Annotated in this window: 102 protein-coding genes and 4 pseudogenes (2 of these 106 cut by a window edge); 61 read left to right on the plus strand and 45 right to left on the minus strand. The window is 69.6% G+C overall.

Translation table 11 applies throughout. The features are described from left to right. From ACH4FH_RS12980 to ACH4FH_RS12990, 3 genes are all read left to right on the plus strand, one after another. On the plus strand, window positions 1–624 hold the 3' portion of the coding sequence (locus tag ACH4FH_RS12980) for a hypothetical protein (protein ID WP_398555852.1). The gene continues 474 nt to the left of window position 1, outside the view; 624 of the gene's 1,098 nt are visible here — the last part of the coding sequence; its start codon lies off the left edge, out of view; it ends in the stop codon at window positions 622–624. 264 nt (window positions 625–888) lie between these two features. Then, complete coding sequence (locus ACH4FH_RS12985; RefSeq protein ID WP_398555853.1) at window positions 889–1,350, plus strand: peptidoglycan-binding protein; 462 nt, start codon at window positions 889–891, stop codon at window positions 1,348–1,350. A 572-nt stretch (window positions 1,351–1,922) separates the two neighbouring features. Next, the gene (locus tag ACH4FH_RS12990) at window positions 1,923–3,557 is read left to right on the plus strand and encodes a hypothetical protein (protein ID WP_398555854.1); all 1,635 of its coding nucleotides are present in this window, start codon (window positions 1,923–1,925) and stop codon (window positions 3,555–3,557) included. 78 nt (window positions 3,558–3,635) lie between these two features. Here the strand turns inward: ACH4FH_RS12990 and ACH4FH_RS12995 are convergent, their stop codons facing one another. Next, on the minus strand, window positions 3,636–4,031 hold the full coding sequence (locus ACH4FH_RS12995) for a hypothetical protein (protein WP_398555855.1): 396 nt from the start codon (window positions 4,029–4,031) through the stop codon (window positions 3,636–3,638). Between the two features lie 658 nt (window positions 4,032–4,689). On the opposite strand from ACH4FH_RS12995, the gene ACH4FH_RS13000 reads away from it, so the two are divergent. Further along, window positions 4,690–5,076 (plus strand): TraR/DksA family transcriptional regulator, encoded by a 387-nt coding sequence (locus ACH4FH_RS13000; RefSeq protein WP_398555856.1) that lies wholly within the window; start codon window positions 4,690–4,692, stop codon window positions 5,074–5,076. Window positions 5,077–5,112: 36 nt separating this feature from the next. Here the strand turns inward: ACH4FH_RS13000 and ACH4FH_RS13005 are convergent, their stop codons facing one another. The 3 genes and pseudogenes from ACH4FH_RS13005 to ACH4FH_RS13015 form a co-directional block, all read right to left on the minus strand. Then, window positions 5,113–5,979 carry a GyrI-like domain-containing protein gene (locus ACH4FH_RS13005; protein ID WP_398555857.1) on the minus strand — a complete coding sequence of 289 codons (867 nt, stop codon included), beginning with the start codon at window positions 5,977–5,979 and terminating at the stop codon, window positions 5,113–5,115. Window positions 5,980–6,186: 207 nt separating this feature from the next. Then, window positions 6,187–6,996 carry a DUF6333 family protein gene (locus ACH4FH_RS13010; protein ID WP_398555858.1) on the minus strand — a complete coding sequence of 270 codons (810 nt, stop codon included), beginning with the start codon at window positions 6,994–6,996 and terminating at the stop codon, window positions 6,187–6,189. Between the two features lie 36 nt (window positions 6,997–7,032). Beyond that, window positions 7,033–7,498, minus strand: a pseudogene (locus ACH4FH_RS13015) (GNAT family N-acetyltransferase). A gap of 99 nt (window positions 7,499–7,597) precedes the next feature. On the opposite strand from ACH4FH_RS13015, the gene ACH4FH_RS13020 reads away from it, so the two are divergent. Beyond that, window positions 7,598–8,164 (plus strand): YdeI family protein, encoded by a 567-nt coding sequence (locus ACH4FH_RS13020; protein WP_398555859.1) that lies wholly within the window; start codon window positions 7,598–7,600, stop codon window positions 8,162–8,164. Window positions 8,165–8,365: 201 nt separating this feature from the next. Further along, window positions 8,366–9,154, plus strand: a pseudogene (locus tag ACH4FH_RS13025) (IS5 family transposase); the annotation flags it as partial. Here the strand turns inward: ACH4FH_RS13025 and ACH4FH_RS13030 are convergent. Further along, on the minus strand, window positions 9,151–9,924 hold the full coding sequence (locus ACH4FH_RS13030; protein ID WP_398555860.1) for a class I SAM-dependent methyltransferase: 774 nt from the start codon (window positions 9,922–9,924) through the stop codon (window positions 9,151–9,153). The pseudogene ACH4FH_RS13025 and the gene ACH4FH_RS13030 overlap by 4 nt on opposite strands. A 90-nt stretch (window positions 9,925–10,014) precedes the next feature. On the opposite strand from ACH4FH_RS13030, the gene ACH4FH_RS13035 reads away from it, so the two are divergent. Together ACH4FH_RS13035 and ACH4FH_RS13040 are read left to right on the plus strand one after the other, a co-directional pair. Next, a complete protein-coding gene (locus ACH4FH_RS13035) occupies window positions 10,015–10,833 on the plus strand; it encodes a PP2C family protein-serine/threonine phosphatase (RefSeq protein ID WP_398555861.1) in 819 nt (272 codons plus the stop codon). Between the two features lie 244 nt (window positions 10,834–11,077). Further along, window positions 11,078–11,425, plus strand: a complete 348-nt coding sequence (locus ACH4FH_RS13040) for a VOC family protein (RefSeq protein ID WP_398555862.1) — start codon at window positions 11,078–11,080, stop codon at window positions 11,423–11,425. 192 nt (window positions 11,426–11,617) lie between these two features. On the opposite strand, the gene ACH4FH_RS13045 is transcribed toward ACH4FH_RS13040, so the two are convergent. Continuing rightward, on the minus strand, window positions 11,618–12,247 hold the full coding sequence (locus ACH4FH_RS13045) for a DinB family protein (RefSeq protein ID WP_398555863.1): 630 nt from the start codon (window positions 12,245–12,247) through the stop codon (window positions 11,618–11,620). Window positions 12,248–12,601: 354 nt separating this feature from the next. Here ACH4FH_RS13045 and ACH4FH_RS13050 point away from each other — a divergent pair, with 354 nt between their 5' ends. The 5 genes from ACH4FH_RS13050 to ACH4FH_RS13070 all read left to right on the plus strand — a co-directional run bounded on the left by ACH4FH_RS13050 (window position 12,602) and on the right by ACH4FH_RS13070 (window position 16,192). Further along, window positions 12,602–13,249, plus strand: coding sequence for a formylglycine-generating enzyme family protein (locus ACH4FH_RS13050; protein ID WP_398556070.1), 648 nt, complete (start codon window positions 12,602–12,604; stop codon window positions 13,247–13,249). A 135-nt stretch (window positions 13,250–13,384) separates the two neighbouring features. After that, window positions 13,385–13,729, plus strand: a complete 345-nt coding sequence (locus ACH4FH_RS13055; RefSeq protein WP_398555864.1) for a hypothetical protein — start codon at window positions 13,385–13,387, stop codon at window positions 13,727–13,729. Between the two features lie 115 nt (window positions 13,730–13,844). After that, window positions 13,845–14,318 carry a hypothetical protein gene (locus tag ACH4FH_RS13060; RefSeq protein WP_398555865.1) on the plus strand — a complete coding sequence of 158 codons (474 nt, stop codon included), beginning with the start codon at window positions 13,845–13,847 and terminating at the stop codon, window positions 14,316–14,318. Between the two features lie 151 nt (window positions 14,319–14,469). Next, window positions 14,470–15,234, plus strand: a complete 765-nt coding sequence (locus ACH4FH_RS13065; RefSeq protein WP_398556071.1) for an SAM-dependent methyltransferase — start codon at window positions 14,470–14,472, stop codon at window positions 15,232–15,234. A gap of 190 nt (window positions 15,235–15,424) precedes the next feature. Then, on the plus strand, window positions 15,425–16,192 hold the full coding sequence (locus tag ACH4FH_RS13070) for a dienelactone hydrolase family protein (RefSeq protein WP_398555866.1): 768 nt from the start codon (window positions 15,425–15,427) through the stop codon (window positions 16,190–16,192). 481 nt (window positions 16,193–16,673) lie between these two features. Here the strand turns inward: ACH4FH_RS13070 and ACH4FH_RS13075 are convergent, their stop codons facing one another. The 4 genes from ACH4FH_RS13075 to ACH4FH_RS13090 form a co-directional block, all read right to left on the minus strand. After that, window positions 16,674–17,438, minus strand: coding sequence for an ankyrin repeat domain-containing protein (locus ACH4FH_RS13075; RefSeq protein WP_398555867.1), 765 nt, complete (start codon window positions 17,436–17,438; stop codon window positions 16,674–16,676). Between the two features lie 247 nt (window positions 17,439–17,685). Further along, window positions 17,686–18,255, minus strand: coding sequence for a DUF3558 family protein (locus ACH4FH_RS13080; protein ID WP_398555868.1), 570 nt, complete (start codon window positions 18,253–18,255; stop codon window positions 17,686–17,688). A gap of 89 nt (window positions 18,256–18,344) precedes the next feature. Further along, complete coding sequence (locus ACH4FH_RS13085; RefSeq protein ID WP_398555869.1) at window positions 18,345–18,929, minus strand: hypothetical protein; 585 nt, start codon at window positions 18,927–18,929, stop codon at window positions 18,345–18,347. Further along, window positions 18,926–20,611 (minus strand): hypothetical protein, encoded by a 1,686-nt coding sequence (locus ACH4FH_RS13090; protein WP_398555870.1) that lies wholly within the window; start codon window positions 20,609–20,611, stop codon window positions 18,926–18,928. Before ACH4FH_RS13090 ends, ACH4FH_RS13085 begins: the two co-directional genes overlap by 4 nt. 432 nt (window positions 20,612–21,043) lie before the next feature. Between ACH4FH_RS13090 and ACH4FH_RS13095 the strand changes: the two genes are divergently transcribed. Beyond that, on the plus strand, window positions 21,044–21,424 hold the full coding sequence (locus tag ACH4FH_RS13095) for an SRPBCC family protein (protein WP_398556072.1): 381 nt from the start codon (window positions 21,044–21,046) through the stop codon (window positions 21,422–21,424). Between the two features lie 28 nt (window positions 21,425–21,452). Here ACH4FH_RS13095 and ACH4FH_RS13100 read toward each other — a convergent pair whose 3' ends face one another. After that, entirely contained in the window at window positions 21,453–23,612 is a 2,160-nt protein-coding gene (locus ACH4FH_RS13100; protein WP_398555871.1) for a SpoIIE family protein phosphatase, read from the minus strand. Window positions 23,613–23,968: 356 nt separating this feature from the next. On the opposite strand from ACH4FH_RS13100, the gene ACH4FH_RS13105 reads away from it, so the two are divergent. The 4 genes from ACH4FH_RS13105 to ACH4FH_RS13120 all read left to right on the plus strand — a co-directional run bounded on the left by ACH4FH_RS13105 (window position 23,969) and on the right by ACH4FH_RS13120 (window position 28,436). Then, window positions 23,969–24,463 carry a peptidylprolyl isomerase gene (locus tag ACH4FH_RS13105; protein WP_398555872.1) on the plus strand — a complete coding sequence of 165 codons (495 nt, stop codon included), beginning with the start codon at window positions 23,969–23,971 and terminating at the stop codon, window positions 24,461–24,463. A gap of 201 nt (window positions 24,464–24,664) precedes the next feature. After that, window positions 24,665–25,234 (plus strand): hypothetical protein, encoded by a 570-nt coding sequence (locus tag ACH4FH_RS13110; RefSeq protein WP_398555873.1) that lies wholly within the window; start codon window positions 24,665–24,667, stop codon window positions 25,232–25,234. Window positions 25,235–25,429: 195 nt separating this feature from the next. Next, window positions 25,430–27,109: an FAD-dependent monooxygenase gene (locus tag ACH4FH_RS13115; RefSeq protein ID WP_398555874.1), complete on the plus strand. Its 1,680-nt coding sequence runs from the start codon at window positions 25,430–25,432 to the stop codon at window positions 27,107–27,109. A 136-nt stretch (window positions 27,110–27,245) separates the two neighbouring features. Beyond that, window positions 27,246–28,436, plus strand: a complete 1,191-nt coding sequence (locus ACH4FH_RS13120; RefSeq protein WP_398555875.1) for an MFS transporter — start codon at window positions 27,246–27,248, stop codon at window positions 28,434–28,436. Window positions 28,437–28,896: 460 nt separating this feature from the next. Here the strand turns inward: ACH4FH_RS13120 and ACH4FH_RS13125 are convergent, their stop codons facing one another. Together ACH4FH_RS13125 and ACH4FH_RS13130 are read right to left on the minus strand one after the other, a co-directional pair. Next, entirely contained in the window at window positions 28,897–29,457 is a 561-nt protein-coding gene (locus tag ACH4FH_RS13125) for a hypothetical protein (RefSeq protein ID WP_398555876.1), read from the minus strand. A gap of 115 nt (window positions 29,458–29,572) precedes the next feature. Then, window positions 29,573–30,901, minus strand: a pseudogene (locus ACH4FH_RS13130) (MFS transporter); the annotation flags it as partial. Between the two features lie 296 nt (window positions 30,902–31,197). Here ACH4FH_RS13130 and ACH4FH_RS13135 point away from each other — a divergent pair. Further along, window positions 31,198–31,659, plus strand: coding sequence for a peptidoglycan-binding protein (locus ACH4FH_RS13135; RefSeq protein WP_398555877.1), 462 nt, complete (start codon window positions 31,198–31,200; stop codon window positions 31,657–31,659). 223 nt (window positions 31,660–31,882) lie between these two features. On the opposite strand, the gene ACH4FH_RS13140 is transcribed toward ACH4FH_RS13135, so the two are convergent. Further along, complete coding sequence (locus tag ACH4FH_RS13140) at window positions 31,883–33,040, minus strand: ROK family protein (protein WP_398555878.1); 1,158 nt, start codon at window positions 33,038–33,040, stop codon at window positions 31,883–31,885. A 151-nt stretch (window positions 33,041–33,191) separates the two neighbouring features. On the opposite strand from ACH4FH_RS13140, the gene ACH4FH_RS13145 reads away from it, so the two are divergent. From ACH4FH_RS13145 to ACH4FH_RS13180, 8 genes are all read left to right on the plus strand, one after another. After that, window positions 33,192–34,109, plus strand: coding sequence for a carbohydrate ABC transporter permease (locus tag ACH4FH_RS13145; protein ID WP_398555879.1), 918 nt, complete (start codon window positions 33,192–33,194; stop codon window positions 34,107–34,109). 34 nt (window positions 34,110–34,143) lie between these two features. Continuing rightward, on the plus strand, window positions 34,144–35,115 hold the full coding sequence (locus tag ACH4FH_RS13150) for a carbohydrate ABC transporter permease (protein ID WP_398555880.1): 972 nt from the start codon (window positions 34,144–34,146) through the stop codon (window positions 35,113–35,115). A 17-nt stretch (window positions 35,116–35,132) separates the two neighbouring features. Then, the gene (locus tag ACH4FH_RS13155; RefSeq protein ID WP_398555881.1) at window positions 35,133–36,515 is read left to right on the plus strand and encodes an ABC transporter substrate-binding protein; all 1,383 of its coding nucleotides are present in this window, start codon (window positions 35,133–35,135) and stop codon (window positions 36,513–36,515) included. Window positions 36,516–36,583: 68 nt separating this feature from the next. Further along, window positions 36,584–37,786 carry a Gfo/Idh/MocA family protein gene (locus ACH4FH_RS13160; protein ID WP_398555882.1) on the plus strand — a complete coding sequence of 401 codons (1,203 nt, stop codon included), beginning with the start codon at window positions 36,584–36,586 and terminating at the stop codon, window positions 37,784–37,786. 247 nt (window positions 37,787–38,033) lie between these two features. Next, window positions 38,034–38,369: a hypothetical protein gene (locus ACH4FH_RS13165; RefSeq protein ID WP_398555883.1), complete on the plus strand. Its 336-nt coding sequence runs from the start codon at window positions 38,034–38,036 to the stop codon at window positions 38,367–38,369. 320 nt (window positions 38,370–38,689) lie between these two features. Then, complete coding sequence (locus ACH4FH_RS13170) at window positions 38,690–39,502, plus strand: alpha/beta fold hydrolase (protein WP_398555884.1); 813 nt, start codon at window positions 38,690–38,692, stop codon at window positions 39,500–39,502. After that, window positions 39,502–40,755 carry a PP2C family protein-serine/threonine phosphatase gene (locus tag ACH4FH_RS13175; RefSeq protein WP_398555885.1) on the plus strand — a complete coding sequence of 418 codons (1,254 nt, stop codon included), beginning with the start codon at window positions 39,502–39,504 and terminating at the stop codon, window positions 40,753–40,755. The genes ACH4FH_RS13170 and ACH4FH_RS13175 overlap by 1 nt, the downstream gene beginning before the upstream one ends. Further along, window positions 40,752–41,189, plus strand: a complete 438-nt coding sequence (locus ACH4FH_RS13180; protein WP_398555886.1) for an STAS domain-containing protein — start codon at window positions 40,752–40,754, stop codon at window positions 41,187–41,189. Before ACH4FH_RS13175 ends, ACH4FH_RS13180 begins: the two co-directional genes overlap by 4 nt. Window positions 41,190–41,199: 10 nt before the next feature. On the opposite strand, the gene ACH4FH_RS13185 is transcribed toward ACH4FH_RS13180, so the two are convergent. The 4 genes and pseudogenes from ACH4FH_RS13185 to ACH4FH_RS13200 all read right to left on the minus strand — a co-directional run bounded on the left by ACH4FH_RS13185 (window position 41,200) and on the right by ACH4FH_RS13200 (window position 44,300). Continuing rightward, window positions 41,200–42,081 (minus strand): SigB/SigF/SigG family RNA polymerase sigma factor, encoded by an 882-nt coding sequence (locus ACH4FH_RS13185; RefSeq protein WP_398555887.1) that lies wholly within the window; start codon window positions 42,079–42,081, stop codon window positions 41,200–41,202. Window positions 42,082–42,240: 159 nt separating this feature from the next. Further along, on the minus strand, window positions 42,241–42,501 hold the full coding sequence (locus ACH4FH_RS13190) for an HPr family phosphocarrier protein (RefSeq protein WP_398555888.1): 261 nt from the start codon (window positions 42,499–42,501) through the stop codon (window positions 42,241–42,243). A 670-nt stretch (window positions 42,502–43,171) separates the two neighbouring features. Continuing rightward, window positions 43,172–43,423 (minus strand): annotated as a pseudogene (locus ACH4FH_RS13195) (hypothetical protein); the annotation flags it as partial. A 115-nt stretch (window positions 43,424–43,538) separates the two neighbouring features. Further along, window positions 43,539–44,300, minus strand: coding sequence for a ribonuclease H (locus ACH4FH_RS13200; RefSeq protein WP_398555889.1), 762 nt, complete (start codon window positions 44,298–44,300; stop codon window positions 43,539–43,541). Window positions 44,301–44,386: 86 nt separating this feature from the next. On the opposite strand from ACH4FH_RS13200, the gene ACH4FH_RS13205 reads away from it, so the two are divergent. From ACH4FH_RS13205 to ACH4FH_RS13225, 5 genes are all read left to right on the plus strand, one after another. Next, a complete protein-coding gene (locus ACH4FH_RS13205; RefSeq protein WP_398555890.1) occupies window positions 44,387–44,848 on the plus strand; it encodes a GNAT family N-acetyltransferase in 462 nt (153 codons plus the stop codon). Between the two features lie 220 nt (window positions 44,849–45,068). Next, window positions 45,069–45,488, plus strand: coding sequence for a PPOX class F420-dependent oxidoreductase (locus ACH4FH_RS13210; protein WP_398555891.1), 420 nt, complete (start codon window positions 45,069–45,071; stop codon window positions 45,486–45,488). A 238-nt stretch (window positions 45,489–45,726) separates the two neighbouring features. Then, window positions 45,727–47,541 (plus strand): TIGR03767 family metallophosphoesterase, encoded by a 1,815-nt coding sequence (locus tag ACH4FH_RS13215; RefSeq protein ID WP_398555892.1) that lies wholly within the window; start codon window positions 45,727–45,729, stop codon window positions 47,539–47,541. 201 nt (window positions 47,542–47,742) lie between these two features. Further along, window positions 47,743–48,318, plus strand: a complete 576-nt coding sequence (locus ACH4FH_RS13220) for a dihydrofolate reductase family protein (RefSeq protein ID WP_398555893.1) — start codon at window positions 47,743–47,745, stop codon at window positions 48,316–48,318. Between the two features lie 177 nt (window positions 48,319–48,495). Continuing rightward, window positions 48,496–49,236, plus strand: a complete 741-nt coding sequence (locus ACH4FH_RS13225) for an SDR family oxidoreductase (protein WP_398555894.1) — start codon at window positions 48,496–48,498, stop codon at window positions 49,234–49,236. Between the two features lie 24 nt (window positions 49,237–49,260). On the opposite strand, the gene ACH4FH_RS13230 is transcribed toward ACH4FH_RS13225, so the two are convergent. Both ACH4FH_RS13230 and ACH4FH_RS13235 read right to left on the minus strand, forming a co-directional pair. Then, window positions 49,261–50,205 carry a DUF5996 family protein gene (locus tag ACH4FH_RS13230; protein ID WP_398555895.1) on the minus strand — a complete coding sequence of 315 codons (945 nt, stop codon included), beginning with the start codon at window positions 50,203–50,205 and terminating at the stop codon, window positions 49,261–49,263. 56 nt (window positions 50,206–50,261) lie between these two features. Next, window positions 50,262–51,119: a GNAT family N-acetyltransferase gene (locus ACH4FH_RS13235; protein ID WP_398555896.1), complete on the minus strand. Its 858-nt coding sequence runs from the start codon at window positions 51,117–51,119 to the stop codon at window positions 50,262–50,264. 287 nt (window positions 51,120–51,406) lie between these two features. On the opposite strand from ACH4FH_RS13235, the gene ACH4FH_RS13240 reads away from it, so the two are divergent. The 3 genes from ACH4FH_RS13240 to ACH4FH_RS13250 all read left to right on the plus strand — a co-directional run bounded on the left by ACH4FH_RS13240 (window position 51,407) and on the right by ACH4FH_RS13250 (window position 53,656). Continuing rightward, complete coding sequence (locus ACH4FH_RS13240; RefSeq protein ID WP_398555897.1) at window positions 51,407–51,889, plus strand: SRPBCC family protein; 483 nt, start codon at window positions 51,407–51,409, stop codon at window positions 51,887–51,889. A 241-nt stretch (window positions 51,890–52,130) separates the two neighbouring features. Then, on the plus strand, window positions 52,131–53,048 hold the full coding sequence (locus tag ACH4FH_RS13245) for an MBL fold metallo-hydrolase (RefSeq protein WP_398555898.1): 918 nt from the start codon (window positions 52,131–52,133) through the stop codon (window positions 53,046–53,048). Between the two features lie 149 nt (window positions 53,049–53,197). Continuing rightward, a complete protein-coding gene (locus tag ACH4FH_RS13250) occupies window positions 53,198–53,656 on the plus strand; it encodes an SRPBCC family protein (protein ID WP_398555899.1) in 459 nt (152 codons plus the stop codon). 462 nt (window positions 53,657–54,118) lie between these two features. On the opposite strand, the gene ACH4FH_RS13255 is transcribed toward ACH4FH_RS13250, so the two are convergent. Next, on the minus strand, window positions 54,119–56,554 hold the full coding sequence (locus tag ACH4FH_RS13255) for a SpoIIE family protein phosphatase (protein ID WP_398555900.1): 2,436 nt from the start codon (window positions 56,552–56,554) through the stop codon (window positions 54,119–54,121). A gap of 351 nt (window positions 56,555–56,905) precedes the next feature. Between ACH4FH_RS13255 and ACH4FH_RS13260 the strand changes: the two genes are divergently transcribed. Continuing rightward, window positions 56,906–58,198 carry a DUF5685 family protein gene (locus tag ACH4FH_RS13260; protein WP_398555901.1) on the plus strand — a complete coding sequence of 431 codons (1,293 nt, stop codon included), beginning with the start codon at window positions 56,906–56,908 and terminating at the stop codon, window positions 58,196–58,198. 86 nt (window positions 58,199–58,284) lie between these two features. Here ACH4FH_RS13260 and ACH4FH_RS13265 read toward each other — a convergent pair whose 3' ends face one another. Further along, on the minus strand, window positions 58,285–58,758 hold the full coding sequence (locus ACH4FH_RS13265) for a DUF3662 domain-containing protein (RefSeq protein WP_398555902.1): 474 nt from the start codon (window positions 58,756–58,758) through the stop codon (window positions 58,285–58,287). Between the two features lie 280 nt (window positions 58,759–59,038). Between ACH4FH_RS13265 and pstS the strand changes: the two genes are divergently transcribed. From pstS to ACH4FH_RS13280, 3 genes are all read left to right on the plus strand, one after another. Beyond that, window positions 59,039–60,187, plus strand: a complete 1,149-nt coding sequence (pstS, locus tag ACH4FH_RS13270) for a phosphate ABC transporter substrate-binding protein PstS (protein WP_398555903.1) — start codon at window positions 59,039–59,041, stop codon at window positions 60,185–60,187. A gap of 198 nt (window positions 60,188–60,385) precedes the next feature. Next, window positions 60,386–61,009 (plus strand): methyltransferase domain-containing protein, encoded by a 624-nt coding sequence (locus ACH4FH_RS13275; protein ID WP_398555904.1) that lies wholly within the window; start codon window positions 60,386–60,388, stop codon window positions 61,007–61,009. A 1,107-nt stretch (window positions 61,010–62,116) separates the two neighbouring features. Beyond that, the gene (locus tag ACH4FH_RS13280) at window positions 62,117–62,377 is read left to right on the plus strand and encodes a hypothetical protein (protein ID WP_398555905.1); all 261 of its coding nucleotides are present in this window, start codon (window positions 62,117–62,119) and stop codon (window positions 62,375–62,377) included. 379 nt (window positions 62,378–62,756) lie between these two features. Here ACH4FH_RS13280 and ACH4FH_RS13285 read toward each other — a convergent pair whose 3' ends face one another. Next, window positions 62,757–63,821, minus strand: coding sequence for a LacI family DNA-binding transcriptional regulator (locus ACH4FH_RS13285; RefSeq protein WP_398555906.1), 1,065 nt, complete (start codon window positions 63,819–63,821; stop codon window positions 62,757–62,759). A gap of 435 nt (window positions 63,822–64,256) precedes the next feature. On the opposite strand from ACH4FH_RS13285, the gene ACH4FH_RS13290 reads away from it, so the two are divergent. The 5 genes from ACH4FH_RS13290 to ACH4FH_RS13310 all read left to right on the plus strand — a co-directional run bounded on the left by ACH4FH_RS13290 (window position 64,257) and on the right by ACH4FH_RS13310 (window position 70,339). Continuing rightward, on the plus strand, window positions 64,257–65,357 hold the full coding sequence (locus ACH4FH_RS13290) for an ABC transporter ATP-binding protein (RefSeq protein ID WP_398555907.1): 1,101 nt from the start codon (window positions 64,257–64,259) through the stop codon (window positions 65,355–65,357). Between the two features lie 40 nt (window positions 65,358–65,397). Next, on the plus strand, window positions 65,398–66,711 hold the full coding sequence (locus ACH4FH_RS13295; protein ID WP_398555908.1) for an ABC transporter substrate-binding protein: 1,314 nt from the start codon (window positions 65,398–65,400) through the stop codon (window positions 66,709–66,711). A 10-nt stretch (window positions 66,712–66,721) separates the two neighbouring features. Further along, window positions 66,722–67,798, plus strand: a complete 1,077-nt coding sequence (locus tag ACH4FH_RS13300; RefSeq protein ID WP_398555909.1) for a carbohydrate ABC transporter permease — start codon at window positions 66,722–66,724, stop codon at window positions 67,796–67,798. Further along, window positions 67,795–68,628 carry a carbohydrate ABC transporter permease gene (locus ACH4FH_RS13305; protein ID WP_398555910.1) on the plus strand — a complete coding sequence of 278 codons (834 nt, stop codon included), beginning with the start codon at window positions 67,795–67,797 and terminating at the stop codon, window positions 68,626–68,628. The genes ACH4FH_RS13300 and ACH4FH_RS13305 overlap by 4 nt, the downstream gene beginning before the upstream one ends. A gap of 70 nt (window positions 68,629–68,698) precedes the next feature. Further along, a complete protein-coding gene (locus tag ACH4FH_RS13310) occupies window positions 68,699–70,339 on the plus strand; it encodes a glycoside hydrolase family 13 protein (RefSeq protein ID WP_398555911.1) in 1,641 nt (546 codons plus the stop codon). A gap of 47 nt (window positions 70,340–70,386) precedes the next feature. Here ACH4FH_RS13310 and ACH4FH_RS13315 read toward each other — a convergent pair whose 3' ends face one another. Next, complete coding sequence (locus tag ACH4FH_RS13315) at window positions 70,387–71,262, minus strand: LysR family transcriptional regulator (protein WP_398555912.1); 876 nt, start codon at window positions 71,260–71,262, stop codon at window positions 70,387–70,389. Window positions 71,263–71,399: 137 nt separating this feature from the next. On the opposite strand from ACH4FH_RS13315, the gene ACH4FH_RS13320 reads away from it, so the two are divergent. The 3 genes from ACH4FH_RS13320 to ACH4FH_RS13330 all read left to right on the plus strand — a co-directional run bounded on the left by ACH4FH_RS13320 (window position 71,400) and on the right by ACH4FH_RS13330 (window position 75,190). After that, window positions 71,400–72,434, plus strand: coding sequence for an aldo/keto reductase (locus tag ACH4FH_RS13320; RefSeq protein WP_398555913.1), 1,035 nt, complete (start codon window positions 71,400–71,402; stop codon window positions 72,432–72,434). Between the two features lie 201 nt (window positions 72,435–72,635). Next, window positions 72,636–73,415 (plus strand): restriction endonuclease, encoded by a 780-nt coding sequence (locus tag ACH4FH_RS13325; protein WP_398555914.1) that lies wholly within the window; start codon window positions 72,636–72,638, stop codon window positions 73,413–73,415. 569 nt (window positions 73,416–73,984) lie between these two features. Then, on the plus strand, window positions 73,985–75,190 hold the full coding sequence (locus tag ACH4FH_RS13330) for an aromatic acid exporter family protein (protein ID WP_398555915.1): 1,206 nt from the start codon (window positions 73,985–73,987) through the stop codon (window positions 75,188–75,190). Between the two features lie 33 nt (window positions 75,191–75,223). Here ACH4FH_RS13330 and ACH4FH_RS13335 read toward each other — a convergent pair whose 3' ends face one another. Then, a complete protein-coding gene (locus tag ACH4FH_RS13335) occupies window positions 75,224–76,465 on the minus strand; it encodes an RNA-guided endonuclease InsQ/TnpB family protein (RefSeq protein WP_398556073.1) in 1,242 nt (413 codons plus the stop codon). Between the two features lie 104 nt (window positions 76,466–76,569). On the opposite strand from ACH4FH_RS13335, the gene tnpA reads away from it, so the two are divergent. Continuing rightward, window positions 76,570–76,998 (plus strand): IS200/IS605 family transposase, encoded by a 429-nt coding sequence (tnpA, locus tag ACH4FH_RS13340; protein WP_398555916.1) that lies wholly within the window; start codon window positions 76,570–76,572, stop codon window positions 76,996–76,998. 202 nt (window positions 76,999–77,200) lie between these two features. Here the strand turns inward: tnpA and ACH4FH_RS13345 are convergent, their stop codons facing one another. Continuing rightward, the gene (locus ACH4FH_RS13345; protein WP_398555917.1) at window positions 77,201–78,022 is read right to left on the minus strand and encodes a hypothetical protein; all 822 of its coding nucleotides are present in this window, start codon (window positions 78,020–78,022) and stop codon (window positions 77,201–77,203) included. Between the two features lie 159 nt (window positions 78,023–78,181). On the opposite strand from ACH4FH_RS13345, the gene ACH4FH_RS13350 reads away from it, so the two are divergent. Beyond that, complete coding sequence (locus ACH4FH_RS13350; RefSeq protein ID WP_398555918.1) at window positions 78,182–78,691, plus strand: MarR family winged helix-turn-helix transcriptional regulator; 510 nt, start codon at window positions 78,182–78,184, stop codon at window positions 78,689–78,691. Window positions 78,692–78,710: 19 nt separating this feature from the next. On the opposite strand, the gene ACH4FH_RS13355 is transcribed toward ACH4FH_RS13350, so the two are convergent. From ACH4FH_RS13355 to ACH4FH_RS13400, 10 genes are all read right to left on the minus strand, one after another. Further along, the gene (locus tag ACH4FH_RS13355; protein ID WP_398555919.1) at window positions 78,711–79,973 is read right to left on the minus strand and encodes an amidohydrolase family protein; all 1,263 of its coding nucleotides are present in this window, start codon (window positions 79,971–79,973) and stop codon (window positions 78,711–78,713) included. Beyond that, a complete protein-coding gene (locus tag ACH4FH_RS13360; protein WP_398555920.1) occupies window positions 79,970–80,497 on the minus strand; it encodes a nuclear transport factor 2 family protein in 528 nt (175 codons plus the stop codon). The genes ACH4FH_RS13355 and ACH4FH_RS13360 overlap by 4 nt, the downstream gene beginning before the upstream one ends. A gap of 282 nt (window positions 80,498–80,779) precedes the next feature. Next, window positions 80,780–81,457 carry an O-methyltransferase gene (locus tag ACH4FH_RS13365; protein ID WP_398555921.1) on the minus strand — a complete coding sequence of 226 codons (678 nt, stop codon included), beginning with the start codon at window positions 81,455–81,457 and terminating at the stop codon, window positions 80,780–80,782. Then, entirely contained in the window at window positions 81,454–82,389 is a 936-nt protein-coding gene (locus ACH4FH_RS13370) for a TauD/TfdA family dioxygenase (protein WP_398555922.1), read from the minus strand. The genes ACH4FH_RS13365 and ACH4FH_RS13370 overlap by 4 nt, the downstream gene beginning before the upstream one ends. Next, window positions 82,386–83,954, minus strand: a complete 1,569-nt coding sequence (locus ACH4FH_RS13375) for an AMP-binding protein (protein WP_398555923.1) — start codon at window positions 83,952–83,954, stop codon at window positions 82,386–82,388. The genes ACH4FH_RS13370 and ACH4FH_RS13375 overlap by 4 nt, the downstream gene beginning before the upstream one ends. Further along, entirely contained in the window at window positions 83,941–84,591 is a 651-nt protein-coding gene (locus ACH4FH_RS13380) for a thermostable hemolysin (protein WP_398555924.1), read from the minus strand. Before ACH4FH_RS13380 ends, ACH4FH_RS13375 begins: the two co-directional genes overlap by 14 nt. Window positions 84,592–84,623: 32 nt before the next feature. Then, window positions 84,624–85,628 carry a methyltransferase gene (locus ACH4FH_RS13385; RefSeq protein WP_398555925.1) on the minus strand — a complete coding sequence of 335 codons (1,005 nt, stop codon included), beginning with the start codon at window positions 85,626–85,628 and terminating at the stop codon, window positions 84,624–84,626. Window positions 85,629–85,752: 124 nt separating this feature from the next. Beyond that, entirely contained in the window at window positions 85,753–87,183 is a 1,431-nt protein-coding gene (locus tag ACH4FH_RS13390; RefSeq protein WP_398555926.1) for an amidase, read from the minus strand. 46 nt (window positions 87,184–87,229) lie between these two features. Then, window positions 87,230–87,841, minus strand: coding sequence for a flavodoxin family protein (locus ACH4FH_RS13395; protein WP_398555927.1), 612 nt, complete (start codon window positions 87,839–87,841; stop codon window positions 87,230–87,232). Between the two features lie 404 nt (window positions 87,842–88,245). Continuing rightward, window positions 88,246–88,380 (minus strand): non-oxidative hydroxyarylic acid decarboxylases subunit D, encoded by a 135-nt coding sequence (locus tag ACH4FH_RS13400; protein ID WP_398555928.1) that lies wholly within the window; start codon window positions 88,378–88,380, stop codon window positions 88,246–88,248. 800 nt (window positions 88,381–89,180) lie between these two features. Between ACH4FH_RS13400 and ACH4FH_RS13405 the strand changes: the two genes are divergently transcribed. Then, complete coding sequence (locus tag ACH4FH_RS13405; protein WP_398555929.1) at window positions 89,181–89,843, plus strand: transglycosylase family protein; 663 nt, start codon at window positions 89,181–89,183, stop codon at window positions 89,841–89,843. A gap of 184 nt (window positions 89,844–90,027) precedes the next feature. On the opposite strand, the gene ACH4FH_RS13410 is transcribed toward ACH4FH_RS13405, so the two are convergent. Then, complete coding sequence (locus ACH4FH_RS13410) at window positions 90,028–90,285, minus strand: hypothetical protein (protein WP_398555930.1); 258 nt, start codon at window positions 90,283–90,285, stop codon at window positions 90,028–90,030. A 226-nt stretch (window positions 90,286–90,511) separates the two neighbouring features. On the opposite strand from ACH4FH_RS13410, the gene ACH4FH_RS13415 reads away from it, so the two are divergent. Further along, the gene (locus ACH4FH_RS13415; RefSeq protein ID WP_393891249.1) at window positions 90,512–90,970 is read left to right on the plus strand and encodes an RrF2 family transcriptional regulator; all 459 of its coding nucleotides are present in this window, start codon (window positions 90,512–90,514) and stop codon (window positions 90,968–90,970) included. A 430-nt stretch (window positions 90,971–91,400) separates the two neighbouring features. Next, the gene (locus ACH4FH_RS13420; RefSeq protein WP_398555931.1) at window positions 91,401–92,669 is read left to right on the plus strand and encodes an acyl-CoA dehydrogenase; all 1,269 of its coding nucleotides are present in this window, start codon (window positions 91,401–91,403) and stop codon (window positions 92,667–92,669) included. A gap of 149 nt (window positions 92,670–92,818) precedes the next feature. Here ACH4FH_RS13420 and ACH4FH_RS13425 read toward each other — a convergent pair whose 3' ends face one another. The 4 genes from ACH4FH_RS13425 to ACH4FH_RS13440 all read right to left on the minus strand — a co-directional run bounded on the left by ACH4FH_RS13425 (window position 92,819) and on the right by ACH4FH_RS13440 (window position 97,597). Further along, window positions 92,819–93,055 (minus strand): chaplin, encoded by a 237-nt coding sequence (locus ACH4FH_RS13425; protein ID WP_398555932.1) that lies wholly within the window; start codon window positions 93,053–93,055, stop codon window positions 92,819–92,821. Window positions 93,056–93,295: 240 nt separating this feature from the next. Further along, a complete protein-coding gene (locus ACH4FH_RS13430) occupies window positions 93,296–95,092 on the minus strand; it encodes a coagulation factor 5/8 type domain-containing protein (RefSeq protein WP_398555933.1) in 1,797 nt (598 codons plus the stop codon). 378 nt (window positions 95,093–95,470) lie between these two features. Continuing rightward, entirely contained in the window at window positions 95,471–96,934 is a 1,464-nt protein-coding gene (locus ACH4FH_RS13435) for an SDR family NAD(P)-dependent oxidoreductase (RefSeq protein ID WP_398555934.1), read from the minus strand. Window positions 96,935–97,282: 348 nt separating this feature from the next. Next, window positions 97,283–97,597, minus strand: coding sequence for a DUF4326 domain-containing protein (locus ACH4FH_RS13440; RefSeq protein WP_398555935.1), 315 nt, complete (start codon window positions 97,595–97,597; stop codon window positions 97,283–97,285). 197 nt (window positions 97,598–97,794) lie between these two features. Here ACH4FH_RS13440 and ACH4FH_RS13445 point away from each other — a divergent pair, with 197 nt between their 5' ends. Beyond that, a complete protein-coding gene (locus tag ACH4FH_RS13445; protein WP_398555936.1) occupies window positions 97,795–98,220 on the plus strand; it encodes an SRPBCC family protein in 426 nt (141 codons plus the stop codon). A gap of 146 nt (window positions 98,221–98,366) precedes the next feature. Here the strand turns inward: ACH4FH_RS13445 and ACH4FH_RS13450 are convergent, their stop codons facing one another. Then, the gene (locus ACH4FH_RS13450) at window positions 98,367–98,744 is read right to left on the minus strand and encodes a hypothetical protein (RefSeq protein WP_398555937.1); all 378 of its coding nucleotides are present in this window, start codon (window positions 98,742–98,744) and stop codon (window positions 98,367–98,369) included. Between the two features lie 274 nt (window positions 98,745–99,018). On the opposite strand from ACH4FH_RS13450, the gene ACH4FH_RS13455 reads away from it, so the two are divergent. Further along, window positions 99,019–99,690, plus strand: a complete 672-nt coding sequence (locus ACH4FH_RS13455; RefSeq protein ID WP_398555938.1) for a hypothetical protein — start codon at window positions 99,019–99,021, stop codon at window positions 99,688–99,690. 65 nt (window positions 99,691–99,755) lie between these two features. Here ACH4FH_RS13455 and ACH4FH_RS13460 read toward each other — a convergent pair whose 3' ends face one another. After that, window positions 99,756–100,067 (minus strand): hypothetical protein, encoded by a 312-nt coding sequence (locus ACH4FH_RS13460; RefSeq protein ID WP_398555939.1) that lies wholly within the window; start codon window positions 100,065–100,067, stop codon window positions 99,756–99,758. 808 nt (window positions 100,068–100,875) lie between these two features. Here ACH4FH_RS13460 and ACH4FH_RS13465 point away from each other — a divergent pair. Continuing rightward, window positions 100,876–102,240, plus strand: a complete 1,365-nt coding sequence (locus ACH4FH_RS13465; RefSeq protein WP_398555940.1) for a sugar transferase — start codon at window positions 100,876–100,878, stop codon at window positions 102,238–102,240. Between the two features lie 249 nt (window positions 102,241–102,489). Here ACH4FH_RS13465 and ACH4FH_RS13470 read toward each other — a convergent pair whose 3' ends face one another. Next, window positions 102,490–103,434 carry a GDP-L-fucose synthase family protein gene (locus tag ACH4FH_RS13470; RefSeq protein WP_398555941.1) on the minus strand — a complete coding sequence of 315 codons (945 nt, stop codon included), beginning with the start codon at window positions 103,432–103,434 and terminating at the stop codon, window positions 102,490–102,492. A 176-nt stretch (window positions 103,435–103,610) separates the two neighbouring features. Here ACH4FH_RS13470 and gmd point away from each other — a divergent pair, with 176 nt between their 5' ends. Genes gmd through ACH4FH_RS13485 form a run of 3 tightly spaced genes read left to right on the plus strand, consistent with a single transcriptional unit; the run spans window position 103,611 to window position 106,278 of the window. Continuing rightward, a complete protein-coding gene (gmd, locus tag ACH4FH_RS13475) occupies window positions 103,611–104,624 on the plus strand; it encodes a GDP-mannose 4,6-dehydratase (RefSeq protein WP_398555942.1) in 1,014 nt (337 codons plus the stop codon). Further along, window positions 104,621–105,157 (plus strand): putative colanic acid biosynthesis acetyltransferase, encoded by a 537-nt coding sequence (locus ACH4FH_RS13480; RefSeq protein WP_398555943.1) that lies wholly within the window; start codon window positions 104,621–104,623, stop codon window positions 105,155–105,157. The genes gmd and ACH4FH_RS13480 overlap by 4 nt, the downstream gene beginning before the upstream one ends. After that, window positions 105,154–106,278 (plus strand): glycosyltransferase, encoded by a 1,125-nt coding sequence (locus ACH4FH_RS13485; protein ID WP_398555944.1) that lies wholly within the window; start codon window positions 105,154–105,156, stop codon window positions 106,276–106,278. Before ACH4FH_RS13480 ends, ACH4FH_RS13485 begins: the two co-directional genes overlap by 4 nt. 45 nt (window positions 106,279–106,323) lie before the next feature. Here the strand turns inward: ACH4FH_RS13485 and ACH4FH_RS13490 are convergent, their stop codons facing one another. Beyond that, entirely contained in the window at window positions 106,324–107,547 is a 1,224-nt protein-coding gene (locus ACH4FH_RS13490) for a glycosyltransferase (RefSeq protein WP_398556074.1), read from the minus strand. A gap of 187 nt (window positions 107,548–107,734) precedes the next feature. Between ACH4FH_RS13490 and ACH4FH_RS13495 the strand changes: the two genes are divergently transcribed. The 3 genes in view from ACH4FH_RS13495 to ACH4FH_RS13505 are tightly spaced (each overlapping or abutting the next) and all read left to right on the plus strand, a layout consistent with a single transcriptional unit that may run on beyond the window. After that, window positions 107,735–109,234 carry a hypothetical protein gene (locus ACH4FH_RS13495; RefSeq protein ID WP_398555945.1) on the plus strand — a complete coding sequence of 500 codons (1,500 nt, stop codon included), beginning with the start codon at window positions 107,735–107,737 and terminating at the stop codon, window positions 109,232–109,234. Further along, window positions 109,231–110,907, plus strand: coding sequence for a lipopolysaccharide biosynthesis protein (locus ACH4FH_RS13500; RefSeq protein ID WP_398555946.1), 1,677 nt, complete (start codon window positions 109,231–109,233; stop codon window positions 110,905–110,907). The genes ACH4FH_RS13495 and ACH4FH_RS13500 overlap by 4 nt, the downstream gene beginning before the upstream one ends. Continuing rightward, window positions 110,904–112,144, plus strand: the 5' portion of a protein-coding gene (locus ACH4FH_RS13505) for an oligosaccharide flippase family protein (RefSeq protein ID WP_398555947.1). Its footprint extends 331 nt past the window's final position; only the first 1,241 of its 1,572 coding nucleotides appear in the window; its start codon is at window positions 110,904–110,906; its stop codon lies off the right edge, out of view. Before ACH4FH_RS13500 ends, ACH4FH_RS13505 begins: the two co-directional genes overlap by 4 nt.

Consider the following 112,144-nt stretch of genomic DNA (forward strand, 5'->3'; position numbering starts at 1 on the left):
GTCGCCCGCCAAGCACAACTCAGAGAGAATCTTCGGGTCCGCAGCTTCGCCCGGATCGTGTACGGACTCGCCGCCGTTCTCACGATCGTCGTCATTCTGGTCGGCATCTTCGGCGCGGTGTCACCGGAAACAGTTCCGTTGTGCTTCCAGCCCACCGGAATCGGAGTCGTCTGCCCCACAGCTAGTGAATCCTCCGAACAGATCCAGAATTCGCGACTGGATGTCGATGAACTCTACGCAATGGTGGCGTCTCCGTGGGACTACCCCGTCGTCGAGTTCATCGGCTTGGTGGCTGCCGCCGTCGCCGCGGCAGCCTCGCTGCGACGGATCAGAGGCACCTCCACGCCCTACAACGTGCCGGTGGCGCTGGCATTGCTCAAACTGCCGACGGGCGCACTGACCGCCCTGCTCGGGCTCCTGCTGATGCGCGGAGAGTTCGTCCCGGGGCTGCAATCCCTCGACTCCTCCGCCCAGATCATTGCTTGGGCGGTGATTTTCGGTTACGCACAGCAGCTCTTCACCAGGTTCGTCGACAATCAGGCCCAGACGGTGCTGAACTCCGTAGGCGGACCGAACGCCACCCCGAGCAAGCAGGCGCGCGACCCACAAGTCCCTGCAGCATGACGGATCACGACGAGTGGGGTTGACGGATCACGACGAGTCGGCCTTGGTCACGAATATCTCGAAACCAAGCCCGACTTCGCCGATCGTCGTCTCTGATTTCGCCATCAACATTTCACGTGCGTATGATGTAGTCAGCACCTGGGGCCTCGCCTGCATAACCCTTGAAACGGGCGTAAAATACCCTGAACAGATGAAGCAACTCCCCGGCCCATTACCGACTTCGAAGAAGATGCGGGGGCTTGGGGAGAGTTCTACCGTAAATATATGAGCACAAAAGAGAAGGCAACACAGGACACCTACTACGTAGTGAAGAGTGGCGATACTCTTGGTGCCATCGCACAGCATTACGGCACCACCGTGAAACAGCTTCAGGTCTGGAACAACATCCGAGACGTGAATGTCATCCAGATCGGACAGCGGCTCCTCGTCAAGAGGACGCAACAGCCGGATCCGGGACCCCAGGGCCCGACTCCCGGTTGTGAGCCCTTCCCCGGTAAGGCATTCTTCGCAAGCATGCCGAACGACCCCATCATCGGCAGGATGGCCGACCGCCTGATCGAAGAGGGGTGCTCCAGCTACACCGGGGACCCCGGCACCTGGTGGAGCGACGCACACCGACAGTCGTACTCCAAGTGGCAGCGGAAGCTGGGCTTCAGCGGAGCGGATGCAGACGGCATGCCGGGACAGGTGTCCTGGAACCGGCTCCGCGTTCCGATAGCCGACTGAGCGTCGACCGACAGAGATACCCGCCGACGGCCGTGCGAATCAACTCGCCACGGCGGTCGTCAGCTTCACCGTGAATTGCCGGTTGACCATGAATCCCCGGTCGACCGGCGCGACGATGAAGACCCCACCGACGCTGTATTCGGGCGCCGCCCGTTGAGCCGTATGCGAGTTCCATGTCATACGGGCGGGGGCGCCCCTGCCGCGCGGTCAGCTGCGTCGCTATCGCGGTGAGTCGCCGGACGAGTGGGCCGGGAGCGGGCTGAGGCCGGCGGTTCGGCACATCGAAGCCATCGTGTCCTGGTAGTTGGGCGACATGGTCCGATGCAGCCACACCCACGTATCGCTCGAGAGGTCCGCAAGGTCCGCAAGGTCCGCACGATCCAGGGGATCGGCGGTGCCGGCTGCACGGTGATCCGCGGGGGGCCGCGACGAACCGGTCGACGGAGAGTGAGAAGGCCAGACCAGTCGGCGCACCGGCCGCAGGTGGGCCGACAGGGTTACGTGACCGGGCGGCGGCGAGGGTCCCGGCAGAAAATGTGCCCTGGCCGCGTGCGTGGACGTACGGTGCCTTCATGAGCAACAACGGGGCTGAGCAGCGCGAAGAGCGACAGCGCGGGCATGTGCTGCTGATAGCCGGAGACCAGGCAATGCACCGCCGACGGCCCCAGGTCCTCCCCAGCCAGAACCTCACCGCCCTGACCGTCCTCCCCACCCCGGTGCTGCTCGGCAGTGACGTCCCGGCAGACGCCACCCACCTCGACGGAGTCCGCGACCAGAACAGCACGTTGCAGCGATTGCGCGTAGCCGCCTCGACACCCGGCCCCTTGCTGGTCTACCTGTCGGGACGCCTGACCACGGACCGCAAGGCGCATCAGCTCCACCTCGCCCTGGCCGGCACCACCGCGGCGAACGTCCGCTACACCGCCCTGCCGTGGCAGTGGCTGCGCAACGAGCTGCGCCTGCGCCCGCCGGGCACCTCGACGCTGTTGGTGGACCTCGCTGCCGACAAGGGCGCCTGGGAACAACTGCAGGCTGACATCGACGGCTTCACCGCCGGCTTCACGCTGTACGGGGTGGTCTGCCCACCCGGCTTCCCCGGGGCCGGCGCGGATGGGGTGAGTGACTACACCCGGGGCGTGATCGATGTACTGAGGCGATCCGCCGACCGGCCCACGCACGACCGGTTGCACGCCGAGGCGGTCGCCGCGGCGAGCTTCCCGCCCGGAACCCTCGTACTGCCCATGACGCCTGCGCTGTCCCCGACCCCCGCCGCGTACGAGGACGCTCCGGCGCGGCTACTGACACCCGCGCAGGAGCCGATGGAGACAGACAATCCGCCGGTCGGCCCGGATCCGGTCCCCGATCGGCAGGTCCCGCAGCCTTCTCCCCCGGCGGCGCCCCCGTACGCCGCTTCGGTGCCGCTCCCACCACCGCCTGCCCCCGAGGTTCCGCCGACACCCGCACACCAGCGGCCCGACGGTGCCCAATCTCCGGTACGGGCGCCCCATCCCGGACCGGGACTCATTCCGCCGCCGCCCACGATTCCGGTTCCTCAGCAGGCATCCGCCCCCCTCACTCCCCCTGTGCCCGCGCATTTTCGGGAGGCTCGATGGTCGGCCGATGTGCAGCATCCCGACGCACCGCCGGCGCCCGCCGAACAGCGACCCTCACCACCGCAGCCCCCCATGCCCCGACCGGCACCTGCCCTCGCGCCACCGGTCGCGGCGCCCCAGGAACCCCCGGCCCAGCAACTGCCGCCACCCACCCAGCCGGACCCCCGACCGCTCATCTGGCAGGCGGCCCAGGCCGGACGGCACTCCCAAGCCGCCGAGATGGCAGAAGCCTGGGAGCAACAGGCCCTGCAGAGGTACGGCTTCAACTCGCCGGAGGCGACGCAGTGGGCGGAGATCAGGGCGGATCTCGCTCGCATCGCAGGTAGCTGGGCGCAGGCCACGCAGCTGTGGGTTGCCGCCGCACACACGCGGCTCGGCCATCAGTCCGCGGAAGCCCCCGAGGTCCTCAACACGGCGAAGGGCGCGCATTACTGCTGGCTGCAGATCGAGGACTCCGACGAAGCGCTGGAAAACGGCCCGGAGCTACTCAACTTGCTTCGGCAGCTGCCCCAGCTGGACCCCCGGCACCTCTCAACTGCTCAGCAGCGAATGAAAACCCTGCAGTCCGAAGGGGTTGGCTGGGGCGGGCGCTGAGCGAGCATGAATCCGCCATTCCCCCACCTGCGGCCGCGTGTGAGGGCCACTGCCCCTCACGGTGAAAAAGGCCGTCTGCTAGCCCGCCTGCGCAGGCACCAGCCGCAGTTGAACTTCCTGCTCCTGATCTCCGGAAGTCGAACCGACGTCCTCCACGGTGAATACCGATGCCAGACCTGCGCGCAGGCGGTCGACAGCCCAGTAGCCGCCCTGGAAGGTGGCACTCACCGGCCCGGTCAGCCGACGGGGCTCTGCGGGGGCCGGGGATTGCGAGACGTCAACGGTCGCGGCCCACACGGTCGGCCCCGTCCCCGCCGAGCCGCGCGGTGCATCGTCGGTCGCCCGGTCGGAGCTGAAAACCGTGTTGAGTGCGCTGAAGACCGTATGGGCGTCCTCGGCTGCGCAGCCGGTGACCTCCACCTGAACCCGGGCCGCACCCTGATTTGTCTGTGCCGCCTCTTCCGCGTCCGACATTGTGGGCCTTCCTCTCCGAGTCGTGCTTGCAGCTGCGCAACCCGGCCTTTCGATGGACCGGGGAACGCAACGCGTTGTGGTGTGTGAGCTGCCTGGCGACGCAACCGCCACCCGGCACATGGGACCGCGTACCCGATCACCTCCCGCCTACAACCACGCCGGCGCGCCGAACATGGGCGGTCATCGTGACGCGCGCGAAGTGGCGCCTCCGCTCTCTCCTCCGCCGGTTCCGACGCCGGGTAAGGGAATCCCCCGGACAGCTCGGGCGGCTCCGGGCGCGCCGCTGGGCCGTCAGCGCCGGCGGTAGACGCTCTACGGGCGGCCCGTACGCTCACCCGACAGGACGGCCGCACCCTGGACCGGCGGGTACTGATGAGCGGATGCTCCCAGCGCGGCCGGCGACCGTCCGTAAGGCTCTGCCGCAGGTGGTGCGACAGTTCGACCGCGCGACCGCGCTCGCTTACCGTGGACGCGGGGTGACACGGCCCACCTGGTCGGGACGCCCGGATGGGGCCGCGGGTGCGACCGCCCAGACCGCGGGGTGCGACCGCCCGGGAAGGCCCTCGCCAACCGTCCGACGTATAACGGAAGCCCAACCCTGGAACCCTGGAGACGACCACGCAGGAATAAATCAGTCCGCCCGATTCGCTACGTTTGTATGGAGGATCGGACGAACCCTGCCGGCCCCACGGCCGCCCAACGCCGGGCCGCGAGTGAGCTGATCAGCGAGTCCCGGGCCGCCACCGCGCGGTTGATCGAGTCGTTGTCGCGCACGTGGGACGGCGTCGTGGAGGCATCGGCGCTGACCGCGAACGACGACGAGCACGACCCGGAAGGCGCCACGGTCGCCTTCGAACGAGCCCAGCTGAGAGACATGCTCAAGCAGGCCCGTAGCGACCTCGACGATCTCGACCGGGCCGCACAACGCGTCCAGACCGGCGACTACTGGGTCTGCGAAAGCTGCGGAGGACCGATCCCCGCGGCCAGGCTCACCGCGCGCCCGACGGCGAGGACGTGCATCGCCTGCGCGCGCACACGAAAGTGACTGCGCGCGGCAGCCGAGGCCGCCGCGCGCCAGGGCTCAGGCCGCTGTCCGCTCCACGGGGATCCACAATTGCGCTTCCGCCTGGGCCCCGTCCGCCGTCAACCGGGTGCGCAGGATTTCCGGTCCCGGCCGGCTCCGGTAAGGGTTGGACGGGAACCACTGCGTGAATACGTCCCGCCACAGGTACTGGAGCGCCTGCGGAAACGGCCCGGAACTCTCGAAGACGGCCCACATCCCTGCCGGGACGGTGAGCGACTCCATGTCCTCCGGTACCGCAGCGCGGGTCACCACCCCGTGGTAGTAATCGAGTTCGGTTCCTTCGGCGCGGCTCTCGTCCAGCTGGTCACTCACCGAGACGATGCCTTCCGGCTCCTGGTCGGACAGGCTCTCGATGCGCTCCAGCGTCTCTTGACCGAGGCCCCTGATGAAGGTGGCGATGGCCGGATTCACCCCCTCGTGCACGAGGGGCACCCGCGCCTTCCTGCCGACCACACGGAATTCGTCCTTTTCCTCAACCCGGTATCGCATACTGCTACTCCCTTCGACGGTGAGACGGAAGGTCAACCGCGGCTGGGACTGCAGACTCCCACCGGACCGTCTGGCCTCGCCGGGACCGACGCCGTGCATGAGGCGGAACGCACGCGCGAACCCTTCCCCCGAGGCGTAGCCGTACCGCACCGCGACCTCCAGCAACGTCCGGTTGCCCGCGAGTACTTCCGCCCCTGCGACGGTGAGTCGCCTTCGCCGGATGTACTCCGACAGCGGTATCCCCGCCAGCGCGGAGAACAGCCGCCGGAAGTGGTACTCCGACGTCACCGCAATCGCCGCCAGGTCGGCCACCTCGATCCGCTGATCAAGGTGGCACTCGATGTGTTCCATGGCTTGGTTCAGCCGCTCCAGCACCGTGGCCTCCTTCCCTTTCGCTCTTTCACGTTAAGGAGGGACCCCCTTACCGGACCCGACATCTTGTGCCCGGTCCGGTCGGGTACGCATGTGCCCGGTCCGGTCGGGTGCGGCAGGTCGCCGAAGGCCCGCACCGTTCACACCCTGGGCTCGCCGTAACACTGCGTCTGTGCCCGCGATCACGACACTTCGGATGCGCCTTACTCGTCATGCCGCGTGCATCGGCATCCACATCTCCTCCATCAGCGAGGTGTATTCCTCGGTGTGGCGGACGCGGAAGACGGATACTTCAAGCCCGGTGATGCGCCCACGGCCACAGTGGTCGAGGACCACCGCTCCGAGCATCTCCCAGTTGGTGAGGTGTGGTTTTCCGCCCAGGGCGAGGTCATCGCGATCTTCCTCGGTCAGATCGGCCAGGTCGATACCGAAGGCGTTCAGGATGGCGTGAGGGTCGCCGTCGACGTGCCACGGGGTTTCGTAAGCAGGCGACCCGGACGCGAAGAGCATCGAACCGTCGGGGAGACAGATCACGTCCTCCGTGTGCGTCTCGCCGAAGTCGGGCGAAGCAGACCCTACGACGAGAGCACCCGGGTAACGCTCGTGGAGGCCACTGACCTCGTCCAGGACCGGAGTTCCACAGTCGTACGCGGCGAGGGCCGGATCGGATATGCGGGTCATGCCGCCCCAGCACCCGATCGTGATCAGATCCAGGTCCGCGCGCGTGTCCGCAAACAGGGTCTCGGACGCCGGCATGGGAGGAAGTTCTTCCAGTACCGCGGCAACCGTCGGGAAAGCCTCCGCGAACGCGCGTGCCCGCCCTCGATCGTGCGGCGGCGACACGGCGGTGCTCTCGGGCAGAGGCGGGTCCAGGAGAGTGATGGTGTATTCGCCGGAATGCGAACTGCGGACGGCCGTGTCGGGCGGGTGGTTCCAGAACGAGGTCTCGATCACGAAGGCCACCATAGCTGCGGCCTCTGACAATGGCGTGCTTCCTGTTTCTTGACGAGGCGTCACCATGAACGGAGTCTCAGCAACGGGCGCCGGCGGGGAAACTCACGCCCAATCGTCCGTCCAGTCTTGGCCGGGCTTACGCACCATGAATACGTCCACGGGGTTCTCGGTCTCGACCGTGAACCCGTGCCGCTCGTAAAGCCGTCGGGCCGGACTGCCCTGCAGCACGTTCAACCTGACGAGGACACCGTTGCGGTCACACCGCTCCAGCAGCCGGCGCAGTACGCCCGAACCGATGCCACTGCCCTGAAGGTGCGGGGCGAGGTAGAAGTGCTCCAGCCACTGGGCGTCCTCGGCCCGGTCGCAGCGCCACGCAGCCTGCGAACACACCACCCACCTCGATCACCCAGGTGTGCACCGGGTCGAATCCGTCCCGCAGCCGCTGCCGCACCCGTTGCTCGTCGTACCGCCCGAGCCCCTCCAGATCCGCACGCAGCACCACGGCACGCAACTCGGCCACGGTCTCGACGTCCGACACCGACGCCGGGCGTATATCCCAGTCCACCATGATCGCCACGCTACCGCGCCGGGGTTTTCGGTTTCAGGTCCGCCGACTTCCGGAATCATGCCGTGATCATTTGTCAGAGGGGGCCTATAGCCTGAGCGGATGGATGAACTCGACGGAGTGGAGATCATCGCCTTCGCGGACGCCGAGGCGTTCGAGAGCTGGCTGGCAGAGCATTACACGCGCCACGAAGGCGTGTGGATCAAGATGGCCAAGAAGAGATCCGGCATTCCGACGGTCAGCGATGACGAGGTGGTCGACATCGGGCTGTGCTACGGCTGGATCTCCGGGCAGCGGCGTTCTCTCGATGAGCAGTACTACCTGCAGAAGTATGTGCCGCGTCGGCCCAAGAGCCTGTGGTCACAGGTGAATGTCGACAAGGTGGCCATGCTGGACGCCGCTGGACGGATGCGCGAACCGGGGCTCGCCGAAGTACGCCGGGCGCAGGAGGACGGGCGATGGGCGCGGGCCTACGAGTCGCAGAAGAAGGCGACGGTGCCGCCCGACCTCGCCGCGGCGCTCGAAGCGCGCCCTGAGGCCAAGAAAGCGTTCGAGGCACTCGACAAGACCGGCCGCTACCAGGTCATCCTGCAACTGCTTCAGGCGCATACACCCGAGAGCAGGCAGGCGAGGCTCGAAAGGGCACTGCAGACGCTGACGAAACAATGAGGGACCGAGGCAGTGCTCCGAGGTCCCGACGGCGCCCTCTTCGTCCTCGCGACTCTGATGACGTATGCGCACCCCCACCCGCGATGGCGCAGGCACTCACCATCGAGCCATGCCCGGTTCCGAGCCGATCGCGGACTGCGTCAATTCACTCGGCGGCTCCGTACCGGCGGACGCACCGCCGCTCTATGGGTGATTAGGGCCAACAGGATCTCGTACCGGCTGCGCACCGGGATGCCATGGCGGGATCGGCCCGCACGTTTCGGTCCGTGGAAGACCGTGTACGAGCGACACAGACGCTGGTCGGCGGACGGCACGTGGGACATGATCTTCCCGGCTGTCCTGGCTGACGCCGACGCGGAAGGTCGGATCGACTGGTCGATGGTGAGCGTCGAGTCGACTACTTTCCGGGCCCACCAGCACGCCGCCGGGGCCCGCAGGAGCGTGCCCCGGCTGCCGGGAAAGACGCACGCCCCGGCAGCACCGACCCGACGAGGGACTCGGACGCTCCCGGGGCGGCCTGAGCTGCAAGATCCATATCGTCGGTGAGGGCGGGCGTCGCCCGCTGGCCCTGCTGGTCGCCCCGGGCCAGTGGGGCGATGCCCCGCAGCTCATCCCGGTCATGGAACGCATCCGCGTCGGCCGGCCGGGCGGCGGACACCCGCGCACCCGGCCCGACCACCTCGGCGGCGACAAGGCGTACTCGTCCCGCCGCAACCGTCGCTACCTGAGACGACGCCCAGAAGCACACCATCCCCGAGCCGCAGAATCAGCGGGCCAACCGGCAAGCCCGTGGCAGCAAGGGCGGCCGGCCCGTCGGGCTTCGACACGAGGATCTACAAGCGCAGGAACGAATTGGAGCGGACAATCGACGCCCTGAAGAACTTCCGGGCTGTGGCCACGAGGTTCGACAAACGCGCCTACATCTTCCACAGCACCGTCATCGTCGCCTCGATCCGACTCTGGCTCCGCTCGTGTTCCGCGACTGGCTAGACGTCCGAGCCGGTAGCCGACGGTGGTACCTCGACGACGAAGAACAGGAAGCAGGTCTTGGTCGAAAGGTCATGGAAGCCGTCGGGGAACAGTTCACGGGCGGCCGGGTCGGGCTGCGGCTCGCTGATGACGGAAAGGCGGAAGCCGGCGGTGGTGAAGGCATCGGTCATCGCGTGCAATGGCTTGCGCCAGAACCTCATCGGGACGGACTGCCCGTTGAACGTCCAGTCGAAGGTATAGCTGGTGGTCGCGAAGTAGTCGGGCCGAGGATCCTGGATCGTGTAGGCCACGAAAGGGTGGTCCACCGACGCGATCAGCCGGCCGCCGGGCCTGAGCACTCGCCGCAACTCGGCCAGCGTCGGCCCCCAGTCCTCCAGGTAGTGCAGCACCAGCGACGCCACCACGTCGTCGAACGCACCGTCATCGAACGGCAGGCGGTCGCTCAGGTCGACCACGTGCAGGGCCACGTCGTCACCGAGCCGCTGCCTGGCCAGCGCCAGCATCCCGGCGCTGGCGTCGATGCCGGTGACGACCGCACCGCGGTCGCGTAGTGCAGCGGACAGGGGGCCCGAGCCGCAGCCGGCGTCCAGGATCCGGCGGCCGGCCACGTCTCCGGCGAGGGCTAACATCGCGGGCCGCGCGTAGTACGCGTTCACGAGGTTGTTCTCGGTTTCCGCCGAGTACGCCTCGGCGAAGCTGTCGTAGTCATTCACCCCGGCCGGATCTGCGGACTGGGCGAGGCTCTCGGGCACATCGGTTACTCGGTCCATCGTCGCAGCCTAGAAGTCAAATGATCCGCCGGACAGGCCCTGGTCTCCTTCTGCAGGGCTGTCAGATTCATGGGTAAAGATTCAGGAGCGATGACGCAGATTCCGGAGTGTGGCCTGTGCGGTGGAACCGTTGCGCCCGACGGCCACTGCTGGGACTGCGGTGCAGCGCAGCCGGCGTTCCGGTCGCATGTGGAGATCACGGCAGACGGCGGAGCGGCGGGCGTCAGCGACCGCGGTACGCAGCGCGGCATCAACGCCGACGCCATGGCCTTGGTCATCGCCGGCGGGTGGACGATCGGTGTCGTCTGCGACGGCGTTTCCCTGTCGCCCCGATCGGAGCGAGCAGCCCAAGTGGCCGCAGAAGTCGGTGTGGCATCCGCGGCGGCGCAGCTGAGGGCAGGTGTTCTGCCGGAGACGGCTATGAGCCGAGCCGCCGTTGCCGCGGCACACGCTGTCGCGGCCTTGGCATCGTCGCCGGACGCCGCACCGGCCTGCACGTTTGTTGCGGGCATCGCCGGCCCGGAGGGCGTCTGGAGCGCTTGGATCGGGGACAGCCGGGCGTACTGGCTTCCGGACGAGGGGCCCGGGATGGCGCTGACCGAGGACGATACGGGCGAGCATGAAGCTCTCGCCGCGTGGTTGGGAGCCGATGCCGACGAGCCGGCACCGCAGGTGCGCAGCTACCGGCCCGCCACGGCGGGCCGCCTCCTGCTGTGCACCGACGGGCTGTGGCGTTGCATGCCGGAGGCCGAGCGACTGCGCGCCCAGCTCTCCCGTCATCGCCCCTCGCCATCGGCCGGTAGCGGGCTCCTGCCCGAGGCGCGGGCGCTGGTTACGTATGCCCTCGATGCCGATGGGCAGGACAACGTCACCGCGGTGCTCATCCCCGTCACAAAGATGCCCGTGTGAGCGGACCCGGCTCCAGTGCCGTTTCGCCCCGTCGCCGATGGCCGGCAGACTCAAGAGGGCGGCAACCACCGAGGTAGTTCGCACGCCCGTCGCCATCGGCCTCGAAGGGCCTCGGAGAGATGACGCAGAATGCATTCCCTTCAGGATCGGCCGTGCCTGCGGCGAAATAGGTGCAGCGGCGGCGGGTGTGCCGTAGTACTCCTGGAGGGTCTCTAAGACATGTCGTTCTCACCTGGAGTCGTCGATGGCTGTTCGTCGTGTCATGCCCGTCATCCCGTCAGAGGCCGCACAGGAAAGCCGCGAGTTCTACGGGCTGCTGGGGTTCGAGGAGGTCATGAACCACGGCTGGATCATGACGCTGGCTTCCCCGTCCGCTCCAGCGGCGCAAATCAGCTTCATGACCAGCGACAAAACCGCACCGGTCGCCCCCGACATGAGTATCGAGGTGGACGACGTGGACGCGGCCTACGCGGTCGTGCGGGACAGCGGAGCGGAGATCGTTCACCCCCTGCAGGACGAGGAGTGGGGGGTGCGGCGGTTCTTCGTCCGCGACCCCAACGGCCGGGTGGTCAACGTGCTGAGCCACCGCTGACATCGCTCCCGCTCGGCCGCGAGGGTGCCGTTCACGGCCACTCTTGTAGGACTGCGTCGAGCACCGTCGCCTCGTAGGGGATCGCCAGTTGTCGCAGGCGTGGCGCCGGCTCGGGGAAGCGATGGAGGCCGTTGAGCCCGCGCTCGCCCGCGTGACGCTCCTCCGGCTGAACGCGTGCCGCTGGTCGCGGGGTCAGCGCTGTCGTGCGCGGTACAGATCGCGGATCAAGGCGATCTCGGCTCCGTGGTGCAGGACCTCCTGGTTGACCCACCACACGATGTCGATGAACGGGTCCTCCGGGTCACTGCCGTGCGGGTAGGTGCAGTATCCGACGGTGTCGAGCGCGGCGTCGTCGATGCTCAACAGCGCCTTCCGCCAGGCCGTGGCGCCGGCGTCGAAGGCCGCGACCGCACCTGCCACGTCCCCGCTGATGGGGTAGTCGTCCCGGGTGAGGCTGCGTCCGCCGGCCGTGTGATCGGCCCGGAGGGAAAGCATCTCGCTGAGGTGGCTCAGACGCCACGCGATGGTGGTGAAGGGCGGCGGCCAGGGGTGCGGGTAGGAGGCCGCATCGCGGCCCCAGTCACCGGCGCCGGCCAGGAGGGTCGCGCGCGGGCCCGGTCCGTCCGCACGTCGGCGAACCGACCAGCAGTCCGGCACCGGCTCCCAGAGGAACTCCTCATCGGTCATGGGGCAGACCGCGGTTTCCGAACCGTCGCCGCTGTCCATCACCGGACCCGTCATGCGGCCGGCCAGGCGCTCACACGCGAAGTCGAACTGCTCGAGCAATGGGTCCAGGCGAGGCGCTGTCACTGACACTCCCATAGCGAGCCGGTAGGCGTTGGGCGGAGGACGAACTGAGGACGAAGCGAGGATTCGCCAGCGTGGCACAACCGGCAGCAACCGGCCTCTCTTTTACAGCCGCCGGCCCCTTCCTTTACCGATGAGTCCTCGCCGCGATGTGGCTGGGCACCTGCTGGTCCGCTCAAACCCGATCTGCTCCTGAGGGGCGGCCCGCCGACATCGGGCCGAAGCAGCAGTCCAGGCGACGCCAAATGCCACAACGGCCCCACTTCCGCCTGCGTATCGTGAGGCTCGCGACGACCTTGTGGTCGCTTCGGACAGAGAGGCCCCCACGTGCAACCCCAACCCCTCACCGTCGACTCGACGGTCCCCTCGATGGTTGATGTCCCCGGTGGCGTCGTGGATCTCCGCGACGACCGGCGCGGCACCCGCTGGCAAGCGGAAATCGCTCCTTTCCTGCTCGGGCGGTACCCCGTGACGACGGATCTCCACCGCGCCGTCACAGGGGTGGACCTCGATCCCTCCGGGAGCGGAGCTTCGCCCGTGACGAACATCAGCTGGCTCGACGCGATCGACGTATGCAATCGCATATCGGCCGTCTCCGGACTGAACCAGGTGTACTCCCGCGACCCGCAGAGCGGGGAGGTGACCTGTGACCGGTCGTCCGACGGCTACCGCCTGCCGACCGAGGCGGAGTGGCAGTACGCCTGCAAGGCCGGGACCAGCGGGTACCGGTACGGAGAGATCGACGACATCGCCTGGTACGCGGAAAACTCCGATGGCCGGGTCCACGAGGTCGGCGGCAAGGCACCGAATCCGTGGGGGCTGCACGACATGCTGGGCAATGTCTGGGAGTGGTGCTGGGATCTCTACGACGAGGAGGTCTACGGGTCCTACCGCATCTTCCGCGGCGGGGGCTGGGCTGAGTCGGCGCGCGGCTGCGGTGCCTCGGTACGTCGCCGCAGTCACCCCTCGTTCGCCATCGACGATCTCGGCTTCCGACTCGCGCGAACCGTGGCATGAGGGCCGGTTGCTCGCAGGGAACTGCCGTCGTCCGGGAGAGGTTCCGGGAGGAGTTGGGGTTTCGCATCGACCCGTGTCGCAATCTTGTACAGAGACCTTGTTCCCCATCAGATGACCGAGAGGGCGGGTGGTCGCATGGTGGCGCAGACGCCGGCTGAGCGGGCTCTGGCTCGCTCGTACACCACCGGTGACGGCCGGATCAGCTTCCGCATCTCGGATCTGTTGGTCGAGCATCACCCCAACCGCAGCCTCACGCTGACCTACTGGCTCACCGTGGTGCGTCCGGATCACCAGGACGAGCGCTGGGAGTTCACTCTGCCCTGGGAGGACAAGTCCTTTGCGGATATCTTCACTTCCCCCTCCCCTGATCCAGATCGGCTTGGTGGGCTTGTGCACCTCGTCCACGCCTTGTTGGAAGAGTGGTGGTACACCAAAGGGCGGGAGCGGCAGTCGGCGAAGATGGGGCGCCGACTGCTGTGATTTGTGGGCCAGTTGACTGCCCTGCCCTGCTCTCCTGTACGACCTGCACGACCTGCCCGGAGCCCAGCCCCCCGACCATCCCGGGGCCTGCCCTACCGCGTACCAAGGGACACCAATGACAGAGCCCGGGAACGGCTCGGCCCCGGCCTTTGAGGTCCGCACCGGCGATGAAGAGGCGCCTGGTGCCCCGTCTCCGCAGCGAGCTGCCACGGTCAAGGCTGCCTTCGACGCGCTGCTGAACATCCGGACATTGATGAACGTGGAGGCCGCCGAGCCTCTCGCCACGCCCGCCGAATGGGAGCGGCGCCAGCCGGTGCGCGCCATCGCACTGTGCCTGGAGGCCGCCGGAATTCCGCCTTCGGCAGTGGGCGCCGACGGGCAGCGGGTCACCACCGGCTACCGCGTCGCGTCGACCGGGCCACCTGCGGTGGCGCGAGTCGAATGGCTCGGCCCTCCAGGGAGCGGCGCCGCTCACCAGGAACAGGAAGAACTGCGACGCTGCAGCTCTGTGCTGCGGCCGCTGGGGTGGCAGGCGCTGGAGTACCGGGGCCCACGTCGCCACTGGTATCTCGAAGTCGAGCCCCGGTAGCAGGAGCCGTCGGCCAGTTCGGGCGTGTCCGCCGGCCAGGGGCTGTCCGGGCGATCTCCGTGGAGTGTGTTCCCCCGATGCCGAGAGAGGGGCGGTCACCCTGCCAAAATGAAGTTGTAGGTGCACCTGTGGTCCGCTTGGGTCGGTGATCGTGACTCTCTTGGACACCCTCATACGCCCCGACCGCTATCCGCGCTCGTCCCGCTATGACCCGGCCTGGCTGCTCTCGCTGGACATGGGGCCCCACCCGTTGTGGCTGCTGGAGGACCTCGCGCAGAACCTTGATCTGCGCCCGGGCATGAAGGTGCTCGACCTCGGCTCCGGCAAGGGGGCGACGTCGGTCTTCCTGGCCCGCGAGTACGGAGTGCAGGTCGTCGCCTCCGACTGGTGGATCGGTGCCGACGAAGCATCAGCCGTCTTCGCCGAGGCCGGCGTCAGCGACCGGGTGGCGGCTGTGCACGCGGAGGCACATGCCCTGCCGTTCGAGCAGAACACCTTCGACGCCATCGTGAGCATCGATGCCTTCGAGTACTTCGGCACCGCGGACGGCTACCTGCCCTATCTGGCCCAATTCCTGCGCCCTGGCGGGCAGCTGGGCATCGCCACGCCCGGGATGACCCGCGAGGTCCGCGAGCTGGGTGCGATCCCTCCCCACATCAAGGAACTGGTCGGATGGGAAGCGATCGCCTGGCACACGGCGGAGTGGTGGCGCTTCCAATGGGAGATCACCGACCTGGTGACGGTCACGTCCGCACGACTGCAACAGGACGGCTGGCGGGACTGGCTGCTCTGGGCCGAAGCATGCGCCGACTACCGGCCGGACGGCCGGACATCGAACCAACCGGTGATCGACATGCTCACCACGGACGGCGGAGAGTTCCTCAGCTTCGCCCTGATCACCGCGCGCAAGAACTGAAGGACCTCGCGCGAGGCGGACGGCATGGCAAGCCGCTGATTCGAGGCGCAGGAGAGCAAATCCGCTACCGCCGGCCAGGGATGCTGTCGCGCGAAGGTGTTGATTACTGTGGAATCCGTCGTCCGGGCGACCTGCGGACGAGCCGTCCGCCCTCGCGAGCCGCCCGGGAAGCCCGAGGAAAGGTGCGCAGATGGCAGCCGACAGGACGAACGTGCAGGGAATGTCGCTGGACCTCCCCACCCCGGACGGTGTCGCCGACGCCTATCTCGCCCACCCTGACGACGGCCGGCCGCACCCCGGGGTCCTGTTGTACATGGATGCCTTCGGACTGCGGCCGTCCTTGGAGGCGATGGCCAGGCAGCTGGCCGGGCACGGCTACACGGTGCTGGTGCCCAACGTCTTCCATCGCTCCGGGCGTGCACCGCTGGTGGACCTGCCCGACCTCATCGATCCCTCCCAGCGGCCGGAGATCTTCGAACAGCTCGGTCCGGTGATGGCGGCGCTCACCCCTGCATTGGCGATGCGGGACGCCGGCGCCTACCTCGACTGGCTGGCTGCCCATCCCCTGGTCGCCGAAGGGCCGGTCGGCACCACCGGTTACTGCATGGGTGGCGTCCTCGGGATCCGGACCGCCGCGGCCTACTCCGAACGGATCGCGGCCGCTGCATCCTTCCACGCCGGGCGCCTGGCCACCGACGCCGAGGACAGTCCGCACCGGCTCGCCGATCGCATCACGGCGGAACTGTTCTTCGGCCACGCCGACCGGGACCCGTCGTTGCCGGCCGACCAGATCAAGAGGCTGGAGCAGACGCTCGACGCCGCCGGCGTGCGCTACCGCAGCGAACTGTACGAAGGCGCCCACCACGGTTTCACCCAGACCGACACTGCCGCGTACGACGCCAACGCGAACGACCGTCACTGGCACGACCTGCTGGAACTCTTCGGGCGCACGCTCTGACACCGATGGGCGGCCGAAGCCCGGACATCCCTCGCCGGCCGAAGACCGGACAGCCGTTGCCGGACGGCTGTCGTTCGGCCGAAGGCCACGCCGTTCCGTCAGAAGGGTCCCTGCATTCCCGCTGAGCCGCCGGCGGGGGAAGAGGGGCAGTAGTGATTGATGAGACCGTCGTGTCGGTTGGTCCGAGCGGCCCTGTGCGCGTCGGGGTGATCGAGCCGAGGACGGCGCCCGTGCAGCAGGAAAGTGGCGATGCGGGAGGGCAGGTGGGTGAAGGTGTCTTTCATCGGTCCTCCGATCGAAGCGTCCATTGCGGCGAGTCTACGAGGTACGGGCTGACGCGCACGGCGGTCTGAGCAAGACCTGAGGTTGAGGCTCGGCAGGGGCGGCCGGGAGAGGGCACAGCGGTGGACGGATGCTGCGTCGCGCCGCCTAACTCCCGCTTCAGAAAGGTGAGTTCACCCAGTTCGATCAAGCGGTGCGGTCACCGCGACATGTGTTCCCTCAGCAGATCCGCGATAGCGGCGTGGCCTGTCTCCTTCTCCCACGACGCGCCGCCTCCGCCCAACGCAGTGACGGTGAACACGACCAGTTCGGTGCCGTCGGGCCGCGGGGTTCGGGAGGACTCGCACGTGTCGTCCGGCCCGATCTTCGCCTGCCCGCGCAGCTCCGTTTCGATGTCCTTGCCACACCACGTACTGGCCTGGTCCAGGGCCGTGCGGCCTTGCTTGTCGGTTCGGTGGGCGTCGGCGCCGTGGCGCAGCAGGTCCCGCACGATGCCTGTTGCTCCGAATTCGGCGGCGGCCATCAGCGGGGTGCGGTCGCCACAGCCGGCGTCAGGGTCTGCGTTCGCTTCCAGGAGGAGATGGACGGTGTCGTGGCGACCATTGGTGGCCGCCCAGAGCAGAGCGGTGTAGCCGGTGCCGTCATCCTCCCTGAGATTGGGGTCGGCGCCGTGGGCGAGGAGTTCGCGTACCGCCTCGGTGTGGCCCCAACACGCCGCCGCGCACAGCGGCAGCCCTTCCGTCCCGGGCTCGCCCCTGCTCTCCGCGTCGGGCGACGCTCCTGCTTCGAGGAGCAGGCGCACGATGTCGGCCGCTCCCGATACCGCAGCCAGGTACAGGGGCGGCGTCTCACCATCCGCGTCGGCCGCACTCGGGGAGGCCCCCTTGCTCAGGAGTTCCTCCACTCGATCCGGCGCCAATTCGTAGATGGCGTCGATCAGCTGATCGGTCAGCGCGTTGACCACACCGCCCCTTTCCTCGTTCTTGCCTCTTCCGTACCTTCCTTGCGCACGGCGTGGGGACGCGGGAGAAGACGCTCTCCACACTGCCGACGACGCCGGGCCGGTAGGCATGCCTCCAGCCTGGCACCACTCCAGCACTACTTCGTCAGACCGGAGGATGTACCTGCATCCGACTCCGGGAGTACGAGGTGGCCCCCGACCACTACGGGACGGCCGAGCCCAGGGAACCCCTGCCCACCACCGCGCACCCTCAGCTCGGCACCCTGATGGCGACGGCGCTCGCGAAGTCAGCGGCGAGGCGGCACAGATCTCCTCCCGCACCGTCGCTGACCCGAGCGGCGTGCACGAGCGCCTGACCGAACGACGTGGGCCACTGGACCACACAGCCGTTGTCGTTCCCACTGGCCTTGGCGGACGGGACACCCGCAACCGATATCGGCGTCGGCTCCGGGGACACGGGCATGTCCTTCGCATAGATGAGCCGGAACGTGCCGGACGCCGTGGTCCCGGAGCCGTAGAGCCCCCAGGTGCAGATCCTCATAGGGGATTCGCCGTTGCCGACGCTCTCGGGCCGGCCCCCGCCCAGGCCCCACTGCCTGGCCATGGCGGTGTCGACCGCCGTGCACGGGTCAAGAGCGGAGCCCGGTACGGCCGACGTCGTCGACAACGGTTCGGTGGCGGACGGTGCGCCGGACGGCATGGTGCCCGGGAAACCGCCCATGGGATCCGAGCTGTCGTTGCTGCCATCGCTCGCCAGCTGCCAGATTCCTCCACCGGCCGCCGCGGAGAGCAGGACCACGGCGATCGCCACGATCAGCATGCGCCGGGATCTGCTTCCTGGTGGTGGAGCGTCCCGGTGAGCCGACTCAACCCAGACTTGCCTGTCCTCATCCCATTGGTTCATGCCGACTACCCCTGATTTCCAAGGAGTTGCGTGATCTGCTGCACGACGACCGCCGCGGAGGCGAGGGAGGCCGCGGCAGTAGCGCCGAGGTCGAGACGCTCGCGCAGCCACTGCAGGCGGTCACGCCGCACCTGCCCCACGGCGCCGATCTCCTCCTCGGCCTCGGCGAGTTGGGTATCGACCTCGGAGATCTCGTCACTGGGGCTGAGCAGGCGCAGTTGCTCGCGCAGGGCCCCTACTGCCATGAGGAGTTCGGGGGACGCGTCGATCAACTGCGTCGAGGCGTCGAGGGCTCGGGCGTGCGGGCCGGAAGCCGCAGCACCGCCGGCCATGAGGCCGATGCTGACGCCGCCGGTGACAGCCGGAGGCACCACGGGCGGGCCCCCGCTCTCGCGCGAGGACGGCAGGGGCGCCGGCCGGCCGACGCGCCGCGAGCGGTCCTCGGCGGTGGCCCCTTCCCCGGCCGCCACCGCGCCGCCGGTCAACACGCCGACACTGATGCCACCTGAACCCGTTTGTGGCGACGTCGAGTTGGCCGACGCGGCGACGGTCTCCTCGCCCTCCTCCGGCTCTTGCGTCCCCGTTGTCACAGCCGACCACCCTTCGCGTCCACAGCCGCATCCACTTGCTTCGCCGAAGCCCGCTCGCCCGTCGCGACCGCGCCGCCGCTCATCTCCCCGATGAACACCCCGCCCCCGCTCACGTTGACGATGTACTGCTCGAACTCGCCCATCTCGTAGCCCTTTGTGTGCAGCGCTTCGCGCACCCCGCTCGCGATCCGGTCCTGCAACGTCTTGACGTACCGGCTGATGTCCATCTCCTGCAGCAAGGAGACCTCCTTCACGCTCCCCAGCTCCCGCACCGACGCGGCCGGCCCGTCCGGCAGTGCGTACTGCGGCATCGTCAACCAGGTGCGGAAGACCGAGACGGCGGTGTGGAGGAGGGAGATCCCGGCGGCGAAACCCGCCGATGGGCTGGTGAGCAGGCTGCGCACGACGTCGCGCAGCGGCCCCGCCGCATCCCCCGCCGCGATCACGTCCACCGACTTGAACTCCGGGCGGACCGGGGTGAGTACGTGCGGTACGACCTCCAGGACCAGCATGCCGCCCTGGGTGTGGACGCGGACCAGGAGGGAGACCCCGACCTGTTCGTCCCATGCCCCGACGCGGACACGCAGGAAGTGCCGGCGCGCCTCGCCGCCCTCGCCGACGGCGCCGTCGAGGTGTTGCCGGACGCTGGCGGGATCGTAGTCGATGTGACCTCGCTCCCTCCCGACCGGCAGGAAGACCATTTCGTCGATTTCGAGGGAGCGGAGCCGGTCGCGGCTGGTGGCCGCCGCCGACGTCCGCAGGGCCTCCAGGCGTGGCTTGATGAGGTCGATGACCTCGCGCCCGGTGAGCGGCACCTCGTCAGCGCCGGCCTCCGCCCCGGCGTCGGAACCCCGCGTCGGGTCCAGGTGCTTCTCCGGCGACTCCTGCGGCGTCCACTTCAACTCGATGACGAGCGACCACGGTTTGTACGGCTCGCCGGCTCCGACGAAGGGCCTGAAGGGGTCGTAGATCGCCAGGCTCGCGTACTGTTCGCGGTCGATCGCCGCGCCGATGCGCCGGTACGAGGCGCTGTCCGGCAGCTCCTCGCGGGGCGCCTCGGCATAGGCACCGCGACTCAACGTGTCCCGCATGACGGAGACGATGTGCACCCGGTGCACCCACACGGGCGGCACCAGCAGGGCAGGAAAGAACACGGCCGCCCATGCGTCACCGCCGCTGAACAGCGTGAAGAGCACCGCCGCCCAGTAGAGGAGCCCCACGGCCGACGGCACAACAGGCAGCACCGCCTTCAGCCGGCCGCGCGTCGCCTCCTTGAGCACGGCGCGTCCGAGGGGGAAGACGGATCCCCTGCCCCCGCGCACGAACCAGGGCACGAAGCAGACCAGCCCGTACGCCAGGAACCACGGGATGGGCAAAAACGTCGCCGAGCCGATCCCGGACAGCCCGAACACGATGAACACCGCCCAGATGCCCAGCAGCACGATCCCGATCTCCGCCTCCCGGCGGCGGGCACGCAACGCATGCGCCAGGACCGGCAAGGCATCGATGCCGAGCGAGGGCGCGATCGGGCGCTCCTCGTGCTCGACGAGCTGCTCGATGACGCGACGGCGGAACTCGCTGTCGAAGTAGACACCCGCGCACAGCAACCGGGTGGCCTCGCTGCGGGTGTGCTGCGGCGCCGGCCTCGAAGGCGACGCGGCAGTCTGCTCAGGCACGGTCATACATCCCCCGATGGACGAACTCCGCTCCCTTTACGGGTGGGGAGCAAGTTGCGATGGATGGCAGTATGACGGCCACCTCCCTGACCTCGGAAGGGAATTTCGGCATTCTCACCGTCTATTTCCGGCCGGTGAGAATGGCTGCTGAGCGTGTACAGAACCACGCGCAGTCCGACCGCGGAGACACAGACCCGGGGAAGCACCGGTCACGATCTTCCGGGCAGTCGGCGATCTCGGCGAATCCGTCAACTCGGAATGCCACCTATTCGATTGTCGTCCCCTCGGTGAATTCACCATGAAATAACGAAGACCCGTTGGCCAGGGGGCCACTGGAGGGAACACGGGCGCCCGGTCGGGACTTCACCGTCGGCGCGCCCTGCCCGCATCGTCCGGCAGAAGGCCGCCTGCCTGAGAGAGTGTGCGGTTATGTCGACAATGAGGTTGCGTGCCACGGGCCGAGCGGCAGTGGGAGACGTATGGGAGCGCTACGCGCTACCCGCGAAATGGCCGAGCTGGTCTCCCCAGATCCGCAAGGTGAGCACCTCTCGGGAACGTATCGCTCCCGGCATGAAAGGGGAGGTCACGTCGTTCTTCGGAATCACCGTCCACTTCCTTGTCGAATCCGTCGACGAGACGCGTCGGCAGTGGGCGTGGCGGGTGCGACTGGGGCCGGTCCGGTTGCGTCTGCGCCACAGCGTCCACGCGGAGGAAGACGGGAGGGTCACCACGGGCCTGCGCATCGAAGGCCCTTTCCCTGCGGTCATCGCCTACGCCTGCCTCGTTCAGCCGGCCTTGCACCGTCTCGTCCGGCCGTGAGCGCTGCCCCTCCCTTCTCGACGGCGCCTCAGTCCGTCGTGAGGGGCTGCGTGCGGGCGATGAGGAGGGCGACGTCATCGGGATCGTCGGGGCGACGTAGTTCGCGCAGGAGCCGGTCGCAGGTTTCCTCCAGAGAGCGGTCGGGCGCGTCGAGCAGGTGGCGGAGGGCTTCCAGGCGTTCGTCGATGGCGTCGCGGCGGGTTTCGACCAACCCGTCTGTGTAGAGGACGAGTTGGTCGCCGGGAGCCAGGGGGATGGTGGTGGTCTCGAAGGGGACGCCCCCGACTCCGAGCGGAGTGCCGGTGGGCAGGTCGAGGAGGACGGGGCGCGCGCCGCTGCGTACGAGGACCGGGGGCATGTGGCCGGCGGTGGCGATGCGGCATTCGGCGCGGTGTGGGTCGTAGACGGCGTAGACGCAGGTGGCGATGTAGTGCTCCAGCCCTGAGGTGATCTTGTCGAGATGCTGGAGGATCTCGGCGGGCTCGAGGTCGAGATCGGCGAAGGCGCTGGTGGCGGTGCGCAGGCGGCCCATGGTGGCGGCTGCGTCGATGCCGCTGCCCATGACGTCGCCCACGACGAGTGCGGTCTTCTGGCCGTCGAGCGGGAGGACGTCGTACCAGTCGCCGCCGATCTCATAGGTGGCCTGTGCGGGCCGGTAGCGCGAGGCGATCCGCAGTCCGGGCAGGTGCGGCGGGTGATCGGGAAGCAGGCTGCGCTGCAGGGTCTCGGCGGCGTTGCGCACGCTCTCGTGGGAGCGGGCGTTGTCGATGCACACGGCGGCGCGGGAGGCCAGCTCCCCGGCGAGGGCAAGGTCGTCCTCGCCGAAGGGTTGCCGGCGACGGGCACGGCTGAGCCCGAGGAAGCCGAGGATCTCGCCGCGTGCGGTGAGCGGGACCAGCATGTAGGAGTGCACCCCGGCGCGGGCCAGCATCCTGGCGGCGTGGGCATCGCGGGCGATGTGTGCCAGGTCGTCGTCCGTGACGTGGGAGATCAGGATCGGTCGGCCGGTGCGCACGCATCGGGTCGCGAGGCGGTCGGCGGCGTAGGTGACGATGCGGCCGGGCGGGTCGGCGGCGTACACGGCTTCGGTGGGGTAGGCGGCCTTCACCGCGAGGGCACGGAAGAGGGCGGGGCCGTCGCGGGTCGGCGCGCGGTGCTCGTCGAGGGCGGAGTCGAGCACATCGACGGTGCCGACGTCGGCCAGCTCGGGAATGGTGACCTCGGCAAGCTCCCGGGCGGTCTGTCCCACTTCCAAGGTGGTGCCGATACGCGCGGCGCCGTCGGCCATCAGGGCCAGGCGCTGCCGGGCCTCGGCGGCCTCCGTGGCCGCCTGATAGCGGTCGGTGACATCCAGCACCAGATCGGCCACGCCGATCACACGCCCATGGGGGTCCTCCAACCGGTACAGCGAGATCGACCAGGCGTGCTTGTACGGGTCGGCGGGGGTCCGGCCGACGATCGTGGACTGATCGACCATGGGGGTCCCGGTCTTGAGCACCTGGTGCATCGCGGCCTCGGGGACCTCGAACTTCGAGGAGGTCATGATCTCGCGGTAGTGCCGGCCGAGGTGTTCTTCGGCGGGGATGCCGTGCATCCGTTCCAGGGCGGGGTTGACGGCCACGTACCGCAGGTCGGTGTCGAGGATCGCCAGCCCGATGGGCGACTGGGAGATCAGCCGGGTGGAGAGTGCGACATCCCGCTCGACCTCGCGAAGGGTCGGTGAGTCGGTGGCGAGTCCCAGGACGTAGAAGTCGCCCCGGTCGTTCAGCAGCCGCATGTTGCGCAGCTCCACCAGCCGGGTGCTGCCGTCCTTGTGCCGTACGGGGAACGCGCCGCCCCAGCTCTGGCCCGTCTCCATCACGGAGGCGAACTTCCTGATCACCAGGTTCCAGTTCTCCTCGCGGATGAGCAGCGGCGCGGCGTACTGCCCGAGGGCCTCCTCGGCGGTGTAGCCGTACAGGTCCTCGGCCTGCGGGCTCCACAGGGCGATCCGCCCGTCCGCGTCCAGGAGCACCGCCGCGACACCGAGCAGGTCCATCAGGCCGCTCGGCTGCCCGCTCCATGCCTCGGGCTGCTGTGGCTCCGACCGGGGCCGCTGTGCCGTTCCCTCCGGCCGCGACGTCCGTGGCTCGGGCTGCCTTCCCGCGGGCCGACCGGTGTCAGCCCGGTGCCCTTCGACTGTGGTCACCCCGGCGCTCCTTCCACCTGGCAGGCCCACGCCGGCCGTCCCCGTACCGCCGTGGCCCGTCCGCTTCCCCCTCTGCGGCCTGCCGTCTCTCTCCCGTGCCCTTTCGGTGCTCCGTCGAGTGCCCTTATCCGGCCTGTCCCGTCCCTCGTCCGGTAAGGGCTTCGACTTCCATGGTCCTCCTCGATCGGGCGACCGCACACCCTGAGGGGCGGGCGCACTCCGGGCGAAGGCTGTCCGGAGCGGCGGGGCGGATCGGGGTGCGCTGGAAGAGCGGCACCCCCACCGTTCGGGGCATGGTTTCCGCCGGTAGCCGGGCCCGTGTGCACTTCGGTGACAGAGGGTGTCAGGATGAAGCCATGAGCAACGTGTTTTTCGACATCACCATCAATGGCGAGCCGGCCGGCCGGATCGTCTTCCAGCTGTTCGACGACGTGGTCCCCGAGACCGCGAGGAACTTCCGTGAGCTCGCCACCGGCGAGCACGGCTTCGGCTACGAGGGCTCCGGCTTCCACCGTGTCATCCCGGAGTTCATGCTCCAGGGTGGCGACTTCACCAACCACGACGGCACGGGCGGCAAGAGCATCTACGGCCAGAAGTTCGCGGACGAGAACTTCAAGCTGAAGCACACCAAGCCGGGTCAGCTGTCCATGGCCAACGCGGGCCCGAACACCAATGGCTCGCAGTTCTTCATCACCACGATCGTCACCAGCTGGCTCGACGGCAAGCACGTCGTCTTCGGTGAGGTCGTCGAGGGCATGGACCTCGTCAAGAAGATCGAGGGCCTGGGCTCGCGCAGCGGCGCCACCTCGGCCGACATCAAGATCTCGAAGTCCGGCGTCGTCGACGCCTGAGCTTCACCCGATCCCTCCGCGCGGTAATCGCGCACTCCGAGCCGGGCCGGGCAGCACCACATCAGTGACCGGGCGACCAAAGCCCAGGTCACCGGGCTGCCCGGGCCGGCTCGTCCGGTCCCGGGAGCACGCAGGCCGACCCCGGCATCCGGCCGGTGACCATCCCGGAACCGCCGCGAACTCCGGATCGTCAGTCATCACGTGAGTGATCAGGACAGCAGCGATCAGGACAGTCTCGTAAGTGATCAGGCCAGTCTTCCGGACGTCGACATCGACGCGTTCGTCAGTGACCTCGGCAGTACCCTCCACGGCTACCCCATCGGCAACCCGTACGCGGCGGTTGACGGTTGCGTATACGACCTCGAAGACGACCTGAACAGTGACACCACCGTCTTCTGGCTCCTCGGGGTGGCCGCCTCCGGCCCGTTCACGGTCTGGCGCGATCGGCGGTCGGACATCGACCGTGCGAGGAAGGCGCTGACAACGGCGCTCGGTGCCTTCCACGATCGCGCGGGCGCCTGTACGCACGATTCGCATCCGTGGGACGGGGGCGACGTCCACCACCCGGACGATCCCCTCGGCTTCATCGAGCTGATCCATGAAGCAGACGAGTGGCTGGACGACCCGGAGGACGAAGAGCCGTACGACACCAGCTTCACCGAGCTCTGGCGTTGCCCCGTCAACCTGGCCGCGATTGCCCGCGACACTCTCGAATACCTCGACCGTGAAGCGCCCGGGACGGCGAGATCGTCAGCCCTTGCCACTTCGTGACGGCATCGCGCGACTCCTCGGCCGCGCCGGCTCCCGTCGTGGCAGCCGCCGGCAGCCGGCGTCCGTCCGCCTCCGCACACCGGCCCGGTCGGTGCAGCGGATCGCGTCTCGGGTGCCCGGCTAGCCGACCACACCGCGCCGGGTGACCATGGAGGACGGGACCGGTCTCGGAGGGTCAGGCGCTGGGAGGCACCCGTGGCGCGCACCCGAACTACTGACGTACTCATCGCGGGCGCCGGCCCGGTCGGGCTGAGCGCGGCCGCCGAACTCCGCCGCCGGGGAGTGGAGTGCCGTCTAATCGACCGACTGCCGGCCCGCCTCCCGTACGCCAAGGCCGTCGGAATCCAGCCGCGCACCCTGGAGATCTGGGACCGGATGGGTCTTGCCCGCACCGCCCTGGAAACCGCCGTTCCGCTGAAGGGGCAGCTGATCTACGTCAACGGCCAGGAGCAGGCGCGGTTCCACCTCGAACTCCCGCCCGAGGTCCCCTACGGATTCGCCGCGCTGCCGCAGTACGAGACCGAGCGTCTTCTGGAGGAGTACCTCGCGAGCTTCGGCACGGCCATCGAACGCGGCACCGAGCTGCTGTCCTTCGCCCAGGACGCCGACGGGGTCACCGCCCAGTTGGACACGGCCTCGGGCGGCGAGGAGGTCCGAGCGCGCTACCTGATCGGATGCGACGGCGCGCACAGCGTCGTCCGCAAGGGTCTGGGCCTCACCTTCGAGGGCGGCGCCTTCGCCGAGGAGTACATGCTGGCCGACGTCGAGGCGGACTGGGACCTCCCGCACGGATACGCCATACGCTCCCTCCACCAAGCCGACGACGGCTCCACCGACGATCTGCTGGTCTGCGTCCCGCTGCCCGGCGCAGGCCGCTACCGGATGTCGATGCTGGTCCCGCCCGAACTCTCCACCCGGGCGGAGGACGGGGCGCCCGGGCGGGGCGACGGTGTCGCCCACGGCATGGAGGGCGGCCGCGCCCCGGAGCCGGCCCACGTCCAGGCCGCGGTGGACCGCCTCGCTCCCCGGCCGACCACCCTCTCCGGCATGCGCTGGTCCTCCGTCTTCCGCATCAGCCACCGCATCGTCGACCGCTACGCCGACGGCCGGGTTTTCGTCGCGGGCGACGCCGCCCACATTCACCCGCCCACCGGCGCCCAGGGCATGAACACCGGTATCCAGGACGCCTGCAACCTGGCCTGGAAACTCGCCCTCGTCGTCCGCGGAGAGGCAGGACCCGCCCTGCTCGCCAGTTACGACGCCGAACGCCGCCCGGTCGGCGAGGAGGTCGTCGGCCGGACCGTCCGCCACGCCACCCACGGCATGGAGGCCGACCCCGACGACCCACGGACCCTGATGCTCCGCGAGGCACAACTGCTCGTCGACTACCGGGGCGGCCCGCTCTCCAGCAGCGAGTACGGGCCGACCGATGCCCCGCAGCCCGGCGACCGCGCCCCGGACTGCACCGGCCTGACCGCGCCCATCGCCACCTACCCGCTGCGCCTGCTCGACCTCCTGCGCGGCCGCACCGGGCACGTGTTGGTGCTGTACGGGGCCGACCCTGCCGACCTCGCCGAAGCCGCCGGGGCCGCCGGAGCGCTGCGGATGCCTGACGGGAGCCCGGCCTCCTTCGACGGGGCCCGCCTGCAGACCGTCGCCCTCCTGGCCCACGACGCCGCGCCGACCGCCCTCGACGCCCTGGGTCTCCCTCAATACCGCGACGCCTCCGCGGAGTTCGCCCGGCTCTACCGCCCCGACGGCCCGACCGGCTTCCTCGTCCGCCCGGACGGGCAGCTCGGACCCCGTTTCCCGCTCACCCACACCGCGGCGGCCCTGTCCGGCTACCTCACGGCGCTGTCCGCGCCGGTCCCCTGACGGTTCGTGAGGATCACGGCTGCCGGAGGACAGCGGCTGCCGGACTACCCGCCCAAGCTCCTTCGCCCCTCCCGTACCGGCGGCGCGTCGGGCACGCCGCGTCGGTGTGGGGTGGCTCGCGGGTTACCGTCGGCGCATGGACGCTGATCGCCGGGGGTGGCTCCCCTGTGTGCTCGGCGGGGCGGTGTTTGTCGTATGCATGGCCGGCACCACGCTGCCGACCCCGCTCTACAGCCTTTACCAGCAGAAGTTCGGGTTCTCCGAGCTGATGGTGACGGTCGTGTACGCCGTGTACGCCTTCGGGGTCATCGGCGTGCTGCTGCTGGCGGGCAACGCCTCGGACGCCGTGGGCCGACGGCCGGTGCTGCTGGCGGGCCTGGGGTTCGCGGCGGCGAGCGCCGTCTGCTTCCTGTGCGCCACCGGTCTGGGCTGGCTGTACGCGGGGCGACTGCTGTCGGGCCTGTCCGCCGGCCTGTTCACCGGGGCCGCCACGGCGTACATCATGGAGTTGGCGCCTCACCGCGGCTCCCCCCGGGCCACGTTCGTGGCGACCGCCGCCAACATGGGCGGGCTGGGATGCGGCCCGCTGCTCGCCGGGGTGCTCGCGCAGTACGCCGACTGGCCGCTGTACCTGCCGTTCGCCGTACACCTGGCCCTGGTCGCCGGCTCGGCCGCCGTGCTGCTGTGGCTGCCGGAGACCGTGCGCGAGCGCCGGCCGTTCAGCACCGTACGGCCGCAGCGCCCCGGCCTGCCTCCCCAGGTGCGGGCGGTGTTCGGGCCCGCGGCGATCGCCTCCTTCGTGGGGTTCGCCTTGTTCGGGGTGTTCACCTCGGTCAGTCCGGCGTTCCTCTCGCAGTCCCTGGACGTGGACAACCACGCCGTGAGCGGGCTGGTCGTCGCGCTCGCCTTCTTCGCCTCGACAGCCGGGCAGCTGGTGGTCGGCCGCGTCGGGATGGAGCGCTCGCTGCCCCTGGGCTGCGCCGGGCTCTTCGGCGGGCTGGCGCTGCTCGCGGCCGCGCTGCGGTGGGACATGCTGCTGCTCGTGGTGCTGAGCGCGCTCGTCGGCGGCTGCGGGCAGGGGCTGGCCTTCCGCGGGGCCATGGCCGCGGTGGCCGAGGCATCGCCCCCGGACCGTCGCGGGGCGGTGATCTCGACGCTGTTCGTGGTGGCGTACGCGGGTATCTCGGTACCGGTGATCGGTGTGGGCGTCCTGACGGGCCCGCTCGGCCTGGAGGGCGCGGGGCTGGTGTTCATCGCGTGCATGGCCGTTCTGGTCACGACCGCGGCCGTCTACCTGCTCCGGCGGACGGTACGCACGAGGACGTGAGGACGTCTGTCCGGTGGTGACGGACCCCCCGCCCACGGGCCGGATCGGCCGGCTCAACGGCACGATCCGGACCCGCATCGCCTCGGCGACCACCGGACAGACACATCCGGGCAGCCGGCAGTCAGAGGGACGCGCTCTCGTACAGGGTCGGCCAGGCCCTCCGTACCGTCGAGGCGCAGCGAGACGAGCAGGCCCCCGGGGCGGAGCGTGTTCAGGGAACGGATGCGGGTGTCGCCGCCCTGGGTGTCCAGGACGACGTCCACGTCCCGCACGGCCTCGGCGACGTCAGCATCTGCATGCGGCGATCGGCGTCTCCCCCGTGCCCTGCCGGCGCACCTTTCGCACGCGCGAGGCGGGAGCGAAACCCGTATAGCGGCGTCCCGCAGACACCGGAATGAGTCCTGGTGTGAGGGCCGTCGGCCGCTGCCGTTCGCACCGCGGCCGACGGCCCTCGACAGCGTCAGCTGACCTTCTTCCACTCCTCGCAGCCGTTGGTCTCGAATATCTCGCCCTTGTTGATGGTCACGCGAGCCGGACCTTGCGGTGTGCCGTTGGCGATGATGCTGTCCAACTCTCCGGAGCTGTCCTTGTTGCGCGCCCAGTAGCACAGGGGAATGTCCGAGTCGGAGGGGCCGCCGGTCCGGTAGGTGCCGGCGTCGACGTCCTTGCCGACGAGGTAGCTGCCCTGACTGATGGTGGCCTCGGGGGCGTCCTTCTTCGGCTGTTCGGCCGGCTCGGCCTTCGTCTTCGGCTTGCCGGAAGCGGCCTGCTGCGTCTTCGGCGTCCTGGCTTCCGCCGTGACGGTGACGGTCACTGTGGGGGCAGGCTTGGCCTTCACCTTCGCCTCGGTGTTGCCGCTTCCGGCTGCTACTCCGACACCGAAGACCAGGAGCCCACCGACGACGCCCGCCGCAACCTTGAGTGCGGTGTGCTTCCTCTGCGGCTGCGGCGGGTACGGGTGCGGACCGAACGGCGACGGTGGCTGACCGAATGGCGACGTGGGCTGATGCGGATGCGACATGAACGCCCCCCTAGCGCTGTGCTGGTGGTGTGAAGACAGCCACTCGCCGTTGAAGGTTGTACGGCATTCGTCTTCGGCGCGGGGCGGAGCAGTGTCTGCGCCGACTCCTCCGGGCTCAGCCCTCCGGGCCGCTGTCGTCGGGGATCCTCCTCGGCGCCGGGGCCTGCACGCCTGCCTGCATCTCCGCTTGTTTCGGTGACGGCACCTGCGCCTGCTCCCTTGTGGCATCGTCCTGCTCCGGCAGAACGCATGACGGGACGTCACCCTGCCCGCACCGGGGCGCACGGAGGGTCCTTACCTGCGGGGACAGCAAGGCGGCAGCGGTGGCCAGCACCACGAGTGCGGCGCACCCGGCCAGGGCGTGTCCGAGGCCCACCTTCGTCGCGACGGGCCCGGCGACCAGCAGGGCGAGGGGTGCGAAGGCCAGAGAGCCGAAGGCGTCGTACGCGCTGACGCGGGACAGCGTCTCCTCGGGGACCTCGCGCTGGATGGTGGTGACCCAGAGCACGCCGAAGATGTCGGTGGCGATGCCGGCGCAGAACATGGCGAGGGCGATCAGCGGAACGGGGGCGCGGGCGGCGAGCAGCGCGATCGGCAGAGCGATCGGGAAGGTGGCCAGGACGGCGACCAGGACGGGCCGCCGGACTTTGACCTTGGCGGCCAGGCCGGCTCCCGCGATCGTCCCGAGCGCCTGGGCGGCGACGATCAGCGACCAGGCCCGCGCACCGCCCAACTCCCGCTCTGCCACCAGCGGCCCCAGAACTCCCACATTCGCATTGATCGCGGCCACCACGACCGAAAACTGCGCGACGACGACCCACAGCCACTGCCGGCCCGCGAACTCCCGCCATCCGTCCCGCAGATCCGCCCACCCGGAGGACGCCTCGCGGGTCCGCACGGTGATGCGCAGGCCGCGGATGAGGGCGGCGCTCACCAGGAAGGAGGCGGCGTTGAGGGCCAACGCCCATCCCGCCCCGACCCATACGACGCATACGCCGGACAGCGCGAGACCCAGCAACATCGAGCTGTTCACGCCCACCCTCAGCAGCCCGTTCGCCTGCTGGAGCCGTCCCGCGGGAACCAACAGCGGGAGGACGCCGTCCATGGCGGGCGTGAACATCGCGGTGGCGATATCGGCCGACACCGCCAGGGCACACATCGCTGTGAGCGGTGCGTGTCCGCTCAGCACCATCGCCGCGAGCCCCGCGTACGCGGCGGCACCGACCAGGTCCGCGGCAATCATCAACCGGGAGCGCGAGACGCGGTCCGCGATCACACCGCCGACAAGAATGAACAACAGCTGGGGCACCGCCTGGCACGCCAGCACCAGCGACAACTTGCCCGGCGTGGCGCCGGGTAGCGCCAGCACCGCGAAGGCCAGGGCGACCCGGGCGAAGCTGTTGCCGAGGACGGAGATGGTCCGCGCGGAGGCCAGCAGCGCGAACCTCCGATCGCGCCAGAGAGACGGGGGACACGGAAGCCTGAGAGACCGTCACGGCAGGCAGCTTAGGCACATGGAAGCGACTTGGGCCGGTCGTTCGGGCACCTGCGGACGGCGCCGAGCGGGCGGGCAGGAACCCCGGTAAGGGTGCGCACGCCCCAGAACAATTGACCATTCATGGGCCTGCGAGCGGGGTTGATTGAATGGGCAACTCCCGCGGTCCGTCACCCATTTCCGAGATCAAACAGTCGACTCTCCGAGAACATGCAGTCGACGGGAAATCCTTCTAGCGTTGTGGTATGAGCACTCAGGAGAAGACGCAGGATAAGTACTACACGGTAGCCGCAGGAGACACTCTCTCCTCCATCGCAGAGCGGTTCGGAATCACGGTGGCACAGCTTGCGGCCTGGAACCACCTCACCGACCAGGGTATGTGCACGATCGGGCAGCGGCTCATCGTCTCGAAATCGGAGCAGCCGGGACGCAGCGGCTATGTGACGTTCCCCGGGCCGGATTGGTTCACAAGCATGCCGAACAGCCCCATCATCCTGATGATGGCCTACCGGCTGATCGACGAGGGATGCTCCCACTACAGCGACCACGCCGAAGGCCCCTCACCCAGGTGGGACGAGCAGCACCGCCAGTCCTACGCCGCGTGGCAGCGAAAGCTGGGCTTCAAGGGAGCGGACGCGGACGGCATACCGGGACGCAAGTCCTGGGATCAGCTGCGCGTTCCGTATCCGGACGAGAGCGCCGGCTGAAGTCGGGCCAAATCAAGTTCACGAAATCGCAGCCTCAATTTACTTGCGTCACCGGTAATTTCGGAGTGCACCCCAACGAGAGAAGAGCGGGTCCCGTGAGACGACGCATAGGGATTTCCCTTCGCCGCATCCGGGCCTCTTGCCGTTCGAACAGCAACGACAGCTCGCCCTTCCTCATCCCGCTCCCCTGACAGCGGCACGCCTCCGGCACGCCCCAGGACACTCATCCTCCTTCGCGGCCGCCCAGGACGAGGATCTGGATGGCAAGTACCGCGGCGCCGCGGGCCCAGTCGTGAAAGTCGGAGACCTTGGTTTCGAGGTCGAGCGGGCGCGCGGCGGGATGGCGGTACGCGGCGAGGGTTGCGGAGACGGTGTCGGCGGCGGCGTCCATCAGACCTACACCCTCACCGGCGAGCAGGACCTTCTCCGGGAGCGCGAAGTTGGCGATGTTCGCGAGGAGGATGCCCAGCGCGCGGCCCGCCTCGGCGATGACGCGGGAGGCCAACGGCTCTCCGGAACGCGCGCGTTCGAGGATGGTCTCGTACGGGATCCGGGTGCCGGTGGCGGCGTGCACCTGGTATTCGATGCCCGGGATGGACAGCATCGACACCGCGCTGCCGCGCTGCCCTTCAGGGGTGAGGGGGCCGGCGGGATCGATGATCCAGTGCCTGCCGAGGCCGTACCCCTCGTCGGCGGAGCGGACCGGCGTGCCCCCGATGACCAGGCCGTATCCGATCCCGGCGCCGAGTGTGAGCACGGCGAAGCGGTCGAGGCCGCGGCCCGCGCCGAACCAGGTCTCCGCCTCGACCAGCGCGGCCACGTCGTTCTCGACGACGACGGGTAGCTTCGTACGCCGCTCCAGCAGTTCCGCGAAGGCCACCTCCCGCCAGCCGAGGAACGGGGACTCCGCGACGACGGAGCGGTCGCGCACGCGGCCGCCGACGCCCACGCCGATACCGGCCAACCGCGGGTGATCGCGGGCGAACTCGTCGACCAGGGAGCACGCGAGGGCCGCGACGGCCTCCGGGTCGAGGTCGGTGAGGGGACGCGTCTCGCGCCGGACCACGCGGCTCTTGAGGGTGGTCACCACTCCGTACAGCGCATCGCCGGTGATCTTCAGCCCGATGAAGTGCCAGGGGCCTTCGACGATGTCCAACGGCTGGCTCGGCCTGCCCTGCGTCGGGGGTGCGGCCTCGGCCGGCACTTCCACGAGCAGACCCGCGTCGATCAGGGGTTTGGCGAGCCGGGTGAGGCTGCCCCCGGACATGCCGAGCCGGCGGGCCACGGCGCTGCGCGAGAGGGGTCCGCCGGTCAGTACCTCGATGGCCACCGCGCGCTCCGCAGGGCTCAGGGGACGCCAGCTCGGGGTCGGGACGCTCATGACGAGGAGGGTAGCGCCCCACACCCAGAACTTCCATACGGAAGTAAATACCGGGAGACTCTAAAGAATATTGGTCGGTCACACCCCCTTGACCGCCCATTAACTTCGACGCAAAAGTAAGTGGCGCCCAGACGGACGAAGGGGCCCGCCCATGGCTATCTCCTCAGCACGACCGGCCGCACCCGCCGCGGCCACCGAACGCCGCGGCGACGGCCGCATCGCCGCACTCTTCCTCGCACCCGCACTGTTCGGCTATCTCGCCTTCCTGCTGTGGCCGACACTGCGCGGGATCTACCTGAGCTTCACGGGGTTCAGCCTGCTCGGCGCGGCCCGGTGGACCGGGCTCGACAACTACCGGCGCATGGTCGGCGACCCCGTCTTCTGGGACTCGCTGTGGGTCACCGTCCAGTACGTCGTCATCAACATCGGCGTACAGACGGCCGTGGCACTGCTGATCGCCGTGCTGATGCACCGCCTCACCCGCTCCACCTTCCTGCGCGGCGTGGTGCTCGCCCCGTACCTCGTGTCGAACGTCGTCGCCGGCATCGTCTGGCTGTGGATCCTCGACACCCAGCTCGGCATCGGCAACGAGGTGCTGGAGTGGCTGGGCGTCGGACGGATCCCGTTCCTCGCCGACGCGGACTGGGCGATCCCGACGATCGCGCTCATCAACGTGTGGCGGCACGTGGGCTACACCGCGCTGCTGATCTTCGCCGGTCTGCAGTCACTGCCGCAGTCGGTGTACGAGGCGGGACGGATGGACGGCGCGAGCGAAGGACGGCTGTTCCGGTCGGTGACCGTTCCGCTGCTGCGGCCCGTGCTGGCGCTCGTGCTGATCATCACCATGATCGGTTCGTTCCAGGTCTTCGACACGATCGCCGTCACCACCAGGGACGGCGGCCCGGCCGGCGCGACGAACGTGCTCCAGTTCTACATCTACGACCTGGCCTTCGGGCGGCTGCAGTTCGGCTACGCCTCCGCCCTCTCGGTCGCGCTGATGCTGCTGCTCGCCGTGATCACGCTGATCCAGTACCGGCTGATGCGTGCCGGCCGCTCCGACCTCGACTGAGCCTTCCGACTCCGATCAGGAAAGGGGAATCCCGATGGCGGCAACCGCGCCACCGGTCGCCAGGACCGCAGCGCACGGCTCCGTGCACAGCGGCGGCGACGAGCCACCCCTCCGCAGGCCCCGCAAGCGACTGCTTCCCTCCCCCGGGCGGATGCTCGCCTGGGTCGCGATGGGCGCGATCGTCGCCCTCACGCTCTTCCCCTTCTACTGGATGCTGCGCACGGCGCTGTCGACGAACTCCGCACTCGCCGGCGGTGCGGCGTCCGCGCTGCCCGTCGAGCCGAGTGCGGGCGGCTTCCTACGGGCGCTCGGACTGCAGAGCACCAAGGAGGCGCTGGCCGAGGGCGGTGCCGGCGGGTCACTCGACTTCTGGCGCTACCTCCTCAACTCGGTGTGCGTCTCCACGCTGATCACCGTGGGCCAGGTGCTGTTCTCCGCGATGGCCGCCTATGCGTTCGCGCGGCTGCGCTGGCGCGGCCGGGACAAGGTGTTCGGCTTCGTGCTCGCGGGACTGATGGTGCCGCCGGTGTTCACGCTGCTGCCGAACTTCGTCCTCATCAAGGAACTCGGTCTGGTGGACACGCTGGTCGGCGTCGCCCTGCCGACGATGTTCATGACGCCGTTCGCGGTGTTCTTCCTGCGGCAGTTCTTCCTCAACATCTCTCGTGAGGTGGAGGAGGCCGCGCTGCTCGACGGTGCCGGGAAGATACGGGTGTTCTTCCGGGTCATCCTGCCGATGGCATCCGGGCCGGTCGCGACGCTGTGCATCCTCACGTACCTCACCGCGTGGAACGACTACTTCTGGCCGCTGATGGTCTCCTACAGCGACAGCTCGCGGGTGCTCACCGTCGCACTCAGCGTCTTCCGTTCGCAGGACCCGCAGTCCGGCACCGACTGGGCGGGCCTGATGGCGGCCACGGTCATCGCCGCGCTGCCGATGATCCTGCTCTTCGGCGTGCTGGCGCGGCGTGTCCTCAACTCCATCGGCTTCAGCGGGATCAAGTGAACGGAGGTGCGGGTCGGATGAGACGAGCCGTACGGAAGGCGAGGACCGCCGGCGTACTGGGCGCGGCCTGTCTGCTGGCAGCGGCCGGCACCAGCTGCGCACCGCAGACGGCTCGGAGCGCGGCGGAGGGGCGCACCGTGACGTACTGGATGTGGGATGCCAATCAGCGGCCGGCGTATGAGGAGTGCGCGAAGTCGTTCGAGCGGGAGAACCCCGGGCTGGCGGTGCGGATCACCCAGATCGGCTTCGACAACTACTGGACGAAGCTGATGGCGAGCTTCCTCTCCGGCACACAGCCGGACGTCTTCACCAACCACCCGGCGAAGTACCCGCAGTTCGCGAAGCTGGGTGTGCTGAGCCCACTGGACGAACTCGGCCCCACCGAGCACATCCGCTCCGGCGACTACCAGCCGGGGCTGGCGGACAACTGGATCGGGCAGGACGGGCACCGGTACGGCGCGCCGAAGGACTGGGACACGGTCGGTCTCTTCTACGACCGCACGGTCACGCGGAAGGCCGGGATCGGCGACAAGGAGCTCAACTCGCTGTCGTGGAACCCGCGGGACGGCGGCAGCTTCGAGAAAGCCCTCGCGCGGCTGACCGTGGACGCCAACGGCCGGCGCGGCGACCAGCCCGGCTTCGACAAGAACCGGGTGGTGCGCTACGGACTGGCGACGAACGACGCGGGCACCGCGGACGGGCAGACCCAGTGGAGCGCGTTCACCGGCTCGGCCGGCTGGCAGTACACGAACCGCCCCACATGGGGAGAGCGCTACAACTATGACCGGAAGACCTTCCAGGAGACCATCGGCTGGTATTTCGGGCTTGCCAAAAAGGGCTACATGGCACCGTTCGAGGTCTTCTCCGACTCCAACCCGCCCGAGGCCCAACTCGGTTCGGGACAGGCGGCGCTGGCCCTGAGCGGCTCGTGGATGGCCCGTACGTTCGACGACCTCAAGGGCGTCGACACGGGCATCGCGCTCACTCCCGAAGGCCCGAGCGGCAAGCGTGCCTCGATGATGAGCGGGCTCGCCGATTCGGTGACGAAGAAGGCGCGGAACAAGCAGGACGCGGCGAAGTGGGTGGCCTACCTCGCCTCCGACAAGTGCCAGCAGAAGGTCGGCGAGGACGCGACCGTCTTCCCCGCAACCCGCAAGGGCACCGAAGCCGCCATCGCGGGTCACCGCAGGCGCGGACTCGACGTGTCCGCGTTCACCCGGCAGGTCGAGGACCGGACCACGTTCTCCTTCCCGGTCACCGATCACGCCTCCGACATCACCTCGATCATGACGCCGGTCATGCAGGACGTGTACGCCAACGACGCGCCGCTGAGCACCCTCACCGACGCCAATCGGCAGATCAACTTCCTTTTCCAGCAGGACAAGCAGCACGGCCGGTAGAGCACGCGCGCCCAGCAGGCGGGCGCGGCCGGCACGGCACTCGCTCACCCACCCAGAGAGGTTTTCCCATGTCCTTCTCCCTCGGCATCGTCGGCGCCGGGCAGTTCGCCGGGCAGTTCGCGAAGCTGTTCCAGCTGCACCCGGGCGTCGGTCCGATCCGCGTCACCGATCTGCTGCCCGAGCGCGCGGAACAACTGGTGGCGAGCCACGGTCTCGCGGGCACGGCGGGGTCCTTCGAGGAGCTGCTGGCGTCCGACGTCGACGCCGTGGCCCTGTTCACCCAGCGTTGGACGCACGGGCCGCTCGCCGTGCAGGCACTGCGGGCGGGCAAGCATGTGTACTCCGCGGTCCCGATGGCCGTCTCCGAGGCGGAGATCGCCGCGATCATCGAGGCGGTACGGGAGACCGGGCTGACGTACATGATGGGCGAGACCAGTCACTACCACCCGGCGACGGTCTACGCCCGGCAGCAGCTGGAGAACGGCGCGTTCGGCAGGGTCTTCTATGCCGAGGGCGACTACGTCCACGACATGGATCTGGGTTTCTACGAGGCGTATCAGTACAGCGGCGGCGAGAACTGGAAGGCCACCGCCAGCTACCCGCCGCTGCTCTACCCGACGCACTCCATCGGCGGGGTGCTCGGTGCGTGGCAGACGTACGCGACGAGCGTGAGCGCCATCGGCGTCGTGGACCAGCGTGGGGACGGGGTGTTCGACAGTGAGGTGAGCCAGTTCGGCAATAACCTGTCCAATGCCACCGCGCTGTTCGAGGTCGCGGGCGGCGGCTCGTTCCGTACGAACGAGTTCCGGCGCGTCGGCTACCCGTGCCACATCCGGGAGTCCCGGTTCCGCTTCTTCGGCACCGAGGGCAGCTTCGAGCAGCTGGCCACGGTCAGCCTGTGGCAGGACAAGAAGGGAGTGACGGACGTTTCGCAGCACCTCCAGGCCCAGCCCTCCCTGCCGGCCGACGACCCGTCACTCGCGGAGGTGGCGCCCGCCCTGCGGGACGCGTTCGTGTCGGGCACCGCACCGGTGCACGACGCCGGCCGGGCGCGGTTGCCGCGCGAGTTCGCGCACGCCCCGAACGGTCACGAGGGCAGCCACCACTTCCTCGTCGACGACTTCGTCACCGCCGTCAACGAGGGCGTCCTGCCGTCCGTGAACGCCTGGACTGCCGCGCGCTACACGCTCCCCGGAGTGATCGCGCACGAGTCCGCTCGACGCGACGGAGAGCGGCTGACCATCCCCGACTTCGGCAACCCGCCCCACTGAGCCCTTCGAGGCGGCCCGGCAAGTTCGCCTCCGCCTTCCCGGGCCGCGCCTCCGGCCCCGGCGAACGCGGCACCTCCTACGCGCGCGGCGCCTCCGGCAGGGTCCTCCCCGCCGGAGGCGCCGCCTCATTGTTCGTCCGACCCACACCTGAAACGGCAGCCATTCGCCTGGCCGCCGTTCCTGGGCGATGCTGAGGGCTGACCGAAGACGCCGTCCACCCCTTGCAGAGGGCGAAGGAGAACATGACGTGACCGAGCTGACCGATCGGACGCAAGCCCCGTTCCTGGCCGAAGCGTTCCTCCGCGACGGCCACTGGCACCTGCGGGTGACCAACTGCGCCGACGCACCCGAGGTCGCCGATCTCGAAGGGCTCACCGTCACGCTGGCGGCCACGGAGGAGGAGGAGGAGGAGGAGGAGGAAGGCTTCCCCGAGGCGTCACTCAACCGCCGACTGGCCGAGAACGGATTCACCCTCGCGCCGCCGGAGCACTCCGGCCCGGCAGTCGCGGGCACGTGGCAGCGCGTGGACGAAGAGCAGCCATGGACTGTCGGCTGTTATCCCCTTCCGGAGGGGACTGCCTGACTTCCGGCCGGATCGCACGGCGCGGCGACGTGCCCCGGGACCGTGTGCTCCTTCCCGGCCCCGGGGGACGCGCCGCGTCGCCCTGCTCCGCTCTTCGGCAGTCGTCTCTGGCGCACCTTGCTGACTTCGTCGGATACAGCACGGACCGTATCCGCACCACTTCCCAATGTCTACTGTCGCCACGACAGATTTGCTTCGCGTCGGAGGTGAGGTAATCTCCGTCCGTCCCTGGCGTGCGATCCTGCGCAGGCACCGCCTGCCCAACCACCGGAGCCAGGGGCACGCCAACTGGACAGTCGCATCGAAGGAAACGGGTCACGATGAGCAGCAGCGCCGTTCGCGGCAAGAACAACGTCGTGGAGATCGGGCCCGAGGACGGGCCCGTGGTGATGCTCGCGCACGGCTTCGGCTGCGATCAGAACATGTGGCGTCTGGTGGTCCCGGAGCTCGCCAAGCGGTTCCGGGTGGTCCTGTTCGATCACGTCGGCTCCGGCCACTCGGACCTTTCGGCCTGGCAGGAGGAACGCTACTCCTCCCTCGACGGATACGCGGACGATGTCCTGGAGATCTGCCGTGAGCTGGACCTGCGCGAAGTGATCCTCGTCGGGCACTCGGTGAGCGCCATGATCGGTGTGCTGGCCGCGAACCGTGAACCGGACCGGTTCGCCAAGCTGGTGCTGCTCACCCCCTCCCCCTGCTACATCGACGACGACGGATACCGCGGCGGCTTCAGCCGCGAGGACATCGACGAGCTGCTGGAATCCCTGGACAGCAACTACCTCGGCTGGTCTGCCGCGATGGCGCCGGTGATCATGGGCAACCCCGAGCGCCCCGAACTCGGGGCGGAGCTGACGAACAGCTTCTGCGCCACCGACCCCCGAATCGCCCGCGTCTTCGCCCACACCACGTTCCTGTCCGACAACCGGTCCGACCTGGCCAAGGTCACCGTCCCCACCCTGATCCTGGAGTGCGCGGACGATGCCATCGCTCCGCCAGAGGTCGGCGCGTACGTCCACGCGCAGATCCCCGGCAGCCACCTGCTCACCCTGGCTGCCACGGGGCACTGCCCGCAGCTCAGCGCACCGGAAGTCACCAGCGACGCCATCGCCTCCTTCGTCACGGCACCCCGGTGATGAGCCGCACCGGCCGGTCTTCCGATCCTCCCGAGGACAGCGCCGAGAAGGGCCGACGGGACGCGGCGTTCACCTCACTGCTGGAGGACAGCGCCGAGGACCTCTACGAGAACGCCCCCTGCGGCTACCTGTCCACGCTGTTGGACGGGAAGATAGCGAAGGTCAACACCACGCTGCTGAGCTTGCTCGGCTACACCCGCGAGGAGCTGATCGGCCGCCGGAACTTCACGGACCTGCTGACCGTCGGCGGCCGGCTCTACCACGAGACGCACTTCGCGCCCCTGCTGCGGATGCAGGGCGAGATCAACGGGATCGCCCTGGAACTCAAGGCCGCCGACGGCACCCGGCTGCCGGTACTGGTGTCCTCCACCCTCAAGACCAGCTCCGACGGCCGGCCCCTGCTGGTCCGCACCACGATCTCCGACGCCCGCGACCGCCGCGCCTACGAGACGGAACTCCTGCGCGCCCGGCAGGAATCCGACCGCGAGCGCGAACGCCTCCAGCGCGTGGTCGCGACGCTCCAGCGCAGCCTGCTGCCGCCGTCCCTGCCCCGAGTGCCCGGACTCCGGGCCTCCGCTCACTACCACACCGCCTCCCCCGATCACCTCGGCGGTGACTTCTACGACCTGTTCCCCCTGGGAGGGGGACGCTGGGGCTTCTTCCTCGGCGATGTGTGCGGCAAGGGTCCGGCCGCAGCGGCTGTCACCTCGCTGACCCGCTACACCCTGCGCGCCGCCGCGATTCACGACCACGACCCCGTGGCCGTGCTGAATACGCTGAACACGGCCCTGCACGAGAACTACGCCGGGGACGACCCGCGCTACTGCACCGTCATCTTCGGCGTGCTCGCCCCGCGCGGCGACAGCTTCACCGTGACCCTGGGCAGCGGTGGCCATCCGCCCCTGCTGCACCTGCGCGCCGACGGCACCGCCGACTACCTGCCCACCCCCGGCGGGGTGCTCGTGGGCGCCCTGCCGGAGGCCCACTTCACCACCGCCAGCACCGTGCTCTCCCCGGGCGACACCCTCCTGCTGTACACCGATGGACTCACCGAGGCCCGCGCCGGGGCAGGGGCGGCGCGCTTCGGGGACGAAGCGTTGCACGCCTTCGCGAACGAACTGGCCCCCGCCGGCGCCGAGGCGGCCACTACCGCCGTCGCCGCCCTGCTGGAGAGCTTCGGCGGCGGTCTGGACGACGACACCGCCGTCCTCGCGCTCGGTGTGCCCGCCGCGACGACCGAAGAGACGGAATGAGCGCACTGACCGTCACCACCCGCGAGACCGCCGCCGGCCTGGTGCTGGAGGTGGCCGGTGGACTGGACTACGACACCGCTCCCCATCTCCGCGGGGCCCTTCAGCACATCGCACTGTCCCCCGGACACCTGCTGGTGCTGGACCTGGCCGACTGCGCGTTCTGCGACTCCAGCGGCGTCAGCGCCTTCCTCGCGGCCCGCAACAGGGCCCTGGCCTGCGACGCCGGCATCGCCCTCGCCGGCGTCCCCACAGCTATCGCCCGCACGCTGCGCACCGTCGGCCTCGACCAGGTCTTCTCGTGCCACCACGACGCCCACGCAGCCGCCGCTGCCTGGGCGTCACAGTCCAAGGACCGCGAACCGGGCCCGGTCGGGGGCACCCTCGGCACGAGCGACACCCCCGCACCGGGAAAGCAGGTATCGGGGTCTCACTGAGCCCGTCAGCTCACTCGGTGGTGAGCATCGCGGAGCGCAGCCGATCAAGGCAGCGGGACAGCAGGCGGGAGACGTGCATCTGGGAGATGCCCATCGCCTTCCCGATCTCGGCCTGGGTCATCTCCCGGCCGAAGCGCAGTTCCAGGAGCTGCCGTTCACGGTCCTCCAGCCCGTCGAAGCAGGGCTTGAGCGCGTACAGGTCCTCGAAGAGGTCCAGGTCCTTGTCGCACTCCCCCATCAGGTCCGCGACGGGCGCCTCGTTGCCGCCCTCGTCGTCGATGGGTGTGTCGATGGAGGCGGCGTTGTAGCCGTTGGCGGCGATCTGCCCCTCGACGACCTCTTCTTCGGTGATCCCCAGGTGCTCGGCGAGTTCGGCGACCTTGGGCTCCCGGCCCAGGTCGTTGATCAGCCTCTCCGTCGCGCGGGCGAGGTCGACGCGCAGCTCCTGGAGCCGCCGGGGCACGCGGACGTCCCATGTCGTGTCGCGGAAGAACCGCTTCATCTCGCCGGTGATGTACGGGATGGCCAGGGTGGTGAACTCCACCTCGCGGGAGAGGTCGTAGCGGTCGATGGCCTTGATCAGACCGATCGTGCCGACCTGCATGAGGTCTTCCATCTCCTCGGCGCGGCTGCGGAAGCGCCGGGCGGCGAACCGCACCAGCGACAGGTTGATCTCGATGAGGGTGTTGCGCGCGTACTGGTACTCGTGTGTCCCCTCCTCCAGCGTCTCCAGCCGCTGGAAGAACAGCTGCGTCATGTCGCGGGCGTCGCTCGGTGCGACGCTCTGCGGATCCTCGACGACGGGGAGCGGAGCCGCCGCGGCGGGAGGTGCGGCGGGTGTGGCCTCCGTGCCCTGCACGATGTCAGCTGCCGTTGCGGTGGTCGCACCCATGTCCTTCTCCTCCTGTGCCGACGGAGCCCTTGCTGAAGGAGCGCCTGCCCCGCGACCTTCGTGGCATGCACACCAATGTGCGCGTCTTCGCAGGTCGAGGGCGTGGGGCCGAGCGGGCGCAGGGCCGGCCATCCGGCGGACGGTTGGTCCGCGGGTCCGTTACGGAACGACGGACTCGATGAGCTGCGCGAGCGCCTCGACAGCATCCTGCTCGTCGTCGCCGTTGGCGAGGATGACGATCTCCTTGCCGTGTTTCATCTCCAGCCGCTGTAGATGAAACAGGCTCTTCGCGCTGGCTTCCCTGCCGTCGACCACGAACGTGATGTCCGCGGAGTACGCCTTGGCCTCCTGCACGATCCGCGACGCGGGCCGCGCCGAAAGGCCATGGAGCGAGACCACGGTTGCGGTTGTCCGAGCCATGCGCTGTCTCCTCGATATCCGTACCGGCCCGGCTCGACAGGGGGCGGGGCCTGGTGGGGTGTTCTCACGTATGGGGGTCGACCGTGTCCGGATTCCCCAACGTACAGGGGAAATCTCCGGAATCTCCGGCAATGCGGGAGGTCGGCTCCCATGTTGGGACGGTGCTCCAGCTGGTGCCGGGCCGGTCCGTGATCGGGCTCCCCTCCCTCACCAGCCGCCACGCCCACCACAGGAGCATTGTGGGGCTCCTGCCGGGTTCATGGTGTGAAGTGCTCAGGCGTCGCCGGTGTGCTGCGCGGTCTCACTCTTCTCAGGCCGCCCCCCTACGCAGCACACCGGCGGCCTCGCCCGGCCCTCGGCGTCCCGTGAAGCTCTCAGCGCCTTCCTGTATGTGCGCGTACTTCGGCTCAACTTGCACCCAGCTGCTGCCGGCATGGCGCCCTCCTCGTCGCGGCAAGCGGACACTCGCCCTCGCGTGTGCCCACAGCCGGTCAGCCGACGCATCAGGCCCGGCCTCCGCTTCCTACGTCGCCGGCCAGCGGCTTCGAGGAGGTCCCAGCAACTCGGCAGTTATGCCGGATAACCGGATGCCTCAGCTCCGCAGGCCCCGAGTCCCCCAGCCCGTGAGCGCCAGTACCTCGCGTCCGATGTCGACGACGCCCCGCCCGTCGGTCCCCGTGTAGATCAGCCTGCGGCAGCCGAGCTGAGCGAAGTTCGCCCAGACCGCGGTCAGATTGCGCTCGGCGATCTGCGCACGGCGCGGATCGCCTTCCGGCGCGGGATGCACCTGGGCCATGAAGTCGCCCTCGATGACGACGTGTTGGACATCGACAGCACGCAACTGCGCCGAGACCTCCCACCCCACCGTCGTCTTGCCGACACCCGCACGCCCCGCGATGAGCAGGACCTCCGCACGCTCCATCGAGGCAGCGTGCCAGGTCATCCGCGCAGGACGCGGGCGGGTATTGGACTCGTCAGGGGCTCGGCCGAGGCACCTCGTGAGCGAGGGGAGCGGATCCCGCCCCCTCCCCTGACTACTACTCGCCGGTCGAACCGACCCCACCGGCTGCCCCGCTGGAGCTGGTCGCGTCGGTGCGGCAGGCGGGGTGGCCCCATCCGTCGGGATTCTTCGCGATCGATTCGCCGGCCGCATACGAGCGCCCGCAGCGGCAGCGGCCGGGGAACTTGGCCTTCAGGGTGCGTGTCGAGGCCGCGGACCGCGGCTTCGACGCGGCAGAGGTCTTCGCCGCCGCCCCGGTGGTCCGGCGCCGTGTGCCACCGGCTCGTACGACGTCAGGCGCCTGCGGAGGGGGCGGCGAGCCATACGCGCTTCCCGCGGCCTCTTGGGCGATCGCCGCCTGGCTGGCGGCACGGTCGGCGAAGTCGTTGAGGGGGTCGCCGTCCACCTGGTGCGCGGGGACATACCGGAACTCGACGGAGCGCCCGGCGAGCAGAGCGTCGATGCTCATGACCAGATCCTGATTGGCGACAGGCTTGCCCGCGGCCGTCTTCCAGCCCTTGCGCTTCCAACCGGGCAGCCAGGTCGTGACGGCCTTCATCGCATACTGGGAGTCCATCCGGATCTCCATCGGCACGTCCGGGTCGGAAGCCGAGAGCAGGCGCTCCAGCGCGGTGAGTTCCGCGACGTTGTTCGTCGCCGTACCCAGCGGGCCGGCTTCCCAGCGGGTGGGGGCCTCCGTGCTGTCGGCGATGACCCAGGCCCAGCCGGCGGGCCCAGGATTTCCCTTCGACGCCCCGTCACACGCGGCGATAACGCGTTCAACCATGCCTGCGATCATGCCAGGGCGCAGACCCGGCCGGCACCTCCCCTCCCCTCCCCCCGGTCCGGCCCGCGTTGTCAGTGCCGGGTGCCAGACTTTCGGGCATGGGCGACGAGGTGCAGCTGAGGGATGTCGAGCGGGCCGATCTGGAAACGTTCTTCGAGCAGGAGCACGATCCGGAGGCAGTGCGGCGATCGCTGTTCGCTCCCCGGGATCGCGAAGTGTTCATGAATCACTGGACGCGGAGAATTCTCGCGGACCCCACCGTCTTTGTGCGGACGGCGACGGTGAACGGCGAGCCGGCCGGCCATGTGGTGGCCTGGTGGGAGGAAGACCGGCGCTTCATCGGGTACTGGTTCGGCCGGCAGCACTGGGGGCGCGGCCTGGGCACTCGCATACTGACGCTCTTCCTGCAGCAGGAGCGAACCAGACCGCTGCACGCCGACCCCTTCGCCGGAAACACCGGCTCGGTGCGGCTGCTGGAGCGACTCGGCTTCCAGCGCTCCGAGTCGGTTCGGCACGGCGAGAACACACACATCTTGCTCATGCTCGGCGCGGACACCTGACCACGCGAGCGGGGAGGTCGAGGGCAGGGGCGCTCCCCGGGCGCCCGGTGACCGTCGGCATCAGCGCCTACCGCGATGTTTCAGCGCGCCCCGCCCGGAGAACGCGAGTCGACTCGCGGTTCTCCCCGGCGAGCGAGCCGGTGAGCCGCGTATGGACGATCATGTGAACGTCCCGATCGCGACGAAGAGGGACATACTGACGCCCTGAGGAGGGTTCTCCATGTCGAAGCCACCGCTTCCGGACGCAGCAGCCGCCATGCTGGCGAAGGCCAATCCGTCCGTCATCTCCACCCTGCGGTCGGATGGCCAGCCGGTGTCCACCGCCACCTGGTACCTCTGGGACGACGGCCGGATCCTGGTCAACATGGACGAGGGCCGCAAGCGCTTGGAGCATGTGCGAAACGACCCCCGGGTGACCCTCACCGTGCTCGACGAGGGCAACTGGTACACACACATCAGCATCATCGGCAGTGTCTCCGAGCTACGCGTGGACGAGGGTCTGGCCGACATCGACCGGCTGGCCCAGCACTATCTCGGCAAGCCGTATCCGCAGCGGGACCGCCGCCGTTTCAGTGCCTGGATCGAGATCGACCGCTGGCATGGCTGGGGCACCTTGAAGGACAACAGCCAGGCCGGCTGACGACGGGGGGCTGACCGCCGGCGGGGTGAGCCCAGGGGCCAAGTGCACCGCCTGGAGACGCCGAACGCGACCCGGGCAGGCCGCCCCGAGGGCGGACCATGCCGACGGGCGATGGGTGTGGGGCGTTCCGGCCTCGTTCACCTTCGGGTCACGCGCACCGAGCAAGCTTTCGGAGTGAGATATTCCGCTTGGTGACACCGCTGTGGCCGGGTCCGCCCGCCACGGCACGGAGGGCCGCATGGCCGGTAGTGAAACCACCACCAACCGTCGTCAATTCCTTCTCACCTCCGGCGCCGCCGTGGCCGCGACCGGCGCCGCGCTGGCACTCCCGGGTCAGCGCGGCAGCACGACAGCCCCGAGCGCCGGGCCCGCCAAGGCCCACTCCAGCCCCTCGCCGATACGGCCGAGCGTCCGGCGGGCAGCCCCGTACGGCGTCACGACGCTGGAGACCGCGGCACGGCTCACCGGCAGCGGCGGCTACCGTCGCCTCGACTCCGGCCCGGGATGGCCCATGGTCGTACGCTCCGAACTGGCCGCCGCCGGATCCGGCCGCCAGGACCGGCGGACGGCTTTGGCGTGCTTCGTGCAGTTCACGGACCTGCATGTGGCCGACGTACAGAGTCCCTTGCGCAGCGAGTTCTTGCGTGCGCGCAGCCCGGCGTCGTGGCGCGCGCACGAGGCATTGACCGTGGCCGGCGCGGTGTCCCTGGTGGAGCAGGTCAATGCGCTCGGCGGTGGACCGCACACCGACCGGCCGCCTGCCTTCGTCATGTCGACGGGCGACAACATCGACAACCACTCCATGGTGGAGCTGGAGTGGTTCCTCACGCTGATGAGCGGCGGCCGGATCACCCCCAACACCGGTGACCCGACGTCGTTCGAGGGCGTCCAGAATTCGGGCCTCCCGCTCTACTGGCATCCGGACGACACGCTGCACGACCAGGACAAGAAGCGCGGCCTGCCGCAGATACCCGGCTACCTCGAAGCCGCCATGCGGCCGGTGACCAGCCCCGGTCTGCGCGTCCCCTGGTACTCCACGCCCGGCAACCACGACGATCTGCCGGGCGGCTGCCTGGCCCCGGAGGACCCGGTCCTGCGGGACTACATCACGGGGGCCCGCAAGCTGTTCGCGGTACCTGATGCCGACGTGGCCGCCTTCGACAGAGCGGTGTACACGGGCGATGACCCCAAGAGCACCGTGCTCAAGGACATCCTGCTCCACAACGCCGCCCGCGCGCGGACCGTCACCGCGGATGAGCGGCGCCGCATGGTCACCCCGGACGAGTACCTGCGTGCGCATCTGGATCCGGCCGTCGCCGGGGCGGGGCCCGTCGGGCACGGCTATACCGAGGATCACTTGGACGGCGACCGGATGTACTACTCCTTCGCCGTCGCGGAGGGTGTCATCGGCATCAGCATCGACACCACCTACCGCAGCGGTCACTACGAAGGATCCCTGGGGACCGAGCAACTGCGCTGGCTGGAGCGGACGTTGAGTGCCCACAGCTCCCTCCACCACGACGCCGACGGCCGGCTCGTGCGCAATGCCGCGGCCGACGACGCGCACATCCTGATATTCAGCCACCACCACAGTCCGAGCATGACGCGGCGCCCTGACTCGGCACGCACCGAGGAGGAGCGCCACGACGGCGAGGAGGTCATCGCGCTGCTGAGCCGGTTCCCGAACGTCGTCGCGTGGATCAATGGCCACAGCCACGTCAACCGCATCACGCCGCACGGCCATCCGACCCCCGCCCGCTCCTTCTGGGAGGTCAACACCGCCTCCCACCTGGACTATCCGCAGCACGCGCGACTCATCGAGCTGGTCGACAATCACGACGGGACGCTGTCCCTGTTCACCACTCTCATCGAGTCCGCCGCCCCGCACCGCACCCACTTCGACGACCTCTCGGCCGTCGGCCTCGCGTCCCTCTACCGCGAGGTCGCCTACAACGCGCCCGGCCTGGCCGCCGGGATGTCCGCCGGCGTCAATCACGTACGGGTGGGCGCCGCGGCGGACCGCAACGCCGAACTCCTCATCCGCCGGGCCTGACACACGCCCACCGGGTCGACAGAAGCGCGGCTCTGCCCCCTCCGGCCACGGCCGTACGGACGACGCGCAGCCGTCGGTTCCACTTTCAGCCCGTTCCACCTTCCACCGCGGTGTACCGTCTCGGCCGAGACCGGCCGCAAGCAACGAGGACCTCGGTCGGTGAGCCCCCATCCGTCCCTGATGACTCAGCCGAGGACCGCGATGCGAAAAATCATCTACATGACGTCGGTCTCCCTCGATGGCTTCTTCGAGGGGCCGAACCGCGAGATCGACTGGCACCAGGTCGATGACGAGCTGCACCGTCACTTCAACGAACAGCTCAGGACCATGGGCGCCTTCCTCAGCGGACGCGTCACGTATGAGCTGATGGCGGAGTTCTGGCCGACCGCCGACAGCGATCCCGCGAGCACCCCGCCCATGGTGGACTTCGCCGGCATCTGGCGGGACATGCCCAAGGTGGTGTACTCGCGGTCCCTGGAGCGGGCCGACTGGAACACCACGATCGTGCGGGACGTCGTCGTCGAAGATGTCCTGGAACTCAAGGCGCAACCGGGTGGGGACCTGGTGCTGGGCGGCGCCGATCTCGCCTCGGCCTTCATGCGGCACGATCTGATCGACGAGTACCGCCTCTACATCCATCCCGTCCTGATCGGACGGGGCAGGCCGCCGTTCCGGGAGTCGGACGCCATGCTCCCTCTCCAGCTCACCGAAACCAGGTCCTTCGGCAACGGCGTCGTCCTCCTCCGCTACCAGCGCCCGAAGGCCACCTCGGCTTGATTCACGGAGCGCCCCGAACGGCCTGAACGGGGCGGGGGTCTCACCCGATCGACGGACCCGCGGCTTCCTCCTTCCGCGTGCCCGTCTCCTTGACGGTGGGCACAGCGAGTGGGGGCCACGTCGAGGAGTGCGACCATCTGTCGGAGCGTGATTCCGCACCGTCGCAGGAGGCAACACATGTCCCGTCCGGTCACCATCGTCACCGGTGGCAGCCGAGGTATCGGCGCGGCATCGTGCCTTCGCCTGGCGGCCGACGGGCACGATCTGGCGCTGGGATACGTCAGCAACGCAGCAGCCGCCGAGGAGGTCGCGGCCGTTGTGCGTGCAGCGGGGGCGCGCTGCGTCACGGTGCGGGCGGACACGTCCGACGAGGGGGACGTGGAGCGGCTTTTCGATACCGCGGCGGCAGAACTCGGGCAGGTCACCGGACTGGTCAACAACGCCGGAGTGACCGGCCCGCTGGGCAGACTCGCCGACGCCCGGACCGAGGACCTGCGGCACGTGGTGGAGGTGAACCTCCTCGGCTACCTGATGTGCTGTCGGCGAGCCGCACGGGACATGGCGGCACTCGGGTCCGGCGCCATCGTCAACATCTCCTCCGCGGCCGCCACTCTCGGCAGCCCCGGCGATTACGTCCACTACGCCGCCACCAAGGCGGCCACGGACGCCCTGACCGTCGGCCTCGCCAAAGAGCTCGGCCCGGAGGGCATTCGGGTCAACGCCGTTGCCCCGGGCCTCATCGAGACCGATATGCATGCCGCGATGGGCGTTCCTGACCGGCCGACTAGAGCGGCCGGTCAGATCCCGCTGCGGCGGCCCGGTGCGCCGGCCGAGGTCGCCGCAGCCGTCGCCTGGCTGCTCTCACCGGACGCCTCTTACACCACCGGTACGGTCCTACGGGTCGCCGGCGGCCGGTGAGCCTGCGCAGCTGGGCCGGGCTCTTCAGCCGCCCGGCGCCCGGAGATGCGCGTCGGTCGTGCCGCCGGGGCAGGCGAACCCGGCGATGTCCCAGCCGGCACATACGGCTCCGGCCTGGTACGCGCTCTCGTAGAAGGCCAGGACCGCGGCGCGTGGATCGCTCTCGGCACGTGCGGAGTCGTACGGCAACACCGCGAGGTGGCTGTCGTTGCGCGCGACCCATTGCGCCGATGCGGGGCTGAGTGGCTGTTCGGCCAGGCCCGCGGGTTCCGGGGCGGTGTACGAATAGAAGGCCGGCGCGCTGAACGTGTTGTCACCGAACCAGAAACCAAAGCTGATCAGCTCCCGGGAGTAGGCTTCCCGTGTCACCGGATCGACCTGCGCCGGCTGCTCGATCCGACGGCCGGAGAACCGGCTGTGGGCGATGTCGAAGGTATGCCAGAAGTGGTGCACCGGACTGGTTTTTCCTGAGAAGCCGGCGGCGAATTCCTCCAGCACCAAAGCCACTTGACTGAGAACCCACCAATAGCGGCGCGCATGGGCGGGATCGTACGTCGCGTGCTCGTGGTCCTCGGCGAACGGCCGGCTGCCGTCGGGCAGATCGAACGGTCGGGGAATGGCGATATCCACCTCAACACCCAGGGCCGCCAGTGCGTTCAGCGTCTTGGCCTCGAACGACGCCACCGACTCTCCCAACAGCGGAAAGGAGACCGCCCTGCCGTCCAGTGTCGTGACGGCCAGTTTGTGGTCGACGAAGTCGAAGTCGATCGTGAAGGCCGGATTGCCGTCGACCTGGCCCATCGGGCGTGTGGTGATGCCCCGGCCGGTGAGATGAAACGGCACGTTCCACCAGTGGTTGCGCCGGGGGCTCGCGGCGAGCCGGATCTTGCCGACGATTTGTGCGAACCGGTGCAGCGTTTCTTTGGTGTCCTGCCACTCCGCGAGGGGTATGGGCGGGAACAGCTCCATTGCATTCCCCTTCCAGCTTCGCGTTTGTTCCCGGGCCGGTCTGTTCCACGGGGCTTTCAATAGAGAATGGAGGGCAGGTACGCCCCGGCGGGTTCGTTGTAGAGCCCGATGGTCATCACGCTCATGAGCTGTAGCACCTTGAGGCCGCTGCGGAGGCACCACTGGAGCAGGGCGCTGTCGCTCGCGGGGACGAGGATGCCGGGGCCCCCGAAGGCAGGCGCCGCAGCGATGAGCGCTCTGACGTCCTCGGTGGTCTCGCCGACCGTGTGGCCGAAATACGCCATCTCGGTGGTGTAGCCGGTGATGCGGCCGTCGTGCTCGGTGACACGGGCCGTACCTGCCTTGACGGCGTCGGCGAGCTCTCCGCCGCGATCGACGCCGTGGACACTCCGGCAGACCTCATTGCAGGCGGCCAGATCCGCGGCCTGCGCAGGCCGCGTCGCGTACCCCGGGACCGTCCCTCCGATCGGTGGCCCCTGCAGGCAGGCGGCGGTCTCCCGGAACTCGAACCCGAGATCGGCGTAGAGCGCGAACGACCGCGTGTGGTAGCCGCTCTGCAGCAGCCGGATGCCGGGGGCTTGCCGCTCCGCGGCCCGTTCCATGACGTCCTGCATGAGCATGCGCCCGATTCCGGCGTTCTGAACAGCCGGATCCACGGTGATCGGCCCGACACCGGCGATGGGAGACCGCTCATCGAGGAAATTGGTGCCAACTATCCGGCCATCGAGCTCCGCTACGACGTCGTAGAAGTCGGGATGCCGCAAGAGCGTCTCGAACAGTCCCGCACCGACCTCAGCTGCCGGAATGTCCGCGGGGAAGCCGTGAGCGGCAGCGATCCCGGAGAACGCTTCGAAGCAGATCCTGCCGCCTTCCGCGGCGTCCTCAGGCCTTCCCCGGCGCAGTACGACCTTCATCGGTGCCCCTTCCCGGCGGACGTCGACCTTCGGCCCATTTCGCCACCGGCTCTCCCTCCATCGAACGCGCCCGCCACGCCCCCGGCAACCGGGCCATGGAGCCAGGCGATCCGTGGCACTCCCCGATGAGGCGGACGGACCGCTCACCGTGCCGCCGCCTCTCGCCCGCTGCCCGCTCACCGCCACTCGCGAGGGCACGCCCAAGAGGCGAGGTCCGATATGCCGTATATCTGAGATGCTGGAAGCGCGGCCACTCCTTCGCCGAGACAGGAGTAAGGGAGGACGGCATGGCCTCTCGCAAGGACGACGGGAACCGGCTCTCGGGCTCGGCGAGCGGCTTCGTCGACGCGCCGGCCGACGACGTATTCGCGCTGGTCACCGATATCGAGCGGCTTCCGGAGTGGAACGCCGCCGTCGCGCGTGTGAGCGAACGGCCGGCGAGACTCGAGCCGCCCGCCGAGTGGGTCGTCACGATGAAGCCGGTCGGCTGGCCTGCCTGGCCGAGTCGGTCCTGGGTGGAGGAATTCGATCCGCGACGGCGCATCTTCCGGCACGGCTCGCAGTCCGATGACGGCAATCCCTCGTACGCCGAGTGGCAATGGCAGGTGGACGAGGAAGCAGGCGGCTCGCGCGTCACCATCAGCTGGGAACTCCACCCCCGGACCTTCTGGCGGAAACTGCTCGCGGCCCCCCTCCGGCAGCGACGGCTCTCACGCGCCGAGGTGCCGAACTCCCTCGCCGCGCTGGCACAGCACTTCGCTTCACGGTGACGCCAGGGGCCGCCTGGACGTTCCCATTGGCATGCTCAGATCAATAGATGACGGCGACGTCGCGGCCGGTGAGAGAGCCTGCCGCTCACAGACACAAGAGCCGGTCCCCTTCCACTTCTGGAGGCAACCGCGATACCCCTTCTTCAGGGCCGTCCGAGCCTTCACGGCCCTACGGGTTCTCCGGGTTCCGCGAGCCCTGTGAGATGCACCGGTACCTGCCACACGAGAAGTGAGTAGCCCCTTGAACAACGCCCGCACCCCTCGCCCCGCTTCGGCCGACGGAGCCGTCGAAGACGGCTGGTTCGTGGACGATCGCTGCACGAACTGCGACGTCGCCAGGCAACTGGCACCGGACCTGATCGTCGAAGTCGACGGACGATCCGAAGTGCTCCGCCAACCACGCGGCGACGCGGAGACCCGCCGGTTGAACGCCGCCGCGTTCGCCTGCCCCACCCGATCCATCCGCCACAGCGCTGAACGGCTCAATCCGGCCGCGGACCCCTACCCCCTCCCCCTCGACGACAACGTCTCCCTCTGCGGGCACAACTCACCACACACCGCGGGTGCCAACTCCTACCTCCTGCGGCGACCCTCAGGCACCGTGATGATGGTCGACACGCCCCGCTGGAGCCGCGCGCTGGCCGCCCGGTACGAAGCGCTCGGCCCCGTCACCGATGTTCTGCTCACCCACCGCGACCACGCCGCGCACGGCCGCCAGTACGCGGACCACTTCGGCGCCCGGTTATGGATCCACGAGGGCGACCTCGACGCCAGGCCCGACGCCGACCACGTACTGCGCGGCACCCGGGCGGTCGACATCGACGAGGGAGTGCGCGCCTACCCGCTGCCAGGTCACACCCAGGGAAGCGTGCTCTACGTCGCGGACGAGCGGTACTGCTTCAGCGGCGACAGCTTCTACTGGTCGCGTACGACGGGCGATATCGAGGTGGCGGAGCACGTGACCTGGTACTCCATCCGGGAGTTGGCGGCTTCGCTGGCACGCACCGCCGGCCTGCTCCGCTTCGAGTGGCTGCTGCCGGGGCACGGCGACCGCAAGCGCCTCCCCCTCGAAGAAACGGCGGAGAGGATGCGGCAGTTGACGGCTCGCACACGCGAACTGGAGCCTCGGCCCATCGACTTCACCGCGACGCGCTGGTGAGACGCACGAGGTTCGACCGGCGCACGGAAAGGCCGAGCCCGCACGGTTTGTAGCCCGGGGGTCTTGGGGTACCCGCTGCTCACGTGCGGAGATCCGCACGCGTGAGGACCCGCTTTGTGCGGCAGTCACCCCGAAGGAGGCGCGCAGTAATGAGCAAGGTGAAGGAGTCGGTGGAGGTCGAGGTCCCCGTTCACACCGCCTACAACCAGTGGACGCAGTTCGAGGAGTTCCCGAACTTCATGGAGGGCGTCGAGCGCATCACGCAGATCGATGACCGCCACAATCACTGGCGCACCAAGATCGGTGGTGTCCGGCGCGAGTTCGACACGGAGATCGTCGACCAGCTTCCGGACGAGCGGATCGCCTGGCGCAGTACGAGCGGTGACACCAAGCAGAAGGGTGTCGTCAGCTTCCGGCGCGTGGATGAGAAGCACACCCGGGTGGAACTCGTGATGGACGTGGAGCCCAGTGGGGCCGCGGAGATGACCGCTGACGCGACGGGCCTGATCGACCGGCGGGTCAAGGGCGACATGCGCCGCTTCAAGGACTACATCGAGCGCCGCGGCAGCGAAACCGGAGCCTGGCGCGGTCGCATCACGCCTGGATGACCCGTGCCGGCTGTCGGCCCGCCGGGAGTGAGCGGCGGCCCGTTCGACAGCTGGGCGGCAGCCGAGAGATATACCGATGGCCCAGTCCGGCCTCGAGCCGGGCTGGGCCATCGGTATGCGCGAGGTGTTCAGCCGGAGTAGCGGAACGACGGAACGGCGCGAAGGCGTCCACACACTGCAGTCCCCGGCGCCCACAGGGGCACCATCTGTCTCAGTCGTCGCTGAGGCTCCGATGCGCGGGGCTTCCGGGGGCCTAACCAGAGCCGTCCAAGGGTCTCTTGCCAACAGACGTCTCTGTCGACGGTGGGGCTCTTCGGTTTCCTGGCGTACTGACCATTTTCCTCCCGATTTGCCACCAGTCAAGGCTGCAGCGGCGAAATCTCGGGCGGGCGGGACCCCGGAGCCGAAGCCGGTTCGGATCAGCCTTCGGCTCGAAGGTGGCTCCCACGGTGGGGAGCCACCTCACAGGGTGACGGCGCCGCCCTGAGACGTCAGGGGGTGCTCGGTCCAGATGGTTTTGCCGTCTCGCCCGTAGCGGGTGCCCCACCGCTCGGTGAGCCGGGCGACGAGGAAGAGCCCGCGCCCGCCCTCGTCGGTGTTCCGGGCCCGGCGCAGATGCGGGGACGTGCTGCTGGAGTCGGTCACCTCGCAGATCAGGCTCCGGTCGCGGATGAGCCGTAGCGTGATCACCCCGTCCGCGTACCGGTAGGCGTTGGTGACCAGCTCGCTCACGATCAGCTCTGCGGTATAGGCCAGCTCCTCCAGCCCCCACTCGTTCAACTGCTCCGTCGTCAGAGCCCGAGCCCGCCCGGCGGCCTCCGGCCCGGAGTCCAGCCGCCACGTCGCGACCTGCTCGGCTGCCAGGACACGGGTACGCGCCACCAGGAGCGCCACGTCGTCGGCGGGCCGGTCGGGAAGCAAGGCGTCCTCCGCCGTCTTGCAGGTCTCCTCCAGTGAGCCGACCGGCACGGACAGCGCGCTGAGCAGGCGCGACAGGCCCTCGTCGGGGTCCTGCCCGCCCGCTTCGATAAGGCCGTTGGTGTAGAGGGCGAGGAGGCTGCCCTCGGGCAGTTCCACCTCCGTGGACTCGAACGGCAGCCCGCCCAGCCCAAGGGGCGGACCGGCGGGCAGGTCCAGAACGCGGGCGTGTCCGTCGGGGCTCACCACCGCCGGCGGGGGGTGGCCCGCGCGGGCGAAGGTGCAGCAGCGGGACGCCGGGTCGTAGACCGCGTACAAGCAGGTCGCGCCCACGACCTGGGGCGAGTGTTCGTCGGTCGGTTCCTGCTCAGCGGCCAGCCGGTCCACCAGTTCGTCGAGGTTGGACACGACCTCGTCGGGGGTGAGGTCGAGGTTGGCCAAGGTGTGCACCGCGGCGCGCAGCCGCCCCATGGTGGCAGCCGCGTGGATGCCGTGGCCGACGACGTCGCCGACCACGAGGGCGACGCGCAGCCCGGAGAGCGCGATGACGTCGAACCAGTCGCCGCCCACGCCTGCGGCGGGATCGGCCGGCAGGTAGCGATGCGCGATTTCGACGGCCGGATAGTCGGGCACCTCGCGCGGCAGCAGGCTGTGCTGGAGCGTGAGCGCCGCCTGATGCTGCTGGGTGTAGCGGCGGGCGTTGTCGATGGAGAGTGCGGCGCGGGAGGCGAGTTCCTCGGCGAGCGTCAGGTCGTCCGTCTCGAAGGGCTCGGGCCGCTCCGTCCGCCACAGACTCAGCAGCCCCAGCACGAGCCCACGGGCGGCGAGCGGCACCATGATCAGCGAGTGGGCCCCTGCCGCGGGTTTGTTCGCGTCTTCCGCCTGGTCACCCCGCTCGGCGGTGCTGTCCAGGTGGGTACTGAGCACCGGACGCCGTTCCGCCAGACACTGCGCCTGCAACTCGTTCGGGGTGAAGCGGAGCGCGCCTTCCTCAGGCGTCGGCTGGTGCGATTCGGGAGAGACGCCGTGGGTCGCGATCCGGTACACCGCGCCCGAGGTGTCCGGGGTGGGTTCCGCACCACGGGTCACCGGCTCCAAGAGATCCACCGAGACGAAGTCCGCGAGTTCGGGCACCGCCACCTCGGCCAGCTCCCGTGCCGTTCTCTCGACGTCGAGCGTGGTCCCGATCCTGGATCCCGCCTCGCTGAGCAGAGCGAGCCGACGCCGGGACCGATAGCGATCGGTGACGTCTTCCACCGTCTGTGTGACGCCCAGGACACGGCCCGCGGGATCCTCCAAGCGGAACGCCGAAACGGATACCACCAGCTCCTGGCCGGGATCCTGCCGTAGTCGGCACGGCTGCTCGGCGAAGATCTCGGACTTACCCGTCCTGAGGACCTCCCGCAGCTTGGCTTCCGACGTCTCACTGTCCGTCGGAATGAGAAACTCGTTGATGTCGCGTCCCCGGTGCCGCTCGGTCGAAATACCACTGAACCGCGCGATCGCCCGGTTCACCCGCAGGATGCTGAGGTCCGGAGCGTGCACCGAGAGGCCGATCGGGGAGCGGCGGAAGAGGCCGTCCAACACCGAGCGGTCCGTCTCCCACTGGATGACCTCTGCCGCGGGTGCGGCGACGACGAACCACTCGACCTCGGTGTCCGTTCTCCTGACGGCCCGCACCCGGCAGCCGACTTCCACACGGTGCCCGTCGCGGTCCCGTACGGGCACGACCCCGAACCATCCGTCGTCGCCGACGCACCTGGCCGCGGCGTCCGAGACGAGCCCGAGATCGCCCGGATCGACAAGGAGGCCGGCCGCATCCCGGCCCAGCGCCTCCTGCGGCGGGTAACCGAGAAGCGCCTCGGCCCGCTCACTCCAGCCGACGATCCGCCCCCGGCGGTCCAGGACCGCTGAGGCCGCACGACGCACCGCGAACGGGTCTTCCGGCCCTTCGCTGAACGTCTTCGCCGAAACGTCCATCCCACCACCCTCGCACCTGACGAGTGCGCCTGCCAGAGGGGCGGAACGCCGGGGTCCCCCGGGCGGGCACGCTGGAAGCCGCTGGTTCCAGTATCGACCAGTGGCGTACGAAGAGGTTGCCCTGTCCTTTGGCTGACGGCCCCGAACACCGTCGTCAACGCCTACCGCGGCGGCCAAGGCGTCGGCTGAAGCGCTACCGCGCACCGACGCGGTCCACGGCAACTGTCACCAGCACCGGCATCAGTGCGGAATCCGGGATATACACCCAGGTCAACGGCATGCTCGGTACGCTTTTCCTGCCGCTGCCAACCCAGGTCGAGGTCGTACGCGACGCAATACGGGGGGTTTCACATGTTCGGAATCGTCAGGCCCTGCACACATCGCCTGTCCCAAGGGCTGAAAGCGGAGTGGATGGCCCATCTGTGCGGCCTCTGTCTCGCCCTGCGCGGCGATCACGGGCAGTTCGCCCGCGTCGTGACGAACTATGACGGGTTGATCGTCTCCGTCCTGACCGACGCTCAGTCCGGCAACACCGAGGACCGGCGGCGCACCGCCGGCCCCTGCCCACTACGGGGCATGCGGACCGCGTCCGTCGCGAAGGGTGAGGGCGCGCGGCTCGCCGCGTCGGTGTCCCTCGTCCTCGCCTCGGCGAAGATTCGTGACCACGTCGCGGACCGTAATGGAATGCTGCGCCGCAGGCCCGTTGCCGCCGCCGCACGCAAGGTCGCCGCGGGCTGGGACCGCGCCGGGGCCACCACCGGCGCCGCGCTCGGCTTCGACACCTCCATACTCGTCGACGCGGTCGACCGGCAGCTCGGCATCGAAGCACTGGCCGGCCCGCACACGCCGCTCACCACCATCACCGAACCCACGGAGACGGCGACCGGTGCGGCCTTCGCCCACACCGCGGTGCTGGCCGGCCGGCCGGGCAACGCCGCGCCACTGGCCGAGGCGGGGCGCCTCTTCGGGAGGCTGGCCCACCTCCTCGACGCCGTGGAGGACCGCGCGGCCGACGCCGCCGAGGGGTCCTGGAATCCGCTCACCGCCACAGGCGCCTCGGTCGCGCAGGCCCGTCGACTGTGCGACGACGCGCTGCACGGCATCCGCCTCGCACTGCGCGATGTGGAGTTCACCGACGCGGCTCTGGCGCATGTCCTGTTGGTACACGAACTTCGGCGATCGGTGGACCGGGCCTTCGGAACGACCGCCTGCTCCCACACGGGCCACGGAGCGCCAGGACCGTACGACGGCCGGCCTCCGCACCACGGCCGGCCCTCCCCGTACGGGCCGCCTCCCGAGCACGGCCAGGTGTCGGCCGGCGACCCTTACGCCCATGGTCCGCAGCACTTGAACGGCCGGCAGAGCCCTTACGGGAACGGCCCGGTGCCGCCCGGTGGTTCCGGTGGCGGCCACGGGGGTGGAGACGGCGGAGGTGACGGCGGCGGGCCGCACTTCCCGCACCAGCCGAAGAAGCCCCGCGGTTTCCTCGCGGGCTGCGCGGTCGCCATCGGGCTCTGCTGCACCTGCAAGCTGTGCTGTGCGAAGGAGTACGAGGGGCCGTGGTCGCGCAAGAAGCGGGAGGGGTGCTGCCGCGACTGCGACTCCTGCGAGTGTTGCGATTGTTGTTGCTGCGGCGACTGCTGAGCGAGACGCGGAACGACGCCCGGCGCACGCCGGCGAGGTTCGGCGCGCCGGCCGTGCACCCGCCGGGCGGAACGACCGTCGCGTACTCAGCTGACCGAGGCGACCGGAGAGCCGGCTCCCTCCCGGTCGGCCACCGGCTCCTCACCTTCCTGCTTCGGTCCCGCCGCGGCCCCTGCCCCGGGAGGCTTGGGTCCGGCACCAGGAATATGGGCCATGGCAGTGCTCGATATGCGGTACCTGCCATTCGGCACCTCGTCGGACCTGACGACATGCACGGTGAGAGGGCCGGCCCACTCGTAGCCACGATCCGCCGCGTGCCGGGCCAGGACGTCGACCAGTCCCTCCCCTATCTGCCCACCGTGGGCAGCCAGCTCGTCGTGCACCGCACCGGCGAGTTCGACCGTGTAGGCATTCGGGACCAGGACTCGCTCATGGCTGCACACGACGGCGTGCTCGTCGCACTCCCTCCGCAGCTCCTCGAACAGTTGGACAGGTTCGGAGTGGAAGACCTTGGCGAGCAGGGCGCTTTCGCAGTCTTCCACCACGCGTTCCAGACGCATCAGCATTCCCATGACACAGCGCGTGCCCTGACGTGTCCTGTACATGCAGCGGGCGGGTCCATGACCTCCGCATTGCCCTCGCGCGAGCACCCGGGAGGGTGCCATCGGCTCGGTGATTCGCCGCCCTTGCCCAGGCGGGAACACTTCCCGCTTCATTACCAAAAGTAATCGAATGATTGCTTATGGTTATCCGCATGTGCTTTGACGCCTGCCACGGAGGTCAGGTGACGCCCACTCCGCTACGCCGGTCGCCGGCTGCCTGCAAAAGGAGCACCCGAGAGTGAAGCATCAGCGGATGAGCGGCCCGCGCACCCTGTCGGTAGCCACGGCGGTCGCCTCGGGAGCCCTGATCCTGACGGCCTGTGGTGCGAGCGACAGCTCCAGCTCCGCCGACGCCTCCCCCACACCCACCGCTGCCGCCGCGACCAGCGATGCCGACGGCATCCCGTGCGGGAAGGCGGCCACGCTGCAGGCTTCCGGCTCGACCGCGCAGCAGTACGCCATGCAGAACTGGATCAAGAACTACACGCGAGCCTGCCCCGATATCAAGATCAACTACGAGGGCAACGGCTCCGGCGACGGCCAGGACGATTTCCTCGCCGGCAAGACCGCCTTCGCGGGCTCCGACTCCGCGCTGAGCACCGAACAGGTCTCCCAGTCCAAGAAGACCTGTTCCGGCAAGGGTCAGGCCGTGCATCTGCCGATGGTCGGCGGGCCCATCGCGCTTGGCTTCAACCTCCCGGGCGTAACGGAGCTGACCCTGGACGCCTCGACTCTCGCCAAGATCTTCAACGCACAGATCACCACGTGGAACGATCCCGCCATCGCGAAGCTCAACTCCGGCGTCAAGCTGCCGTCGACGGCGATCCAAGCGGCGCACCGGTCCGATTCCTCCGGCACGACCGATGGCTTCACCTCCTACCTGAGAACGGCCGCCCCGGACGCCTGGCCTTACGAGCACAGCAAGGAGTGGAAGGCCAAAGGAGGCCGGTCGGCCGAGAGTTCCGCGGGCCTCGCCGACAAGGTGAAGCAGACCGAGGGCTCGATCGGGTACTTCGAACTGTCCTACGCTGCCGCCCGCAAGATTCCGACGGTCGCCCTCTCCACCGGCGCGCCGGCCCCGGTGCAGGCCAGCATTCTCTCCGCCTCCAAGTCGATCGCCGACTCCAAGATCGTCGGGAAGGGCAAGGACCTCACCCTCCAGCTCAACTACGCGACGAAGGCGCCCGGGGCCTATCCGGTCGACGTGGTCACCTACGAGATCGTCTGCGACAAGGGCAACAAGCCGGCGACCTGGCCCGCGACCAAGGCGTTCCTGACGTACGTCGCCGGCAAGAAGGGCCAGGAAAACCTGAGCTTCCAGGGCTACGCGACACTCCCGGCCAACGTCGTGAACAAGGTCCGCAGCACGGTCAACGGGCTGTCCTGAGAGGCTGGTCGGCCTGCCACCGGGGCATGCCCGCCGTACCCGGTCCCGGGCCGGACGCGCCTACGCCTCGGCCACGCCCATCCACGAGGCTTTGAAGAGGCAGAATGGCCGCCTTCACGAGCATGCGTTTCCGCCCGGAGCAGCGGTGCGCCCCTACACCGCCGGTGCCATGCTGGAAATCGAGAACCGGAGGTCGTGATGGGGTTCTATGACGAACGCGTGCTGCCCCGAATCATCAATGTCCTGTGCGGAGTCAAGCCGGCGGGGCCGCTGAGACAACGGGTCTGTGAAGGTCTCCAGGGTGACGTCATCGAGATCGGATTCGGTTCCGGGCACAACGTGCCGTTCTACCCGGACACCATCACGCGCGTAGCCGCGGTCGAGCCGTCCGATCTGGGGTGGAGGCTCGCCGGCAAACGCCTCACGAGGACACGGATCCCGGTGCAGCGGGCCGGCCTGGACGGCCAGTCACTGCCGTTCGACGACAACAGTTTCGACGCCGCCCTGTCGACGTGGACGCTGTGCACCATTCCGGACGCCGATGCCGCGCTCCGCGAGATGCGCCGCGTCCTGAAGCCCGGCGGCGCCCTGCATTTCGTCGAGCACGGCCTGGCGCCCGCGGAAGACGAGGACGTGCGGCGCCGGCAACGCCGCTTCGAGCCGATGCAGCAGCGGCTCTTCGGCGGATGTCACCTCACCCGGCCGATCGTCGACATGCTGACGGCCGCCGGGTTCACGATGACCGCACTGGACGTCTTCTACGAGAAGGGCGCACCGAAAATCATGGGCGCCGACTCCCTCGGTACCGCGCTGGCGCCCTGATCGGCGCTCCCTGCTGGAGCCTGTGACGGGCCGTTGTCAGTGCCTGCCGGGCGGCGCCCACATGGGGAAGGTCGGAAGAACCACGCCCCGGCCGATTCGGAGCGGGTGCGCAATGCCATTTTCTGCCCGCGCCGATTCGAGAAACCCAGGAAATCCGTAGGGTTCCGCAGCCTCGATGCCGACCTGATACCCCATGTCGCCCGAGCCGGCGACGGTCAACCGGCTGAGGGGTTTCCGGCGTCGTCGAGAAGATGGCGCAATGGCCTGCGGCTGAGGCGAAGGCTCCTCCTGCAAGGGCGTCAGCCCGCCGAGGAACCGTCGGCAGGGGGTGTAACCGGTCGCCAGGTGACGCCGGAAGGTTGCTGCAATCGCCGCCTGTCACGGCCCCCTGAGCAGGGCACGACCGAGGCGGCCTGCCCCTCAGCAAGAGCATTTCTCCGCTCAGGGTTCCTGGGCGGGCCGCCACATCGTTGACGCCACCACGGGTGACGTGTCCGCCAGATGGAGGGTGGGCGGGCAAACGGGCGGACGTACCGCCTCGGTCTCAGCACACCGCCGCCGCCCGATGGGTGGTCAGATCCCCAGGCCGGCTGCCCCCGCCCGGGCGGCCCCTCTGCTCGGGGTCCCCCGCTCGGGGCAACAGCTGATTCGGACTCAGCCCAGGGCTTCGGCCCCTTTCTTGGTCAGTGAGGGCCGGGCCGCAAGGCGCCAGGCCGATGAGTGCCCCGAAGCTGATGGGCCGTTCGGCCTGCCCCCGGCGGCCGGGCTCGGGAGGCGGTCACTCCGATGGGCCGGGACCGGTGGCCGTTGCCCGCGGGGCTGGTGACCATGGCCAAACCCGATCAATTTTCCTTCGAGGAGAGTGCGTGGTGTCAAGAGCACCCCGGAGCCGAACCCAGACGCCCACCCATGGCGGAGGGACTTTCCGGCCGTGGCCGGCTGAGCAGTTCAGCCGGCGGGCCGCGGCACCGACTGACACCGCCGAGGGCGGGTGGGCGATACGCATGCCCCTCGTGAGAAACCTCGGCCGGTGAAAAGCACCTGGCCGGAGGCGGGTGAGAAAAGTTGTCCCGGCCAGTCGGGCTCGGGCGAAGGAAAGGTGACGTGATGAACACGATCAAGAAGACCGCGGTACTCGCTGCTTGCGCGGGTGTCATGGCAGCAGGAGCCGGCATCGTCTCGGCCGGACCTGCGTACGCCGACACCTCCCGCTGCTCGGACAGTCGTCCGGCTCATACGAACGGGAACCTGCCGAACGATGTTCCCCAGCAGGCCAACGCGGGCCTCGGCGCGCTTCTCGACCTGGTGAAGTGCACGGTGACCGGGGCCAACGCCGGCCTCAACGGTGGTGGACGCGCTCACCGCTGAGACAGCACAGCCGGACAGCACGGCTGAACAGTACAGCTGGACACACGCTCCGGCCGGTCCTCCCACCACTGCAACAGTGGTCGGGAGGACCGGCCGGAGCGGTTTTGCCACCGCGCTTGCCCATGGCCCACCGGACGCGGAAAACCCCGGCTGGACGGGGGAGACCAGCCGGGGCGTCTGGGATGGTGCCGTACAGCACCATGGGGTTCCGCTGGGAGGGGCGACCAGGGTCTCCCCCTCCGTCCTGCTTCCCGGCGCGCCGCCGGGGTGGAAGGCCGCCTGCACGGCCGCTCACAGTCCGAGTGCCCGGAGAGCGGGCGGGAAAACCTCTGCCCGCAAGGCTGTTCCCCCACCTCCTGTGGCGGCCGGCCCACGACGGCTATTCGCGCGACTCGCCTGGCGCAGCGGCGTCCGTGGCAGGTGCGGGCGCCGGCGCCGTGCTGCCGCGCGGGATCAGGCGGGTGGGCAGCACGACGTGCCGCTCCTGGTCCGCGTCCGGCTCGTTGATGAGGGCGAGGGCCAGATCGGCTGCGGCGCGTCCGATGTCCGAGGGGGACTGGGCCATCGTCGTCAGGTCCGACCACTCGGCCATCTGGTGGTCGTCGAAGCCCACCACGGACATCCGCTCGGGCACGTCGACATTGCTCCGGCGCAGTGTCCACATCACCGAGACGGCTACCTCGTCCTGTTCCGCGAAGATCGCGGTGGGTGGTTCGCGCAGGCTGAGCAACTGGCCGATCGCCTCCATCGTGCCGCGCTTGTCGCCGACCGCGGTGTCGACCACCAGGTCGTCATCCGGGGCGATGCCCGCCTCGTCCAGCGCCTGCTGATAGCCGATCAGCCGCTCGTGGGAGCTGAAGGTGAAACCGCTGGCGCCGATGGTCTTGACGAAGGCGATCCGGCGGTGGCCGAGATTGAGCAGGTGCTGGGTGGCGCGGTGCGCGCCCCGCACGTCGTCGACGTACACGCTGGGCCGGCCCTCGGCGTGCTGGCTGATGTAGATCACCGGCATGTTGAGGTCGTCCAGGCGCGCGCTCTCCTCCTTGGAGAGGTCGAAGGAGAAGACCAGCAGCGCGTCGGCGTTACGCCGGGCCGGGAGGCGCTCGAAGAAGGTGGACCGCTCGTCCATGTCGGGGGTGACGTAGACCAGCAGCTCCAGGCCGGACTCGCGCAGCACCGGGCCGAGGCTGGAGAGCGCCGAGCCGATGAACCAGGAGTTGAGGGTGGGCACGAGTGCCGCGACCACGCCGGTCTTGCCGGTGACCAGGCTGGAGGCCTGGCGCGAGACGACGAAGTTCATCTCGCGGGCGGCCTGCTCGACCCGGGCGCGTACGTCGGGAGAGACGGTCGCGAACCCGCGGAGCGTGCGGGAGACGGTGGAGGCGGAGACCCCGGCGCGTTCGGCGACGTCGGCCAGAGTCGGGTGCCGCTGAGCTGGTGGCATGACGGGACGGTAGCACCAAGCGGCCTCACCGCGAACCGTCTGAGACAGCGCTGTCACGGGCGGCATCTGACAACGCTGTCCCGCTGCAATTCCGGGGCTTTGCGGCAGAAAGGCGCCCTGAAAGGTGCACAATACAGGCGCAATAGCGGCAGGTTACCGGCACGTAACACGTTGACTTCACCTTCACGCGCTCTTAGCTTGCAAGCGTTGTTACGGAGTGATGGGCGTTACCCGCCGCGATTGCATCTCCGTACCGCTGACATTGGGTGTACCCCCCACCGGCGGTGAGACAGCGCAGTCATTCAGCTCCATCACGTGTGTTTCCCTGGCCACCGCGCGGCGCACGGCCCCTCCCGGGCCGCACGACGACGCCGCACCTCGGCCCTTTCTCCGCTTGCACCGTCCGGCACCTCCCCTGCCGGTGAAGGGACCCGCATGACAACTGTCGGTTTCGAGAAAGTGACCCGGCGCTATCCGGGCGGCGATCGCCCCGCGGTCGACGCCCTCCATCTGGACATCGCCGACGGCGAATTCCTCGTCCTGGTCGGACCGTCGGGGTGTGGCAAGTCCACCAGCCTGCGAATGCTGGCGGGCCTGGAGGACGTGGACGACGGCGTGATCCGCATCGGCGGACGCGATGTCACGCACCTGCCGCCGAAGGACCGGGACATCGCCATGGTGTTCCAGAATTACGCCCTGTACCCGCACATGAGCGTCGGCGACAACATGGGATTCGCCCTGAAGATCGCCGGGGTCGGCAAGGCCGAGATACGCCGCCGCGTGCAGGAAGCCGCCAAGATCCTCGACCTGGAGCCCTATCTGGAGCGAAAGCCCAAGGCGCTCTCCGGAGGCCAGCGGCAGCGCGTCGCCATGGGCCGCGCCATCGTCCGCGAGCCGCAGGTCTTCCTGATGGACGAACCGCTGTCCAACCTGGACGCCAAGCTGCGCGTCCAGACCCGTACCCAGATCGCCGCGCTGCAGCGGCGGCTCGCGGTCACGACCGTCTACGTCACCCACGACCAGGTCGAGGCGATGACGATGGGCGACCGGGTCGCCGTGCTCAAGGACGGGCTGCTCCAGCAGTGCGCCGCCCCTCGCACCCTCTACGCGGAGCCGGCCAACGTGTTCGTGGCCTCCTTCATCGGCTCGCCGACGATGAACCTCCAGGAAGTGCCCATCGAGGGCGGCGCCGCGCGGATCGGTGACGCGGCCGTCCCCCTGAGCCGCCGGGTTCTGGCCGCAGTCGCGGACGAGGGCAGCGAGAAGCTCGTGCTCGGCTTCAGGCCAGAGGCGCTGGAGCCGGTCGGCGCCGGTGAACCGGGCCTGTGCCTGACCGTGACCATGGTGGAAGAACTCGGTTCCGAGGCCTACGCCTACGGTGACCTGAGCGGCCACGAAGGAACCCCGGCCGCCATCATCGCCCGCGTCGATCCACGCACCCCGCCCGCCAAGAGCGAGCGGGTCACCCTGCGCATCCGCCCGGGCGGGGAGTACTTCTTCTCCGCCAAGACCGGTCAGCGGCTTCCCACCGAGTGATCTGCGGAGCCTCATCCGCTCCGCATCAGCAGGAGAGACAGTGAAGAGCAGGACCAGAAGAGCAACACAGAGCTCGGGCGCGGTGCTCGCAGGGCTCGCCGCCGTCGCCGCGTGCGCCGCCCCCGGGGGCGGCACGGCCACCGGCACGTCAGGACCCACCACCTTCGAGGGGCGCGGCCCCATCACCTACGTCGCCGGTAAGGACAGCACCGGCAGCGTCCAGATGGTGCTCGACCGCTGGAACAAGGCGCACCCGAAGGAGAAGGTCACCTTCGTCCAGCTGCCGACCGACCCCGACGCGCAGCGTCAGCAGATGATCCAGAATGCGCAGACGAAGTCCGATGCCTATACGGTGCTGGCGCTCGACGCCGTGTGGACCTCGGAATTCGCGGCGCACAGGTGGGTCGACCGACTGCCGGAGGACCGGTTCCCGCTGCGGGAGATGTTGAAGCCGATCGTGGAGACGGGGAAGTACCGAGGGGGCGTGTACGCCGTCCCGGCGAGTTCGGACGGCGGCATGCTCTACTACCGAACCGATCTGCTGAAGAAGGCCGGCATCGCCGAGCCGCCGGCCACCTGGGCCGAGATGAAGGCGGACTGCGCCAAGGTGAAGAAGCTGCCGGAGGCGCGCGGCATGTCGTGCTACGCCGGGCAGTTCCAGAAGTACGAGGGGCTGACGGTCAACTTCGCCGAGGCCGTGAACTCCGCGGGCGGTGTCGTCACCGACGCGAAGGGCAAGCCGCACGTGAACTCCCCGGCGGCGAAGGCGGGCCTGGACTTCCTGGTCGGTTCGCTCAAGGACGGCACGATCCCGAAGGACGCCGTCACCTACCAGGAGGAGGACGGCCGCCGGGCCTTCCAGGCCGGGAAGCTGATCTTCGAGCGGCAGTGGGCGTACATGTATCCGCTGGCGGCCAAGAAGGACGGCTCCAGCAAGATCGCGGGGAAGTTCGGTGTCGCCCCCCTGCCCGGCCGGAACGGCCCCGGCTCCTCCAGCCTGGGCGGCCACAACCTTGCCCTGTCGGCCTCCGCCGAGAACAAGGCCACGGCGATCGACTTCATGAACTTCTTCGCCGGCCAGAAAATCCAGCGGTTCACGCTGTCCCACGCGCCGGCCGCGCCGACCTACGCGGCGCTGTACAAGGACCCGGAGCTGATCAAGAAGTATCCGTACCTGCCCACCCTCAAGCAGTCGATCCTGCACGCCGTGCCACGGCCCCGTGTCTTCCAGTACGGCGATGTGACCGCGGCCATCCAACGGGAGTCCTACGCCGCCATGACCGGTAGCAAGAGCAGCGAGCAGGCACTGGAGGACCTCCAGAAGGCCCTCCGGCAGCAGCCGGCGGCGAAGTGAGGAGACCGTCATGATGAAGACGCACAACCCACCCGGGACCGACGAGGGCAGCCAGGGCGACGCGGAGGGGCCTGCCCCTGGTGCTCCGGGCCGCGGTTCGTCGGCTCAGCCGCCGGTACCGCCCAACGGCCGCCGCCGACGCCCCCGGGCGACGTCCGGCACGGGACGGCTCGCGGCCCTGCTGATCTCCCCGACTCTGCTGGTGCTCGCGATCGTGGTGCTCTACCCGACGATCGTGGCCCTCAAGGATTCGCTGTACGGGACGCCGGGTCTCGACCCCGAGACCGGCTTCGTCCGGGAGAGCGACCCCTTCGTGGGCATGGAGAACTTCACCGCGATCTTCGGGGAAGCCGGCGAGCGGTTCTGGAACGCCTTCTGGAACACGACGTTCCTCACCGCCACCACGGTCACGTTGGAGACGGTGATCGGCGTCGCCATGGCGCTGATCATGCACCGCGCGTTCCAGGGCAGGGCCCTCGTACGGGCCAGCATCCTGGTGCCGTGGGCCATCCCCACCGCCGTCACCGGTCTGCTGTGGCGCTGGATCTTCAACACCGACGGCGTGGCCAACGCCCTCATCGGCCAGCAGGTGCTGTGGACCACCGAGGGGTGGCACGCCAAGCTCGCGGTCATCATCGCCGACGTGTGGAAGACGGCACCGTTCATCGGCCTGCTCGTGCTGGCCGGCCTTCAGGTGATCTCCAAGGAGGTGTACGAGGCCGCCAGGATCGACGGGGCCGGCCCGCTGAGCCAGTTCTGGAACATCACCCTGCCGCTGGTGAAGCCCGCCCTGCTGGTCGCCGTACTCTTCCGGACACTCGATGCGCTGCGCATGTTCGACCTGCCGTACATCCTCATCGGCGCGCAGAAAACCTCGGTGGAGACGCTGTCCATGCTCGCCCAGGACGAGGCGTCGAACGTACGGTTCGGGCCGGCCGCGGCGTATGCGCTGATCCTCTTCGTGTACGTCTTCCTCATCGCGCTGGCCTTCGTCCGGCTGCTCGGCGCCAATGTCGTCGGGGACGACGGGGCCGCCCCCAAGCGCCGCCGACTGCTGCCGCGCCGTCGCACGGAGGTGGCGGCATGACGCTCTCCCTGAACTGGCGCAAGTGGCTGCTGTACGCGGGTGTCGCCGGGGTCGTGGTCTACTGCCTCGCACCGTTCTACTGGATGCTGGTGTCGAGCCTGCGGCGGACTTCCGACATCTTCGAGAACTCGCCGTTCCCCACCCGGATCTCCTTCGAGAACTACCTCGCGGTCCTCGACCCGTCCCAGGGGTTCAGCCGGGCGCTGTTCAACAGCGTCGTCGTGGCCGGCATCACCACCGTCCTGGCCCTGATTCTGGCCACCTTCACCGCCTACGCGATGGCGCGGCTGGAGTTCCGGCTCAAGCGGCTGGTGCTCACCCTGATCATCGCCACCTCGATGTTCCCCGTGGTGTCGATCGTGGTGCCGCTGCTGAAGATGTTCGTCGGCTTCGGCTGGATCAACACCTACCAGGCGATGATCGTGCCGAGTATGTCCTTCACCCTGCCGCTGGCGGTCTGGAACCTCACCGCGTTCTTCCGGCAGATGCCGGACGAACTGGAGCAGGCCGCCATGGTGGACGGCTGCACCCGCGGCCAGGCGTTCCGCAAGATCATCATCCCGCTCGCCGCGCCGGGCATGTTCACCACGGCGATCATCACGTTCATCGCCGCGTGGAACGAGTTCCTGATCGCCCTGACGATGACGAACAAGCCGGAGATCCAGACCGCGCCGGTGGCGATCTCCAAGTTCTCCGGCGCCTCACAGTTCGAGACGCCCTTCGGCAGTCAGATGGCGGCAGGCGTCCTCGTCACCATCCCGCTCGTGATCGTGGTGCTGCTCTTCCAGCGCCGGATCGTCGCCGGGCTCACCGCGGGTGCGGCCAAGTAGCGCCACCACCCCGCTCGCCCTACCCAGCTCCCCCTTCCCTCTTCATCACGCTCCGAGGAGTACCCAGCTCATGTCCAGCACCGCCCCGTGGTGGCGCAGCGCCGTCATCTACCAGGTCTACATCCGCAGCTTCGCCGACGGCAACGGCGACGGCATCGGTGACATCGCCGGCATCCGCTCCCGCCTGCCGTATCTGAAGTCGCTCGGTATCGACGCCATCTGGATCAACCCCTGGTACAAGTCGCCGATGGCCGACCACGGTTACGACGTGGCGGACTTCCGTGAGATCGACCCGCGGTTCGGCACGATGGCCGAGGCCGAGGCGCTCATCGAGGAAGCACATCAGCACGGCATCCGCGTCATCCCCGACATCGTGCCCAATCACGTCTCCGACCAGCATGTGTGGTTCCAGGCCGCGCTGACCGCCGGGCAGGGCAGCCCCGAGCGGGACCGCTTCGTCTTCCGGGAGGGCCGCGGCGCGGATGGCGCCGAGCCGCCCAACAACTGGCTATCGTGCTTCGGCGGACCGGCTTGGACCCGGCTGCCCGACGGGCAGTGGTACCTGCATCTGTTCGCGCCCGAGCAGCCGGACCTCAACTGGGAACACCCGGAGGTGCGGGCGGAGTTCGAGGACATCCTGCGGTTCTGGTTCAACCGCGGCGTCGACGGATTCCGCATCGATGTGGCGCACGGCCTCGTCAAGCACCCCGACCTGCCCGACCTGCCGCCCCGCCCCGACGGGGGCGCCGTGGCCCCGCAAGGCGGGCTCGACCACCCGCACTGGGACCGCGACGAGGTGCACGAGATCTTCCGCGCCTGGCGCCAGGTCGCCGACGAGTTCCCCGGCAACCGCAAGTTCGTCGCCGAGGCCTGGGCACCCAGCCCCGAGCGGCTCGCCCGCTACGTCCGCGAGGACGGCCTGCACACCGCGTTCAACTTCGACTTCCTGATGACCTCGTGGGACGCCAAGGATCTGCGCGAGGTGATCGACAGCTCCCTCGCCACGCTCGGCTCGGTCGGCGCACCGGCCACCTGGGTGCTCTCCAATCATGACGTCACCCGCCACCCCAGCCGCTTCGGCCGCACGGTGGTCAAGAAGTGGGTGGCCAACGAGCCCTACCGCCCCGAAGGCCCGCTGGACTTCGAACTGGGCACGCGGCGGGCCCGCGCGGCCGCCCTGCTGATGCTCTCCCTCCCCGGCGGCGCCTACGTCTACCAGGGCGAGGAGCTGGGGCTGCCGGAGGTCGAGGACCTGCCCGACGAGGTATTGCAGGACCCCTGCTGGGAGCGCTCCGGCCACACCGACCGCGGTCGGGACGGCTGCCGTGTGCCCATCCCGTGGTCGGGGCAGGACGCGCCGTTCGGGTTCAGTCCCGAGGGGGCGACCGGCGAGCCCTGGCTGCCGCAGCCGGCGCTGTGGAAGGACCACAGCGTCGAGGCGCAGACCGGCGACGACACCTCCATGCTGGAGCTCTACCGCCGTGCGCTGCACCTGCGCCGCGACCTGCCCGCGCTCGGTGAGGGCGGCATGACCTGGCTGGACGCCCCGGCCGGAGTGCTGGCTTTCACCCGTGAACCGGGCTTCGTCTGCGTCGTCAACCTCTCGGCCGAGCCGTACGAGCTGCCGGAGCACACCTCGGTGCTGCTGGCCAGCGGACCGGTCGAGGACGGCCGGCTGCCCCAGGACCAGGCGGTGTGGCTCGCGCGTTAGCGCACGACGGCCGGGGCCGGGAATGTCTCCGGGCCCCGGCCCGCGGGTCAGTGGTCCAGGTAGGAGAGCAGCTCGTGGGCGGCCGGGCCCGGCCTGTCGCCCGCCGGAAGGGCCACGGACACCTCCCAGGTCTGTTCCTCCGCACCCGTCAGCGGCAGCGCGCACAGCGTTGCCGCCTCGGGCTTGCGGGCGATGGGCCGGGGGACGACGGCGATGCCCAGCCCGTGGCGTACGAGATCGATCAGCGTGTGGACGTCGTAGACCTCCAGGGCGACATGCCGGTCCGTGCGGCCCGCGGCGAAGGCCCGGTCGGTGAGGCGGCGGGCGCCCCAGTCGGGGTGGAAGTCGACGAACGTCTCACCCCGCAGCTCCGCCCACTCCGCCTTCTTGCCGCCCGCCAGGCGGTGATCGGGGTGGCAGAGCAGCACCATCGGCTCGCTGCGGACGGGCAGCAGACGCACCCCGTCGGGCGCCGGGCCTGGCAGCGATACGAAGGCCAGGTCCAGGCGCCCGCCGGCGATGTCGTCCACCAGCACGACCGAGCCGGCCTGGCGCAGATGCACCTCGACGTCCGGGTGCTGCGCGCGGAACCGTGCGAGCAGCGCCGCGACGTCGACGGTCACGCACTGCTCGATACCGACCGAGAGGCTGCCGCGCAGCAGACCTTGAACGGCAGCCACGGCTTCCTTGGCGGCCCGGGCACCCGCGAGGGTGCGGGTCGCCTCCTGGAGCAACGCCTTTCCCGCGCCGGTGAGTTCGACGCTCCGGGTGGTGCGGACGAAGAGCGGGGCGCCCAGTTCCCGTTCCAGGGCACGCACCGACGCGGAGAGCCCCGACTGGGAGACCAGCATTCGCTGCGCCGCCCTGGTGAAGTGACGCTCCTCCGCGACGGCGACGAAGTATTCGAGCTGGCGTAGTTCCATGATTGAGAAGACTAACTGCTGAATCCGTCCGCTTTCTTCTATTGGACGGATGACGGTCGTCCGCGACAGTCTGAAGGCCGCGCGGGCCGGCCGGCCCGCGGTAACCCGATGCACAGTGCTGACAAGGAGATACGACGGTGGAGTACCGCACTTTGGGCCGGAGCGGATGCAGTGTCTCGACGCTCGCGCTCGGCACGATGACCTTCGGCAACGAGACCGATGAGGGGGGTGCGCACGCACAGCTCGACCGGTTCGTCGAGGCGGGCGGCACCTTCATCGACACCGCCGATGTGTACAGCGCGGGTGCGTCCGAGGAGATCGTCGGGCGGTGGCTGGCGAGCGCCTCCGCCGAGGTACGCGACCAGGTCGTCATCGCCTCCAAGGGCCGCTTCCCGATGGGCGGGGGCCCCAATGACGTCGGCCTGTCACGCCGGCACCTCGACCGCGCGCTGGACGCCTCGCTGCGCAGGCTCGGCGTCGAGACGATCGACCTCTACCAGGTCCACTCCTGGGACCCGCTCACGCCCGTCGAGGAGACCCTGGGCTTCCTTGACGACGCCGTGCGCCGAGGAAAGATCCATTACGTCGGGCTGTCCAACTTCACCGGCTGGCAGATCCAGAAGACCGTGGACGTCGCCGACTTCCGCGGGCTGGCCCGGCCGGTGACGCTCCAGCCGCAGTACAGCCTGCTGTCCCGCGAGATCGAGTGGGAGATCACTGCGGCCTGCGCCTCCGAGGGGCTCGGGCTGCTGCCGTGGAGCCCGCTCGGCGGCGGCTGGCTGACCGGCAAGTACCGGCGCGACGAGCGGCCGACCGGCGCGACCCGGCTCGGGGAGAACCCCGAGCGCGGCGTCGAGGCGTACGACCGGCGAGGGCGCATCGAGCGCACCTGGGCCGTGGTGGACGAGGTGCGGAAGCTGGCCGAGGAGCGCGGTGTCTCGATGGCGCAGATCGCCCTGGCCTGGGTGGCCGACCGGCCCACCGTGACCTCGGTGATCCTCGGCGCGCGCACGATCGAGCAGCTGACGGACAATCTCGCCGCGGCCGGGCTGCACCTGTCCGAGGAGGAGCGGGCCCGGCTGGACAAGGTCAGTGACCCGGGCGCCGCGGATTACCCGTACGGCGACCCCGGTCGGGAGCAGCGCAGCCGCAAGGTCACCGGCGGTCGCTGATCTGCGCGACGTCAGGCGGAAGTTGTACGGCGGCCGGGGTCTCCCCGGCCGCCGCGCGGCGATGAGCGGGGCGAGGACCGTACCCGTCGGCATGCCCGCCCTCGCCTTGTCCGGCAGGCTCATGGACCGCGGTGGTGAATCGGCGCGTTGTGGGCACACGCCCTAAACGATCTTCGACTCGCCCCAAGGAGACAGCCGCACATGGTCACACCCATACGCCGCTCGCGCATCGCGACAACCCGCCCCGCGAATCGCCGACCCGCCTTCAGCATGCGGCAGTTGACGTTCTCCTTCGGCATTGTCGTGATCGGCGTCATCGGCGTCGGCCTGCTGATCAGAAAGGCCGTCGAAGGGTCAGGAGTGCGCCCCGGAGCGGTCGTCCTGATCGGCGTGGTGGCGGTCGCGACCGCCGTCGCCTACGTCAGGCTCAAGGGGCGCGGGCGCAGCGCCCCGAACTCCGCTACAACCTCGGTCGTCGGCCGGCCGGTGGAGCCGGTGGATCCCGCGGCATCGGGTGCGCCGGGTGATTCGGTGGAGCCGGCCGAGCCGGGTGATTCGGCGGAGCCGATCGACGAAGTGCCCGCACAGGCGGTGGAGATCGAGGACTACGCGAGCATGGACGCGGACCAGTTCGAGAACGCGGTGGCCCGCCTGTGCGAACGTGCCGGGTGCGCGGACGTCAGCGTGGTCGGCGGCGCCAACGACCTGGGCGCGGACGTGCTCGCGACGGCGCCCGACGGGCGCGTTCTGGTCATCCAGTGCAAGCGCTACAACGACGACAACAAGGTCGGCTCCCAGGACGTGCAACGCTTCGGCGGGACGTGCTTCGCCGTCCATCAGGCCGAGATCGCGGTGGTCATCACCACCAGCGCCTTCACGGAGCCGGCGGCCGAGTACGCAGATCAGTGCGGAATTCTGTGCTTCGACAACGACGACCTCATCGCCTGGGCGGCCGGCCTCGGACCGGCCCCCTGGCAGTAGCCGACCGGACTAGGCCGGGGGGGCGGCGCCGCCACGGCGTGGACGCTCGCCCGTTCGCGGCAATCTGACGCCCCTTCCGGCCGCCCGCCAACCACCCTGGCTGCCGTGACCGGCAGGGGAAGAGACCAGCAGCCCCGTCGGCTCCATGTCGGCGGCACGAGGTGGATCCGGTCGGTACGTCACAGACACCGCGAATGCCGCGAGGCCCTCCCCCTTCATCACCCTGAATCCAGGACGACCCTTCGCCTCGTCTTCCCCCGGGCCCGGGCGCCTGATCCCCGACGGTTCCCTGCACACACCGGCGCGGCCGCCGGCCCCGCGGCGACGCGCTCAACCTCCGTGAGCCGGGAGTCGTCCGCTGGTTCCTCGACGAGGCAGTCGCGCGCGGCATCCTGCCCACCTCCCGTACCGAGAGGGAGAGCGACGGCCGGGCGGGGCTGAGGCCGCCACGGATGAGACGGTTCGCCGCGCCGCTCAGGCTGCTCGCCCCGAGGGACGGGCCGACCGGCGCACGGGTGGTCAGGCCGCGGAATTCGTCTGTGGGACGGAAGAGCGGGAAGGGACTACAGGTGCCTGATGTCACCGACCCTCTGCTGGATCTCGTGCGGCGGCACCGGGAGCCGGTGGTCGCCCAGACGATCCGGTCGACCGTAGCCGCCGTCATCGCCTACGTCGTCGCCCTGGTGCTGAGCAGCCAACCGGCGCCGCTGACCGCGCCGCTGACCGCGCTGATCGTCGTCCAGGTCACCCTGTTCGCGACACTCACCACCAGCATGCGCCGGGTGAACGCGGTGGTGGCGGGCGTGATCATCGCCATCGGCTTCAGCTCCATGGTCGGCCTGAGCTGGTGGAGCCTGGGGCTGACCATCCTGGCCTCGCTGGTGATCGGCCGCTTCGTGCGGGCCGGCGAGTTCGTCCCGGAGGTGGCGATCAGCGCCATGCTGGTGCTGGGTGTGGCGCGGGTGACCGAGACGGCCTTGGACCGGGTGCTGGAGACACTGATCGGCGCGGTCGTCGGGCTTCTCTTCAATGTGCTGTTCGTGCCCCCGGTGTGGGTCCAGCCCGCCAGTGAGGCCATCGAGGGTCTCGCAGGCCGGATGCGGGGCCTGCTGATGTCCCTCAGCGAGGAGGTGCACGGCCACACCTCCGTGGCGGAGGCCGCCGAGCGGCTGCACGAGGCGCGCCGGTTGGACCACGACATCGTGCAGGTGGACGCGGCCCTCCGGCGGGCCGAGGAGAGCCTCCGCCTCAATCCCCGCGTCAAGGAGGGCCTGCTCTCCCGCGTGGTGCTGCGGACCGGCCTGGACACCCTGGAGATCGCCGCGGTGGTGCTCCGTACGCTGACCCGCTCGCTGACCGATCTCGCCAAGGCGCGGACGGATGAGCCCCTGTTCGCTCCGGAAATCGCTGCCGCCCTGAGCGAGCTGTTCGTCCACATGGCCCGTTCGATCGAGAGCTTCGCGGTCCTGATCACCACTCAGGTCAGCACCAGCGCGGAGGAGGCGGAGGAGCAGCTCGTCAGGGAGCTGGCCGCCTGCCTGGACAGCCGCGAGGTCGTCGCGCATCTGCTGCTCGACGGTGTGAAGGAACATCCGCGCCAGTGGCAGCTGCACGGCGCGCTGCTCGCCGAGATCGACCGGATCCTCGACGAGCTGGAGGTGGAGAAGAGGTCCACACGGCTGGTGGAGGAGTTGGACCGGCAGTCCCGCGAGCAGCGGGAGAAGTACCCGTTGGTGGACAAGCTCCGGGGGCGGTTGCGCCTCGGACGGGATTGAAGTTCTCTCCCCTGTAAACGGGGAGATTCCTACCTACCTTGCGGTGATGGGTTTGACGCCGCGTGTGCGCCTTGCGACTGCCCTTCCGGCAGCCGGGATGAGCGCGTGGCCCATCCGATACAGGTGCAAGACGTTCCGGGCTGCGTTCCAGTCGGCGTTGCCCGACCATCCGCAGTCCGGGTTCTTGCAAACGAACGTGGCCTGTCCTTCTCGGCTGCCGGGTGTGATGAATCCGCAGGCGGAACAGCGCCGGGAGGTGTTCGGGGCGGGGACCTTGTGGAGGGTGCCGCCGTACCGGGCGGTCTTGTACGTCAGCATCGTCACGGTGCGGCCCCATGCCTCTTGGGCGATGGACCGGTTCAGGCCGGACTTCTGTGCGACGTTCTTCCCGGGTTTCTCAAGGGTGCCCTTGGCGGACTTGACCATGTTCGTGATCTGCAATGCCTCCACCACAACGGTGCCGTACTGCTTGGCGATGGTGGTGGTGGTCTGGTGCTGCCAGTCGATGCTGCGGCGCGTGGCTCTTGCGCGAAGCGCTCGGATCTGGTCGTAGGTGTGGTGGAGCCGCTTGGAGGTCTTCTCCTTGGGATTGCGGAAACTCTTGCGGTGCGCGGCCCGCTGCTCCAGCCGGAGCAGCTTGGCTTTCTCATCCGGATTGAGCCACTTGTCCCGGTCGGCGGTGCCGTCCGGGAATCGGGGCGCACGTCCGTGGTCCTGGTGGTTCCCGTCGGACAAGGCCAGCGGCAGGTTCACCCCGGCGTCAATACCGATCTCAGGGCGGGTGTTCGGGACGGTCTTGGGCTCCAAGGTGGTGACACGAAACGCAATATGCCAGCCGAGCGAATCCTTGATCAGTCGCGCGCCGGTGATCCGGTTGTCGCTGTTCCCGGTCTTGCCGACGGGCAGGTCCTTGGTCCAGCGGAAGCGGACGCGGCCGACCTTGGGGACGTTGACCATGCCCCACCGGCGGTGGACCCGCTTAATGTGCAGGTCCCGGCCCTGGGGAATGTCCACCGACATCACCGACCGGATACGGGTCTTGAACGTCGGCTCCTCGGCCCGCCCTTCCCAGCAGTTCTTCCACGCCTGGAAGTACGTCTTGAGGACTGCCTGCGCGGCCTGCGCGGGCAGGACCGCGTACCAGTCGATCTCCTTGCGGGCCTGCCGCAAGACGACATCCATACGGGCCAGCGATCGCTGACACTTCGGCGTCATCGTCCACAGGTCATGCAACTGGTTCCACATGGCCCGCGCAGCGTGCGCCTGATCATCCATGAGCCGAACTCGCGCAGGCGTCAGCGCCAGACGGGCACGATGCCCGAACTGCCGTTTCTCCCACACAAGTTCGCTACTCATGCGATCACCATATCGTTTGATTTGTGCCACCCCGATGGCACCCAAACCCCGATGTTCGCACAGGACGTCACGTCGTCTACGACCTCCACGTCCACTTGGTTTTCGTAACCAAGTGCCGACGCTGGGCCTTCACGGACGAGATGCTGACCAGGTGCGAGGAGATCATGCGCGAGGTCTGCGCGGACTTCGAGGCTGAGCTGAAGCAGTTCAACGGCGAGCAGGACCACGTCCATCTTCTGGTGCACTACCCGCCCAAGGTCCAGCTCTCCAAGCTGGTCAACTCCCTCAAGGGCGTCAGCTCCCGCTACCTCCGCCAGGAGTACGACAGCCACGTCCGCCGATACCTCTGGGGCGGACACTTCTGGTCCGGCTCCTACTTCGCAGGCTCCTGCGGCGGCGCACCACTGCCCGTCGTCCGCCAGTACATCGAAAATCAGCAACGACGCACCTGACTGTTCACCGAGAGACGCAGAGAACTCCGGCGCTCCGCGCCTCCGTGCCAAAGATGCGCTTCACCCCCACCCTAAAGGGCAGAGCACTGCGCAAGATCAGAGGTAGAACCGCTCGGGTCGGCTCGTGCGGCGGGAGTTGAGGGGTGGCGGCGGCACGGCGGCGTGCGAGGGTCGGTGGGCCGGGCGGGGTAGAGCTTCCCGGTCAGCTACCTTCCCGGGCGAAGGTGCGGTCGAGGAAGCCGTCGAGGGTGCGACGGGCCGTGTCACCGTGCGGTCCGGCGAAGATCTCGGCCGCGTGGAGGGTGCCGGGCAGGACCTTGACCTTCGCCTCGGGGAATCCCTTGGCGACCTGCCTCAGCCGGTCCTCGTCGGCGAGCGGGTCGTCGACGGTCCCCAGGAGGAGCAATTCGCCGTCGTAGGACGTGCCCTCGCCCGAGGCGTAGCCCCCCAGCGAGGCGAGCGGGCTGATGCCGGCGACGCCGGCCGGGCGGTCGGTGCCGTCGGCGCCACCGGTACGGCCTGTCAGCATGCCGAGCATGAGCGTGCCGCCCATGCAGCCGCCCACCCACGCGACCCGCTCGGCTCCTCGGGAGCGCAGCAGCCGAGTCGCGTCGGTGACCGTCCGGCGGCGGTCGGTGCCCCAGTCGAAGGTGGCGACGCGGTAGCCCGCAGCGGCGAGCCGCTTGGCCTCCGCGGCCCACTCGCAGGCGTCGCCCCAGGAGATGGGGGCGAAGGCGACGCCACGGGGGCCGGATCCCAGGGTGACGAGGCGGCCGTCACCGGAGGAGCCCGGCAGGTGATACGCGGCGGCGCCCCGGACGCCACGGAAGCAGGAGGGCAGCGGGGCCGCCGCGGCGCTGAACTCTCGCATTCCGGCTGCTCCTTCCTCGGCGGGGCGCCGGATTTCGGCCACCTCGCCCTGCTTCGGCGCCCTGACCGTCTCCCCGCCGGCACAGGCGGTGACACCGGCCAGAGCCAGGATCACCCCCATTGCCCACGCGCGTCTCGACTTCGGCTTCACCATGAGGTAAATATACAGAGAAAGCATTCGAGAAAGCTATAGTAAAAGCTTTTCACGGTGTCTACATCTGACGAGCACATGGTCTCCCCAGGTCAGCCCATGCCTAACTGGAAGGTGAGATACCTTTGAACTGAGCTACCGGAAGAGGAAAGGCGGTTCACAGTGGAGCCTGACCACGTAGACGAGATCATCTCGGCGTGGGGGAACGAACTGCCGGAAATCGCCGGTCTCCCTCTGGAACTCGCCAAGCGATCCGCGCTCCTCGTGTCCGCCTTCGACGTCGCCGCCGGGGCCGAGCTGGAGAAGCTCGGTCTCACCCAGGCCGAATACGGTGTGCTTGCCACCCTGAGACGGATCGGCACCCCGTATCGCCTGAAGCCGACCGACCTCACGCACGCCCTGCTGCTGTCCTCCGGCGGCACCAGCAATGTCATCAAGCGTCTGGTGGCCGCCGGCTACGTGACACGCGCGGCGGCCGAGGACGATGCCCGCAGCAGCTGGGTGCAGTTGACCCCGAGCGGGGTGGCGACCGCCGAGACGGCGGTCCGCGCCACCACCGCCGTGCACGCCCGGCTCGTCGAGCGCATTCCCGAACGGACCGCCAAGGCCCTCAGCGAGCAGCTGCGCATCGCCCTCGCCGCCATCGAGGACGGCGTGCTGATCCGCCGTTGAGGCGACGACCCGCGCGGCATCAGCGGCCGGACGGCCTGCTGCGCAGCTCCTCCGCGCGTGCCAGAAGCCGGGGCAGCCCGGCGTACGACAAGCGCCCGTCCCGCTTGACGATCCGTCCCGCGACCAGCACGGTGTCGACGTCGGCGCGGTCCATCGACGACACGACGGCCGCGGTCGCGTCATGCAGGGGCGCCACCCCTGGCCGGTCGGTCCGCAGCACCAGCAGATCGGCCTGCTTGCCCGGGGTGAGGGAGCCGGTGAGGTCCGCCATCCCCAGCGCCTCCGCGCCGCCGATGGTCGCGAACTCCAGAACCTCCCGCGCGGTGAGCAACGGCGCGTCGGGGCCGGCGTGGCCTTGCAGGGCGGCGAATCGACCGACCTGGAAGGCGGCCCGCATCTGCGTGAACATATCGCTCGGCGCGGCGACTTCGACGTCCACGCTGAGACTCGGCCGCAGGCCGGCGGCCGCCGCCGCGGCGAACGGGGGCAACCCGTGGCCCATGGTCATTTCGATGGCGGGCGCGATCGACAGGGCCCCACCGCTGTCACGGATCAGGGCCAGCTCGCCCGCCTCCATTCCGGTGCCGTGGATGAACACCGTGCCGGGGCGCAGGACTCCGAGACGGCTCAGCCGGGTGACCGGTTGGCCGCTTCTGACGTGCAGGGCGGTCGGCAGGTCCAGTTCACGGGCCAGCGCCCAGCTGCGCGAGGTGGCCTCGTCCCCGCCGCTCTCCGCGTTGAGGGCCATGGTGATCAGACCGTCCTTGGAGTGCAGGCGGTCCTTCCGCACGCGCCGGGCGTCCTGCGCCGAGCCGTGTCCGTAGGCGAAGACGGTGCGCAGGCCGGACTCCGTCAGGGCGTCCAGCAGCGCGTCGGTGTACTCCTCGGTGGGCTTGGCGACGTTGGAGATGTCCTGGACGGTGGTGACCCCCGCGTCCAGGGCGCCGAGGGCGCTCAGCAGGTTCCCCAGGTGGAGGTCCTCTGCGGTGAGCCGGGGCGCGAGGGTGTGCAGCACGGTCGCGAAGTACTCATCGAGGGTCTGGTCGGCGCCGCTGCCGCGCAGCGCGGCCTGCCACATGTGGCGGTGGGTATCGATGAAGCCGGGGAGCACGACGCAGCCGTGCGCGTCGATCACCTCCTCCACGCCGGTGGCTTCGATCCCCTGGCGTACGTCGGTGATCCGCCCGTCCTCCACCAGGATGTCGGCGTCGGGCAGTTCACCGAGGGCCGGGTCCATGGTGAGGACGCGGCCACCGGTGACCAGCGTGCGGGCAGCGGTCATGCGGGGGTGCCCCAGCCCTGGGGCGGCTCCAGGCGCCCCATTTGGAGGTTCCAGTACTCCGTGTTGCGGCGGCAGCGCCCGTCGCGGGCGAAGAGCAGGATGTTGGTCTCCAGGAAGGTGACCCAGTGGTCGCCGTCGGGGTTGATGGCGGGGGCGCGCAGGGTGACCCAGAGTTCGACGGCCGCACGGTCGCCGGTGACGACCGGGGTGCCGTGACGACCAGTCATCTCGCTCTGGCCCGCGGTGATGTCGCGCCAGTAGCGCCCGATGGCGGCGCGGCCTCGGAAGGTCTGGTCGGGCACGCCGGGCACCGCCTCGTAGACGGCGGTCGGGGTGAACAACTGGACGGCGGCCGTGTCGTTCTTGGTTCGCCACGCCTCCAGGTAGGCGTCGGTCCAGCTGGACACGTCGGCGGTCGTGAGCCGGCCGGTCCGCTCGGCGGCGCGGGCGGCCGGTGCCACTGCCGCCAACGGCAGCGCGGCGAAGCCGGCCCGGAGCAGGGTCCGGCGGTGGGTGCGGGTCATGGGTCTTGAGTGCCCTTTCCGTGTGGGTCGGTGGGTGGGTCGGTGGGTGGGTTGGCCGGCTCGGGGGCCGAGCGGTCCGAGGAGCGCGGGTGCGGTCCGTCAGGGCGGTGGTCGGTGTGTGGGCGGGGACGCTCGGCCGGGCGGCGCCGCGGGCGGTGTGCGCGGTCGCCCCTCCGGCCAGAGCCGGGCGCCCAGGTCCGGACGTCCGGGGTCCGGGCCTCCGGGGTCCGGCCGGAGCGGGGCGTCCGCGTCAGCATCCTGCCGCGCCACCGCCCGCGCGTCTCAAGGGGCTTGCCGAAGGCGGAGGGAGAGTTCGATGCCGTCGCCCAGCGGGAGCGGCTGCGAGAGATAGCCGCCCCCAGGGGCGCGGACGTGGTCGATGAACTCTCCCGGCAGCATCGGCAGGTTGTCGGACACGACCATCGCGCCGGTGCGCAGGGCGGGTTCGAGCACCTTGAGGACCGGCAGGTAGAGCTCCTTCCACCCGTCGAGCAACAGCAGATCGATCGGTGCCGGCAGCCGGGCGAGCTGCTCGCGGGCGTCACCGGTCCTGATCTCGGCGTACGCGGCCAGGCCCGCACGCTCCAGGTGGCCGCGCGCACGGTCGGCCTTGCCGGGGTGCAGCTCCGAGCCGATGACGCGGCCGCCGCCGTTGTCGCGCAGCGCCGCGGCCGCGTAGAGCGTCGAGGCGCCGAACGAGGTGCCGAACTCCACGACGAGAGCCGGCCGCAGACTCCGCACGAGTTGATACAGGAAGACGCCGACCTGGGGGTGCACCGGCAGGGCGGCCTGCGCGCACAGCTCGGCAGCCTGTTCCGCGGTGGGCGGCTGCGGCCAGTGGGCCGCGGTGGCGTACGCCCGCTTCATCACGTCCGGGTCGGTGGACTCGGCGGTGCGCGCGATCTCGTCCAGGACGGCGGCGACCCGTTCGTCACCGAGACCGGCGGTCGCGATGGTCATGCCTGGGCCCGCCCTTCCCATGCCGCGGTCAGCAGGTCGGGGTCGAGGTAGCTCTGGGCGTTGTAGATCGTCCGGTCGGTGTCGAGGATCTCGCGGCGGCCGTGCATCACCCGCGTGTTGTCGATCAGGGCGACGTCCCCGTCCTGCCAGTCCAGTTCCTCGGTCAGCTCGGCCGTGAGCCGGCGGAATTCGCCGATCAGTTCCGCGGGGATCTCCGTGCCGTCGGCAAAGGTGATGCGCGGGGCCTCGTAGTTGTAGGAGGGGCCGAAGACGCTGTTGGCCCACGACGGGCGGGTGCCGAAGAGCGTGGGGTGAACGGCTCCGATGCGGTACGCGTAGTGGATGGAGGCGTCGTCGTTCAGCTGGAGGGTGGTGGAGACGCCGCCCACCAGCTCACGGAGGTCGTCGAAGGTGACGTCGGCGATGCCCTTGCGGCCCTCCGTCTGGTGGCAGACGAGCGCCTTCCACTTGGCCTCCTCCACCCTGCGGCTGTACATGATGTCCTTGCTTCCGAAGACCTCGCGGGCGGTGTCGCTCGCGGCGTCCCACACCCGGTAGCCGTCGCAGACGGTGGTCTGCGAGCCCCGGGAGGCCGCCTTCTCGCAGAGGAACCAGGTGAGGTCGGGGCCGAACGGGCTGTTGCCGTTCTCCAGGTGGAGGCCGACGGCGGTCGTCCCGGCGTCCACCTTCTGGGCGACCTCGCCGTGGAAGGAGCGTGCCGGGTCGAGGGTTATCCGGCTGGAGTGGGCCTTCACGAAGGAGGTGAACTCCTCCAGGTCGGCTCGGAAGCCACGGAAGAGCAGGAACCCCGCGTCGGCGAGCAGCGTGGTGACCCAGGCCGGGTCCAGTGCGCCGAGCGACGTGGCCCGGCCGGGCAGGACGAGCCGGCCGGTGGCGGCGCCGTAGGGGTGGACGTCAGCGATCGTGGTCATGCGTCTGCTGCTCCTTCGTGGGTGTTGAGCGTTCCCTGGGACAGGGCGGAGAGAACTGCTGCCCGCATCGGTCGGCCGGTGACGGTGAAGAACCTGCGGTAGAGGCGGTCGTCGGCGACGGCGATATGCGGCACGGCCACCCGTTCCACCTCGGAGAGGTGCTGTTCGCCGAACTCCTTGACGGCCGCTTCGGCCAGTGCGACGTCGGTCGACTCCTCGATGAGGAAGAGGCCATGGAGGGCGGTGAGTCCGTCGCCGACGACGGCGACGGCGCGTACGAACGGGAGTTGTGCGTACTGCGCCTCGACCCATTCCGGGGCGATGTTGCGGCCGGCCGCGGTGATGATGACGTTCTTCTTGCGTCCGGTGATGGTGATGAACCCCTCCGCGTCGAGGCCTGCCAGGTCCCCGGTGCGTAGCCAGCCGTCGGCGTCGAGGATGAGGCTTGAGGGGTCGTCGCGGGTGTAGCCGGCGAACAGCGAGGTGCTGTTGACCAGGAGTTCGCCGTCGTCGGCGATCCGTACCCGGACGTGCGGCAGCGGGCGGCCGACGGTGCCGATGCGGCGCGCCGCCGGGGTGTTCCAGCTGACCACGGAGCTGTTCTCGGACAGCCCGTACCCCTCGTGGACGGGGAGCCCGTGGTCCTCCAGACGGCGCAGCAACTCGGGGTGCACGGGCGCCCCGCCACAGCAGAGGAGCGGCGCGGCGGGAGTGCCGAAGAGTGCCGGGGCGACCGCGCGTCCGCTGCCGGCGGCCTCGTCCGCGGCGGTCAGGAAGGCGTCGACCAGGGCAGGCGTGGCGACCATCGCGGTCGGGCGGGCGACCGTCACATACGGCAGGACGTCGGTGGCCGCGGCCGCCGCGGTGCCGACCAGGGCCTTGCCGGGCGGCAGTTGGACGAGGGTCCCGCCGTCGAGCAGCACCATGTACAGGCCGGTGACCTGCTCGATCAGCAGGCTCAGCGGGACGACGGAGAGATAGCGGGCGAAGGCGCCGCGGGGCATCACCGCGCGCAGCGATCCCAGCAGTTCGTCCAACGCCTGGGCCCTGATCCGTACCCCCTTGGGACGCGAGGTGGTCCCGGAGGTGTGGATGACCTTGCACTCCCAGCCCGCGTGGCCCGGCCCGGCCTGCCCCAGGGGCGCCGTCGGAGCGGGGGTGTCCGTGGACAGCGGGAGCACCTCGCAGTCGGAGCGCAGGACTCGGCCTCGTCCCCACTGCGACAGGCGCGCCTCACCGGCCGCGTCCACCACGCACAGGTCGCATTCCGCCAGCAGCCCGGCGGCCTGCTCGGCGGAGAAGGCGAGCGGTACCGGCACCTCGACCGCGCGGGCGACGAGCAACGCGAGGTCGGCGATGACGAATTCGGGGGTGTTGCCGCAGACCACGCCGACGCGCAGCGGCCGGCCGTAGCCCTGACCGAACCGGGCGACGAGCTCCGCCGCCCGGCGCGTCACCTCCTGGTAGCTGAAGACCCTCGCCGGGGCGCCGTCCTCCCCCAGGACCTCGATGAGCGGCCGTCGCGACTCGGCGTGTTCGGCCAGGCTCTGCTCAATGACCCGCATGCGTGGCCACCCCCATGGCGCTGATGCTCAGTTGCAGGTCGGTGACGGAGTAGCGCCCGGTGGCGTCGGAGAACAGCCGGTCCAGGGCGTTGAGTGCGATGACGCCGACCTGCGGATCCTGGTCGTAGTAGGAGCCCCACTGCGCCGCCTCGGCGGGCGACAGCCGGTTCGGGTCGGCGGGCCCGAACGGTGTGAAGCAGATGCCGGTCCGGCCCAGCGTCGTGATCAGGCTCTTGGTGGCGGTGCACAGGATGTACTCCATGCCCAGGCACCAGGCGATGATCGGGGTGGCCCGGATCAGTTCCCGGCCGACCGAGGCGCGGCGCGTGGCCAGTGCCCCCACCTCCACCACCCGCCTGCGGTCGACCTCGGCCCCGAGGTGGGCCGTGACGGCGGCCTCGACGGTGATGTCGAGGTACCGCTCGGAGAACAACGGCTGGTCCCCGCCGAAGGTGAGCCCTGCGCAGGCCAGTGGTGCGCAGGGCTCCTCCGCCCCGCCGCGGGCCGGGCGGGCGACGATGAACGAGTCGGGCCGGGGCGCCACATCGGCGCCGTATGCCTGGGCGTACACCTCGCGCGCGAGGTCCGCGGCCGCCAGCCATGAGCTGGTCGACCGGTGTGCCAGATCGATCTGCACGGTGATTCCCCCCCCTTCCGCGGCTGTCGGCTCTACTTGGTGCCGACGACCAAGGAGACGGATGAGGGGAGCGCGATGCGCTCGACGCTCGCCATGCCCGCGCCGGTGAGCCACCCGGAGATCTCGGGCAGGCTGTAGGTGCGGTCGCCGGAGCAGGCGTACATGGCCAGCGAGAAGGCCGCGTTGTGCTCGTCGAGCTGCTCGCCGCGGACGTCCTCCAGCACCACGAGCTTGCCGCCGGGGCGCAGCGCCTTGACGGCCCGTGCGACGAGGTCGCGGTTCTCCTCCTCGGTGTGGTTGTGCACGATCTCGAAGAGGAAGACCACGTCGTATCCGGTGCCCAGGTCGCCGCTGAGGAAGCTGCCGCGCTGGAGGGCGATGCGGTCGGACAGGCCGGCCTTCTCGATGGCGGTGCCGGTGTCGGCGAGCGCTTCGGGCAGGTCGAGGATGGTGGCGGAGAGTGCGGGGTGGCGCTCGCACATGGCCATGGTGTGCAGTCCGTGCGAGCCGCCCAGGTCGAGGAGGCGGCGGGCCCCTTCCGGCACCGGTACGGCGTCGACGATGGACTGCACGGTCAGACGCGACTTGACACGCATGTACGCGGAGAAGTCGCGCCCGGCCTCGGGGTTGTCCGCCCAACGGTCCCACAGCGACTGGGCGGGCTTGCCGTCCCGTACGGCCTGCGGCAGCTCCCACATGACGTTGGTGAGTTCGTACGCCCACAGCAGCGCCGGGGTGAAGTCGTATTCGGCGTTCTTGCTCAGCCAGCGCTCGGCGAGCGGGCCGTTGCCGTAGCGCCCGTCCTCGAGGGTGAGCCAGCCCAGGACGGCGGCGACGTCCGCGACCGCTCGGGTGCCGTCGCTGCTCGCCTCGATCGCCTCGGCCAGTTCGTCGAGGGTCATCGGGCCGCCCTCCTCCAGGGCCGTGAAGATGCCGAGCTTGGCGGCGGTGGTCAGCGCGGCGTAGCGGATGGTGGAGCCGATCACCTCGTCGATCGGGTTGCCCGCCAGCTCGGCATCGGTGGTGGTCTTGAACATGGCTGATCTCCTCGGAGAGTTGGCAGGGGGCGGCCGCGCAGGACGCGGCGGCCCGGGATGTGCCATGCACGCGGAGTGCCGCGGACACGGTGAAGGTGGTGAAACGCGCGGACGTGCGGGTGCGTCAGCCGGCCGGGGCCGGGGGGAGCCGGTGCGCCCAGGGGCGAGCCCGCTCCAGCTGCGCCGCGAGGGCGAGCAGGGTGTGTTCGTCGCCGTACCGCCCGGTGAACTGCACACCGACGGGCAGGCCCGCCGGGTCGCGGTGGAGGGGTACGGACATGGCGGGCTGGCCGGTGAGGTTGGCGAAGGGTGTTTCGTGGGCGAAGCCCAGCGCGCGGTCGAGCTGCTGCTCGGCGGTGCCGTGGGCGAACGCGCCCAGGGCGGGCGCGGGACGGGAGGTGACGGCGGACAGCAGCACGTCGTACCGCTCGTGGAAAGCGGCGACGCTTCGTGCGGTGCGCTGGAGGTGGCCGATGGCGAGGAGGTAGCCGGCGGCGCCCAGCGTTCGCCCCCGCTCATGGAGCCACCAGGTCAGCTCCTCCACGCTGTCGGCGTCGGGCCTGCGCCCCGCGACGGCGCTCTGTGCCGTGAGGGCGCTGGAGACACCGGCCGCCCAGACGTCGAGGAACGCCGCGGCGACGTCGGGCATCACCGGGCCCGGCGCGTCTTCGGTCACCTCATGTCCGAGTTCGGCGCAGAGCCGGGCCGCGGACTCGACGGCCTGTACGCAGACGGGGTCGAGCGGTTCGGTGCCGGGCCGGGTGGTGAAGGCGACGCGCAGGGCGCGCGGCGGTGCCGTCAGGGCGTCGGCGAACGGTGCGGGCAGCGGCGGCGCCGGATACGGGTCCCCCACCGCCGGGCCGGAGATGAGGTCCAGGACGGCCGCGCTGTCCCGCACCGAGCGGCTGACGACATGTTCGCTCGCCAGGCCGTTCATGAGGTCCCCGATGTCCGGTCCGAGCGGGGTGCGCGCCCGGGTCGGCTTCAGGCCGAACACCCCGCAGCAGGAGGCCGGGATGCGGATGGAGCCGCCCGCGTCGTTGGCGTGGGCGACCGGAACCAGTCCGGCGGCGACGGCGGCCGCGGCGCCTCCGCTGGAGCCGCCGGCGGACCGGGTGAGGTCCCAGGGGTTCCTGGTCGGGCCGTGGTGCAGCGGTTCGGTCGTGGGCAGCACGCCGAACTCGGCGGAGTTGGAGCGTCCGAGAATCGCCAGACCGGCGGCCTTGAAGCGCTCCACCAAGGTGCTGTCCCGTGCCGGAACGAAGCCGGCGAGGAGCCGGGAGCCCTGGGTGGACTCCAGCCCCGCGCACCCCGCGCCCAGGTCCTTGAGCAGGAACGGCGCCCCGGCCAGCGGCCCCGCCAGGGCGTGTTGTCCGGCTGCCCGCTTCAGGGCCGCCTCATAGCTGGTGATGGGCACCGCGTTGACCGTGGGCCGGGCCGCCTCGATGCGGGCGATCGCCGCTTCGAGCAGCTCTTCTCGGCTGACGGCGCCACTGCGGACCAACTCGGACTGCGCATGCGCGTCCAGCAGCGCCAGGTCCTGCCGGCTGTTCATTTCGGGTCCCCCCCGTCCGAAACGCCTCAGGTGATATCGCGGCAGGTCAGCCGGCGACCTCCTGGAAGTCGACCGCCGCGCGGCCGGCCCGGTGAATGTGGGCGGTCTCGGCGATGCGGCGGCCGAGGACCTCGGCGGTGCGCAGGTCGCTGGGGCCGGGGGTGACGTCGGGGCCCTCGTCGTTGTTCGACTGGGACATGGCGCCGAGCCAGCTGCCGAGCCGGTTGATGTCCTCCGGGCTGCCCGCGGAGGTGTTCCAACCGCCGTACTCCGCGAGGCCGACCCAGATCATGCCGTGCTGGGCGGCGAACAGCGCGATGTCGATGAGCGAGTTGAGCTTGTCCCCCGCCATGTTGCCGCTGTTGGTGAAACCACCGGCGATCTTGTTCTTCCAGCGCATGTTGTCGCCCCAGACCTGGCTGGTGGCCTCGACGAAGGTGCGGAAGACGGCGCTGCTGCCACCCATGTAGGTCGGCGTGCCGAAGATGATGGCGTCGGACTCCTGGAGGACGTCCCACAGTTCGTCGTTCAGCTCGGCGAGGGAGACCAGACGCACCTGGGTGTCAGGCACCTTCTCCGCGCCGGCCGCGACGGCGGCGGCCTGCTTTGCGGTGTGGCCGTATCCACTGTGGTACGCCACCGCAACCTTGATCTGCATTCTTCTCCCCCACCGGAGTGACCGCTCGGAATGTTTAGCTTTCACTAAAGCTGTCCTGAAAGCTTTAGGCGTTGGTCACGCTATCCATGCCCGGACATCCAAGGCAAGCGCCTCCGGCCAAGCCCCTGGAAAGAACAGGTAAAGCCACTGGCCGGACGCCTCACGCCGCGGCCGTGACGCCTTTCACCCCGGCGCGTCACGCCGGACAGCGGGGCGCCGGACCCGTGACAGTCCGCACCCGCGGCGCCGCCAGGCGAAATCGGGCACCACGGCACACTTCCTGACGAGACCAGCAAGCCCCTTCCGCAGAGCCGATGTCCCGTCAAATCACTTTCAGGACAAGGGACTTCACCGCATTCGGCGTGAACTGCCGCTTCGGCGAACCCGACGGCGGGCGCCGGCGGTCAAGTGCCGCTCGGGTCCAGGGACGGGATCGCCGGGACCTCCGGAGCGCCGTCGATGTCCGCCTGGGTCATCCGGAACTCGGCGGGGTACGACGCACGCCGGGTGCGGCGCGCCGGTTCGATGGTGCGCCACATGTACAGGCAGCGGACGCTCTGCAGGACGTCCCAGGCTCCGGGGGCCGGGAGGTGGCGACGGCCTCTACGGTGCCGTGCGCACAACGGGGGCAGATCATGGTGGACTCCTGACGGTCGTGGGCGCGTCAGCGGGCGGTGATCAGGGACTTCAGGCGGTCCACCCGCTCCGCGGCCTCCGGCAGATCCGTCCGCACGCCACTGGAGTTCCGCGCGGACACGCTCGGCACCAGGCCCTCGGCGACGCAGGTCCGGCCGCTGCGGCGTCAGGGCGCGCCGGTTGCGTATCGCGACCGGCCCTACGCCCCGCGGGCGCGCCCTGTTCGCATCGGCTCACTCCCACCGCACCACACGCGTACACCTGCCCAGCAGGCCGAAACCCCTCGGAAGGCTCGGGCTGTTGCGCCGTACCGGGACCGTGCGCGGTGCATGGGGACCCCCGCAGCGCGTGTGCACCGACCCCGGCGGATGCGCCCTCACAGACGCCCCCGAAGCGGGCAGGCGGGAACGGCGCACACGGATCTCGTACCTCCGTCCCCGGGCATGCGCCCCTCCTCGGCGGACCGGCACGTCCTGCGCAGACTTCGCCGGTGTCCCGGCGTCAAGGGGACAGGCCGGGATTCGAAGGCGCTCCTGCGCGCTCTGCCGGTGCGAACTCCGTCCGTGGTTGTCTCCTCCTCGTCACATTCCTGCTGCCGGGCGGATATCACGTACGACATGCAATTCGACCGCACGGAACCGCAAAGGCAGCCATTCCGAACAGCCGCCGCAGCACGGCGCGGCAATCGACGGGAGCAGAGCACATGGGATTTCCTCAGGTATCGCAAACGACCGCTCGTAGCGAATTCCGGGGCCTCGGGGCCCGGGGCGTCACGGCGGCGGCGGTCCTGTTGGCGGCCGGCACGCTGAACCTGGCAGCCGAGGGGACGGCCGAGGCCGGGAGCGGTGGGACGTGGGACCGCCTGGCCGGGTGCGAGAGCGGAGGAAACTGGCATATCGACACCGGGAACGGCTTCTCGGGCGGGCTGCAGTTCACCGACTCCACCTGGCGCTCCTTCGGCGGCGGCGCGTACGCGTCACAGGCGTCACGGGCGAGCAGGGAGCAGCAGATCCAGGTGGCGCAACGGGTCTTGGCCCGGCAGGGCTGGGGCGCCTGGCCCGCCTGCTCGAACTCGCTGGGACTCAACTCGGCCACCGACGGCGGCACGCCGCGCCGGCCGGCCACCGCGCCGGACCGCGACCGCGTGCGGCGCCCGCTGCCCCAGAAGCAGCACAAGGCGCGGCCCCATCCGGTCCGCGGCGGCTCGGTCGTCGTCAATTCCGGGGACACCGTGAGCGGTATCGCCTACGCCCACGGCTTGGGCTGGCGGGAATTCTACCGAATGAACCGTCAGGTGATCGGTGCGAACCCGCATCTCATTCACCCCGGAATGCGACTGGCCGTACGACATTCCGGCGCCGGCTGAAATTCTTCCGGGCACCCGGAATCGCCATCGCCCGCCGGCTCGGGAATTCCAGGGTGTTCCCGAGCCGGCGGGGCAGGCGGGGAAGCGCTCCCAGGAGGGGAAGGCAGGCCGTCCGCGGATCCGCGGACGGCCTGCCTCGCGTGACGCCACGCCACGTAGAAGCCGTGCGCCCCGGCCGTAGTGGCTACGCCCGCCGCTCCCGCTCCTGACGCACAAGAGCGTTCGCCACCTTCTCCGGGTCCTGAAGATCGCCGAGCGCCACCCCTTCGGTGTCGGGATTGAGGACGTCGTGCAGCTCAGGGCCGCTGCCCTTCTCCCCCTCCATGACCTCCAGGTGGCGTGTCAGGCAGGTCACCTGCTCATCCCGGGGGCGGCTCTCCAGCCACGCCCTGTTATCCGGGGTGAGCAGGTCCAGAAAGCCATCGATCGCGTCATCGGCCACGTCGCTTCTTCTCCTTCGGTGCAGGGGCCCTGGTCGGTTCGCCGCTCGCACTCCGGACGCCTTGCGGGCGGGCGAGCGCAGCCGGCGCTCCACGGCTCAGGGCAGGTGGACGGCCCACAGCCTGCTCCCACGGGCTCCCGCACGCGAGGCAACTCGCCGCAGCTCCCCTGCTCACGGCGGGCGGGCCCGGCGGCAGGCCGCCGGTGAGGTGCGGGATAATGCGGCCATGCGGATCTCAGCCAGAGCGGACTATGCGGTGCGTGCCGCACTGCAACTCGCCGCCGCCCGGGAGGCCGAGCCCCTCAAGGCCGAGGCCATCGCCGACGCTCAGGACATTCCTCACAAGTTCCTCGAAGGCATCCTCAACGACATGCGCCGGGGCGGCCTCGTGGTCAGCCAGCGGGGCGGCAACGGCGGCTACCGGCTGGCCAAGCCCGCGGAGTCCATCAGCATCGCGGATGTCGTCCGGGTAGTGGACGGCCCCCTGGTGTCGGTACGCGGAGTAAGGCCGCCGGAGCTCTCCTACACCGGGCCCGCGGAATCGCTGCTGCCGCTCTGGGTCGCGCTACGGGCCAATGTGCGCCAAATCCTTGAGGGTGTGTCACTGGCCGACGTCGCCTCGGCCGAGCTGCCCGTACGGGTATCCGCGCTGGCCGAGGACCCGGCCTCCTGGACGAATCCCTAGGCGCGCATCGCGCACGCTTCCGGGGCGGAGTCCGGATGCCGAGATCGGGTCGTCCACGCCTTGAGCACCCTCTTGATCGAACCGGGGCACGGGAGCATCATCATTCCCTACTAATTCAGTGGGAAAACTAGGGAATCCGTGAGGTGGTCGTGAGAGCGCGCATCCTTTCCGCCCCCGGGCTCAACGGCCCGGCCGCCGCGTCCGCTTCGGTCCGGACCGCCCGTCAGACGCTCTCCGCGTGTCCCGCCGGCGACGGCCCTTCTCCGGCCGGAGGCCATGAGGCCGTCGAACGTCACCCGAGGCTCGGCCGGTCGGACGAGCAACCGGCCGGCGGCTTCCCGGCACACCCCACTGCCCCACCCCACCCCGCCCGGGGCTGCCTCGGCCTCCCCCAGCGCCAGACACACCCGACAGGATGGTGACCGGCGCCATGCCGAAGCAGCCCACAGTCCCGACCAGCTTCTCCCCGGCCGACCTCCGGGCAGACGAAGCAGACGAAGGGATCTGGCCGCGCGTCACCCGGGAAGTGGCGGATGATCTCGCCGCCGACGCGCTCGCCCGCGACCGGGCCGGCAAGCCCCCCTTCGACGAGATGTCCCGCCTGCGCGAGGCCGGTCTGCCGGCCCTGCTGATGCCGCCGGGCCCGTCCCCGCACGGCAGTGACTGGCGCACGGCCTGTGCGGTGATCCGTGAGATCGCCACGGCCGACAGCTCCATCGGCGAACTCCTCGGCCGCCACTACGTGCTGTCGTGGAGCGCCCGCTTCTTCAGCACCCCCGAGAAGGCCGCCCGTCTCGAATACCGGGCGGGGTCCGAGCAGTGGCTGTGGGGCGGCGACACCGCCGTCCTGGAAACCGAGGCCGGCCCCGATCTCACGCTGACGCCGACCGACAACGGGTACGTTCTCAACGGGCGACGGGCCTTCGCGAGCGGTGTGGCCGTCACCGACCGGCTCGCCCTCGCCGCGGTGTGCACCGACACCGGCGAGTCGCTGCTCGTGGTCGTGGACCCCGCACATCCCGGCGTGCTGGCCGAGCCGGCGAACGACCGTCTCGGACAGCGGCTCGCGGGGGCCGGCAGCATCGACTTCGACAATGTCCCGGTGCACGCGGATCATGTCCTCGGGCCCGTCCCGCGCGACGAACACGCCATTTCGCCCTTCGCCTCGCTCGCGCCGCTCGCGCTCCGGCTCGTCCTGCTGCACGTGGGCCTCGGAATCGCCGAAGGCGCGCTCGCGGAGGCACGGGACATCAATCGCATCGCGCCGCGCAGCTGGCCGCATGGGGGCGCAGAGCACGGCGAGTACCTGGACCGGCCCGGAGGGGACCCGTATCTGCTCCTCGCCTACGGGGAGCTGGTGACGGCCGCCCATACCGCGGCCGCGGTCGTCGAGCGGGCAACGGAAGCGCTCACCCAGGGGCTGCTCACGGGGCGGGCACTGGGCATTGACGCGCGTGCCGACATCGCCGTGCTGGTCGCCGCGGCCGAGGCGGTCACCAACAGGTCCGTCATGCACATCACCACGCGCATCCTCGAACTCACCGACGGCGCCGACTCCGCCGCCGAGGGCCCGGGATTCGACAGGTTCTGGCGCAACGCGCGCGTCCTGACGGCACATGGCTCCCCGTCCCACAGCCTTCGCGACATCGGCGATCACTATCTGAACGGCATGCACCCCGCGTTGACGCTGCGTGCCTGACACCCGTTCTCCGGCCGGCGAACGGCCAGCGGACGCCAAGCGGCGCCCCGCCACCCGGGGGACGGGGCGCCCGTGCAGCGATACTGCCGCTGCGGTCAGCCTGCGGTGGTGCTGTGACGCCGTTGTCACGGCACCACCGTGATGTCGAGTTACCTATTGACGCACCTGTTGCCGACCGCCGGGTTCAGGGCCCCGAAGAAGTTGACGGAGTTCCCACAGATATTGATCGGGATGTGGAACGGAATCTGGATCACATTGCCCGAGAGGAATCCCGGTGACTTCTTGGCACTGCCGTGGGTCCCGGAGTCTGCGACGGCGCCGCCGGCACCACCGAGAATCAAGCCGACGGCCAGGCCGGTGGCCGCGACAGCGGTTCGGATACGCATATGTGGTCTCCCATTGGTTGGGTGGATCGGACAGCTAATCCGACAACGGGACAGATGCGCAGGTGGTGCATTGGTCCGCGCGTGGGCGCGGCGACAGGGCGGGCGGCAGGGCGCGCGATGGCCGTCGAATCGATGTTCCCTCAGCCGTCGGCCGGCCGTCTCGGCTTCGGGCCGTGGGCCGCCGCCAGCAGCTGTCCGCCCCGGCGCGGCACCGCACGAGGCGGTCAGGGGATCAGAGGGTCAGGGGTAGGAGACCACGGTGGAGGGGACCGTCGACGTCCCCGAGGTGGGAGCGCCGATGTTGTTGATCACGTGCTCGTACTGGCCCTTTCCGCCGAGGGAGACGACGAGCAGGTTGTTGAACTTCACCGCCGGGGTGTTCGGCGCCTGGAAGCCGTGGTCCTGGCGGATGGTGGGATCCACGTTGTAGTAGCAGTAGCTGCCCATGCCCCACCCTTCGTGGGTGGTCACCGAGTCGGCGATCTTGTATGCGGCGTAGCCCTTGATGCTGCCGTTCTGGATCGCGGCCTGGTTGGGGGCGTCGTACGCCTTCTCGTTCTGGAAGAAGATCGTGCGGCCCCCTTCGCCGTGCCACTCCACGTCGTACTTGTTGAAGTGCTCGACGAACAGGCCGGTGGCCAGGACCCCGTCGCCGTTGACGCGAACGCCGTAGTCGGCCCGGTTGGTGTCCCAGCCGACGCCGTCGCCGTGGTCGGCGCGCCAGACCCAGGTGTGGTCGACGATGGTGTCGTTGCTGTTGATCACCATGCTGGTCGTCGCCTTGCCGGGGCCCGCGCCGCCGATGCGCACGAAGACGTCCTGGACCGTGGTCGGATTGGCGGCGTGGTCCCGGGAAGCACCTTCCGGGCCGATCTCCAGCAGTGTGGTGGAGTTGACCGTGCCCGCGTCGATCAGGAGTCCGGCGAGCCGCACGCCGTCGACATCGGCGACCTTCAGTGCGGTGACACCGTTGTCCGGGATGACGGTGGCGTAGCCCAACCCGAGGACCACCGTGTTCGCGCGCTGTACGTCGATGGGGCGGTCGACGTGGTAGATCCCCGGCGTGAGCAGCAGGTGGAGGCCCTGTTCCAGGGCGGCGTTGAGGGTCGCGGCGTCGACACCGGGCTTGGCCACATAGAACTGGCTGAGGGGCAGGGATTCCCCCCTCGCCGTTCCATTGCCCCACGTGGTGCCCCGGGCGTTGGTGCGCTTCTCGGGCAGAAAGACCTTGTACTCGCTCCCGTCCAGGTAGAGGAAGGGCTTCTCGCGGGAGACCGGAGTGCGCTCCAGCGTCGTGTACGGCGGGTCGGGGAAGGTCTGTCCGGGGGCGCCTTCGACGCCGGAGAACACCATGTTCCACACGGCGTTGCTCCAACTGCCGACCGAGCTGTCGCGGGTGTACCACTGCTGCTGGGAGTACGGGCTCACCGCGCCGTCGATGCGGCTGTCGGCGATGTAGCCGCCGCTGGCCCAGCCGTAGCCGTCAGGCGCGAGATTCAGGCCGCCCTTGACATGCATTCGACGGAAGGGCGCGGCTTGTGCGACCGCCCAGCGGTTGGTGCCGTTGACCGGGTTGAGCGCGAGGTTCTCGGCGGAGCGCCAGAAGTTCTGCGTCGCGTTGCCGTTGAACCACCCGGCGTCCACGGTCACATCGCCGTTGAAGGTGGTGTCGTCCGGTGACAGGCCCAGACCGGCGATCGAGGTGTAGAAGCCGAGTTGGGCGTTCAGGCCGTTGTAGGTGCCCGGCTTGAAGAGGAGGGCGTATCTGCCGGTGCCGAACTGAGCCGACTCCTGCTGCTTGAAGATCTCATCGAGCTTGCCCTGGATGTTGGGCGTGGACGGGTCGAAGACCAGCACGTTCGGGCCGAGGTCGCCACCGCCGGGCAGCGCCTTCGCGGCGGGTGCGGCGTACGCGGGACTGTCGCCGAGGGCCAGGAGGCCCGAGACGGGGAGCGCGGCGGCCATCGCGGCCAGAACTCTGCGGCGGGAGGGGCCCGGCGTGCCTGTGGTCGTGGCGTCGGTGGGGGGTGTGGGCATGGAAGCTCTCCTTATTCAGGAAGTGAACGATTGAAGTTCAAGGGAGCGCTCTCTTGCCCGAGGAATGTTCATCGTGTGTGAACAGTGCGTCAAGTGTTGTGCCCAGAGTCCTCGATATTCTCTGGAGGTCTGCCCCAAGTAACGTGTCTTTTGCGGCAGTTGGTAGTCATTGCTGACCGGGAAGGGTGGCTTCGCGCGTAACGAGCCCGCCTTCAGGAGGTGTTGAGACACGCAGAGGGAGATGCCGGCCTGACAAGGGAAGGACGCCGGGCGGGTCACGTACGCGCGCCGCCCGCCGCCCCTGCGTGACAGGGGTGGCGGGCGGCAGCGACCGCAAGGCGGTGGGAGGGCCGTGGGAGCCCGGTCAGTCGCGGGAGATCACCAGGCCGTCGGTGAGTAGTCCTTCAGGAAGCAGCCGTAGACGTCCTCGCCGAGTTCGCCACGGACGATCGGGTCGTACACCCGGGCCGCTCCGTCGACCAGGTCGAGCGGGGCGTGGAAGCCCTCTTCGGCCAGGCGCATCTTGTCGGGGTGCGGACGCTCGTCGGTGATCCAGCCGGTGTCCACCGCGGTCATCAGGATGCCGTCGGTCTCCAGCATCTCCGTGGCGCTGGTGCGGGTCAGCATGTTCAGCGCGGCCTTGGCCATGTTGGTGTGCGGGTGGCCCGCGCCCTTGTAGCCGCGGCTGAACTGGCCTTCCATCGCCGATACGTTCACCACGTACTTGCGGCGTGCGGCGGCCGCGGCCATCGCCGGGCGCAGCCTGCTGACGAGCAGGAACGGCGCGGTCATGTTGCACAGCTGGACTTCCAGCAGCTCGACCGGGTCGACCTCGTCCACCTTCTGGATCCAGCTGTTCGACGCGTGCAGGTCCGGCACCAGCCCACCAGCGTCGATCGCCGTGCCCGCCTCGATCCGGGCGGGCGAGGCCGAGCCGCTGGTCAGGGCGAGGGCGGTGAGGCTCTCGGCGCTCAGCGCGCCCTGGCCGGCCGTCGAGGCGGCGGGCAGGGCCGCCGGGGCACCGCTGCCGAAGTGACCGATGACAAGTGAGGCGGGCAGCTCACCGGCGGGCAGCGGCGCGGACTCGGCAGTGATCAGCTGGCTGTAGGCCTCGGACGAGCGGCGGACGGTCTGCGCGGCGTTGTTGATCAGGATGTCGAGCGGGCCCTCGCTGCTCACCGAGTCGGCGAGCGCGATGACCTGGGACGGGTCCCGCAGGTCGATACCGACGATCTTCAGCCGGTGCAGCCAGTCCCCGCTGTCGGGCATCGCCTTGAAGCGCCGGATGGCGTCGCTCGGGAAACGCGTGGTGATCGTGGTGTGAGCACCGTCACGCAGCAGCCGCAACGCGATGTACATGCCGATCTTGGCACGACCGCCGGTGAGCAGCGCGCGCCTCCCGGTGAGATCCGTGCGGGCGTCGCGGCGTGCCAGGTTCTCCTTGGCACAGGGGCGGCAGAGCTGGTGGTAAAACGCGTCGACCTCGACGTACCGGCTCTTGCAGACGTAGCAGGACCTGGGCCTTTCCAGGATTCCGGCTATCTCGGATGTGACGGAGCTGCTGAGGGCCAGGCCCAGGGTCTCGTCGTCGATCCGGTCGGCCGCCCCGGTGGCCGTGGCCTCGGTCACCGCCCGGTCGTTGGCCGACTTGGCCGCCCGGCGCTCCTGACGGCGGCGCTGCTTCACCGTCCGGTAGATACCGGCGGTGGCCCGCCGCACGGCGATCGCGTCCGGGTGGTCGAGCGGCAGCTGGTCGAGCTCTTCGAGCACGCTCAGGCAGACCGCCATCCGCTCCGAGTCGATACCCGCGCCATCGGCCCGGCCTTCCTCAGTCACCGTCATCGCCGCTGCCGCTTTCCTGGGATCGTCTGTTCTATTCAAGCTCCGGCGGAACTTTACGTAAGCGCAGGCGCCTCCGCCAAACCCGCCCGGAGCCCTGAGGGACGCCGCTCGCCGCGCACGAGTCCGCCGCGCATGCGGCCCGTCACTGTCCGCTGTTTCGACGGAGCCCGGCCTTCCCCGCGCGGACCGGGTTCGCCGGGGTGGCGGCGATCACGAAAAGTGGCCGCCGCCAGGGCCGGGCGGCGGCAGAATCCGCGCATGAATGCTGGTCTCGCCGCGCTGCTCGGCCCCGCCATGGGCTCTGCCGCCACGCCGGACGTCGAGGAGAAGGGGCGGTCCTTCCGCTCCCTATCCGGCCACCCCCGTGTCGGCCAGCTCGGCGATCACCTGCGCGTGGCACGGCTCGGGCAGGCACCAGCAGCCGAGCCGTCGCCCGCGCAGTTCGGGCAGAAGCGCCAGGAGGTCGGGGCGTTCCAGGAGGTACGCGCGGTACTTCTCCAGGACCTCGGTCCGGCTGCCGTCCGGCCCGGGGCGGAAGGGGCTCGCCAGCGGCGATGCCTTCAGGTGCCAGCCGCCCCGGTGCATCGCTCGGCCTACGTAGACCACATCGGCGTACTCCGGATCATCACGGTGGCCCTTGAGGTTGACGACACTGGTGCTCATGCCGCCATCTTCGCGCTGCCGAGCACGGACGGCATCGCGAACCCACCCCGCCGCGCCACGGACAGGACGGTGAGCAACTCCGCGGATGTCCCACCTGACCGCCGGGGCGACAACCCGACAGCCGGCCGGATACGACGTGAACCTCTGGGTACGCGGCTTCGCAGGAACGCAGATACCTCCGGAGAAGGGAATCCAGCATGTCGTCCTCCCTGCTTGAGTCCGTTGACATCAAGGCTCCCGTCGCGGTGAGTTGGGCGCTGTGGAGCGATGTCTCGCTCTGGCCCAAGTTCCTGAGCCATGTCCGGGCCGTCCAGCGCATCGACGAGCACCGCTTCGCCTGGCAGCTCTCGCTCCCCGGCGCGGACAAGGAATTCGTCGCCGAACTCACCGAGGTGGTCCCGGAGGACCGGATCGCCTGGAAGACGACGCAGGGCGTGCATCACGCAGGAGTGGTCACCTTCCACCGTCTCAGCGACGAGATGAGCCGGGTCACTCTCCAGATCGAGTACGAACCGGAGGGGTTCGTGGAACATCTGGGCGCTGTGACCAACCTCGACTCCGCACTGACCAACTACGACCTCGGCGAATTCCAGAAGCTGGCGGAGGCCACGGCGGCGGCCTGACCTGTCACCGCCTGCCGGCGTGGATCAACGCCGACACCACCGGCAACGGCACCACCGGCGCCCGTTCACCGCGGAGTTCTGTGCGGAGGACGGGCGCCGGTGCAGTGGGCGCGCGGGGAAGGCACGCTCGACCGATCGGAAAGGGCTCAAGAACCGGCGGTTCCGTTGATCTTCTCGATCGCCTGCCGAGCCTGTTCGCCGGGAGAGCGCGACGTCAGAGGTGTTCCACCGCTGGGAGCGACTGCGGGGAGCGGCCGGCCCTCCTGGGGTGCCGAGGTCTGGGGTGCCGCGGTCTTGGCGTGGGCCGCCTGCGGCCGGGTGCGCAGCCGGTGGCTCGCGGCCTCGTCCAGGGTCACCGGGCGCTGCAGCTGGGCGGCGAGCCGCCCCGCGGCCTGGCCGAGCGCCGCGACGTCCTCCCACTGCAGGCGGAGCACCAGGCGGATTTCGGCCTCCCCATCGGGCAGGCCGCGCAGTTGCGGCTGGTTGGAGTCGTTGCGGAGCGCTGGGTTGCCGGGGTCGCTCATCGGCCCCTCCTCACGTCTCGGAACTACGCCCCCATGGGAGCGTCCGCTCCGGGCCCGGAGCGGACGCCGGGGGGTACGCGTCACCGGCCGGCCCCGTTCATCGTGCGCGGCCTGTTGTTTCGCCGGTACAAATATCGCGCTGCCCCGGTACGAATCTGATTCCCTCTGCTATCCGCCGATGCCGCCGGAGCCGGGGCTGGACGCACGGCTTGCCGGGGCAATCCGCTCTCCGCTCGGCGCCCGGGGTTGTCCCGATCGGGAGGGGGGTAGTGCGATGGCCGTGCTCTCCTTACCTGACTTCTCCCCTGATCTGCGCGCCCGTTTCGCGGCGGACTGCTACGTGCCACTACCCCAACTGGTCTGCCCCGACGGCCTGTCGGCTCTCCGGACCGAGGTGCGGCGGCTGGAGAAACTCGCTGTGCGGCGCGACTTCTCCATGGCGTCCATGGGTCACTCGCCCCGCCACATGACCACCCTCGGCGGGCACCTGATCGCCGAGGAGTCGAAGCTGATCGCCGGCGTGTACCGCGACGGTCAACTGATCCGCCTCGTGGGCGCGATCGCCGGATGGGAAGCCGTCGGGGTGCGCGACCCGCTCGAACGGCACGTCATCAACATCCTGCATCAGCGGGGCGATACGCACGGCGCGCACACCGACGACTATCCGGTGGCCCTGGTGCTGTTCATGGAAGCACCGGACGACCCGGCCGACGGCGGGCTCCTGGAGCACGTACCGCACGCGACGGGTCTGGAAGCCCTGACGACGGGCGCGGCCCGCGTGGCCCACCATCGGCCTGGTGACGGGTATCTGCTGCGCAGCGATGTCTCCGCCCACCGCGTGACGCCGCTGCGCCGCTCCGGTCTGCGGCGTACGGTCCTCAACTTCGCCTACACCACACAGGACCGGCAAGCGGCGATCACCCCGTCCGCGTCCGAGCTGTACTGATCGCTTCGCCCGCTACGCGTGGTGCGGGCGGTAGGGGAAGTGGGCGCCGCTTGTGCGGAGCGCGTTCACAGCAGCAGGAGCAGCGCTGCGCCGCCGGCCTTCTTGATGTCGGTCATGTCCTTCACCAAGCCGACTTTGACCCCCCAGCCTCGCCAGACCGTGCCGTCCTCCTTGATGTGACCGGCCTTCTCTCCCCATCCGCGCCAGATGGTGCCGTCATCCTTGACCTGGCCGACCTTCTCGCCGAGCCATCCGCCACGTCGGACGGTGCCGTCCTCTTCGACCTTGCCGGCCTTCTCCCCCAGCCATCCGCCGTGCCGGACCGTGCCGTCCTCTTCGACCGAGCCGACCTTCGTCCCGTTCCGGTACACATCCATCGAATTGCCCCCCGCCCTTCGATCCCACCAGAGGACTGAGCGTACGGCGCATCTCCGCGAGGCCGCCAACGGAATCCGCCGGAGCATTCCACCAACTACAGGTGATCTTCGTGTAGTTGGGAAACGACGTCGCGGAAAGGGCGTCGAACCCGGCCGGCGAGGCCACGTTCCGAGGGTGCGGATCCACGCCTCGGACGGAGGAGGTGAACGGATGAGGGGGGAATTCCGGTCACCGGCTCGGCGCTCCGGATGCGGAGCGGCACGCTGGTGAGCGAGGGTGGCTACGTCCGCGAGGGGACGGCCGGAGCCGCAGGAGGCGTGCCGGGGCTACGACACGAATTTTGTGACGGAAGTGACGCCTGCGCAGGTGGCCGCGCCCTTGACGCTCCTTGCCGCGGAACCGGCTCCGGTGCCGTTCGCGAGGCGGGCCAGCGTGTTTGCGGTCCGGCAAGCCCACTGACGGTCCCTCACGGCTGCCAGACGGACACAGCCCGAAGTCGGCTCATATTTGTCAGTAGATGTAAACAACGGGACACAAGAACACTCAAAATAGGTAAACCGCAGCAGGTGCCCGCACCGTGCTCTAGCGTTCACGTCCAATACCGAGGCGGTGGCGAGCTGGGGGCTCGCCACCGCCTCGTAAGAGTTGGGGACGACCAAGTGGGGGGCCATGGGGTTGTTCGAAGCTGCCGGATCACGGGTGATCGAGTCACCCGCCGGGACAGCCAAGCTGCACCGCGCGTGGGAACACGAGAAGAGAGGTAGACACAGGCCGGCATTACGGGGACTGCTCCAACTTGCTCTGGTCGTGGACGTGTTGGGTGCCGCAGTGCCGGTCGGCGTGCTCTGCGCCGCGACCCGGCAACCGCACCCGCTGCTCGCCGCGACACTGGCCGGCGCCGCATGGCTCGCCGTAGCAGCAGCAAAGAATCGTTACGTCAAGGGTTCGGTGGGAGACAGCGGGTCGGTGCTACCGGTCTTCCGGGACTGGCTCACCACGGTGGGCGTGTTCGCCGTCGCCTGTCTCGCGGCGCGCGTCGAGATCTCTGCCGAGGTCTGGGTGCTCGCGCTGCTGCCCTGTCTGGTGGTGACCGTGGTCCGGCGCAAGCTCATGCACCGGTATCTGCTGGCCATTCGCCGACAGGCACAAGGGCTGCGCCGCGTCCTGATCGTCGGGGAGTCGGGCGCCGTCGATGCCGTGCTCGCCGAGCTGGCACACCGCACCGATCACGAGTACATCGTCGTCGGCAGCTGCCTCGTCGGGGAGGGCGCCACGGACGCGGCGCTGCCGCTGCCTGCCCGGCTCGCCGTCGACGGTGCCGCGCCGGAAGGGGCGGACGACGGACAGACCGTGCTGCGCAGCGCGGTCGAACTCGACGCCGATCTCGTCTTCGTGGCGCCGGGTCGGCAGATGACGGCCGAGCGGATTCGCCGCCTCGCCTGGGCCCTGCATGACGAGGGCCGGGATCTGGCCATTCTTCCCGGCCTGATCGACGTCTCACAGCACCGCGTCAGGCTGGCCAAGGCGGCGGGCCTGACGGTGATGCACATAGACCCCGCGGCGCGGCGCGGATTTCCGGTGCTGCTGAAGCACGCCACCGACCGGTTGGGGGCCTTGCTGCTGCTCGTGCTGCTCTCCCCCGTCTTCGCGGTGGTGGCCGCGGCGATACGGGTCTCCTCCGCGGGCCCGGTGTTCTACTGCCAGATCCGGGTCGGCAGGGATCAACTGCCGTTCCGTATGTGGAAGTTCCGCACGATGGTCGTCACCGCCGACCGGATGCGGGCCGCGCTGGAGGCGGCGAACGAGCACGACGGGGCGATGTTCAAGATCCGCCGGGACCCGCGGGTGACACGGGTGGGGAGGCTGTTGCGCCGCTTCTCCCTGGACGAGCTGCCGCAGCTGTACAACGTCCTCGTCGGCCATATGTCCTTGGTGGGCCCGCGGCCCCCGCTCCCCGAAGAAGTCGAGCGCTACGACGGGACGGAGATCCGCCGCTTGGCCGTCAAGCCGGGGCTCACCGGACTGTGGCAGGTCAGCGGACGGTCCGATCTCTCCTGGGACGAGACGGTCGCGCTGGATCTCAGCTACGTCGACAACTGGTCCTACGCCCGCGATATCGACGTACTGGTGCGCACCTTGCGTGCCGTGGTGGACGGGCGCGGTGCGTACTAGATGAGTGAGTTCGACGTCGCGTCGTCCGCCCGTCGGGTGGGCCGGGAGGGTCCTGGTGCGTGCGGTCGCCAGGCGGCTGAGAGCGTCGACGCGGAGCGTCGGCGACCGACGACGCGGGGCGCGCTCGCGCCTCGCGCCTCCCGGCAGGCGGGACTTCGGACTCACTCGTCCAGCCACAGTAGGCCGCGGGGTGCGGCCGGTGTCCTGCCACTGGGCGGACGCCGACCGCACCCCGAGGGCACGGCGGGATCAGACCGGTGCCGGCTCCGACCGCCACGCCTGATAGGTCCGGGCAATGCCTTCGGCGAGCGGAATGGTCGGCGCCCAGCCCAGGGCACGCAGCCGGCTGATGTCGAGGAGCTTGCGCGGTGTGCCGTCAGGGTGGGAAGGGTCGAAGGAAATGAGGCCCTCGTAGCCCACGGCGGAGGCGACGTGGGAGGCGAGTTCGGCGATGGTCAGGTCTTCGCCGCATCCGACGTTGACCGTCTCCTCCGCGTCATAGCCGCGCAGCAGCAGCTCGCAGGCGGCCGCAAGGTCATCGACGTGCAGGAACTCGCGCCGGGGCGTTCCGGTGCCCCAGAGCGTGATGTCCGGCAGTTCCTTCTCCTTCGCCTCGTGAAAGCGGCGGATGAGCGCCGGCAGCACATGCGAGGTGGCGAGATCGAAATTGTCGCCGGGACCGTACAGATTCGTCGGCATGGCGGAGATGAACGAGGCACCGTACTGCCGGCGGTAGGAGCGGATCTGGATCAGGCCGGCGATCTTGGCGATGGCGTACGCCTCGTTGGTGGGCTCCAACGCCCCGGTCAGCAGCGCGTCCTCGGTGATCGGCTGGGCGGCGAGCTTGGGGTAGATGCAGCTCGATCCGAGGAAGAGGAGCCGGCGCACCCCCGCTTGGTGGGCTCCGGCGATGACACTGAGCTGAATGCTCAGGTTGTCCTCGAGAAACTGCACGGGGTAGGTGCTGTTGGCCATGATGCCGCCGACCTTCGCGGCGGCCAGGACGACGGCATCGGGCCGGGCCGCCCGGAGATACGCGGCGGTGGCGTCACCGTCGCGCAGGTCGAGATCGGTGCGGGTGCGGGTCAGCACCTCATAGCCGCTCGCGGCCAGGCGCCGGGCCACGGCGGATCCCACCAGACCGCGGTGGCCTGCGACAAAGATTCGTGCGGGTGTGGGCAGCAAGTCATCCATGGCGCGGATTGTGCCAGTCAACCCGATACGTCCACCGGCCATTTCAGGAAATGCCTGCCGCTCTCGGCTCTCGACCGCCGGGCACCGAGCGGGTAGCGTCCCTCCGCCGGAGATCTCCGGCGGAGGGGAATTCACCGAACAACCATTGAGCGCATCACTTCTCGTGGGGGGAAGCCATGTCAAAAACCGCTGTCATCACCGGTATCACCGGCCAGGACGGTTCGTACCTCGCCGAATTGCTGCTGAGTAAGGGCTACACCGTGCACGGGCTGATGAGACGCTCGTCCAGCTTCAACACCGAGCGCATCGACCACATCTACCAGGACCCGCACACCCCCGACCGGCGGCTGCTGCTCCACCACGTCGACCTGTCGGACGGTGTCGCACTGGTGAACCTGCTGCGGGACGTGCAGCCCGACGAGGTCTACAACCTCGGCGCCCAGTCCCATGTCCGGGTCTCCTTCGACGCGCCGCTTTACACCGGTGACGTGACCGGCCTGGGTGCCCTGCGGCTACTGGAGGCCATCCGGGCCAGCGGCGTGCAGACCCGGGTGTACCAGGCCTCCTCCTCGGAGATGTTCGGCGCCACCCCGCCGCCGCAGAACGAGTCGACGCCCTTCCATCCGCGCAGCCCGTACGGCTGCGCCAAGGTCATGGCGTACTGGTCGACGGTCAACTACCGCGAGGCATACGGTCTTTACGGGGTCAACGGCATTCTCTTCAACCACGAGAGCCCCCGCCGCGGCGAGACCTTCGTCACCCGCAAGATCACCCGCGCGGTGGCCCGCATCCAGGCCGGCCTCCAGGAGCACCTCTACCTCGGCAACCTCGACGCCGTCCGCGACTGGGGTTACGCGCCGGAGTATGTGGAAGCCATGTGGCTGATGCTCCAGCAGGACGAGCCGGACGACTACGTCGTGGCGACCGGTGTCGCCGCGACCGTGAGGGACTTCCTGCGAGCGGCCTTCGACGCGGTGGGGCTGGACTGGGAGCGCAGCGTGCGCTTCGACCCGAAGTACGAGCGTCCGTCCGAGGTCGACGCGCTCATCGGCGACCCGTCCAAGGCCAAGAGCCTGCTGGACTGGTCCGCGAAGGTGCAGTTCGACGAACTCGCCCGGATCATGGTCGAGTCCGACGTCCGCGAGCTGGAGGACGAACTCGCCGGCCACCGGGTGCGGGTGGACCGATGACCGCGCCCGTCACCGCCCGCCGGCTGCGCGGCTTCAGCGGCGCGGGCTACGACAAGGGCCGCGGTCTGCTGATGCAGGCCGCCTGGTTCGCCGCGCTCAACGTGCTGTTCGTGAAGTGGTGGTTCCCGCCGCGCCTGCGGCCGGCGCTGCTGCGCGCCTTCGGTGCGCGTATCGGGGACCGGGTGCTCATCCGCCACCGGGTGCGCGTGCAGTGGCCGTGGAAGCTGACCGTCGGCGACGACGTCTGGGTGGGCGAGGATGCCTGGCTGATCAACCTGGAGCCGATCAGCCTCGCGAACGACGTCTGCGTGTCCCAAGGCGCCGTCCTGTGCACCGGAAGCCACCAACGCCGCTCCCCCACCTTCGAGTTCGACAACGCCCCGATCCGTCTGGAAGCCGGAGCGTGGGTGGCCGCCCGCGCCATCGTGCTGCGCGGCGTCACCGTCGGGGCGGGCGCGGTGGTCGGCGCAGGGGCGGTCGCCCACCACGATGTCTCCCCGGGGGACGTCCTGACCACCGGGGGCCGAGGATGAAAATCACCCATGTCGTCACCCTGGTCAGCGATGACGGGGCGTACGGGGGGCCGGTGAGTGTGGCCACCGGGCAGTTGGGCGAACTCGCCGCGCGTGGCCACGATGTGGAGCTGGTCTCGCTGTGGCGCGGGCGGAAAGCGCCCCCGCGCACGGTCGACGACGTTCCGCTGCGCGCGTTCCGGGCCCGCACGCTGGTGCCGGGACAGGGGTTCCTCGGCCTGTTCCACCCGGCGCTGCTGCCGGCTCTCTGGCGCCGGGCGGGCCGGTCCGATGTGTGGCACATCCATGCCGGGCGCGACCTGGTCTCGCTCGCGGCGCTCGCCGTGGCCGTGCTGCGGCGCCGCCCCTTCCTGGTGCAGACGCACGGGATGGTCCAGCCTCGCCGGTCGGTCGTGGCCGCGCTCTTCGACAGGGTGTATGTCCCGCTGCTGCGCAGGGCGCGCGCCGCCCTGGTCCTGACGGAGGAGGAGGAAGCAGGGCTGCGCCGGGTGCTGGGCAGGGACGGACCGCGTCTGGTCCGGCTCGCCAACGGGGTGCGCGCCCGAGCCGACACTGCGGAGAGCAGCGAGACGGACGTGCTCTTCCTCGCCCGGCTGCAGACCCGCAAACGCCCCGAGGCATTCGTGCGTATGGCCGCACTGGTGCACCGCAAGCGCCCCGACGTGTCGTTCACGCTGCACGGATCGGACGAGGGACGGCTGGCCGAGGTCCGGAGCCTGATCGCGAGCGAGGGCCTCGACGGCGCGGTGACGTACGGCGGTGCGCTGGAGCACGACGCCGCGGTGGAGCGGACGGCACGGGCCACCGTGTATGTCCTGCCCAGCGTGGACGAGCCGTTCCCGATGAGCGTGCTGGAGTCGTTGGCGGTGGGCACACCCGTGGTGTGCACGCACAGCTGCGGCATCGCCGCCGAACTCCAGCGCCGGGAGGCGGCGTTGGTGACGGACGGCTCACCGGAGCAGCTGGCCGACGCGGTGCTGCGGCTGCTGGAGGACCGTCCGCTGCGGGAACGCCTGACCCGGGCGGGCCTGAACGCCGTCGACACGGAGTTCTCTCTGGCGGCGGTCACCGACCGGCTGGCGGAGTGGTACACCTCCGTCAGCCGGCCCGCCGCGAAGTGACCTTGTCGGCGGCTGCCGGGCGGATGCCCCGCAGCCGCCGGCGGATCACGACCCGTCCCCTCCGGCGGGGCGCTGCGCGAGGCGCAGGAGTGCGGTGATCCGGTCCAGACCGGCCCGGCTGCTGAGCTGCCGTTCTGCGTAGCGCGGGCCGTGCGCCCCCAGCCGGGAGGCGCGCTCCGGGTCGTCGGCGAGCGAACGGATCTCCGCCAGCAGCGCCTTGGGGTCCTCGGGCGCCACCACCGATCCGGCGCCCGACCGCAGCACCTCCTTCGCGGTGCCCCCCTCGGCGGCCACCGACGCGATCACCGGCCGCCCTGTCATGAAGTAGGACGTCAGCTTGGACGGCAGGCTCATGTCCAGTACGGACGCCTTCTGCGTCACCGCGAGCACATCCGCGGCGGCCAGCACCTCCGGGAACTCTTCGGTGTCGGCCGGCGGCAGGAACGACAGTGCGGGGACGTCCGCGGCGAGCTGCTGGAGACGCTCTCGTTGATTGCCGTCGCCCATCAGCACCATGCGTACGCCGGCGCCCTCCTGCTCGGCGAGCCGGGCGGCTTCCACCAGAACGTCGAGTCCCTGCTTGAGCCCCATGTTTCCGGCGTGCAGCACCACGGTGTCCCGCTCGGACCAGCCCAGCCGTTGCCGCGTCAGCGCGCGGTCTCCGCTCGGCCCCTTCACATGCGCCCAGTTGGGCACCACGTGCACGCGCTCACGCGGCACGCCCATCGCCGTGACACGGTCCACGAACGACTCGTGCACCACTCCCACGACGGTGGCCCCGCGCAGCACTCTGCCTTCCAGCCCCCCGGCCAGGCCGGCGACCCTGCCGCCACCCTGGATGCCGCTCTGCTCGGCGGCGGCACCCATCAGATCCTGGACGATCACGACATGCGGTACGCCGGCGCGCCGCGCCAGACGGTCGCCCAGCACGCCCCCGGCCAGGCTGGGCATCTGCGTGAGGACCACATCGGGACGGACCCGCGGCGGCGCCAGGATGCCGTGGGTGAGGATGCTCGCCTCGAACAAGGCTCTGCGCAGGGCGGTTTGACGTGGCGGAACGGTGTGCCGCCGCCGGTGGATCGTGACCCCTCCCCGGACCTCGCACATCCGCCACCTGCCCGCATAGCCCTCCCCCACCCGCCATGCCGGGTAGTGCGGCATCCCGGCGAGCACGTGGGTGTCGGCTCCCGATGCGGCGAGGTGTTCGGCGATCTGGGTCGAGTACGGACCTATGCCGGTGTGTTCGGGTGCGTAGTTGGTCGAGACCACGAGCACGCACCGGCCCGCTAACGAGTTTTCCACGACTGGGCCCCCTCTGGCTGTGCGGTCATCGTAGGAGTCGGCGGATGCCCGCGACCGCGATTTGGATTGCGATTGTGTCCCGAAGACGACCTTGTGACCCGACGTCCCTTAGATTGTGGACGTTGGTGGGGAGTTGGGGGGAGGTGGGCCGCTCATGCCCGGAGGGCCGCGCACTGTCGTGCGTGCACGCGGCATCGCCGCGCTCTGCTGCTGGACGCTGCTGTTCGTGGTGTTGCTGCCGGTGCTGATCCTGCACTCGCTCGACGCCCGCTTCGGCGCGGCGCTCGCCGTGCAGGGCGTGGTGGTGGTGCACTCGGGCACGGCGCTGGCGCGGGTGCTGACCGACGTCCGGGCGCGGGTGATCGCCTTCGGGTTCTGGCTCTTCACCTATGTATGGCTGGGCCTCGCCCCGTTGGCCATGCTCGCCACGGACGCGTATCCCCGCGGTTTCGTCGTCGACGCGCACACCGCGTTCCTGTCAACCGCCGTGGTGGAAACCGGACTTCTTGCCTACAGTGCCGGTTCCGCTCTGGCGTCCTGGCGCTCCGCCCGCACCTCCACGTTCCTCGAACCGGTTCTCGCGCGACGGTTGACGTCCGGCCGGGTGCTGCTGCTGTGCGGGGTGGCACTGCTGCTGGCCGTCGTGCTGATTCCGGGCCAGGGCGGGCTGTCGGCGTTCTTCCTCAGCCGGCAGGCGGCCAACGAGGCGGCGGCACAGGCGGCGCCGTCCGGGTCGGCGGACCGGGCGATGGCGGCGTGGGTGCTTTCGGTGCCCGCCTTCTGGGCGCTGGTGGCCCTCGTGCACGTACCCCGCTTCCGGGCGGGCGACCGCACCCTGCGTGGCGTGCGCTGGATCCTGCTGCCGCTGCTCATCGTCGTCAACGCCGTGGTCAACAACCCGATCAGCCAGCCGCGTTTCTGGGCCGGGACGGTGCTGCTCGCCCTCGTCTTCAGCGCCTCCGGGCTGCGCGGGCCGCGGGCGTTCCGGATCGGCGCGGCCGCGGTCACCGCCGTGGTGCTGGTGGTCTTCCCGTACAGCGACTACTTCCGCTACGACAAGCGCGAGCCCGTCCAGGTCCTCTCGCTGGCCGAGCAGTTCACGTCCAACGGTGACTACGACGCCTTCCAGCAGATCGAGACGGGGATGGACTACGTGCGCACGCGCGGGTTCACGCCGACCTCCGCGCTGGGTCCGCCGCTGTTCTTCGTGCCGCGCGCGGCATGGCCGGGCAAGCCGGCCGACGCGGGCATCCAGCTCGCCCGGCACGCCGGCTACACGTTCGAGAACCTCTCCGCGCCCCTGTGGATCGAGACGTACATGTGGGCCGGATTTCCCTCGGTGGTCGGGGTCTTCGCCCTGATCGGGGCGGTGGGGCGGCGTATCGATGACATCCGGCACCGGCTGCGGCGGCATCGTGGCACACTCGCGGCACTGCTGGTGCCCGCGTTCGGCTTCTACCAACTCGTCCTGTTGCGCGGCAGCCTCATGGCCATCGTGGGCCCGCTCGCACTACTGCTGTTCATCCCGCTTCTGATCACCCGCAAACCGGGGCGGCAACTCCCGCCGCCCACCGGACAGCAGTCCGTGTGCGCGCCCGCTGCCGATGCGCGCGCCGTCGCTGTGCCGTTACCCACAGGAGGAGCACGTACGTGAGCGTCTTCGACGAGCCCTCGGAGGAGCCGGACCAGCTGCGTGATCAACTGCGCCAGCTCTTCCGCTACCGCGCCTTGCTCCTGCTCGGCCTGGTGCTGGGCATGCTGGGCGGCGGCGCGGTGTACCTGTTCGGTGGCTCGACCTACACGGCGACCGGCGAGGTCGTGGTGCATGCGATCAGCACCGCACCGTTCGAGGCGGGCGGCGTCTCGGTGGACAAGCAGATCAGCATGGGCACCGAGCGGCAGATCGCGCAGAGCGCGTCGGTCGCCGCGGCCGCGGCCAAGGCTCTGGGGGACACCGCCGAGCCGGCCGTGCTCCAGCGCGATCTGCGGGTGAGCAACCCGCCCGAGACCCAGACCCTGATGTTCGAGTACAGCGCGGACTCCCCGCGACGCGCGGCGGCACTGGTCAACGCGTTCGTGCACGCGTATCTCGACTACCGCCAGAACGCCGCGACGCAGCGGATCGAGACCACCGTCAGCAAGCTCAGCGACGAGCTGAAGCCGCTGACCGACCAGCGCAAGGTGCTGGACCGCCGCATCGCCAACGCCGGCGGTGGGACGGCGCAGGCCACCGACGAGTCCGAGCGCAGCAACATCATCTCGGAAATAGCGGATCTGCAGGGACGGATCTCCAGCCTGAAGTCCCTCGACACCACGCCCGGCGACATCGTACGCAAGGGCGACCCGCCGGCCTTCCCGTCCAGTCCCGGCCTTGCCCTGCTGATGCTCGCCGGCGCGGTGGCCGGCCTGGCACTGGGGATCCTGGCGGCCTGGATCCGCTCGGTTCTGGAGCCGCGGGTGCGGTCGGTGGCGGATGTCCAGGACAACCTCCGCGCGCCGGTGCTCGGCATACTGCCGCGCCGACGGGGTGGTGAGGCGTTGCTGGAGGTCGGCCGGGCCGGGCGCGGCAACCGCGCCGAGGCCTATCGCACGATCGCCTTCCGGCTGGTGCACGACCAGCGCTTCGCGGGACGCGGCAGCCTGCTGATCGTCGCCCCCCGCGAGAATGCGGACGCCGTGTCCGTCGCGGTCAATCTGGCCGGCGCCTTCGCGGAGATCGGCAACGACGTCCTGCTCGTCGAGGCGAACCTGCGCACCCCCGAACTCACCGGGCGGCTCCCGCTGCGCCCCGGTCACGGCCGACCGGTGCCGGGCAGTTGGTCCGACGGCGAGCGGCTCGCGGTGGAGGCCGGCGTCGACGGACGCTTCGACCTGCTGCCCGGCCGGGAGGTGCCGAACCCTGCGCGTGCCCTGTCCTCCCCGGACTTCGCCCGGCTGCTGAGCACCCCCACCGATCCGAACGAGAACGTCGTCGTCGTCACCGGGCCGCTGCTCTCGCACGCGGACGGCCTGGCCGTCGCCAAGCAGGCGGCCGGCGTGGTGGTGGTCTGCGATCTCAACGAGGTGCGCAGGGACGACCTGGACCGGGTGTGGGAGCTGATCACCGGGGCCGGCGGGCACATCCTGGGCGCGGTTCTGGACAAGGGCAGCCACCGGCGGCCGCTGCGGGGTCTCACGGACGGCGGTCCGACGCAGCGCAAGCACGGCCGCAACCACGCCCGAGCGCCTCTTGCCGCACCGGTCGTCACGCCGCAGCCACCTCGGGCGGGCCACCCGCCGATGGGCGGGGCGCCCGCCGACGTCGACTCCACCTCACTGCGCGGATGACGGCACTCGGTCCCGCCGGGTCCGGCGCGGCGCCGGCGGAGCAGCGCCCCGACACCGGCGCGGCCGGGCGGCGCGGAGTCGCCACGACCGCGCGCGGAGGCGCGTTCGGCCTCGCTGGCTCGGCCGCGAACGCCCTGTTCGGCTTCGCCCTCGTCGCCGTCGTCACGCACGGCCTCGGAGCGCGCGGGGCCGGTGCGGTCTTCACGGGAGTAGCGGCGTTCACCATCCTCAGCAACGCCTTCAAGCTCGGGGCCGACACCGCGCTGGTCCGCTTCGTCTCCCGCGATCTGGAGGTGACCGGGGGCGGTGGCGTGCCGGGGCTGTTGCGGACGTCGGTGGTGCCGACCCTCGTGGCGAGCGCCGCGGGGGCGGTGGTGATGTTCTTCTCCCCCGGGCTCGCCGGCTGGCTGCTTCCCGACCTGGACCCCGGCCGAGCCACGGTGATATTGCGGCTGTTCGCGGTGTTCCTTCCGGTGACGACGGTGTCGCTGGTACTGCTCGGCGCCACCCGGGGCTTCGGCTCGGTGGTGCCGTTCGTGGGCGTGGAGCAGATCGGCAAGCCGGTGCTCCGGGTCCTTCTCGCGCTCCCCCTGGTGCTGCTGGCGCCGAGCGTGGTGGGTGTCTCCGCGGCGTGGCTGGCACCCGGTCTGCTGGGGGCGGTGGCGGCCGGTCTGTCGTTGCGCCGGTCCTGCCGGGCACATCCGGGCAGTTCGCGGCCACCGTCGCAGGCGCGGGAATTCTGGGCCTTCGCCGCTCCTCGGGCTGCCTCGTCGGTCTTCGACATCGCCGCGGTGTGGATCGGTGTGATCCTGCTGTCGGTGCTGGGCACCAGCGCTCAGGCGGGCGTGTACACCGCGATCGGGCGCCTGGTCACCGCCGGGACGCTGCTGCAACTCGCGATCAGGCTGGCGGTGGCGCCGCAGATCAGCCGGCTGCTCGCGGGGGGTGATGAGCCCGCGGCGCATCACCTGCACCGGGTCTCGACCCGATGGATCGCTCTCTTCTCCTGGCCGGTGTTCGTGGTGCTCGCCTGCTTCCCCGGCACGGTGCTGTCGCTCTTCGGACCGGGGTTCGGTGGTGGCGCGGCGGGGCTGCTGGTCCTCTGCGCCGCGTGTCTGATCAACGTCGGCGCCGGCAACGCGCAGACCGTCATTCTGATGGCCGGACGGAGTGTCTGGAATCTCTGGGTCGCCGGTGCCGCGTTCCTGGTTCAGCTGGGCACGGGCGTGTGGCTGGT

The organism is Streptomyces sp. NPDC017993 (assembly GCF_044328065.1).
GTDB lineage: Bacteria > Actinomycetota > Actinomycetes > Streptomycetales > Streptomycetaceae > Streptomyces.

Excerpts from the sequence above, each read along its gene's own strand:
- ACH4FH_RS13010 (WP_398555858.1), bottom strand. The coding sequence starts at position 6,996 with ATGGTGACGCCTCGTCAAGAAACAGGAAGCACGCCATTGTCAGAGGCC.
- ACH4FH_RS13090 (WP_398555870.1), bottom strand. The coding sequence starts at position 20,611 with ATGACCGTGCCTGAGCAGACTGCCGCGTCGCCTTCGAGGCCGGCGCCG.
- ACH4FH_RS13220 (WP_398555893.1), top strand. The coding sequence starts at position 47,743 with ATGCGAAAAATCATCTACATGACGTCGGTCTCCCTCGATGGCTTCTTC.
- ACH4FH_RS13430 (WP_398555933.1), bottom strand. The coding sequence starts at position 95,092 with ATGCCCACACCCCCCACCGACGCCACGACCACAGGCACGCCGGGCCCC.
- ACH4FH_RS13305 (WP_398555910.1), top strand. The coding sequence starts at position 67,795 with ATGACGCTCTCCCTGAACTGGCGCAAGTGGCTGCTGTACGCGGGTGTC.
- ACH4FH_RS13315 (WP_398555912.1), bottom strand. The coding sequence starts at position 71,262 with ATGGAACTACGCCAGCTCGAATACTTCGTCGCCGTCGCGGAGGAGCGT.
- ACH4FH_RS13095 (WP_398556072.1), top strand. The coding sequence starts at position 21,044 with ATGAGGTTGCGTGCCACGGGCCGAGCGGCAGTGGGAGACGTATGGGAG.
- ACH4FH_RS13060 (WP_398555865.1), top strand. The coding sequence starts at position 13,845 with ATGACAGAGCCCGGGAACGGCTCGGCCCCGGCCTTTGAGGTCCGCACC.
- ACH4FH_RS13365 (WP_398555921.1), bottom strand. The coding sequence starts at position 81,457 with ATGACCATCGCGACCGCCGGTCTCGGTGACGAACGGGTCGCCGCCGTC.
- ACH4FH_RS13235 (WP_398555896.1), bottom strand. The coding sequence starts at position 51,119 with ATGAAGGTCGTACTGCGCCGGGGAAGGCCTGAGGACGCCGCGGAAGGC.
- ACH4FH_RS13200 (WP_398555889.1), bottom strand. The coding sequence starts at position 44,300 with ATGATCGCAGGCATGGTTGAACGCGTTATCGCCGCGTGTGACGGGGCG.
- ACH4FH_RS13470 (WP_398555941.1), bottom strand. The coding sequence starts at position 103,434 with ATGGATGACTTGCTGCCCACACCCGCACGAATCTTTGTCGCAGGCCAC.
- ACH4FH_RS13355 (WP_398555919.1), bottom strand. The coding sequence starts at position 79,973 with ATGACCGCTGCCCGCACGCTGGTCACCGGTGGCCGCGTCCTCACCATG.
- ACH4FH_RS13460 (WP_398555939.1), bottom strand. The coding sequence starts at position 100,067 with ATGGATGTGTACCGGAACGGGACGAAGGTCGGCTCGGTCGAAGAGGAC.
- ACH4FH_RS13250 (WP_398555899.1), top strand. The coding sequence starts at position 53,198 with ATGAGCAAGGTGAAGGAGTCGGTGGAGGTCGAGGTCCCCGTTCACACC.
- ACH4FH_RS13450 (WP_398555937.1), bottom strand. The coding sequence starts at position 98,744 with ATGAGCGACCCCGGCAACCCAGCGCTCCGCAACGACTCCAACCAGCCG.
- ACH4FH_RS13035 (WP_398555861.1), top strand. The coding sequence starts at position 10,015 with ATGACGCAGATTCCGGAGTGTGGCCTGTGCGGTGGAACCGTTGCGCCC.
- ACH4FH_RS13155 (WP_398555881.1), top strand. The coding sequence starts at position 35,133 with ATGAGACGAGCCGTACGGAAGGCGAGGACCGCCGGCGTACTGGGCGCG.
- ACH4FH_RS12995 (WP_398555855.1), bottom strand. The coding sequence starts at position 4,031 with ATGTCGGACGCGGAAGAGGCGGCACAGACAAATCAGGGTGCGGCCCGG.
- ACH4FH_RS13125 (WP_398555876.1), bottom strand. The coding sequence starts at position 29,457 with ATGTCGCATCCGCATCAGCCCACGTCGCCATTCGGTCAGCCACCGTCG.
- ACH4FH_RS13180 (WP_398555886.1), top strand. The coding sequence starts at position 40,752 with ATGAGCGCACTGACCGTCACCACCCGCGAGACCGCCGCCGGCCTGGTG.
- ACH4FH_RS13485 (WP_398555944.1), top strand. The coding sequence starts at position 105,154 with ATGAAAATCACCCATGTCGTCACCCTGGTCAGCGATGACGGGGCGTAC.
- ACH4FH_RS13000 (WP_398555856.1), top strand. The coding sequence starts at position 4,690 with ATGGAGGATCGGACGAACCCTGCCGGCCCCACGGCCGCCCAACGCCGG.
- ACH4FH_RS13285 (WP_398555906.1), bottom strand. The coding sequence starts at position 63,821 with ATGCCACCAGCTCAGCGGCACCCGACTCTGGCCGACGTCGCCGAACGC.
- ACH4FH_RS13495 (WP_398555945.1), top strand. The coding sequence starts at position 107,735 with ATGCCCGGAGGGCCGCGCACTGTCGTGCGTGCACGCGGCATCGCCGCG.
- ACH4FH_RS13440 (WP_398555935.1), bottom strand. The coding sequence starts at position 97,597 with ATGAGCACCAGTGTCGTCAACCTCAAGGGCCACCGTGATGATCCGGAG.
- ACH4FH_RS13375 (WP_398555923.1), bottom strand. The coding sequence starts at position 83,954 with ATGCGGGTCATTGAGCAGAGCCTGGCCGAACACGCCGAGTCGCGACGG.
- ACH4FH_RS13080 (WP_398555868.1), bottom strand. The coding sequence starts at position 18,255 with ATGCTGATCGTGGCGATCGCCGTGGTCCTGCTCTCCGCGGCGGCCGGT.
- ACH4FH_RS13390 (WP_398555926.1), bottom strand. The coding sequence starts at position 87,183 with ATGAACAGCCGGCAGGACCTGGCGCTGCTGGACGCGCATGCGCAGTCC.
- ACH4FH_RS13190 (WP_398555888.1), bottom strand. The coding sequence starts at position 42,501 with ATGGCTCGGACAACCGCAACCGTGGTCTCGCTCCATGGCCTTTCGGCG.
- ACH4FH_RS13335 (WP_398556073.1), bottom strand. The coding sequence starts at position 76,465 with ATGGATGATCAGGCGCACGCTGCGCGGGCCATGTGGAACCAGTTGCAT.
- ACH4FH_RS13145 (WP_398555879.1), top strand. The coding sequence starts at position 33,192 with ATGGCTATCTCCTCAGCACGACCGGCCGCACCCGCCGCGGCCACCGAA.
- ACH4FH_RS13120 (WP_398555875.1), top strand. The coding sequence starts at position 27,246 with ATGGACGCTGATCGCCGGGGGTGGCTCCCCTGTGTGCTCGGCGGGGCG.
- ACH4FH_RS13240 (WP_398555897.1), top strand. The coding sequence starts at position 51,407 with ATGGCCTCTCGCAAGGACGACGGGAACCGGCTCTCGGGCTCGGCGAGC.
- ACH4FH_RS13360 (WP_398555920.1), bottom strand. The coding sequence starts at position 80,497 with ATGACCCGCACCCACCGCCGGACCCTGCTCCGGGCCGGCTTCGCCGCG.
- gmd (WP_398555942.1), top strand. The coding sequence starts at position 103,611 with ATGTCAAAAACCGCTGTCATCACCGGTATCACCGGCCAGGACGGTTCG.
- ACH4FH_RS13455 (WP_398555938.1), top strand. The coding sequence starts at position 99,019 with ATGGCCGTGCTCTCCTTACCTGACTTCTCCCCTGATCTGCGCGCCCGT.
- ACH4FH_RS13055 (WP_398555864.1), top strand. The coding sequence starts at position 13,385 with ATGGTGGCGCAGACGCCGGCTGAGCGGGCTCTGGCTCGCTCGTACACC.
- ACH4FH_RS12985 (WP_398555853.1), top strand. The coding sequence starts at position 889 with ATGAGCACAAAAGAGAAGGCAACACAGGACACCTACTACGTAGTGAAG.
- ACH4FH_RS13260 (WP_398555901.1), top strand. The coding sequence starts at position 56,906 with ATGTTCGGAATCGTCAGGCCCTGCACACATCGCCTGTCCCAAGGGCTG.
- ACH4FH_RS13480 (WP_398555943.1), top strand. The coding sequence starts at position 104,621 with ATGACCGCGCCCGTCACCGCCCGCCGGCTGCGCGGCTTCAGCGGCGCG.
- ACH4FH_RS13050 (WP_398556070.1), top strand. The coding sequence starts at position 12,602 with ATGGTTGATGTCCCCGGTGGCGTCGTGGATCTCCGCGACGACCGGCGC.
- ACH4FH_RS13175 (WP_398555885.1), top strand. The coding sequence starts at position 39,502 with ATGAGCCGCACCGGCCGGTCTTCCGATCCTCCCGAGGACAGCGCCGAG.
- ACH4FH_RS13210 (WP_398555891.1), top strand. The coding sequence starts at position 45,069 with ATGTCGAAGCCACCGCTTCCGGACGCAGCAGCCGCCATGCTGGCGAAG.
- ACH4FH_RS13275 (WP_398555904.1), top strand. The coding sequence starts at position 60,386 with ATGGGGTTCTATGACGAACGCGTGCTGCCCCGAATCATCAATGTCCTG.
- ACH4FH_RS13405 (WP_398555929.1), top strand. The coding sequence starts at position 89,181 with ATGGGATTTCCTCAGGTATCGCAAACGACCGCTCGTAGCGAATTCCGG.
- ACH4FH_RS13135 (WP_398555877.1), top strand. The coding sequence starts at position 31,198 with ATGAGCACTCAGGAGAAGACGCAGGATAAGTACTACACGGTAGCCGCA.
- ACH4FH_RS13265 (WP_398555902.1), bottom strand. The coding sequence starts at position 58,758 with ATGCGTCTGGAACGCGTGGTGGAAGACTGCGAAAGCGCCCTGCTCGCC.
- ACH4FH_RS13445 (WP_398555936.1), top strand. The coding sequence starts at position 97,795 with ATGTCGTCCTCCCTGCTTGAGTCCGTTGACATCAAGGCTCCCGTCGCG.
- ACH4FH_RS13300 (WP_398555909.1), top strand. The coding sequence starts at position 66,722 with ATGATGAAGACGCACAACCCACCCGGGACCGACGAGGGCAGCCAGGGC.
- ACH4FH_RS13140 (WP_398555878.1), bottom strand. The coding sequence starts at position 33,040 with ATGAGCGTCCCGACCCCGAGCTGGCGTCCCCTGAGCCCTGCGGAGCGC.
- ACH4FH_RS13150 (WP_398555880.1), top strand. The coding sequence starts at position 34,144 with ATGGCGGCAACCGCGCCACCGGTCGCCAGGACCGCAGCGCACGGCTCC.
- ACH4FH_RS13280 (WP_398555905.1), top strand. The coding sequence starts at position 62,117 with ATGAACACGATCAAGAAGACCGCGGTACTCGCTGCTTGCGCGGGTGTC.
- ACH4FH_RS13160 (WP_398555882.1), top strand. The coding sequence starts at position 36,584 with ATGTCCTTCTCCCTCGGCATCGTCGGCGCCGGGCAGTTCGCCGGGCAG.
- ACH4FH_RS13070 (WP_398555866.1), top strand. The coding sequence starts at position 15,425 with ATGGCAGCCGACAGGACGAACGTGCAGGGAATGTCGCTGGACCTCCCC.
- ACH4FH_RS13425 (WP_398555932.1), bottom strand. The coding sequence starts at position 93,055 with ATGCGTATCCGAACCGCTGTCGCGGCCACCGGCCTGGCCGTCGGCTTG.
- ACH4FH_RS13185 (WP_398555887.1), bottom strand. The coding sequence starts at position 42,081 with ATGGGTGCGACCACCGCAACGGCAGCTGACATCGTGCAGGGCACGGAG.
- ACH4FH_RS13020 (WP_398555859.1), top strand. The coding sequence starts at position 7,598 with ATGGATGAACTCGACGGAGTGGAGATCATCGCCTTCGCGGACGCCGAG.
- ACH4FH_RS13435 (WP_398555934.1), bottom strand. The coding sequence starts at position 96,934 with ATGACGGTGACTGAGGAAGGCCGGGCCGATGGCGCGGGTATCGACTCG.
- ACH4FH_RS13255 (WP_398555900.1), bottom strand. The coding sequence starts at position 56,554 with ATGGACGTTTCGGCGAAGACGTTCAGCGAAGGGCCGGAAGACCCGTTC.
- ACH4FH_RS13040 (WP_398555862.1), top strand. The coding sequence starts at position 11,078 with ATGGCTGTTCGTCGTGTCATGCCCGTCATCCCGTCAGAGGCCGCACAG.
- ACH4FH_RS13310 (WP_398555911.1), top strand. The coding sequence starts at position 68,699 with ATGTCCAGCACCGCCCCGTGGTGGCGCAGCGCCGTCATCTACCAGGTC.
- ACH4FH_RS13230 (WP_398555895.1), bottom strand. The coding sequence starts at position 50,205 with ATGGAGCTGTTCCCGCCCATACCCCTCGCGGAGTGGCAGGACACCAAA.
- ACH4FH_RS13415 (WP_393891249.1), top strand. The coding sequence starts at position 90,512 with ATGCGGATCTCAGCCAGAGCGGACTATGCGGTGCGTGCCGCACTGCAA.
- ACH4FH_RS13030 (WP_398555860.1), bottom strand. The coding sequence starts at position 9,924 with ATGGACCGAGTAACCGATGTGCCCGAGAGCCTCGCCCAGTCCGCAGAT.
- ACH4FH_RS13420 (WP_398555931.1), top strand. The coding sequence starts at position 91,401 with ATGCCGAAGCAGCCCACAGTCCCGACCAGCTTCTCCCCGGCCGACCTC.
- ACH4FH_RS13370 (WP_398555922.1), bottom strand. The coding sequence starts at position 82,389 with ATGACCACGATCGCTGACGTCCACCCCTACGGCGCCGCCACCGGCCGG.
- ACH4FH_RS13290 (WP_398555907.1), top strand. The coding sequence starts at position 64,257 with ATGACAACTGTCGGTTTCGAGAAAGTGACCCGGCGCTATCCGGGCGGC.
- ACH4FH_RS13400 (WP_398555928.1), bottom strand. The coding sequence starts at position 88,380 with ATGTGGCGCACCATCGAACCGGCGCGCCGCACCCGGCGTGCGTCGTAC.
- ACH4FH_RS13170 (WP_398555884.1), top strand. The coding sequence starts at position 38,690 with ATGAGCAGCAGCGCCGTTCGCGGCAAGAACAACGTCGTGGAGATCGGG.
- ACH4FH_RS13205 (WP_398555890.1), top strand. The coding sequence starts at position 44,387 with ATGGGCGACGAGGTGCAGCTGAGGGATGTCGAGCGGGCCGATCTGGAA.
- ACH4FH_RS13385 (WP_398555925.1), bottom strand. The coding sequence starts at position 85,628 with ATGTTCAAGACCACCACCGATGCCGAGCTGGCGGGCAACCCGATCGAC.
- ACH4FH_RS13045 (WP_398555863.1), bottom strand. The coding sequence starts at position 12,247 with ATGGGAGTGTCAGTGACAGCGCCTCGCCTGGACCCATTGCTCGAGCAG.
- ACH4FH_RS13225 (WP_398555894.1), top strand. The coding sequence starts at position 48,496 with ATGTCCCGTCCGGTCACCATCGTCACCGGTGGCAGCCGAGGTATCGGC.
- ACH4FH_RS13345 (WP_398555917.1), bottom strand. The coding sequence starts at position 78,022 with ATGGTGAAGCCGAAGTCGAGACGCGCGTGGGCAATGGGGGTGATCCTG.
- ACH4FH_RS13325 (WP_398555914.1), top strand. The coding sequence starts at position 72,636 with ATGGTCACACCCATACGCCGCTCGCGCATCGCGACAACCCGCCCCGCG.
- ACH4FH_RS13105 (WP_398555872.1), top strand. The coding sequence starts at position 23,969 with ATGAGCAACGTGTTTTTCGACATCACCATCAATGGCGAGCCGGCCGGC.
- ACH4FH_RS13215 (WP_398555892.1), top strand. The coding sequence starts at position 45,727 with ATGGCCGGTAGTGAAACCACCACCAACCGTCGTCAATTCCTTCTCACC.
- ACH4FH_RS13395 (WP_398555927.1), bottom strand. The coding sequence starts at position 87,841 with ATGCAGATCAAGGTTGCGGTGGCGTACCACAGTGGATACGGCCACACC.
- ACH4FH_RS12990 (WP_398555854.1), top strand. The coding sequence starts at position 1,923 with ATGAGCAACAACGGGGCTGAGCAGCGCGAAGAGCGACAGCGCGGGCAT.